The following is a 107,029-nucleotide window of genomic DNA, read 5'->3' as shown; positions in this document are numbered from 1 at the left end:
TGCGGATTGCCGCCCGTCACTGGGAACACCAAGAGGGCGCTGCCGTCGCTGGCGAGGCTGACGGGGTCCTCGCCGAGGAAGCCGACGCCGTTGCACCCGGAGCATGGCGCGCACGCGGCGCAGGACGTCGGGGAAGTCGAGGGCGTCCGAGCCGTCCACGGACGTCTCCTGGCTGCTGGCGACGCGCGTCGCGATGCTCGCGCGGTCTCCGCTGGAGACGACGATCTGCATCTCGCGGACCGTGTCGAAAAACCGGAACCGCTGCAGCTGGGACGGCCGGACCATGATGCCGCCCTGGAAGAGGGGCTTGGACTCGGTCCGGACGGCGACGACGTCGTTGTAGTGGAACTCCGAGGTCTCTTCCTTGGTGAGCCCGCCGGTGTACAGATCCAGGACACAGCGGTAGATCGCCAGATGGTACGCCGTGGGGCAGATGACCATGAACGAGTACCGCGAGAAGCGGATCCGCCCGTCCTCGCCGACGGCGGTGCGGCACGGCATGGCCGGTCCCTGCACCACCATCTGGTTCGCCGACGCGGACCCGCCCGACCCGCCCACCGAGGCCGCGATGTCGGCGAACCCGTTGCCCCTGGTGCCGCCCGCGTCGCGGGGCGCGACCAGGTCGTCGGGCGTGATGCCGAGCTGCGGAAGAGCCCGGTTCACGATCGAGAAGGCGTCCGTGCCGATGATCGCGTCGATGTCCGCGTCGCTGGGACGGGGATACGCCTTGGCGTACGCGGCGTCGTAACGGCCCTTGGCGGTCAGCCCCTTGATGAGGAACACGACACCGGCGACGAGGCCGACGAAGCCGAGAAAGGCCACGCCTCCGTCGCCCACGACGAGCATCAGCAGACCCAGTACGGCGCCGCCTCCGCCGAGTCCCATCTTCAGCTGCGCGGCCTGCAGCTGCGCCGGGTCGGGCGGGTCGATGAAGTAGCGCTCGATCCAGGCCCCGTCCGGGCGTGAGGAGTTGACTGCCCCGTCGGGGCTGTAGGAGTTCACCGGGCTTGGTATCCCTTCGTCGGGCCGCGCAGTCACCGCTGCGCGACCGCCTGCCAGACGGGGCTCGCCGGCACGGGCACGTGCTCGCGGATCTCCGCCGCGTGCGCCGGGTCCAGGGCGCTCAGGGAGCGCCGGGTGTCCGGTGCGATCGAGCGGGAGATACGGCCGCCGCGCTCCAGCAGCCCGTCGTTGACGACGATGGCCGCGATCTTCGCGTGGTGGCACCGGGCGTCGAGTTCGACGGCACGTACGAACCGCCGCATCACGCCCGTCACCCGCTGTGAGTCCAGGCGGCCGGGATGCACCCCGGCGAGCCCGGCGAGCCCCAGGTAGTAGTAGTCGTCCGCCGTGGCCGCGCCCTGCTCCGCCAGCTGCCTCAGGTGCCTGACCGCCTCGGGGTAGAGGCGCGCGGTGAGGGCGGCCCGGCCGGCTGCGCGGTGGTCCTGCGGACCGTCGCCGATGTTGATGGTCTCGGCGTTGTAGATGTTCCCCTGCGCGTGCTGCTCGGGGATGTGGAACTCGGCCATCTCAGCCGAGGGGGAGCCGGCCTGCGGCGGCCTGCAGCGCGGTGACGACCGCCGACGCGGCGGCGACGTCCGACAGGATCGCGGTGGCCCGGGCGAGCGCGGCCCGCACGGCCCCGGGCGGCGCGTCCTCCTCCGCGACCGCCGCACCCGCGAGCTCGAGCTCCCCGCCCGCGCCCTCGGCGCGGGCCTCGTCGATCTCACCGGCGTCCGCGAGCCGCCGCAACTCCTCGCGCAGCTCCTGGATCAGCGCGGCGAGGTCCTCCGCCGGCGCGGTGCCTGCGGTGTTGTTGATCGTCTCCGCGTTCTGGATCTGCTGCGCGTGCTGCTGCCCGATGTGAAACGTCGCCACTGCAGTCCCCCGAGAATGCCTCCGATATCCGGAGCCCCAGAGGCTATGACATAACTGTCCGTCACACAAGCGGAGTTGACGGCAGACGCCCCCTTCGGTGCTCGGACGCCGGCCGAGCTGGGGCGGCGCGGCCCGCTGCGCGCGGGGCGGTTTGCGCGGCTGGCGCGTGGGACGGTTCGCGCTGCGGATCGCGCGACAGTTCGCGCGGGACGGTTTACGCGGCAGTCACGCGCGGCGGTTTGCGCGGCCGTCCGCGCGCGGCGGCCTCGTCCGCCGGAGCCGAACCAGCCGCCCCGCCGGGACGCACCCGCACCCCCAAGGCGCCGACGTCAGGCAAGACAACCCCCAACGGGCGGCTGCGGGCGGGGGCAACCCCGCGCCGAAGGCGCGGGCGGCGCCGGCCGCCGGACGCACACCGGCCACCCGCGCGGGAGCGCACCCGCACCTCACCCACCCGCCTCCGCCACCGCCACGACCACCCGCCGCCGGAGCTCCTCGACCGTGAGGTCCCCCGCCGTCCGCAGCGACGGATCCACCGGAAAGTCCTCCAGCGCGAAGAAGACCGAATCCAAAGCCCGCGCCAGCGCCCCCCGCACCCGCTCGCCCGCGGCGAGCGACGCACGGCGCGCCGCCAGCCACCGAAGGGCGAAGTCCGACGCCGACACGGACCCGGCCGCAAGGCCCCGCATCGCGGCGAGTTGCGCCCCGGCGTGGGACGACGACGGCACCTGCGACGACCGCGCCCAGCTCACCCGCGCAGCCCCGTACGACGCCTCCAGCCGCGCCAGCGCCACCGCCCCCGACACACCGTCGGAGACCGGGTGCGGGGTCAGGCCGAGCGGCGTGAGGCGGGCCGTGAGCCGGGGCAGCAGGGGGCCGTCGGCGCCGATCAGGCCGCCCACCGTGACCAGGGGCTCCCCCGGCGCGGGAGCCAGCGCCGCCAGGCAGCCGACGAGCAGGTCCACCGCCTCGTCGACGACCGCGCGGGCCACCGCGTCGCCGGAGGCCGCCGCCCGGACCACCGTACGGCTGTGGCGCGCCAGCCCCACCGGGGGGTCGTAGGACAGCCCGCCGTCCACCAGGGCCAGCCGGAGGGACTCCACGGGCAGGTCCGCCGCCCCGAACTCCGCGGCGAGGAGCCGGACCAGGGCAGTCGACGGCCCTCGCCCGTCCAGCGCGCGCAGCGCCCTGCGGAAGCCCTCCCGGGCGATCCAGAACCCGCTGCCGTCGTCACCGGCGAGCCACCCGCACCCGTCCGCGGCGAAGACCAGCCGGCGTCCGGCGATCCGCGCCGAGGCGGCGCCCGTGCCCGCGATGAGCACGAGCCCGTCCGCCGGCGTCCCGGGGGCCCCCGCGAACGCCACGTCCACGTCACCGATCACGGACACCGACGCCTCGGTCACCCCGTTGCGGTCGAGCGCCGCGCGCACGGCCCGGGTGGCCGCCAACTGCCCCGGATCATCGGCGACACCGGGCGCGCCCGCGCCGGCGAATCCCGCGACGACGGCCCGTACCGAGGCGCCCGGCCGCCCCGCCAGCGCAGCGCCCACGACCTCCGCGAGGCGCTCCGTGAGCACGTCCTCCGGTACGGAGCGCGCGTTGCCCGCCCCCGCCGTGCCGACGGCCAGCACCGGCCCCCCGGAGCAGTCCGCCAGCCCCGCGCGCAGGCTCGTGCCACCGGCGTCGATGCCGATCACGTACCCGTCGCTCACCGCTCCTCCGCCCCGTACCGGTACGGCCGGACCGCCTCCACCGACGCCGCCATGGCCTCGGTCGTCCGGTCGTACGTCCGCTGCGCCACCGCGATGTGCAGGACGTCGAACACCGCCATCTGCGCGTGCCGGGCGAGCGCGGAGGAGCTGATGCCCGTGGCGCGGACCCCGGTCGCCAGCGCGAGGTCGGCGTGCCGGGCCAGGGGCGCGTCCGCCTCGTTGGTCACCGACACCGTCGTCGCGCCCCGCGACGCCGCCTCCGCCAGGACGTCGCGCGGCTCGCGCGTGGAGCCCGTGTGCGACACGGCCAGCACCACGTCGCCGGGGCCGAGCAGGGCCGCGCCGGTCAGGGCGAGATGGGCGTCCGTCCACACCCAGGCGGGGATGCCGATGCCGTACAGCCGCTGCTGGAAGTCCGCGGCCGTGGTGCCGCTGCCGCCCACGCCGAACAGCTCGACGCGCCGCGCGCCGGCGATCCGTATCGCGACGTCCTCCAGCACCCGCAGATCGAGCCCGCCGATCGCGTCGGCGACCACCCGGGCCACCGCGTCGGCGACCGCGCCCGCGACGCGCTGCAGATCGTCGTGCTCGCTGATGGCGGCGCCGATGCCGCCCTGCCACGTACCGCGGCCGCCCCCCGAGGCGTCCGAGGCGGCCAGCGCGAGGCGCAGCTGGGAGTAGCCGGCCAGGCCCAGCGTGCGGCACAGCCGGGTGATGCTGCCGGTGGACACCCCGGCGGCCTCGGCGAGTTCGAGGATGGTCCGGGCGGCGACGGCCGCCGGATCCGCGAGGATCAGGGCGGCCAGCGTCCGCTGGGCCTCGGGAAGCGTGGGCTCGAGCTCACGGATACGGTCGACGATCTGGCTCACGAAGAAGAATTCTTCACCGTCACCGCATATCGCTGTCAAGACCTTGACCATTCCGCACCTGATCCCCCAGATTGAGCAACCGGCAAAGAAAAATTGTTCATCGGATTGTGGAGTTGAGGGGCATGACGACCGGGCACACGATCGACGCCGACGCGTTCACCACCGCCGCCCTGGACACCGTCCGCCGCGTCACCGAGACCCAGCGCGAGGGCGTGCTGGCCGCGGCGGCGCTGTGGGCGGACTCGCTGACCAAGGACGGCGTGATCCAGGCTTTCGGCACGGGCCACTCGGAGGGGCTGGCGACGGAGATCTCCGGCCGGGCCGGCGGCTTCGTCCCCACGAACAAGGTGTCGCTGCGGGACGTGGTGCTGCGCGCCGACCGGCCGAAGGAGTTCATCACCGACCCGCTGCTGGAGCGCGACCCCGCGACGGCCCGCAAGCTCTACGAGCTCTCCGGCACCCAGCCCCAGGACGTCTGGGTGATCGCCTCGAACTCGGGCATCAACGGCTCGATCGTGGAGATGGCGAGCGTGGTCAAGGAGCACGGCCACCCGCTGATCGCGATCACCTCGACCCAGCACGGCGCGCAGACGGCCTCCCGCCACCCGTCGGGCAAGCGGCTGCCGGACTTCGCGGACCTCGTGCTGGACAACGGGGCGCCGTTCGGCGACTCGCTGCTGGAACTGCCGGGCGGCGGCACGGCGTGCGCGGTGTCGTCGATCACGGGCGCGTTCCTGGTGCAGCAGATCGTGGCGGAGACCATCAAGCTGCTGCTGGCGCAGGGGGTGACGCCGCCGGTGTACCTGTCGGCGAACATCCCGGCGGGCGACGAGCACAACAAGGCGCTGGAGGCCCGGTACGCGGGGCGGATCCACCGCTCGGCGTAGCGCGCGACGACCGGTCCGCACAGGCGCCCGGCACCTCAACTCCCGTCAAGACCTCCGATGTTATTCGTCGGAGGTCTTGACGCGCGCTCCCAGGGCCATGACCCTGCCAAGGGTCAACACGCCTCGTTGGGGAGCCGCATGTCCGATCACCACGCATCCAGACGCACAGTCCTCGGAGGTATCGCACTCGGTGGGGCAGCAGCCCTCGCGCCGGGCGGCCTGCCGCCGAGCGCCCTCGCCGCCACCCCGGAAGCACCGGCCGGCACGCCGGAGGCACCGTCCGCCCCCTGGGACCTCGACGTCCGCATGACCGCCGACGGCCAGTGGGCCGAGTTCCTCGCGGGCCAGGACCTGCTGTGGGGCAGGATGCCCGCCAACTGGTACGAGGGCCCGTTCCTCGGCGACGGCGAGCTCGGCAGCATGATCTACAAGGAACCCGGCGCGAACGCCGTCCGCTTCACCGTGCAGCACGGCCGCGTCCAGGACCACCGCCCGCAGTTCGGCAGCGGCTGGGGCACCGCCCGCCTCCCCGTCGGCCATCTCACCCTCGACCCCGTGGGCACCATCACCGGCGTCGACTGGCGGCTCAGCCTCTGGAACGGCGAGTTCACCGGCACCGTCACCACGACCGCCGGTACCCTCACGGTCACCGCCTTCGTCCACGACGGGATGTTCGCGTCGTACACCGAGGCCGGCGGCGACGAGCAGGTGCGCTGGACCTTCCACCCGGAGGAGGCGATCAGCCCCCGGAAGATCCAGGAGAACCCGCCCGCCGGCTACACCCCCAACCCGCCCTGGACCACGGCCGCCAGGAACGGCGTCAGCCAGGTGGTGCAGCCGCTGACCGGCGGCGGCCAGACCGCCACGGCGTACCGCTACCGGGACGGCGTCCTCGTCCTGAACGTGGCGCACACCTTCCCGTCGGAGACCGCGGCGGACGACTCGTACCAGGCCGTCCGCGACGCCGCCGGCTTCGGCGAGCTGCAGCACCGCAACCGGGCCTGGTGGCACGCCTTCTACAAGAAGTCCTTCGTCTCGCTCCCCGACCAGCGCCTGCAGAGCTTCCACTGGATCCAGCTCTACAAGACCGCCTGCGCCAGCCGGGCCGGCGGCCCGGTCATGGCCACCACCGGCCCCTGGCTGGAGCCGACCCCCTGGCCGGCGGTCTGGTGGAACCTCAACGTCCAGCTGGAGTACTGGCTCATCCACGGCTCCAACCATCTGGAGCTGGACTCGCTCACCAGCACCCTCGACGCGAACCGCGACCAGCTCGTCCAGAACGTCCCGGCCGCCTACCGCGAGGACTCCGCCGCCATCGGCCGCAGCGCCGACATGTTCTGCACCCGCTCCATCGGTCTGCCCGGCACCGGCGGCGAGGCGGGCAACCTGCCGTGGGCGCTGCACAACGTGTGGCTCACCTACCGGCACACCATGGACGACGCGCTGCTGCGCGACACGGTCTTCCCGCTGTTGCGCCGCGCCGTCAACTTCTATCTGCACGCCCTCACCACGGGCGACGACGGCCGGCTGCACATCCCGCGCACCCTGTCGCCGGAGTACCCGGTGGTCCCGCCCCGGGACACCAACTACGATCTGGCGCTGCTGCGCTGGGGCTGTCTGACGCTGCTGGAGTCGGCGGACCGCCTGGGGATCGACGACCCGCTGGCGGCCCGGTGGCGCGAGGTGCTGGACACCCTCGTGCCCTACCCGCGGAACGCCGACGGCTTCATGATCGGCGCCGAGACGCCGTACGCCGAGTCCCACCGGCACTACTCGCACCTGCTGATGGTCTACCCGCTCTACCTGGTCAACTGGGACCAGGAGGAGAACCGCGAGCTGATCGAGCGCTCGGTGCTGCACTGGCACTCGATGACCAGCGCGCACCGCGGCTACAGCTTCACCGGCGCGGCCTCGATGTTCGCGATGATGGGCCGCGGCGATGTGGCGCTGGACTATCTGAGCCGCTTCTTCGACCCCTCCAGCCGCTATCCGTGCCGCCCCAACACGCATTACGCCGAGGGCGGTCCGGTGATCGAGACGCCGCTGTCGGCGTCCCAGAGCATCCACGACATGCTCTGCCAGAGCTGGGGCGGGACCGTCCGGGTCTTCCCCGCCGTGCCCGGCGCCTGGCCGGACGTGACCCTGCACGACTTCCGTACCCAGGGCGCGTTCCTGCTCTCGGCGGTACGCAAGGGCGGCGTCACCCGGTTCGTCCGGATCCGCAGCCTCGCCGGCGAGCCGCTGCGCGTCCGCCACGGCCTCGAGGGCCCGCTCACGGCGCTGCTGGACGACGGCACTCCGGCCCGGGTCACGGACCCCGGGGACGGGACGGTCGAGGTCGGTCTGCCGAAGGACCGGGAGGTCCTGCTGTACGGCGGGACGCGACCGGATCTCGTCATCGCCCCCGTCCGGACCGCGAAGCCGGGCGACGCCTGGGGGCTGCCGCCCGTGCCGCCGCCCGGCGAGACGGTGCCGGTGGACCTCGCGCCGTACCTCGACAACGACGGCATCTCCGCCGAGTCGAACATGACCGACGGCAATTTCGACGGCTCCGGCTACACCTACCCCGCCGAGGAGATGCCACCGCCGGGCCCGCTCACGCACGAGGGGCTGTCGTTCACCTTCCCGTCGTACGCCGACGGGCAGCCGAACAACGTCACCGGACAGGGCCAGACCCTGGCCGTGCCCGCCGGGCGCTACGCGAAGGTCCGGCTGCTGGGCGCGGCGAGCAGCGGCACGGTGACCAGCACCCTCACCGCCACCTACGCCGACGGCTCCACCGCGAGCGTGCCGTTCGTGCTGGCCGACTGGGGCCAGGCACCGGGTGCGGGCGCCACCGAGGTGCTGCGCTGCACCCACCGGCACGGGGCGGGCGGCACCAACTCCCTGCGGGTGGGGATCTTCGAGGTGCAGGCGCCCCTCGACCCGGCGCGCGAGCTGCGCTCGCTCACCCTCCCCGTGCACACCCGGCCGCAGATCCACCTCTTCGGCCTGTCCCTGGAAAGGCCGCGCGCATGAGCCCGATCGACCGCCGCACCTTCGTCGGTACGACGGCCGCCGCCGCGGTCGCCGTCTCCTCCCCCGTCGCCTGGGCGCAGCCCGCCGTACGGACCGACGCGCACGGCGACATCCTGCGGGACGCGGCGCTGGTGTGGCGGCGGATCCCGACGGGCTGGCAGGAGGGGCCGTTCTTCGGCAACGGCTTCCTGGCCGCCCATCTGTACCGCAACACCGCCGAGTCCAACGTCCTGCGGCTGATGGTCAACCACGCGCACGTACAGGACCAGCGCGGCCAGTGGGAGGCGGCCATCGGCTACTCCCGGCTCGGGGTGGGGTATCTGACCCTCACCTTCGCCGGGGCGGTCACGGCCGTGGACTGGCGGCTGGACCTCGAGGGCGCCGAGCTGACCGGCACGGTGACGACCACGGCGGGCTCGGTGGAGCTGGGCGTCGTCATCCTCAACCACCGCGACGTACTGCTCGCCTCGCTGCGGCCGAGTCCCGGCGAGGAGTCCGCGGCCTGGGCCTTCGTCCCGCTGCCGTCGCGCACCACCCGCTCGCAGCGCGTGCCCCCGGAGTACACGGCCAACCCGGACCCCACGACCGGTCCCGGGTTCGTGGAGCAGCCACTGCACGCGGGCGGCGGCTACACGACGGCCTGGCAGGAGCGCACGCTCGGCACCCGGCGGCTGCTGGCGGCGAGCATCGCGTACGGGTATCCGGACGACACCGGTCGGGACCGGGCCGTACGGACGGTCGCCGACGCGCTGGCGGCCGACCAGGACGAGGAGCTGGCACGGCACCGCGCCTGGTGGTCGGCGTTCTACCGGCGCAGCCTCGTCTCCGTACCGGACCGCAGACTGCAGCGCTTCTACTGGATCCAGCTCTACAAGCTGGCCTGCGCCACCCGCGCGGGCGGCACCGTCACCCCGGTGTTCGGGCCGTGGTTCCCCGAGCGCGGCAACAACTGGACCAACATCTGGTGGAACACCAACGTCCAGGTCACGTATCCGGTGGCCAACGGCTCCAACCACCGCGAACTGGACGCCATCACCCCCACCTTCGCCCACCACTGGCGCAACCTCGAGGGCAACATCGTCCCGGAGCTGCGCGACGGGAAGACCTTCGCCATCTGCCACCCCGGCGACTGGCAGCTGCGCTCCGGCCCCCGCTACGTCGGCGTCCCCGGCGTCAGCCCCAACGACCACACCGGCAACCTCACCTGGGCGCTGCACAACGCCTGGGTGAGCTACCGCCACCACATGGACGACGACACGCTGCGCTCGGTCATCCACCCGCTGCTGACCGGCGCCGTGAACTACTACGTCCGCCATCTCACCGAGGGCTCCGACGGCCGGCTGCATCTGCCGGAGACCCGCTCGCCGGAGTACGCCAACGCCGCCGACTGCACGTACGACCTGTCCCTGCTGCGCTGGGGCCTGGCGACTCTGCTGCAGTCGGCGGAGCGGCTGCGCCTGGACGACCCGGACGCGGGGCGGTGGCGGGACGTGCTGGCCCGCCTCACGCCGTACCACGAGGGGCCGGACGGCGTGCTGATCGGCGACGGGGTGCCGCTGGCCGACTCGCACCGGCACTTCTCGCATCTGCTGTGGCTGTACCCGCTGCAGGAGCGGCTGGAGCGGCGCACCTTCGAGCACTGGGTGAGCGACCAGGTCCGCTGGCACGGCTACAGCTACGCCGCCGCCTCCTCGATGGAGACCCTGTTCGGCAACGGCGACGCGGCGCTGGCGTACCTGCGCTTCTTCGTCGACGGCAACGTGGTCGACAACTGCGCGATGACGCCGAACACCATGTACCGGGAGGGCTCCAACTTCGCGCTGGAGAGCTCCATCAGCGGCGGCCAGTCCCTGCTGGACATGCTGACGCAGAGCCACGGCGGGGTGGTGCGGGTCTTCCCCGCCGTACCGTCGGCGTGGGCGGACGTGTCGGTGTCGAAGGTCCGCACGCAGGGCGCGTTCCTGGTGGACGCCTCCCGCTCGGGCGGCCGCACCGACTGGGTGGCGGTGGAGAGCGAGGCGGGCGAGCCGCTGCTGCTCCAGCACGGGATCGACGGGGAGATCGAGGTACGGGACGAAGCGGACGGTTCGCCGGTCCCGTTCCGTCAGGAGGGTGCGGGCACCATCGCCGTAGCGCTGCGCAAGGGGCAGACGGCGGTGGTGACCCGCCGCGGGGAGCGGCCGGACCTCCGCCCCCGGCAGGTACCGGGCTCCGACGCGCCGCCGTGGGGTCTGCCGTAGCAGGGGTTGCGGGCGGGGGCACCGGCCCCCGCCCGTACCGTGCGGTCAGCGTCCGCGCAGGGAGCGGTACCCCTCGACCAGGGCCCGGGTGGAGGAGTCGAGGCCGGCCACCTCGGCGCCCTCGGTCAGTGCGGGCTCGATGCGCTTGGCGAGGACCTTGCCCAGCTCCACGCCCCACTGGTCGAAGGAGTTGATGTTCCAGACGGCGCCCTGCACGAACACCTTGTGCTCGTACAGCGCGATCAGCTGCCCCAGCACGGACGGCGTCAGCGCGGACGCCAGGATCGTGGTCGTCGGGTGGTTGCCCTGGAACGTGCGGTGCGGGACGAGGTCCTCGGCGACGCCCTCCGCCCGCACCTCGTCGGCGGTCTTGCCGAAGGCCAGCGCCTGGCCCTGGGCGAAGAGGTTCGCCATCAGCAGGTCGTGCTGGTCCGCGAACGGCCCCAGCTCGGCGATCGGCTCGGCGAAGCCCAGCAGGTCGGCGGGGATGACCTTGGTGCCCTGGTGCAGCAGCTGGTAGTAGGCGTGCTGGCCGTTGGTGCCGGGCGTGCCCCAGACGACGGGGCCGGTCTGCCAGGTGACGGGGTTGCCGTCGCGGTCGACGGACTTGCCGTTGGACTCCATGTCGAGCTGCTGCAGATACGCGGTGAACTTCGACAGGTAGTGGCTGTACGGCAGGACGGCGTGCGCCTGCGCGTCGAAGAAGCCGCCGTACCAGACCCCCAGCAGGCCCAGCAGCAGCGGGGCGTTGGCCTCCGGCGGCGCGGACCGGAAGTGCTCGTCGACGAGCCGGAAGCCGGCCAGCATCTCGCGGAAGTGGTCGGGGCCGATGGCGACCATCAGGGAGAGGCCGATGGCCGAGTCGTAGGAGTAGCGCCCGCCGACCCAGTCCCAGAACTCGAACATGTTGTCGGTGTCGATACCGAACTCGGAGACCTTCTCCGCGTTGGTCGACAAAGCGACGAAGTGCTTGGCGACCGCCTCCTGTCCGGCACCGAGCCCGTTCAGCAGCCAGCTCCGCGCGGCGGTGGCGTTGGTGAGGGTCTCGATGGTGGTGAAGCTCTTGGAGGCGACGATGAACAGCGTCGTCTCGGGGTCGAGGTCCCGCACCGCCTCGTGCAGGTCGGCGCCGTCGACGTTCGACACGAAACGGAACGTCAGATCGCGGTCGGTGTACGGCCGCAGCACCTCGTACGCCATGGCGGGGCCGAGGTCCGAGCCGCCGATGCCGATGTTGACGACGGTACGGATCGGCTTGCCCGTGTGGCCGTGCCAGTCGCCGGAGCGGACGCGGTCGGCGAACGTGCTCATCCGGGTGAGCACGTGCTGCACGCCCGGGACGACGTCCTTGCCGTCCACGTCGATCCGCTGGGCGCCCGGCGCCCGCAGCGCGGTGTGCAGCACCGCGCGGTCCTCGGTGGTGTTGATCTTCTCGCCGCGGAACATCGCGTCCCGCAGCCCGGCCACGCCGGTCGCCGCGGCGAGTTCGCGCAGCAGACGCAGCGTCTCGTCGGTCACCAGGTTCTTGGAGTAGTCCAGCAGCAGGTCGCCCACCTTGACGGTGTAGCGGCTGCCGCGCTCGGGGTCGGCGGCGAACAGCTCACGCAGATGGGTCCCGCCGAACTCCTCGCGGTGCTTGGCGAGCGCGTTCCACTCCGGGGTCTGGTCGAGCCGGGCGCGTGTCGTGAAATCGGGCATGCCCCCAACCTAATTCATCCGTGCCGTGAGCGTCGGTACGAGCATGACCGCGCCGCAGGCCAGCAGGGCGGCGGCCGCCAGCACGGGGGCGTTGAGAGCCAGGAGTTCGGCGAGGGCGCCGCCGAGGAGCGCGCCGAGCGGGGTGCCGGCGACGGTCGCCGTGCGGAAGGCGGCGCTGATCCGGCCGGTCATCGCGGCGGGGCTGCGCTGCTGCAGCACGGTGACCTCGATGACCATGGTCAGCATCCCGGCGAAGCCGAAGACGGCGAGCGCGCCCGCCGCGACGGGCAGGCTCCGCACGGTACCGAAGACCACCAGCGCGACGGCCTCGGCGGCCGTGGCCCACACCAGCACCCGCGCCTGCCCGAAACGGTCGGCGAAACGCCCGGCGAGCGGCCCGGCGGCGACGGTCCCGGCGCCATAGGCCGTGAGCACGACGGCGTACCCCGTCGGACCGGCGCCCAGCCACCCGGTGATGTGCAGGACGAGGACGCCGATGACGGCGCCGACGGCGGTGTTGCACACGACGGTCGCGCCGGCCAGCGTGCGCAGCACGCGGTCCGCCCACAGGGCGCGCAGCCCGTCGGCGATGTCGTGCCGCAGCGCCTGGGCGGCGGGCCTCTTGCCGGTCGGCCTGACGCGCAGGGTCGCCACCATCGCGGCGGCCAGCGCGAAGCTGACGGCGTCCACGGCGTACGGCAGCGCGAGGCTCGCGCCCAGCGCCACGGGCACGAGGGGTCCGCCGACGAACCGGTACGCGATCTCCTGACCGGTCATCAGCCGCCCGTTGGCCCGGCCGAGGGCCTCGCGGGGGACGACTGCGGGCAGCAGCGCGGTGGCGGCGTTGTCGAAGAGGGTCTGCAGCGCGCTGAGCACGAAGGCCACGCCCACGAGCATCCAGACCCGCACCTCCCCCGCCCATACGACGACGGCGAACACGCCCATGACGACGGCGCGTAGGGCGTCGACGCCCGCCATCACCCGCCGCTGATCGACCCGGTCGGCGACGGCCCCGCCGACGAGCCCGAACACGATCCAGGGCAGGAACTGCGCCGCGGCGACAACGGACACGAGAAACGCGGAGTCAGTAACCCGCACCGCCAACAACGGCAAGGCGACCCCCCGCAACGCATCCCCAAACCGCGAAACCACAGCGGCCCCCCAAACCCACCCAAACCCACCCCGCCACCGCAACCCCGCCCCAGCGGGTGAAACCCCAGTCGCCATACCACCGGACGCTATGCGTCCCCCCACCCACCCCGCGTCGGACGGATGCCTTATCCCTGGGCCTTAGAGCGGTCTCCCTGGGGGCTCCGCCCCAGCCCCCGGGGAGGGTGACCGCAGCGGATTACCTGGGGGCTCCGCCCCCAGACCCCACAGGGAAGAGCGATCACGAGCGACCCACCCGGGGACTCCGCCCCCAGACCCCACAGGGAAGAGCGATCACGAGCGACCCACCCGGGGACTCCGCCCCCAGACCCCACAGGGAAGAGCGATCACGGGACTCCGCCCCCGAATCGTGCGGGGAAGGAGGCACGAATGCGGCACGAGGCGCGCAGCGCCGAGCCGCTGGCGGCCAGGCATCACGGCGAAGGGGCCACCCCCAGCCCGGCCGGCGATTGAGGCCGAGGCGCGCAGCGCCGACAACACCCGCCGCCAGGCGACAGGGCGAAGGGCCCACACCCAGCCCGTCCGGCGATTGAGGACGAGCGCCGCCAGGCGCGAACAGCGGGCGCAGCCCGCAAAGGGGGACCGGGGGCGAAGCCCCCGCAGCGCAACGCAACATGCAGCCCGGCCGGCGTTTGAGGCCGAGGCGCGCAGCGCCGATACGCCGCCAGCCAGGCGTCAGGGTGCAGGGCTACACCCAGCCCGGCCGGCGTTTGAGGCCGAGCGCCGCCAGGCGCGAACAGCGGGCGCAGCCCGCGAAGGGGGGCCGGGGGCGAAGCCCCCGCAGCGTGACGTGGGACGGAGAGCGAGCGGACACCAGGCGTACGGCAACGCCAATGGCCTGACCCCACCCAGGAGTCAGGCCACGCGTAAAGCCACCCGCCCGCGCGAGCGAACCGCTCAGATCTCCCCGCGAAGCTTCGCCAGCGCCTCGGCGAGAATCGCCTCACCATCGGCATCCGAACGACGCTCACGAACGTACGCGAGATGCGTCTTGTACGGCTCCGTACGCGGCGGATCCGGCGGATTATCCCGATCCTGCCCCGCAGGGAACCCGCACCGCGGACAGTCCCACGTATCCGGCACCTGCGCATCGCTCGCAAAACTGGGGCGCGTCTCGTGCCCGTTGGAGCACCAGAAGGAGATCCGAAGACGCGGGGCGGACTCTCCGCGCTCTGCCTCCCCCATCGGCCCCGCACCGACCCGGCTGCCCCGGATCGCGTTGCCACTTGCCACGGTCGTTACTCCCTGCGTGATGGTGCTAAGAGTCGCCCCAGTCTACGTACCAACCGGTACTGCGGAAGCCCGCCTAGTCGAACTTCATCAGCAGACCGAGTACGACAATGAGCGCAAACCAGATCAGACCGACAACGACGGTGATGCGGTCAAGGTTGCGCTCGGCGACGGACGAGCCGCCGACGGACGACTGCATGCCGCCACCGAACATGTCGGACAGGCCGCCGCCCTTCCCCTTGTGCATGAGCACCAGCATCATCAGCAGCAGGCTGAAGATGATGAGGGCGATGGAGAACCCCACGACCACGGCTGGACCAACTCTCTCAGAACGGACAAATTGGAAATACTGTAGGGGGCCGGTCGGAATCGCACCGATCAGCGACTGATCGGCGCCGGCACCGCACCGGCCCCCGACAGGGTACGACGAACAGGCCCCCGGGGCCTACTGCCGGTCCTGCCCGGGCACCACTACTGGTCCCGGAACCTGACGATCTTCACGAACTCGTCCGCGTCCAGCGACGCCCCGCCGATCAGCGCACCGTCCACATCGGGCTGCGCCATGATCGCGGCGACGTTGGAGCCCTTGACCGAGCCCCCGTACTGGATGCGGACCCCGGCGGCCAGCTCCTCGTCGTACAGCTCGGCGAGCCGCCCGCGGATCGCCCCGCAGACCTCCTGGGCGTCCTCGGGGGTCGCGACCTCACCGGTGCCGATGGCCCAGACCGGCTCGTACGCCACGACGATCGTCGCGGCCTGATCGGCCGGGATGTCCTTCAGCGCGCCGTCGAGCTGCGCGAGGGTGTACGCGACCTGGTCGCCGGCCTTGCGGACGTCCAGGCCCTCCCCGACGCACAGGATCGGGGTCAGGCCGTGCCGGTAGGCGGCCTTCACCTTGGCGTTCACGATCTCGTCGGTCTCGGCGTGGTACTGCCGGCGCTCGGAGTGCCCGATCACGACGTAGGTGCACTTGAGCTTCGACAGCATCGGACCGGAGATCTCCCCGGTGTACGCGCCGGAGTCGTGCGCCGAGAGGTCCTGGGCGCCGTACCTGATCTTCAGCTTGTCGCCGTCGACCAGCGTCTGCACCGACCGGAGGTCGGTGTAGGGCGGCAGGACGGCGACCTCGACGGCCTCGTAGTCCTTGTCGGCGAGGGCGAAGGCGAGCTTCTGGACGTGCGCGATGGCCTCGAGGTGGTTGAGGTTCATCTTCCAGTTGCCCGCCATCAGCGGGGTGCGGGTCATGGGGGGTCAGTCCTCCAGTGCGGCGAGGCCGGGGAGCGTCTTGCCCTCGAGGTATTCGAGGGAGGCGCCACCACCGGTCGAGATGTGGCCGAAGGCGTTCTCGTCGAAGCCGAGGATCCGGACCGCGGCGGCGGAGTCCCCGCCGCCCACGACCGTGAAGGCCTCGCTGTCGAGGAGGGCCTGCGCGACCGCGCGGGTGCCCTCGGCGTAGTCGGGGTGCTCGAAGACGCCCATCGGGCCGTTCCAGAAGACGGTGGCCGCGTCGGTGATCTTCGAGGCGAAGAGCTTGTTGGTCTCCGGGCCGATGTCCAGGCCCATCACGTCCGCGGGGATGGCGTCCACCGGGACGGTGACCGGGTTGGTCGGCTGCTGGGCCTTGACGTCCGGGAAGCCCGGCGCGGCGACGACGTCGACGGGGAGCACGAACTCCACGCCCCGCTCCTTCGCCTTCGCCAGGTACTCCCGGACGGCCGGGATCTGGTCCTCCTGCAGCAGGCTGCTGCCGACCTCGTGGCCCTGGGCCTTGAGGAAGGTGAACATCATGCCGCCGCCGATCAGGATGCGGTCGGCCTTCTGCACCAGGTTGTCGATCACCGCGAGCTTGTCGGAGACCTTCGCGCCGCCGAGGACCACCACGTACGGGCGCTTCACGTCCTCGGTGAGCTGCTTCAGGACGCCCACCTCGGTCGCGATGAGCTGGCCCGCGGCGTGCGGAAGCCGGGCCGGCAGATCGAAGACGGAGGCGTGCTTGCGGTGCACCGCACCGAAGCCGTCGCCGACGTACAGGTCCGCCAGCCGGGCCAGCTCGTCGGCGAAGGCGCCGCGCTCGGCGTCGTCCTTGCTCGTCTCGCCGGCGTTGAAGCGCAGGTTCTCCAGCAGCGTGACCTCGCCGTCGCCGGTCGCGGCGACGGTGGCCTTCGCGCTCTCGCCCACGGTGTCGGTGGCGAAGGCCACGTCCTTACCGAGGAGCTCGCCGAGCCGGACGGCCACGGGCGCGAGGGAGAACTGCGGGTCGGGCGCGCCCTTGGGGCGCCCGAGGTGTGAGGCGACGACCACGCGCGCGCCGGCCCCGGCCAGCGCGGCGATCGTCGGCGCGACGGCGCGGATCCGGCCGTCGTCGGTGATGGTGGTGCCGTCCAGCGGCACGTTGAGGTCGGCACGGACGAAGACCCGTTTGCCGGCCACGCCCTCGGCGAGGAGATCGTCGAGCGTCTTCATGTCAGGAGCTCCTGAATCGGTACGAGTGAGGGTGCGACGCGCGGGCCCCGCATCGGCGTCGCACAGCCGCTGCGGGGCCCGGCCCGTCACATGACAGATATCAGAGCCGCTCGCCGACGAAGACGGTGAGGTCCACGAGACGGTTGGAGTAGCCCCACTCGTTGTCGTACCAGCCGACGATCTTGACCTGCGAGCCCTGGGCCATGGTGAGGCTGGAGTCGAAGGTGCAGGAGGCCGGCCAGTTCACGATGTCCGAGGAGACGATCGGGTCCTCGGTGTACTCGAGGATGCCTTGCAGCTGGCCCGAAGCGGCCTTCTGGAAGGCGGCGTTGACCTCTTCGCGGGTGACCTCGCGGGTGAGCTCGACGACCAGGTCGGTGACCGAGCCGGTGGGGACCGGGACGCGCATGGCGATGCCGTCCAGCTTGCCCTTGAGCTGCGGGAGGACCAGGGCGGTGGCCTTCGCGGCGCCGGTCGAGGTCGGGATGATGTTCTCCGCGGCGGCGCGGGCCCGGCGCAGGTCCTTGTGCGGGAAGTCCAGGATGCGCTGGTCGTTCGTGTACGCGTGGACCGTCGTCATCATGCCCTTGACGATGCCGAAGTTCTCGTCGAGCACCTTGGCCATCGGGGCCACGCAGTTGGTGGTGCAGGAGGCGTTGGAGATGACGTTGTCCCGCGACGGGTCGTACTGGTCCTCGTTGACGCCCATCACGATCGTGATGTCCTCGTCCTTGGCGGGAGCCGAGATGAGGACCTTCTTCGCGCCGGCCCGGATGTGCTTCTCGGCGTCGGCCTTCTTCGTGAAGATGCCGGTGGACTCGATCACGATGTCCGCGCCCAGCTCGCCCCACGGCAGGTTCGCGGGGTCACGCTCGGCGAACGTCTTGAAGGACTGGTCACCCACCGTGATCGAGTCCTCGGTGTGGCTGACCTCCTGCTTCAGCCGGCCCAGGATCGTGTCGTACTTGAGCAGGTGGACCAGGGTGGCGTTGTCGGTCAGGTCGTTGACACCGACGATCTCGATGTCCGCACCCTGCTCCAGGAGCGCCCGGAAGTAGTTGCGGCCGATGCGGCCGAAGCCGTTGATTCCTACGCGGATCGTCACGAACCGATCTCCTCGCTGGGTACGCCGAGACGTCGCTCGGCGAGCGTGTTTGGGATGTCCCCGACCGCCTACGACCCTACCGCTTCGGGGCCTCCCGGGGCGCCCGGACCCCACCCCGATACCCGCTGAAAACGCCCCGTCGGCCCGTACTCGCGGGTAGGCGAGCCGGGCCGACGGCTACTCTGTGTGAACGTTTGCTCAGATGAGCAGACGCCTGTGCGGGGGTCCGCTCACGCGAGCGGAAACGGGCGAATCCGGACGACCGGATTCCGGGCGAAACGGACGGACCCGCTCCGCCCGCCGCTCAGCCGACCATCTCCTCCGTGAGGTTCGACTCCGTGCCCGGGATGCCCAGGTCGGACGCCTTCTTGTCGGCCATCGCCAGCAGCCGGCGGATCCGGCCCGCGACCGCGTCCTTCGTCAGCGGCGGGTCCGCCAGCGCGCCCAGCTCCTCCAGCGACGCCTGCTTGTGCTCCATCCGCAGCCGCCCCGCGGCCGCCAGGTGCTCGGGGACGTCCTCGCCGAGGATCTCCAGCGCCCGCTGCACCCGCGCGCCCGCCGCGACCGCGGCCCGGGCCGAGCGGCGCAGGTTGGCGTCGTCGAAGTTCGCGAGGCGGTTCGCCGTGGCGCGGACCTCGCGCCGCATCCGGCGCTCCTCCCACGCGAGCACCGACTCGTGGGCGCCGAGCCGGGTGAGGAGCGCGCCGATCGCGTCGCCGTCGCGGACCACCACGCGGTCGACGCCGCGCACCTCGCGCGCCTTCGCCGGGATGCCGAGCCGCCGGGCGGCGCCGACCAGGGCCAGGGCCGCCTCGGGGCCGGGGCAGGTGACCTCCAGCGACGAGGAGCGGCCGGGCTCCGTGAGGGAGCCGTGGGCCAGGAACGCGCCCCGCCACGCGGCCTCCGCGTCGCACGTGGCGCCGGAGACGACCTGCGGGGGCAGGCCCCGGATGGGCCGGCCGCGGCCGTCCACCAGGCCGGTCTGCCGGGCCAGCTGGTCGCCGCCGGCGACGACCCGTACGACGTACCGCGAACCGCGCCGCAGCCCGCCGGGCGCCATGACCACGAGGTCCGAGTTGTGCCCGAAGATCTCCAGGATGTCCTTGCGGAGCCGCCGTGCGGCGATCCCGGTGTCGAGCTCCGCCTCGATCACGATCCGGCCGCTGACCAGATGCAGCCCGCCCGCGAATCGCAGGGTCGCGGAGACCTCCGCCTTGCGGCAGCAGGTCCGGGTGACGGGGAGGCGGGAGATCTCGTCCTTCACCGCTCCTGTCATCGCCATGGGCCGATCCTTCCATGCATCCGGAAAATACGGTCGTACGCGGCTGCCAGCAGTTCCGGGTCGTGCCGGTCCGCGCTGCCGGGTGCGGCCACCGCCGCCAGCTCGACGGAGGCGCCGAGCTGCTCGGCCGCCGCCAGCAGCTGGCTGCGGCCGGGCACGGCGGCCTCGTCCGCGAGCACCACGTCAAAGGCGAGTTTAGGGGCGTGTCGCGCCAAAACCTCCAAATGACGCTGCGGGGAAAATCCTTCCGTTTCCCCCGGCTGCGGTGCCAGGTTCAGCGACAGGACCCTTCTGGCCTTGGTGACCGTCAGGGCCTCGAGCAGCTCCGGGACCAGTAGATGCGGGATCACGGACGAGAACCAGGACCCGGGACCGAGAACCACCCAGTCGGCCTCCAGCACCGCGGTCACGGCCTGCGGCACCGCCGGCGGGTCGTGCGGGACGAGGTGGACGCCCATGACCTCGCCGGGCGTCAGCGCCACGTTCGCCTGGCCCCGTACGACCTGCAGCGCCTCGGGACGCTCCGGGTCCAGGCCCCGTACGTCGGCGGTGAGCTCCAGCGGCACGGCGGACATCGGCAGCACCCGCCCGTGCGCGCCGAGCAGCCGGCCCACCAGGTCCAGCGCCTGGACGTGGTCGCCGAGCTGCTCCCACAGCGCGACGATCAGCAGATTGCCCACGGCGTGGTCGTGCAGATCGCCCTGGGAGGCGAAGCGGTGCTGGATCACCCGGGACCAGGTCTGGCCCCAGTCGTCGTCCCCGCACAGCGCCGCGAGGGCCTTGCGCAGATCGCCGGGCGGCAGGACGCCCAGCTCGTCGCGCAGGCGTCCGCTGGAGCCGCCGTCGTCGGCGACGGTGACCACGGCGGTCAGATCACCCGTGATCCGCCGCAGAGCCGCCAGCGAGGCGGACAGACCCATGCCGCCGCCCAGCGCGACGACCTTCGGCTGGGCGCCGCCCCGCCGCCGGATGCCGCCGCGGCGGCGCAGCCGGATGGTCCGGCCGTTGGTACTCGGTGCCACTCACTCACGCCCCATGTCCCGGTGCACGATCACCGTCTCCACCCCGTCCGAGGCGAGCCTCCGGGCGAGGCGCTCCGACATCGCGACGGAGCGGTGCTTGCCGCCGGTGCAGCCGACGGCGATGGTCACATAGCGCTTGCCCTCGCGCCGGTAGCCGGAGGCGATGAGGCGCAGCAGCTCGGCGTACCGGTCGAGGAACTCCTTGGCGCCCGGCTGGTTGAAGACGTAGGTGGCGACCTCGTCGTTCAGGCCGGTGTACGGGCGCAGTTCGGGCACCCAGTGCGGGTTCGGCAGGAACCGGCAGTCGACGACCAGGTCCGCGTCGACGGGCAGTCCGTACTTGTAGCCGAAGGACATCACCGTGGCCCGCAGCTCCGGCTCGTCCTCCCCGGCGAACTGGGCGTCGAGCTTCGCGCGCAGCTCGTGGACGTTGAGCGAGGAGGTGTCGATCACCAGGTCGGCGTCGCCGCGCAGCTCGCGCAGCAGATCCCGCTCGGCGGCGATGCCGTCCACGATCCGGCCGTCGCCCTGCAGGGGGTGCGGGCGGCGCACGGACTCGAAGCGGCGCACCAGGGCCTCGTCGGACGCCTCCAGGAAGACGATCCGGCGGGTGACCTGCTTGGCCTTGAGGTCGGCCAGGGACTCCTTGAGGTTGTCGAAGAAGCGCCGGCCGCGCACGTCGACGACCACGGCGATCCGGGCGACGTTGCCCTGCGAGCGGGCGCCCAGGTCGACCATGGTGGGGATGAGGGCCGGCGGCAGGTTGTCCACGACGAACCAGCCGAGGTCCTCCAGGCACTTGGCCGCCGTGGAGCGGCCCGCGCCGGACATGCCGGAGATGATCACCAGCTCGGGGATGGCGGCCTCGGCCGCCTCCCCGGCCTCGACAGTCGGTCCGGTGTTCACGTCAGGTGCCTCGTCTCCGTCGCGCTCGTTCATCCGTTAGCCCCCGGTCGTGGTGGTGCTGTGTGGGTGGTGCCGCTGTTCAGTCGTCTTCTTCCATGATCTCGCCTGTGGCGGTGTTCACCGCCGGGGCGGCGGGACCGGCCCCGGCCAGGGCCGCGGCGACGGTCTCGGCGGTCTTGCGGCCGATGCCCGGGACCTCGCAGATCTGGTCAATGGTCGCAGCCCGGAGCCGCTTGAGTGATCCGAAGTGCTTGAGCAGCGCCTTGCGCCGGGTGTCCCCCAGGCCCGGCACCTCGTCCAGGGGGCTCGCCCGCAGCGTCTTCGCCCGCTTCTTGCGCTGGTAGGCCAGGGCGAAGCGGTGCGCCTCGTCGCGTACCCGCTGCAGCAGGTACAGGCCCTCGCTGGAGCGGGGCAGGACGACCGGGTCGTCCTCGCCGGGCAGCCAGACCTCCTCCAGGCGCTTGGCCAGTCCGCAGACCGCGACGTCGTCGACGCCGAGCTCGCTCAGCGCCTTCGCGGCGGCGGCGACCTGCGGCTGCCCGCCGTCGACCACGACGAGCTGCGGGGGGTAGGCGAACTTCTTCGGGCGCCCGTTGTCGTCCCGGGGGGCTCCGGGCGCGGTGTCCGCGGGCTCGGCGGCCTCGCCGTCGCCCGTCTCCTCGGTGAGCCACTCGCCCGTCCGCGTCTTCTCGGCCAGATAGCGCCTGAAGCGGCGGGTGAGCACCTCGTGCATGGAGCGGACGTCGTCCTGGCCGGTGAAGCCCTTGATCTCGAAGCGCCGGTACTCGCCCTTGCGGGCGAGGCCGTCCTCGAAGACGACCATGGAGCCGACGACGTCGTCGCCCTGGAGGTGCGAGATGTCGTAGCACTCGATCCGCAGCGGCGCCGAGTCCAGGTCGAGGGCCTCGGCGATCTCCTCCAGCGCCCGGGAGCGGGTCGTCAGATCGGAGGCGCGCTTGGTCTTGTGCAGCACGAGCGCCTGCTGGGCGTTCCGCTGGACCGTCTCCATCAGCGACTTCTTGTCGCCGCGCTGCGGGACGCGCAGGTCCACGCGGGAGCCGCGGCGCTCCTCCAGCCACGCCCTTATCGGCTCCTCGGCCTCCGGCAGCGCCGGGACGAGCACCTCCTTGGGCACGCCGTCGCCGCTCTCCTCGCCGTACAGCTGCTGCAGCGCGTGCTCGACCAGGGCGGGGGTGGTGACGTCCTCCACCTTGTCCGTGACCCAGCCGCGCTGGCCGCGGACCCGGCCGCCGCGGACGTGGAAGATCTGGACGGCGGCCTCCAGCTCGTCCTCGGCGAGCGCGATCAGATCGGCGTCGGTGGCGTCGGCGAGGACGACGGCGTTCTTCTCCATGGCCCGCCTCAGGGCCTCGATGTCGTCGCGCAGCCGGGCGGCCCGCTCGTACTCCATCTCCTCGGCGGCCTCCTGCATCTGCCGCTCCAGCCGCTTGAGGTACTGGCTGGTGCGGCCGGCCATGAAGTCGCAGAACTCCTCGGCCAGTTCCCGGTGGTCCTCGGGGCTGATGCGGCCGACGCAGGGGGCGGAGCACTTGCCGATGTAGCCGAGCAGACAGGGGCGGCCGATCTGCGCCGAGCGCTTGAAGACACCGGCGGAGCAGGTGCGTACGGGGAAGGCGCGCAGCATCAGGTCGACGGTCTCGCGGATCGCCCAGGCGTGGGCGTACGGGCCGAAGTAGCGCACGCCCCGGCGCTTGGGTCCGCGCATCACCTGGACGCGGGGGAACTCCTCGCCCAGGGTCACCGCCAGGGACGGATAGCTCTTGTCGTCGCGGTACTTGACGTTGAAGCGGGGGTCGAACTCCTTGATCCAGGAGTACTCGAGCTGCAGCGCCTCGACCTCGGTGGAGACGACCGTCCACTCGACGGAGGCGGCCGTGGTGACCATCGTGCGCGTGCGCTGGTGCAGTCCGGCGAGGTCCTGGAAGTACGACGAGAGGCGCTGGCGCAGGCTCTTGGCCTTGCCGACGTAGATCACCCGGCCGTGCTCGTCCCGGAATTTGTACACACCCGGGGAGTCCGGGATCTGCCCGGGCCTGGGACGGTAGGTGGAGGGATCGGCCATGGTCCCCACCCTAGCGGGGAGCCCCGACAACCAGGCCGGCGTCCGGGTCCCGGCGGGCGGCCGGGACCGGGGACCCGGCGGCCGTCAGGTGCGTACGGCGGTGAGCCTGCCGTCCTTCACCGCGACCTGGACCGGCGGGAGCGGGGCCGTCGCGGGGCCGTGCAGGACGTCGCCGTTCGTCGCGTCGAAGCGGCTGCCGTGGCAGGTGCAGTGCGCCTCGGTCTCCTCGACCTCGGCGATCACGCACGCCTGGTGGGTGCAGATCGCGCTCAGTCCCTCGTACGTGTCCTTGTCCGGGCGGCTGACGATGACCCGCTCGGTGCGGTAGAGCTTCGCGCCACCGACCGGGACGGCCTCGGGGTCGCCGAGGTCGATGGTGCCCTTGGGGCCGGTGTTCTCCTGGTGGGCGCGGGTCTCGGTGGAGCAGGCGCTCGCCGCGCCGGCGGTGGCGAGGGCGGCGGCCGCGCAGCACAGGACGGTACGGCGGGAGGTGCCGGCGGGGGCGGCGGGGCGGGCGGAGGTCGGTTGTTCCATGGGAGCGACGATACTGGTGGGGTGATCGTTGTCGGTGGTGAAGCCCTGATCGACCTCGTCCCCGCAGGTGGCACGGGTGGCGGCGGCCCGCTGGCCCCCCTGGTGCCGCTGCGCGGCGGCGGCCCGTACAACACGGCGCTCGCGCTGGCCCGCCTCGGCACCCGGACGGCGTTCTGCTCGCGCGTCTCCACGGACGCCTTCGGCGAGGCGCTGCTGGACGGGCTGCGCGCGGCGGGCGTCGAGCTGAACCTGGTGCAGCGGGGGCCGGAGCACACGACCCTCGCCCTGGCGACGGTCACCGGCGACGGCTCCGCCGAGTACGCCTTCTACGTCCAGGGCACCGCCGACCGCCTCTTCGAGGAGCCGCCGGTGATGCCGGACGCGGCGAACGCGCTGTGCCTGGGCACGGTGTCGCTGGTGCTGGAGCCGGGGGCGAGCGCGTACGAGGCGCTGCTGCGGCGGGCGGCGCACCACGGGGTCTTCACCCTGCTCGACCCGAACATCCGGCCGCTGCTGATCCCCGACCCGGCGGCGTACCGGGCCCGCTTCCGGGCGTGGCTGCCGGACGTACGCCTGCTGAAGCTGTCCGAGGCGGACGCCGAGTGGCTGGCCGACGGGCAGGACGTGATGCGGGCGGCGGAGGGCTGGCTGGCGGCGGGCCCCGCGGCGGTGGTGCTCACGCACGGCGCGGACGGCCTGTCGGTGCTGGCCCGCGGCGGCACCCGGGCCCCGCACGAGGGCCCGCTGCGGGTCAAGGTCCGCTCGCCCCGGGTGGCGGTGGCCGACACGATCGGCGCGGGCGACACCGTCAACGCGGCCCTGCTGCACTGGCTGGAGCGCCGCGGCGCCCTCTCCCGCCCGGCGGTGGCGGCCCTGGACACGCCGGCCTGGCAGGAGGCCCTGACGTTCGCGGCCCGCGCCGCGGCCCTCACCTGCACCCGCGCGGGCGCGGAGCCGCCCACGGCGGCGGAGCTGGGGGAACCGGGCCGCGTCTGATCACAGCGGCAGCCACTGCGGCCACCAGGGCGCGGTGTTCTCCGCGTCGCAGACCCCGGCGGGGGCGCCGGGCGGCGGGTACAGCCACGCCAGCAGGGCGAAGAGCAGCACGAGCGTGCCGAGGAGCGCCGCCACGACGGCGGCCGGCATGCTCTTCCCGCCGAGCACGGCGAAGGCGAGCCCCCACACCGCGACCGTCACGACGCCCGCCGCGGCGCCCCAGAAGGGCACCGTGACGCCGAGCGACGCGTCGAAGGCCAGCGGACAGGACTGCCAGGTGCTGCCGAGCAGCGCGGCCGCGAGGCAGGCGGTGAACAGCCCCGCGGCGAGCGAGGTGACGGCGGCGGCGGTGCGGTTCATGACCGCCGATCATGCGGGAGCCGGTACCCGGCCGGGAAGGGCTGCTCCCGGCCGGGTACGCGACTGTGACACGGGCCCTACGGCGTGACCGTCACCGTCGCCGCCATCGGGACCCCGCTCACGGTCACCGTCAGCGTGCCGGTGCCCGGGCGCAGCGCCGTGAGCGTGCCCGTCGCCGGGTCGTACGCGGCGATCGCCGCCTGCGGGGCCTGCGACGGGCGGCCGACCCAGAGGTTCGACGTGGCCGTCCAGTCGCCGCTCACCGGCCAGGACACCGGGACCTGGCGGGTCTGCGAGCCGATCGACTGGGTCACCGTCGCCGTCACCGCGGCCGTGGCGCCCGCCTTCAGCTCGCCGGGGACGGTGAGCGCCAGGCTGTCGACATGCGGCCGGGTCTGCACCGTCACCCAGTCCGCGCCGGCCGTCCACGGCCGCAGCCGCGCCGCCAGCTGGTCGCCCGGGGACACGGTGTCCACGCCGACCAGGGACCAGCCGCTGAAGCCGCCCTCGTCCGCCGGAGTCGCGGGGTTCTTCCCGGAGTTGCCGTTGATGAAGTACGGCACGCCCTCCACGTGCTCCGCGTGGAAGGTGCCCACGTGCGAGCCGATGAACAGCACGCCCTTGCCCGTCGTACGGCGGAAGTCGCCCAGCCAGTCCTCGACCAGGTCGGCCTCCTTCCGGTCGCCGAGCTGGCTGCCCTTCTGGGGCGTGGGGTCGCGCGGCGGGACGTGCTCGATGACGGTCACCGAGCTGACGGACGGGTCGGCCGCCGCCGCGTCGAGCTGCCGGCGCAGCTCCTGGATCTGGGCGTAGCCGCCGCCGCGTAGCGTGAGCCGCGAGGTGTCGAGGGTGACGAAGCGCGTGCCCCTGTGGTCGAAGGTGAGCTGCGGAGCCCCGAACTCGGCGATGAAGTTCTCGATCTTCCCGCCCATCACCTCGTGGTTGCCGGGCACGTAGTAGTACGGCAGCTCGCCGCCCAGCTCCTCGTCGAGGATCCGGTGCGCGAGGTCGAGGTCCGCGGGCGAGCCCTCGTCGACGAAGTCGCCGTTGATGACGAGGAAGTCGGGCCGCGCCGCCTTGATCTCCCGCAGGGTGCGCCGGGCGGCCCTGACGATATCGCTGTCGGGTTCGCGCGAGACGAACTGCGAGTCGGACATCACCGCGTACCGCCACTCGCGCCCCTGCGCGTCGGCGCCCGTCCCGATGACCGGATCGGCCACCGCGGGGGTCGCGGGCAGTTCGACGTCGGGCGGCGTCTGCGCGGTGAGCGAGTCGATGACGATCTCACTCCGGTACTGGTGCGCGGGCACCGTCTCCGCGATGTAGAAGCGCACGAACGTCAGCGGGTACGCGATCCCCCGCGGCACCTCGAACGTCAGCTGCTGCCAGCCGGGTTCGGTGAGGTACGGCGCGCGCAGCACCTGGGTGACGCCCGCCGCGTCGCGCAGCTGCAGCGACGGCCAGGCGCCCTTGCCGTCGCTCTTCACCCACAGCCCGAAGCTCTTCGGCTGCCCCGGCACGGCGATCTCGGCCGGCGGGAGGGCGTAGATGGCGCGGGTGGCGGTCGACTGGGTGAAGTCGTACGTCATCTTCAGGCCCGTGCCGTCCTGCCCCGCCGGCTCGGGGGCGACGGAGCCGGAGGCGCGGGCGGTGGTGTACTTCCACTGCGCCGCGTCGTCGAAGGTGGCCAGGGACTGCTCGTGCAGGCCGATCGTCACCGCGAGGACGGTCTCCTCGCCCTGCACGGACGCCTTGACCAGGCCGGAGGCGTACGGCTCGGTGGTCTTCGCGCGGACCGTGAAGCCGCCGCCCGCCGGGTCGGGGGCGATGGTGAACAGCCCGTGGTCGTAGTCGAGCCGGACGTCCTGCGGGTCGACGGGCGCGCTGTTGCCGGCGGCGTCGTAGCCGGTGAGGCCGAAGGTGCCCTCGTCCTGGCCGTCCTTGAGGCCGACGCGGTCGTTGGTCGGCCGGACGCGGTCCAGCTTGCCGACGACGGTCAGCGTCGTGCTGCCCCTGGCGGCTCCGCTGTACGCCGTGACCTTCGTCGTACCGCCGCTGCGGGCGGTGAACACCCCGTCGGGGCCGACGAGTCCGGCGCCGGGGTTGGCCGAGGTCCAGTAGGCGGGGCGGCCGTCGGCCGGTCCGTACGTCTCGTCGTACCCGGCCGCGGTCAGCTTGCGGTGCAGGCCGGGGAAGACGCGCTCGGGGTGACCGCCGGGGACCTGGTCGGCGGTCGGCGCCTTCGCCGGGTCGGCGGCCGTCTCCACCCAGAAGCCCTTCAGCGTGCCGCTGCCGTCGGGGGCGGTGATCGCCAGGCCGTTGGGGACGACGCGCTCGAAGCCGTCGGAGGGGGTGTTCTCCAGCTGCGGGGTGTCGGAGCCGGGCTCGCGGGCCAGCAGCGTGGAGGAGCCGCCGCCGTCGAGGTTGAGGGCCGAGTACGCGCCGAGCTGCTTCATCATCAGCGCCAGCTCGGTGAGCGTGACACCGCCGGTGTCGCCGGAGCGGCCGTCGACGGTCAGGACGTGCATGGTGCGGCCGTCCTGCGAGAAACCGACGGCGGTACGGGCGGCGGAGGCGTTGTTGGGCTTGCCCTCCCAGTTCTGCGCCACGCCGTCGAGGACGAGGACACCGCGCCCGCCGACGGCGGTACGGGGGACGTCGCCGCCGTCGGTGACGGGGCGGTACGTCATGTCGACCGCGTCCCCGACCCGCAGCGCGGCGAGGGTGTCGGCCCCCGCGTCGTCGCCGAGGAGGACGGTGGTGTCCTCGGGTATCGCCCCGGTGCCGGGAGTGCTCGAGGTGGCGGCCACCTTGCCGTCCCGGACGGCGACCTCGGTCGTACGGGCGGCCCCGTCGACGGTCAGCCTGCGGTCGGCTGTGCCCCACTGGGCGGTGTAGACGCCGATACCGCCGGCGGGGACGTTGGCGGCGTTGAACGCGTCGAGCCGGTGCGGTCCGTCGGGCAGGGTGAGAGTGCCCTCGAAGTAGAGCTTCAGCAGCCGGCCAGCGCTGTCGGCGCTGATCCCGACGGCGTCCTCGGCTCCGGCGGACGGCGAGTGGGTGATCCGGCCGTTGTCGACGCCGGGGCCGAGCGGGGCGCCGGTCTCGTTGATGTCGAAGAAGTCGGAGTTGATGGCGGCGACGGTCCGCCGCCCCTCCCCCGCGTCGTGGGTCTTCACCAGCTCCGCGACGGTCTTGCGCTCGGAGACCTTGTCGGCGAGGTAGTCGACCCGGGCGGAGCCGCCGAGGTCGACGCTCAGCGCGTCCGCCCGCAGCCACTTGTCGGACTCCAGCCGCTCGAACGACGTGAGCTCCACCCCCGGCGCGATCGGCCGCGAGGTGGAGCCCAGGTCCATCCCGTCGCCCTGCGCGATGGCGGTCGGGGTGACGGTGGTCAGCGGGGCACTGGCGGCGAGCGTGGGCGTTCCGGTGAACGCGAGCGCTGCCGCCGCGGTTATGAGCGCGGCGGGCCTGCCGCGCCCGAATTTTCTGCGCCGGTTCGGTCTGGGCACAACTTCTCCTTCTGGAACGGCGGTTCTGTGCGAGTCGTGCGCACGAACGGACAGAGTTCCAGGGGAGAGTGGTCTACACCAGAGGGTGCGGGAAAACTTGTGCGAAAGATTGGGGGGCGGGTGGCCGGGGCCAGGGCCGGTCGGCCCATGGAGGACGCGGACCGGTGAACGGCAGGCTCGGCGGGAGTCCTTGCCCGGCGGCGGGTTCGGCATTCATCATCGACGGGCACGTGTCAGTGAACGGCGGGGTAGGGCGCGGTGGACAGCGAACGTCACGCACTTCTGGTGGGGGTCCCGGAGCAGACGGAACCGGGGTTCCCCCGCAAGTCCGTCGGCGATCCCGTCCGCGAGGACCTGCGTCTGATGCGCGAGGCGCTGGAGGCGTCCGGGTACGACTGCACGGTCCTCGGCTCCGGGTCGCCGGACGAGTGCCGCCGGGACGCGGTCGAGGACGCGTTCCGGGAGGCGCTGCGGGCCGTCCCGGCGGGCGGCGTACTGCTCGTGTACTTCTCCGGCCACGGCCTCCACCTCAACGGCAAGGACTACCTGGCCCCTTCGAACGCCAAGGGGCTGGCGGACGGCAGTGTGGACGTCCCGTCGCTGATCGACCTGGACCGGAGCTTCTTCTCGATCCTCGGTGAGACCGGCTGCGCCGCGGCGCTGGTCCTCGCCTGCTTCGACGCCTGCCGCGACGGATCGGAGGCGGAGGGGATCCGGCCCTTCCACTACCGCGCCCCGGAGCCCACGCAGCTGGTGGTCGCCAACAGCTGCGCGCCGGGCGGGACCAGCGGCTACGACAAGGACGGCAGCCACTTCACGAAGGCACTCGCCCACGCGTTCCACCCCGACTCGCCGCACCGCACGCTCCAGCAGGTCGGCGATTCGGTCAAGGCGCAGCTGAGGGGCCGCGACCAGGACCCGAAGTGGTCGCCCCCGGGTGAACTCCCCGACGTCGTCGTGGCCGAGGCGGGAGGCATACCCGAGTGGCCGCAGGCGGTCGCCGACGCGGAGGTCTGGAAGCTGCCGAGCTGCGATGCGCCCGAGCTGCAGGACGAGCTGCGCGCGCGGGTGGAGTCCGCCGTACGGGCCCTGTCCGGCAAGTACCGCAAGGCGTGCGAGCGGCTGCCGCACCCGTGGCGGGACGACGGCTACCCGGTGCGGGTCGTGAACGCCGTCGCCGGTCTCCCGGCGGGCACGCGGCCGCTCAGCGCGCTGGAGAAGGCGCTGCTGTGCGGGATGCCGTTCGTGCTGGCGACGGCGCTGGCGGAGGAGTTCGCCAGCACGTACTCGCAGTTCAAGAGCTTCAGGGACGTCGACGCCGCACAGGTGCAGAACGTCCTGACCGGCCACGGCTTCTCCACGCTGGAGGAGAATCGCGTGCGCCGGCTGCATGCCCGCGGCCACCGGGACGAGGCGTGGGCGCTCACGACGTGGCGGCTGCTACAGCGCAGAAGCAACCTGCGCATCGGGGGCTCCGAAGCGCTGGACCACCTCACCGACTGCGTCCAGCGCCTCACCGACGTCGTCCTGCGGAACGTCCCCCTCAGTCATCAGAAGCAATTGCGGACCGTCGTCGACCAGCTGGCGCGGCACCACCTGTCGTACCCGAGCTGTACGGCCCTGGAGACCTACGCGGGCAGTGCGATCCCCATCAAGGTCACACCTCACAGTGCCTCGCAGCTCAACGACCCCGACCTCGCCGCCAGATGGTCACTCGCCGCCGCGCTGGCGGTGGACGTGCGTGAATTGTCGGAGATGATCGGCGAGCACATCGGCACGATGTATCCCGTGCAGCCGGAGGAGGTCCTTCTCTCCCTGGCGGATGCCAACCGCCACGTCCAGGACGCCGGGCTCGCCCTGGAGGTGTACCAGTGCCCGCACGGCGCGATCCACAAGGCCCTCGAGGAGCATGCGACACGCTGCCGTGACGCGCTGGGCCGGCTGGACAGCCTGAACCTTCCCGCGCACCTCACCTGGATTCGCTCCCTACGGAAGTTCGACGCGTCGGTGTACCCCGCGATCCGGGCGTACGAGCTGCCGCTGCTAACGTTCCAGTTCGACCAGCGGGCGGTCTCGCACCTCCTCATGGGCGAGCAGCTGTACGGCGATCCGGCCCTGGCCCTGCGGGAGCTGTACCAGAATGCTCTCGACGCCTGCCGGTACCGGGACTACCGCTATCAGTGGGCGAAGTCCACGGGCGGAGGCGACCCGGACTGGGACGGCGAGATCCTCATCACCCAGTACCAACAGGACGGGCGCACCGTCATCGAGTGCCTCGACAACGGCGTGGGGATGACGGAGGAGCAGCTCAAGGACCTGTTCGCGCGGACCGGACGCCGGCTCTCCGACTCGTCAGCGTTCCAGCACGAGCTGGGCGAGTGGCAGCAGGCAGGCATCGAGGCGCGCTTCAACAGCCGGTTCGGCATCGGGGTCCTCAGCTACTTCATGCTGGCCGACGAGATCACTGTGGTCACGCGGCCCACGGATCCGCGCGGCCAGTCTGCCGGAGAAGCGCTGCAGGCCGACATCGTCGGCACGGCCACGCTCTTCCGGATCAGTCCGGCTCGGCACGACAACGGTGATGCGGGCAAGGTCCAGCACGGCGGGACGCTGGTGCGGCTCTATCTGTCGGCGGACCAGGAGGTTCTGACGGCGAGCGGTGTCTCGGCGAGCCGGACCCTGGGGGATCTGCTGTGGTACACCGACTTCGCCACCGAGGTGCGGGACGAGTTGACGGGCCACCATGTCGTGTGGGAGAAGCGGAAACTGCGCATCCCCGACGACGAGGAGCAGGAATGCGCCACGGTGGACGGTACTGACGGCGAGCTGTGGTGGGTGGACGGCGAGGGGCGACTCCTCGCGGACGGCATCGCCACCGCCCAGCGCGCGTTCGGCTGCGTGGTGAACATACGCGACCAGCGGGACCTCAAGCTGAGCGTCAGCCGCAACGAGGTCCAGAGCTGGAACCGACGCAAGGTCGCCGACCTGATCACCGCCCACCTGCACACCCTGTCGTCGTGGCAGCGGGTCACGCTCTCCTGGCTCTGGCGCTTCGGACAGTCGGCACCCGAGCTGGGCGACGAACTGCTGCGTATCTTCGCGGAGCGCCCGCTGCGAGTCGAACGGGCCCGTCCCCGCCACAACCAGGCCGAAGAAGCGAGCCCACTCCACGGGAGGACGTACAGAATCTCCGATATCGGCTGGTGTCCGTTCGACTTCCCGCTGCTCACGCGGACGGACATCCCCGCGTTCTCGTCGAAGACCCGCCTCCGCAACGAACTCAGGGGCTGGCGCAGCGTCGTACTCGGGCAGAGCGACCCGAACCGCCCGCGCTACCCCCGAGTCAGACCCGCACTCGGCCTGACCATGAGCAACGAGGGAGGGTCATACTCGGAGCTCCAGTCGGCGCTGAGCCCGCACTCCGGAACCGAGGCGCTGACGGTCCTCTCCAAAGACGCAAGCGCCGCGGACTGGTTCCTGCACTCCGGGTTCTCCGGCTTCTCAACGGCGATCGGCTGGCCGCAGCCCGGGCTGACGGAGGATATCTGGCTTCCTGTGGAGAACTCGGACCGGGCGATCCTGGGCTGGCGACGGACCCTACTGGGCGCCAAGGCGAGTCTGACGGTGCCCGACGGCATGACGGTCAGCACCGATATGGCGCGGGTGATCGCCACGCAGTCCCTCGCCAGGCTGCGGAGCGCCGGGGCGGGCTTCCCGGCACCGGGCCCCTGGCCCTGGCAGCACATCGTCGCCGTCGCGGCGGCACACAGGATTCCGCTGGGACGGCTCTGGGAGGAGTTCTCGGAGTTCCCGCCGAGCTGGTTCGGACCGCTCCCCGAACTGCCCGCCGAGCTCGCGGAGGACGCGCCCCCGACCGGCGACGCCAACTGGTACGAGCTCACCTCCGCACGCCGAGAGGGCCTGCTGGGCCCGAAGGGGCTGCGCGACTGGGCCGAACGGTACGAAGCTCTCGGCGTCCCCCTCCACATCGAACGGCTGCTCGGCTTCCTCCGCCTCCGGGCGGACCTCACCCCCGCAGAGCAGAGGCTCGCGGACCTGCTTCTGCGCGGTGATTCGGCCCTCGGACGCGGGCTTGTGTCCCGCTCGGACGTCGTGCACGCTGCCGCCGTGGCGCAGGTGCCGCTGAGCGATGTGATCGCGGTGGCTTCGCGCATGCAGGGCGCGATGGGGCTCTCGGAGGTGCCCTCGGTCGTCAAGGGCGAGCTGAGGGCACCGGCGTGGCTGGCCGATGTGATGATCCTGCGGGTGGAGGGGGATCCCTCGGGTTCTCGCCGGAGATTGGCCGCCCAGAGTATGTCCGGTATCGGGCGCATCCCCCGTGACCAGGTGGAACGGGGCCTGGAGGTGTTGCGCGAGCTCGGGGTCGAGTGCCCGGAGGCTCCCGCTGTGCTGGACGACCTGCGCAACCGGGGTGCGGACGCGGAGACGTGGGCCTTGGCCAGGGGCGCCTGGATCGCGATCGAGGAGAACACACCCACCGTCGTGGATACCTGGGAGATCGACGCCGGCAGAGCGATGTGGTTCGCCGCCCGTCTGGGCATCAACCTCGGAGAGGCACTCGACAAGGCGGCCGCCGTCTCGGAGGACCTGGGGATACCCGTCACGGTCCGGATGCCCGAATCGCTCCGGGGGCATACGATCGCGCCTGCGCTGTGGACCGCCATGAACAGCGGCGCCGACCTCGGCAGACAGTCGCCTGGTGAGCGTCCCCGGCTCACGCCTCTCTCACTCGCCCGGATGGCTTACTACGAGGGCACCTCGATCGGCGAAGCCCTCCAGTGCATCGAGCCGTTCCGAGAGCTGGTGGTGAACTTCCCTGATCTGGACGACGCCGCCCGCCGGGAGTTGCTGCGTCACAAACCCACGGAGGACGACCTGTGGGCACTGTCCGAAGACAGGGACGGCAGCCATCCCGCGACCCCCACCGACATCACACCTCTCACCGTGGTGCACATCGCCCTCCGCCTCGGCCGCACGCCCCAGTCCGTGTACCGCATGTACGCCGCCTACCGCCCCTTCGGCCTCACCCTCGACTTCCCCGAACCCGACGAGACCGAGGTCCCCCGCTGGGAGGACCCCATCATCCTCAGCTTCGCCGGTGACGGGCAGGAGCCCGCCCTGGAGGGCGCCGTCAGTGAGCGCCGTATCGCGTGGTGTGCGCAGGCCGTCGGGCGGCCCGGGGAGACCGAGTGGGCGCGCGAGCGACTGCGGCTGTACGCGCCGATGTTCGGGCTCGAGATCCCCGAACCCCCGCAGACCGAGGAGGACGTGTGACGAGCACCCCCCGCCACCGCGTGCGGCTCGGCTGGGAGGACCGGAATCTCGGTGAGCGCCCGGATCTGGCGCCCGCGAGCGACGGCAGCGGCGGCGCGACCTTCACCGGGCACTGCCCCCGCTGCAGCGGGGCCTTCTCGGCGTCCTACGCCCTCGCGGTCCCGGGTGAGGCGACGAAGGGGCTGTTCTCCCGTAAGCCGCGCGACAAGTCGCCCCTCGACGTGATGTGCGAGTGCGGCGTCAACCACGCCGGCCGCCCCGACACGGAGTCGAAGGTCGGCTGCGGTGCCTGGTGGACGGTGCCGCAGCCGTGATCCAGCGCCCGCAGAGCAGATGGCAGGACCTCGCCGAGGAGCTGCCCTTCCAGCAACTGGCCACCGTCCGGCGGCAGGCCGAGGGCTGGCGCAACGGCCTCACGGGGCTGACCGGTCTGCTGGCCGCCGTGCTCGTCGTCAAGGGCCGCGACACGTTCGCCGATCTGCCCGGCTGGGCGGTCGCCACGGCGAGCGGCCTGATCGGCGCTGGGTTCCTGCTCCTCCTCGCCGGCACCCTGCTCGCCGTACGGGCGAGCCACGGCCGCCGGGCGAAGGGCATCGTCACCAACGGCAGGGTCTACAAGGAGTGGACGGAGCAGGAGACGGAGGACTCCCAGCGCGCCCTGTCCCGGGCCGTCGGCTGCTTCGTCACGGGCGTGCTCCTCGTCGCCTCCTCCGTGGGTCTCGCCTGGACGACGTACCAGAGCCCCGATCCGGCACCCGTTCCCGGCGCCGCCGTCCAGGTGACCACCCCCCGCGGCGCCGTCTGCGGCACGCTGGCCGCCTCCGGCGGCAAGACGGTGCGCCTGATCACCGGCAAGGCCCCGCACGAGCGGACGCGGGAGGTGCCCCTCGCGGACGTCCTCGCGATCGCCCCGGTGACGGCGTGCTGAGGGTGTCGATCCGCGCCCCCGCCCGTTCGTCGTATCCATGAGAGGGCCCGACAGGGGCTCCGACGTAAAGGACGGCAGACATGGCCAAGTACCTGCTCCTCATCTACGGCGACGAGCGCGCGTGGGCCGCGATGTCCGCCCAGGAGCTGGAGCGGCTCAGGGAGGGACACCGCGCCCTCGTCGCCGCCGCCGGGGGTGCCGTCCTCGACACCCGGGAGCTGGAGCCCGCGAGCGTCGCGACCACGCTGCGGGCCGACGCCGGGGGCAAGGTGACCACGACCGACGGGCCGTTCCTGGAGACCAAGGAGGCCGTGGGCGGCTACTACCTGATCGAGGCCGGCGACCTCGACGCGGTGACGGCGCTCGCCGAGCGGCTGTACGAGGCGTCCGCGGGCCACAGCGGCGTGGAGATCCGCCCGGTGGTCGACCACGGATGAGCGACGACGTCGCCGCCGCCGTCGCCCGGGCCCACCGCCGCGAGTGGGCCCGGGTGCTGGCGGCCACCGCCGCCACGGCCGGGGACCTCGATCTGGCCGAGGAGTGCGCGCAGGAGGCGTACGCGCAGGCGCTGCGGAGCTGGGCGTCCTCGGGCGTCCCGGACAACCCCGGCGCCTGGCTGACGACCACCGCCCGCAACCGGGCCAGGGACGTGCTGCGCCGCCGGGCCGTGCTGCGGCGGGCGCTGCCGCTGCTGGTCGACGACGAACCCGTGCCGGGGCCGGACGACGACCTCCTGGACGACGACCGGCTGCGGCTCGTCTTCACGTGCTGCCATCCCGCGCTGCACCGCGACGCCCGGATCGCCCTGACGCTGCGCCTGGTGTGCGGGCTGTCGACGGCCGAGGTGGCCCGCGCGTTCCTCGTGTCCGAGGCCACCATGGCCGCGCGGGTCACCCGGGCCAAGAAGAAGATCGCGGCGGCCCGGATCCCGTACCGCGTACCGTCGCCGGACCAGCTGGGCGAGCGGGTGGGCGCCGTCCTGGAGGTCGTCCACCTGATCTTCACCACCGGGCACACGGCCCCGGTGGGCGCGCGGCTGGTGCGCCGGGACCTGGTGGACAGCGCGCTGGGGCTCGGCCGCATGCTGCGGCTGCTGATGCCGAAGGACACCGAGACCGGCGCCCTGCTGGCCCTCATGCTGCTCGTCGACGCGCGTGCGGACGCCCGACTGTCGGCGGGCGGCCGGCTGCTCCTGCTCTCCGAGCAGGACCGCACGCGCTGGGACCGGCGGCTGATCGACGAGGGTGTCGCCCTGCTGACCGAGGCGCTGCGCCGGGGTCCGCCCTCGCGGTACGCCGTGGAGGCGGCGATCGCCGCCGTGCACGCCGAGGCGCCGTCCTGGCAGGACACGGACTGGACGGAGATCGTCGGGCTGTACGACGTGCTCCTGGGGCTGTGGCCCTCCCCCGTCGTCGAGCTCAACCGGGCGGTGGCCGTCGGGCTGCGGGACGGGCCGCGGGCCGGGCTGGACGCGCTCGCGCCGCTGTCCGACGAGCCCGCGCTCGCCGCGTACAGCTACCTCAGCGCGGCCCGCGCGGACTTCCTGCGGCGGCTGCGGATGTGGGCGCGTTCGGCCGAGGCGTACGAGGAGGCCCTCACCCTGTGCGACAACGACGTCGAGCGCGGCTTCCTCACCGAGCGGCTGGCCGAGGTGCGGCTCCACCTTTGACGACGGGCCGGGACTGGCCCCTGCACCGAATGCAGCACTACTTCTCGCGCCCCCCGCCGCCCCGGGCGAGTGTGGACGCATGCGTGCCGACTCGTCGCCCCAGGGGATACGACGGCTGCGTCCGCCCACCGTGCGTGAGCTGTCCGTGCTGGCCGTGGGCGTCGGCGTGCTGCTGTGCGCCGGCGACCGCGTGCCGACCGGGGATCCGCCGGGTCCGCCCCCCGCCGCGCGGGCCGGGCCCGTGGAGCCCGCGGTGCCGCGGCCGGTGATCGTGCCGCGCGAGCGGTGGCTCGACGGGGAGGTCCGCGCGCAGCCGAAGGCGAAGTACGCGCAGCGCGTCGTCGCGGTCATCGTGCACCACACCGACTCGCCCAACACCTACGACTGCGCCGACGCCCCGTTCCTCATCCGCAATCTGCGCACCGGGCACACCGGCTACCAGGGCTGGGACGACATCGGCTACAACTTCCTGATCGACCGCTGCGGCACCATCTACGAGGGCCGCGCCGGCGGCACCGACCGGCCGGTGGTGGGCGCCCACTCCCAGGGTTTCAACCGGGGGACCGCCGGTGTCGCCGTACTCGGCACCTTCACCGCGGGGAACGAGGTGCCGCAGGCCGTCGAGAACGCGCTCGCGCGGCTCGTGGCCTGGAAGCTCTCGCTGTCGCACACCGACCCCAGCTCCACGGTCCGGCTCGTCTCCACCAACGACAACGCCCGCTACCCCGCGGGCACCGCGGCCACCCTGCCCGCGCTCGCCGGCCACGAGGACGGCTACCAGACCAGCTGCCCGGGCCGCGCCCTGTACGAGCGGCTGCCCTTCATCAGAAGGGCGGCCTCCCGGATCCAGCAGGAGGCGGCGCTCGCGCACCGGCCCGTGAAGGAGGCCGCGCACCCGCGCGGTCCCGTGAAAGAGGCGGCGGCCGGGGTCAGCGGACCACCACGGGGTGCTCCCCCGCCGCCACCAGCTCACCGATGACCGGCATCCCCGGCAGCTCCCCCGCCACCAGCAGCCCGCCGGACGTCTGCGCGTCCGCCAGCAGCAGCGCCTCGTCGCCGGACACGGCGGACAGGTCCGCACCGGGCGCCGCCCAGTCGAGGTTGCGCCGGGTGCCGCCGCTGACGTAGCCGTCGCGCAGCGCCTCGCGGGCGCCGTCGAGGTAGGGCACGGCGGCGGCGTCCAGCACGGCGGTGACGCCGCTGGCGCGGGCCAGCTTGAGCAGATGGCCGAGCAGCCCGAAGCCGGTGACGTCCGTGGCGCAGGCGGCGCCCGCGGCGACGGCGGCGCGGGCGGCGTCGCGGTTGAGCGCCGTCATGGCGGCCACCGCCTGCGGGAAGACCTCGCCGGTGGCCTTGTGGCGGGTGTTGAGGACGCCGATGCCGAGCGGTTTGGTGAGGGTGAGCGGCACTCCGGGCCGGCCGGCGTCGTTGCGCAGCAGCCGGTCCGGGTCGGCCGTACCGGTGACGGCCAGGCCGTACTTGGGCTCGGGGTCGTCCACGCTGTGTCCGCCCGCGAGATGGCAGCCTGCCTCCGCGGTGACGGCGAGACCGCCGCGCAGCACCTCGGCGGCCAGGTCCATGGGGAGTACGTCGCGGGGCCAGCCGAGGACGTTGACGGCGACGAGGGGTTCGCCGCCCATCGCGTACACGTCGGAGAGGGCGTTGGCCGCGGCGATCCGGCCCCAGTCGTACGGGTCGTCGACGACCGGTGTGAAGAAGTCCGTGGTGACGACGAGGGTCCGGCCGTCCGGCGTACGCACCACCGCGGCGTCGTCGCCCGTCCCGAGCCCCACCAGCAGCTCGGCCCCCGGGTCGCGCACGGCCGCGCCGCCGGCGAGGGCGCCGACCATGCCCTCCAGCTCGCCGGGCGGGATCTTGCAGGCGCAGCCGCCGCCGTGGGCGTACTGCGTGAGACGGACGGGGGTGGTCATGAGGGTTCCCTTCGGGGGGTGGCGGCCGTGCGGGTCACTTCCCGGGCGGCGCGTCCTCGCGCACCCGCCGCCGGTCGTCGGGGAGGCGCCGGGTGAGGCCGCGCCGGTCCATCAGCTCCAGCAGGGGGACGGCGACCCGGCGCGTGGTGCCGAGCGCCCTGCGCGCGTCGCTCGTCGTGAACGGCTGCGGCAGCGCGGCCAGTACGGCCGCCGCGGCCGGGACCGTCTCCGGCAGCAGCACCACGCCCTCCGCCAGCTGCACCAGCGCGCCGGCGCGGGCGGCGGCGGCCAGCTCCCGCGGGCCGAGGCCGAGTTCGGCGAGACGGACGGCGGCGGGTGCGGCGTAGGGGTGGCCGGCCAGGTCCGTACGGACCTTCTCGACGGCCTCCGCCACCCGCGGCGGCAGCTCACCCTGCCGCCCGGCCCGCACGACCCGGCCCGCCCGCACGGTCAACGGCGGTGCCAGCAGGGCCCGTACCAGCGCGCGGTCGGGCAGGCGCAGCGCCTGGCGGACCACGTCGACGGGCGGACCGGCCTCCAGCGGGTGCTCGCCCGTCCAGCGCGCGACGTGGTGCGGCAGCGCCTGCCGCAGCCGCGCCGCGAGCCGGTCGTCGAGCAGCCAGTCACCGGCGAGGGGCGCCGCGTCGGCGGCGGGTACGCCCATCCGCTCCAGGTCGCGGCGCCGCGCGAGGCCCCGGCGGGCCAGCTCGGAGGCGAGGTCCGGGCGCCCGTCGAGCCGGGCGAGGACGCCGGCCCGGGCGGCGGCCGCGCCGCGCCGGCGCAGCGCGGGCGGGGCGACGTCGAGCATCGTGACCCCTCCGGCGACGTGGTGGCGGCCGGGGTCGCGCAGCAGGCCGCGGTCGCCCACGCGCAGCGGCAGCGGGCGGGCGAGGACGAGGCGGGCGGTGTCCGCGCCGAACGGGCGGACGCGGGCCGGCACGGCCGCGGCGCCGATGTGCAGCATGACCTGGCCGGGCAGCCGTTCCACCGGGTCGCCGTGGACGCGCACGTCGGCCACGCCGGTGAGGCGGAAGCGGTGCGGGGTGAGCAGCGTGTGGCCGCGCCGCAGCCGGGCGGCCTCGACGCCGCGCAGGTTCACCGCGACGCGGGCGACGGCGTCCACGGCCGGCGCGGAACGGCCGAGGGTCTGCAGCCCGCGCACGGTCACGGTGCGTCCCAGGGACGGGAGTTCCAGCTCATCGCCGACGGCCAGCCGGCCCGCGGCGAGGGTGCCCGTGACGACGGTCCCTGCGCCGCGGATGGTGAACGACCGGTCGATCCACAGCCGTACGGGCGCGTCCGTGTCCGGCGCGGGCAGCCGGGCGAGCAGGCGCGACAGCGCCGCCCGCAGTTCGTCCAGCCCGCGCCCGGTCGGCGCGCTCACGGCCACCGCCTCCACCTCGACCTCACCGAGGGTGGTACGCCGCAGCTCGGCCAGCGCCTCGGCGGTGGCGGGCGCGGGGTCGGCGAGGTCGGCGCGGGTGACGGCCAGCAGCCCGTGCCGTACGCCGAGGGCGTCCAGCGCCGCGAGGTGCTCGGTGGACTGCGGCATCCAGCCCTCGTCGGCGGCGACCACGAACAGCGCGGCGGGCACGGGGCCGACACCGGAGAGCATGTTGGGCACGAAGCGCTCGTGCCCGGGTACGTCGACGAACGCGACGGTCGTACCGGGGGCGAGGTCCGTCCAGGCGAAGCCCAGGTCGATAGTCAGGCCGCGGCGCCGCTCCTCCGCCCAGCGGTCGGGCCGCATGCCCGTGAGGGCGTGCACCAGCGTCGACTTGCCGTGGTCGACGTGGCCCGCCGTGGCGACGACGTACACGGCCCGCTCACCGTCTCCCGTCGGCCGCCAGCACCGCGGCCCGTACGGCGGGGTCGTCGGCGGGCGGTACGCAGCGCAGGTCCAGCAGCAGCCGGCCGCGCTCCACCCGGCCCACGACGGGCGGCTCCCCGGTGCGCAGCGGCACCGCGAGGCGGGCGTCCAGGGCGACGGCCCAGGAGGGCAGCCGGACCTCGGGCGCTCCCCCGCCGCCGACGACGCTCGCCGACTCGACGGGTTCGGCGGCCGTTCCCCGCGCCCGCAGCTCCTCGCTCAACCGCTCGGCGCGGGGCCTCAGTTCCTCCGGGGTGCGGTGCAGCGCCTCGTGTACGGGCGGGGGCGGGCCGGTGAGGGTGGCTTCCAGGGCGGCGAGGGCGAGCTTGCCGACGCGCAGGGCGCGGGCGAGGGGGTGGCGTCTGAGGCGCTCCACGATCTCCGTACGGCCGAGGAGCAGTCCCGCCTGCGGGCCGCCCAGGAGCTTGTCGCCGCTGGCCGTCACCAGCGCCGCCCCGGCGCGCAGGGCGCCCGCCGCGTCGGGTTCGTCGGGCAGCAGCGGGTCCCGGGCGAGCAGGCCGGAGCCGGTGTCGCAGACGACGGGGGCGTCGAGCCCGGCCAGTTCGCGGACGTCGACCGCGGAGGTGAAGCCCCGTACGACGAAGTTGGAGGGGTGCACCTTGAGGACGAAGCCGGTGTCCGGGCCGATGGCGGCCTCGTAGTCGCGCAGCGCGGTGCGGTTGGTCGTGCCGACCTCGCGGAGCCGGGCGCCGGTGGACTCCAGCAGCTCGGGGAGGCGGAAACCGTCGCCGATCTCGATGAGTTCGCCCCGGCTGACGACGATCTCGCGCCCGGCGGCGAGTGCGGTGGCGGCGAGGACGAGGGCGGCGGCGCCGTTGTTGACGACGTGGACGGCCTCGGCGTCCGGTACGGCGGCGGCCAGCGCGTCGAGCGCGCCGCGGCCGCGGCGGGCGCGGCGGCCGGTGGCGAGGTCGAACTCGACGTCGGCGGTGCGGGCCGCGGCTTCGACGGCGTCGATCGCGGCGGTGGAGAGGGGGGCGCGGCCGAGGTTGGTGTGCAGCACGACGCCGGTGGCGTTGATGACGGGGCGCAGGGTGGTGGCCCGTGCGGGAAGGCCTCGTACGGCGGCGTCGGCGACACCGTCCGGGTCGATCTCCCCCCGCCGCGCCCGCTCCTGCGCCCGCGTCACGGCGCGCTTGACGAGCGCCCTGCCGAGCACGGATGCGGCCTCGGTCAGCCGCGGATCCCGGAGCAGCGCGTCGGTACGGGGTATCGCCCGGCGGTCCTCCGCCGACACGGGGCTCCGCTCCACCCGCTCGCCACCTCCCACTCGTTGCGGGGCGACCACACCGGCCGCGTGCCGTCCCGCGCCTCCGGCGCGGGGATTGCTGCCGCCCACACCACCCGTTACGGGTCGTCCTACCTGACACCGGGCCTGCGCCCGCGGGCCCGCCGCTCCTCACCCCCGACCCAACCACCCCTCGCCCACGAGAACCAGGGGCGAACCCCACCGGATTCCGTCCCGGACAGCCCCTCACCGCCCCGCACGCCCTCCACGGGGGTGTGGGCGCCGCCCCGCAGTGCCACGAGGACGCCTCCCCGGGGGAGCTGCCCGACGCGATCGCGCTCACCGCGCAACGGAGAACGGCACGGTGACGTCGAGCCCGCCCCACGGCCGCGAAGTGGCCTTCACGTCCGCCTCGCGAACGTCGGCAATCGCGGCGCCCCGAAGATCCGTCAACAAGGCAACCCACCGCACACCGCCCGCCCCCGCGGGGGTCTGACGACGTCGCGGAGGTCTGGCGCGCAGCCCCGAGGACCCCATGCCGGGGCAACCTCCGCAGCCCACCCCACCACACCCCGACCCAACCCCCTCCCTCGGGGGGTCTGGGGGCGCAGCCCCAGGGTCCTGTGAGCGGGGCAACCCCCGCGGAGCGCTTGGCGGAGGCGGACGGGAATCGAACCCGCCTGGCCCGGATGCCGGGCCACACCGGTTTTGAAGACCGGGAGGGGCACCAGCCACCTGAACGCCTCCGGTCAAACCCTGGCGGGTGGGGCCGGTGAGGCGCAACCCCCCGTGCGGCGCGGAGCGTTCACCGAGGCGTGAGCTTCAGCCTGCGGCCCGCGAGCCCCCGCCCCCGCGCCGCCAGCCGCGCGGCGACGTCCCGCAGCTCCCGGGCCGCCGGCGCGTCCGGGGACGCGAGCACGAGCGGCTCCCCCGCGTCCCCGCTCTTGCGCAGCTCCGCGTCGAGCGGGATCCGGCCGAGCAGCGGCACGTGCGCGCCCAGGAGCCGCGACAGCCGCTCCGCCACCGAGGCCCCGCCGCCGGCGCCGAACACCTCGGCCCGCTCGCCGCAGTGTGGACACCCCAGCCACGCCATGTTCTCGACGACGCCCGCGATCCGCTGCTGCGTCTGCGCCGCGACCGCCCCCGCCCGCTCGGCGACCTCCGCCGCCGCCTGCTGCGGCGTGGTGACGACGACGAGCTGCGCGGACGGGATGAGATGGGCGACGGAGAGGGCGATGTCGCCGGTGCCGGGCGGCAGGTCGAGGAAGAGGACGTCCAGATCCCCCCAGTAGACGTCTGCGAGGAACTGCTCCAGCGCCCGGTGCAGCATCGGCCCGCGCCACACGACCGGCGAGTTGCCCGCGGTGAACATCCCGACGGACATCACCCGCAGCCCGTACGCCGTGGGCGGCATGATCATCTGCTCCACCTGCGTGGGCAGCCCGCGCACACCCAGCATGCGGGGCACCGAGTGCCCGTACACATCGGCGTCGAGCACGCCGACCGTGCGTCCCGTACGGGCCGTCGCCGCCGCCAGGTTGACGGTCACGGACGACTTGCCGACGCCGCCCTTGCCGCTGGCGACCGCGTACACCTGGGTGGTGGAACCGGGCGCCGCGAAGGGGATCACCCGCGCGCCGCGCTCCCCCATCAGCCGCTGCTGGAGCGTGCGGCGCTGCTCCTCGGACATCACCCCGAAGTCGACCTCCACCCCCGTCACCCCGGGGACCGCCGCGACCTCCCGTACCACGTCGCCCCGGAGCGTCTCCCGCAGCGGGCACCCGGACACGGTGAGCAGCAGCCCCACCCGAACCGCACCGGCGGGCGAGACGTCCACGGAGGCGACCATGCCGAGTTCGGTGACCGGCCGGTGGATCTCCGGATCGTGCACCCGGGCCAGGGCCTCGCGCACCCGGTCCGCCACGGACGGGGTCACTGGACGGTGAAGATCACGGCCGCCCGCAGGGCCAGCACGCCGAGCAGGACCGCGGCCGTCACGGCGGCCGTCCGCGCGGCGGCCGCCGGCTGGACCGGCACCGTCACGCCCTCGCCGGTGACCGCCAGCCGCGTGCCGGCCAGCCCGCTGAGCCCGGGCAGCATGCCCGCCAGGGCGACCAGCCACAGCAGCAGCCAGGGGTAGCCGAAGACCTCGTCCGCCGTCCCGGCCGGGAGCAGGGTGAGCGCGAAGACCACGACGAGCGCCAGCTCCAGCAGCGCGTACAGCCGCTCGGTGACGACGAGCGCGGGCGCGCCGGGCCCGGCGTCGGCACGGTAGCGGGTGAGGAAGTGCAGCAGCGCGGCGGAGCCGGCCAGGCCGGAGGCGAGGAAGAGGCCGCCGAGCGCCCAGGTGTCGCTCCACACCGGCTGGTTGGAGACGGAGAGCAGCACGCCCGTGTAGCCGGCGATGAACAGGCCGAAGACCAGGCCCACGACGGCGACGATCCGGCCGGCGACCCCGTCCAGCAGCCGCAGCACCTGCCCCGAGAGCGGAAGCCTCAGTCTGCCGTCGCGGGCCAGCGCCTCGCCGAACGACAGGGTGGCGAAGGCGCCGTAGACGAGCAGCGCCCACACGCCGACGGACATGGGGCTCCAGTACTTGAAGTTGAGCCCGGCGCCGTCCGGCGTCGTGTTCCACATCATGTGCCAGAACCGCAGCGGCCGGCCCAGGTCGAGGATGAGCATGACCGGGCAGACCAGCAGCGTGGCGAAGGCCGTGTAGTACCCGAGCCGGGCCACGCCGGCCGTGCCGGGTCCGCCGCGCAGCCGGTGCAGGGAGGCGAGGGCGTAACTGCCGCCCGACAGGCCCGCGAAGAAGAAGTAGACCCAGATGTACCAGGTCCACTCCGGCGAGCGGACGAAGTGCTGGGCGTCCTCGGCGAGGAGATACGCGCTCATGCCGCGGTCTCCTCCCCGCTCTCTCCGTCGGGGCCCGGGCCCGCGGCCACCGCCGCCGGCTGCGGCTCCGGGGGCTCGCGCCGCCGGCGCAGCGCCAGCAGCCCGCCGAGCACGGCCAGTACGGCGGTGCCCGCGGCGCCGAGGTAGCCGCCCAGGTTGTTGCGGCTCGGCAGCACGGCGTTCTTCTCGTCGGGCAGCCGGTACGCCTCGGGCTCGTCCATGAGCAGGAAGAACGCGTTCAGTCCGCCGTACACCTGGTCGTCCGCCCCGTACAGCCGGGCCTGGGGAACGCCCTGGTCGTGCAGGTCGCTCACCCGCTGCCGCGCCGCCTCGCGCAGCTCGTCGACCGGGCCGAACTGGATGGAGTCCGTCGGGCACGCCTTGGCGCAGGCGGGCTCCATGCCGCCCTGCAGCCGGTCGTAGCACAGGGTGCACTTCTGGGCGACGCCGCCGTGGTCGTCCATGCCGATCACGCTGTACGGGCAGGCGGCGATGCAGTCGCGGCAGCCGTTGCAGACGTCGGGCTGGATGAACACGCTGTCGAACTCCGTGCGGATGATCGCCCCGGTCGGGCAGACCTCCATACAACTGGCGTCCTGGCAGTGCTTGCAGACGTCCGACATCATCAGCCAGGCCTTGCCCTGGCCGGTGCCGACCGTCTCGTCGGGGACGTTGTCGATGAACTCCACGTGCCGCCAGCTGCGCGCGTCGAGGGCGCCGGTGTTGTCGTAGCCGTCGCCGAACGCGGGTTCGGGGCCGGGCAGCTGGTTCCACTCCTTGCAGGCCACCTCGCACGCCTTGCAGCCGATGCACACGCTGGTGTCGGTGAAGAACCCGTAGGCCCTGCCGGGTGTGATCTCCGCCATCTCTACAGCCCCATCAGGTTGGGTGCGATCTTGGTGTAGCCCTGCTCGACGGCGTACAGCCCCAGTGGCAGCGCCGCCAGCTCGTCGACCTCGGGCACGGCGCGCGGGTCGCGGCCGAGGTCCACGTCGATCAGGAAGCCGGAGCAGCTCGCGCACGCGTGCGCGCTCAGATGCGGGAACAGCGCGCCGTCGGTGTCCCGCGCGCCTCTGCCCACGCGCGGCCCCGGCACCTGCTCCGCGTAGACGGTGCGGCGCTCGCCGGACGTCTCGCCGCAGCCGGCGCAGATGTTGGCCGTACAGCCCCAGTCGCCGCCGCAGCGGGCGCACAGCAGCCGGCGCCGCCCGCTGACCAGGGCCTCGCCGCCGTCCGTACGGAAGCTGAGCTGCGGCGGCCCGCCGCAGGCGGGGCAGTGGCGTTCGTCCGCGCCGGCGACCCGTGTCCGAAGAGCGGCGAGCGGCGCGCGCAGCGACGCCTGGGCGAGGTAGCGCTCCGCCGGGGCCAGGTCGTCGGCGCCGTCCAGCCACGCGGCGAGGATGTCCTCGCCGGCCTCGCGCAGTCCGTCCAGGCTCGCGGCGAGCGCCTTCGGCCCGGCCGCGGCGGTCGCGTCGAGGACCCGCGGCAGCACGTGCCGCGCGGCCCAGCCCGCCAGCCGCTCCGGCTCGGGCGGCCGTTCGCGCGCCTCGGTCCACGCCTGCTCCCATACGCCGAGCAGCGCCCCGTACAGCGTCAGCACCTCGGCGGCGAAGCCGTGCCGCCCGCGCAGCGCCTCGGCCCGCCGCCGGTGGGCGGACCAGGGGCTTTCCGGGGCGGCGGGCACGGCAGGGCTCACATCTTCTCGATGTCGACGAGGAACGCCTTGAACTCCGGCGTGCGGGAGCTGGCGTCGCCGACGAACGGGGTGAGGGCGTTGGCCAGCCAGTGCTGGCCGGTGTTGATGCCGACGAAGCCCCAGTGGATGGGGATGCCGATCTGGTAGACCTTCTTGCCGTCGACGGTCAGCGGCCCGAGCCGCCGGGTCACCACGGCGCGTACCTCGAGCTTGCCGCGCTTGGACCGCACCCGCACGCGGTCGCCGTTCTCGATGCCCTTCTCCTCCGCGAGCTCGGCCGGGATCTCCACGAACGCCTCGGGCTGCAGCTGCACCAGTCGCTCGACGTTCTGCGTCACGTAGTGCTCGTGCTCGGTGAGGCGGTAGGAGGTGGCGATGTACGGGAACTCCTCGGCCGTACCGAAGCGGTTGGGGCGGCCGGCCTTCTCGTCGTACAGGAAGGCGACGGGTGTGGCGGACACGTCCGGGTGCAGGGGGTTGGCGACGGGCGACTCGACCGGCTCGTAGTGCTCGGGGAACGGGCCGTCGGCCACGCCGTTGCTGAACAGCCGTCCGGTTCCCTCGCCGGTCATGATGAACGGCAGCGGGGCGTTTGGTCCGGGCGCCGCGTCCTTCGGGTAGTCGGGAACGTCGCCGGTCCACAGGCGCTGGGCGGGGTCCCAGGCGATGCCGGGGCGCTCGGGGTCCCAGGGGCGGCCGGCGGCGTCGGCGGAGGCGCGGTTGTACAGCACGCGGCGGTTGACGGGCCAGCTCCACGCCCAGTTGGGGTAGAAGCCCATGCCGGTGGGGTCGTTCCTCGCCGGGTCCTGCACGCCGTCGCGGCGTTTGGCGAGGTTGCCCTCCTCCGGGTAGTGGCCGGTGTAGATCCAGTCGCCGGCGGTGGTCGTGCCGTCGGCCTTCAGGTCGGCGAAGGTGGCCAGGCGCCTGCCGGTGGCGAGGTCGCGGCCGTTGATCTCCTGGGCGATCTCGTCGAGGAGCGGCTTGCGCGGATCGCGGTACGGCATGGTCAGCTGCAGCACCGGGTCGGGGTACTTGCCGCCCTGCGCGGCGTACATCTGCCGTACCCGCTGGAACAGTTCCGCGATCACCCAGTGGTCGTGGCGCGCCTGGCCCTCCGGGGGCAGCACCTGCTCCTTCCACTGCACCCAGCGGCCGCTGTTGGTGAAGGAGCCGTCCTTCTCGATCCAGTGGGTGCAGGGCAGATGGAAGACCTCGGTGTCCACCGTCGCCGGATCCACGCCCGGGGCGTTCCAGAACTCGGAGCTGGTGGTGCGGAACGGGTCCATCACACACAGCCACTTGAGCTTGGCGAGCGCCTGGAGCACCTGGTTGGAGTCCGGTCCGATGCTGGTGGCGGTCATGCCGGAGAGGATCAGGCCCTCCATCCGGCCCTGCAGGGCCTGGTCGAAGATGGAGATCCAGGACGCGTTGGCGGCGGGCTTGGGCAGATGGTCGAAGGCGTACTCGTTGTCCTTGGTGGCGGCGTCGCCGTACCAGGTCTTGAGCAGGCTGACCATGAAGGCCCGGTAGTTGGTCCCGAAGAAGTTGACGGCGTTGGGCCGCAGCTTCTTGCTGGCGCTCGCCTTCACATAGTCGGCGAGGGTCTTCTGCCCCGGGGCGGGGATGCGCAGATAGCCGGGGAGGATGTCCCAGGAGATGGCGTGGTCGGTGTTGCCCTGGATGTTGGCGTGCCCGCGCTCGGCGTTCATACCGCCGCCGGGGCGGCCCATGTTGCCGAGCAGCAGCTGCAGTACGGCGGCGGAGCGGATCAGCTGCACGCCGGTGGTGTGGTGGGTGAGCCCGACGGCGTAGACGATGGTCATCACCTTGTCGGGCCGCCCGGTCTGCCCGACCAGCTCGGCGACCTGGAGGAACTGCTCGCGCGGGATGCCCGTGACGCGTTCGACCAGCTCGGGGGTGTAGCGGCTGTAGTGCCGCCGCAGCAGGTTGAGCACGGAGCGCGGGTGGTCGATGTCGCTGCGGGCGTTGCCGTCGGCGTCCAGCTCGTAGGCCCAGGCGGTGGTGTCGTAGGTGCCGGTGGCCTCGTCGAAGCCGTTGAACATGCCGTCGGTGAAGGAGAAGTCCTCCCGTACGACGAGAGCGGCGTTGGTGGCGAACTCGACGTACTCGCGGTGGTGCAGGTCGTTGCCGAGCACGTAGTTGATCAGGCCGCCGAAGTAGGCGACGTCGCTGCCCGTGCGGATCCGCAGATGGGTGTCGGCGACGGCGGAGGTACGGGTGAAGCGCGGATCCGCGTGGATGATCTTCGCGCCGCGGTCCAGCTTGGCGCGCATCAGCCAGCGGAAGCCGACCGGGTGGGCCTCGGCGGGGTTGGCGCCGTTGACCAGGATCAGATCGGCGTGGCGGATGTCGCGCCAGTGGTTGGTCATGGCCCCTCGGCCGAACGTGGCGGCCAGACTGACCACCGTGGGACCGTGTCAAACACGGGCCTGTTGTTCGATGTGGACCACTCCCAGGCCGCGCATCACCTTGGTGGCGAAGTAGCCCTCCTCGGAGCTGAACGCGGCGCCGCCGGCGAAGGCGAGGCCCTCGCAGCGGTTGACGGTGTTGCCGTCGGCGTCCTGGGTGACCAGGGTCCGGTCGCGGGTCGCCTTGATGTTGCGGGCGAGCCGCTCGAAGGTGAAGTCCCAGGAGACGCGCTTCCACTCCCGCGCCCCCGGGGCCCGGTACAGGGGGTACGGCACGCGCCGCCGCGAGACGCCGAGTTCGAGGGAGGTCGCGCCCTTGGGGCACAGGGTGCCCTCGTTGACGGGGCTGTCCGGGTCGCCCTCGATCTGCAGCAGCTCGGTGTGCCCGTCGGCGTGCTTGCGGGTGTACGCGAGGAGGGAGCACCCCACGGCGCAGTACGGGCAGACGGAGCGGGAGACCTTGGCGCCCTGGATCCGCAGCCGCTGCTTGACCTCCGCGGCCTGCGCGGTGTCGAAGCCGAGCGCGGACACTCCGAGGGCCCCGGTACCGGCAGCGCTCGCCCCCAGGAACTGGCGCCGGGTGCTCTGCTCCATCGCCGGTCTCCCTTCCTCCGCGCGCCTCGCGTGTCGGACGCGGTCCCCGGTGACCCGCCAGCCATTGTCAATCCAGAATTCAACTACCGTCAATAACCTTGCGCGGCGGCGCGCGGGGCGCGCGGTGATCCATGGCACCACGGCCGACTCCGCCGAAGCGCACGACGACCATCAGCTCCGCACACCGCTCACCATCCTGCCCCCACGGGTCCTTGCCGGACGCCCCCTGCCACGCCCCTCCGGGGGCCCCGGCGAAGCCGGGCCAACGACTCGGGCGACGAAGCCCAGCGCGCCACGCCCAGTCACCCGACCGTCCCACCCCGGTCCCGAAGGCGCAGCCACCCTTTCCGCCCACCGGCGGCGGAGACGTGACACACCCGAGCGCAGCCGCACGACGCCCCGACCCACCCCCTCGGGGGGCCCCGGCGAAGCCGCACCACCACCGCCAACGGAACCAGCCGATCCGCACCCGCCTCCCTCGCGCACCCCCTCGGGGGACACCCAGCGAAGTCGCGCCGACCCCGCCGACGGAACCGAAGCCGATCCGCACGACACCCCCGACCCAACCCCTCGGGAGACCCCGGCGAAACCGCGCCAACACCACCAACGGAACCGATGCCGATCCGCACGACGCCCCGGGCCCAACCCCTCGGGAGAGCCCAGCGAAGCCGCACCAACACCACCGACGAAAACCGAAGCCGATCCGCACCCGCCTCTCTCGCGCACCCCCTCCCCCAGGGGGCCCGGGGACATCCGCACCCGCCGCTCTCACCCAACCGCCCTCCCCCGGAGGCATCCGCACGCGCCCCACTCACGCAACCACCTCCTCCCCACGGGAGAACCCGCACCCACCTCTGCCGCACACCCCCTCCCCAGGGGGTACGGGGGCATCCGCACCCGCCCCACCCACGCAACCGCCCCCTCCCCACGGGAGGACCCGCACGCACCTCTGCCGCGCACCCCCTCCCCAGGGGGCCCGGGGGCATCCGCACCCGCCGCTCTCGCCCAACCACCCTCCCCCCCGGGGGGATCCGCACCCGCCCCACTCACGCAACCACCCCCTCCCCACGGGGGTCTGGGGGCGCAGCCCCCAGCAATCGGGCGCGCGCCAAGCCCGAGGCCCTCAGCCCTGCGCCAGCCGCAGGTCCTGCCGCGGGGGCGGTGGTTCCGGGTTGCGCAGGGTGTCCAGGAGGGATGCCGTGGGTGGGACGAGCAGGCCGTGGAGGCCGCGTTCCGCCGCCCCGGACAGCGTCGCGCCCCACGCGTCGCGGCCCCGCGGCGAGGGCACCTGAGCCCAGCGCCCCGCGCCGGGCTCGTCGTACCCGCCCGCGGGCCGGCGCTCGAAGACCCGCAGCGCGGGCGCCAGGACGTGGAGTTGCGCGCGCCGCCGCGGGTCCGCGGCCAGCGCGAGCCGGCCGTCGCTGAGCGTGGCGACCGTGGCCAGCGCGCGGGCGAGGAACGCGGCCGGCGGCACACTCTCCGGCAGCGCGACGACCAGCCGCACCCGGTACGTGGCGGCGGCCAGCGCCGCAGCCACCGCCAGCACGTCGTACGGCGGAGTGGCCCCCGCGTCGATCCACAGCACGTCCGCCCCGGCCGCGTCGTACGCGGTGCAGTCGGCCAGCCACTCGCCGGGCCGGGCGGGCAGCCCGGGGAGAAGCACGCCGACCCGCACCGGCGCCGGACCCTCGTCCGCGGCCGAGGGGGGCGGTGGTTCGGGAGCGGTCACGGGCGCGCACCTCCCGGCTCGAGGGCTACACGGCGCACCGGCGACTGCCGTGCGCCCGCCCCATGCAATACACCCCGGAGCATGCCTTGCCAACCCGGGCGAACACCCCGGGATCCCCCGTATGCCGCATCCGGGCGTAACTCTCTCACTCCATCGACCGTTTTTTGGGAGTACACCGCTGACTACCCATGGATACAAGGTGCCACGGTTCAGTGTGATCGTCCCCGTCCACCAGGTGCAGGCATACCTTCACGAGTGCCTCGAATCCGTCCTGGACCAGTCCTTCACCGATCTCGAGCTGATCGCGATCGACGACTGCTCACCGGACGCCAGTGGAACGATCATCGACGAGTTCGCGGCCCGCGACCCGCGGGTGCGCGCCGTGCACCTGGCGGAGAACGTGGGTCTGGGCCGGGCCCGCAACGTGGGCCTGGAGCGCGCCACCGGCGACTATGTGATCTTCCTGGACAGCGACGACTCCCTCACCCCCGACGCCCTGCGCGCCGTCTCCGACCGGCTCAAGGAGACCGGCGGCCCCGACGTCCTGGTCTACGACTACGTACGGACGTACTGGACCGGCGCGACGGTCCCCGACGCGGCCCGGTCCCATCTCGCCCAGGACGGCCCGGCGGTGTTCACCCTCGACGACCGGCCGGGACTGCTGCGGGTCCTGCACGTCGTCTGGAACAAGGCCTACCGCCGCGAGTTCCTGGAGCGCGCGGGCTTCACGTTCGCCCCCGGCTACTACGAGGACGTCTCCTGGACCTACCCGGTGCTGGTGACCGCGGAGTCGATCGCGGTGCTCGACCGGGTCTGCGTGCGCTACCGGCAGCGCAGACGGGGGGCGATCACCTGCTCCCCCGGACAGCGGCACTTCGAGATCTTCGGACAGTACGACCGGCTCTTCGCCTATCTGGACGCGCACCCCGCGACAGCGCGCTGGCGGCCCCTGCTCTTCCGCCGGATGCTCGACCACTTCAGCACCGTGTTCACCGCCTCCGACCGGCTGCCGCGCGGCAGCCGGGCCGCGTTCCTCCGCCAGGCCCGCGCCCACTGCCGCCGCCACCGCTCCCCGGGCGCGACTCCCCGCGTACGCACGAGGATCCGGCACGCCATGGTACGTCTGGGCGCGCACCGCAGCTACCGCGCGCTGCACACGGCGCGGGCCCTCCAGCGACGCGTCCACCGCGCCGCCGTCGCCGCCCACGGTGCCGTCCGGGCGGCCGTGCTCCAGCTCCACTACCGCATCCAGCGGCTGCTCCCGCTGCGCGAGAACGACGCCGTGTTCTCCTCGTACTGGGGCCGCGGCTACGGCTGCAACCCGGCGGCCGTCGAGGCGAAGGTCCGCGAACTGGCGCCCCACATCCGCACCGCCTGGATCGCCGCCCCCGCGCACCACCACACGGTCCCGTCCGCCACCCGCCGCCTCACCCCCGGCACGGCCGCGTACTGGACCGCGCTGGCCCGCTCCAAGTACCTGGTCAACAACGTCAACTTCGACCGCAGACTCGTCAAGGGCCGGGGCCAGGTCTTCCTGCAGACCCAGCACGGCACCCCGCTCAAGCACATGGGCCTGGACCTGCTCGACCGGCCGGCCGCCGTGGGCGACACCGACGTCCCGCGCATACTCGCCAACTGCGACAAGTGGGACTACGTCCTGTCCGCGAACCGCCACTCCACGCTCGTCTGGGAGCGGGTCTACCCGGCCGCCTACACCACGCTCGAGTACGGCTATCCGCGCAACGACGTCTACCAGCACGCCACCGCCGCGGACGTGGCCCGGCTGCGGGAGTCCCTGGGCATCCCCCGGGACGTGGTCGCGATCCTGTACGCCCCGACGCACCGGGACTACCGCCGCACCCAGCGCCACGCGATCGATCCGGAGCGGCTGCTGCGCGCGCTCGGTCCCGGCTTCATGGTGCTCACCCGCGCCCACCACTCCGCCGCGTCCCCGCCGGCGGCCCGGGGCCAGGGCTCGTCCAGGCTGGTGGACGTCTCGGACCACCCCAGCGTCGAGTCCCTCTGCCTGGCGAGCGACGTGCTGCTCACGGACTACTCCTCGCTGATGTTCGACTACGCCAACCTGGACCGTCCGGTCGTCGTGTACGCCGACGACTGGGCGGCCTACGAGGCGGCCCGCGGCACCTACTTCGACCTCAGGGACTTCCCGCCCGGCGCGGTCGCCGCCGACGAGGACGAGCTCGTCGCGGTCTTCACGTCCGGCGAGTGGCGCGGCCCGGCCGCCGCCCAGCGGCGGGCCGCGTTCCGCGAACGCTTCTGCCCGCACGACGACGGGGGCGCCGCCGAGCGGGTCGTACGGCATGTCCTCCTCGGGGAGACCCCGGGCCTGCCGTCCGCGGTGCCGCTGGACGACCGGCGGCCGGTGCCGGCGGCCGGTCCGCGGCAGGAGCGGACCCCGGGCCTGCTCTCGGAGGAACGACGGCCTGCGGCGGCACCGGGCCCGCGGCAGGAGCCCGACACGACCGTGGTCCGGCCCACGAGCGCCGTCTGAACGCCCATCGAAGGAGAGTGTGTTGCCCCGCTTCAGTGTCGTTGTCCCGGCCCACGACGGGCCGGGGCGGCTGCCCGGCTGTCTCGATTCGGTGCTCGGCCAGACCTTCGCCGACGTCGAGCTGGTCGCCGTCGTCACCGCACCGGAAGGGCTGTGTGCCTCGATCGTGGCCGCGCACGCGGACCGCGATCCACGGATCACGGTGGTGCACTCGCCGGCCGGCGACGGCCTGCCGGGCGCGCGCAACGCCGGGATCGCGGGCGCCACGGGCGAGTTCCTGCTCTTCCTCGACGGGGACGACACGCTGGTGCCCGGCGCGCTGGAGGTCATCGACGCCCGGCTCAAGGAGTGCGGCGAGCCCGATCTGCTGCTCTTCGACCACGAGCGGGTGCACTGGTTCGAGGGCGGCAGGGGACCCGCGCTCGGACGGCTGTGGCGCAACGCGCCGAGCGGGGCCTTCCGGATGGAGCAGCACACCGCGCTGCCCGACGTGGCGGTGCCCGCGTGGAGCGGGGCCTACCGGCGCGCGTTCGTGTCCCGGCACGGACTGGCCTTCGCGCCCGGCATGTTCACCGACACGGTGTGGAGCGTGACGGCCGCGCTCCGGGCGGAGCGGATCGCGCTGCTCCCGCAGGTCTGCGTACGCCATCTGCAGGGCCGGCGGGGCAGCCGGAACGAGCTGCCCGGCCTCCACCACCTGGACCTGCTCGACCAGTTCGACCTGGTGATGCGCCGGGCGGCCGGGCTCACGGCGGACCCGGCGGTGCTCGGCAGGGTCTTCCACCAGCTGGTGCGCGGCGTACTCAAGACCGCGGCGTCCCCCGTGCGGCTGCCGGGCACGGCGGTGCGGCGGCGGTTCTTCCGGCGGGCCGCCCGGCTCTACCGCCGGCACCGCCCGGCGGGGGTCCGACGACCGGGCGGCAGCGTGGCGCTGCAGCACGTGCTGCTGGCCTCCGGCTCCTACACGGCGTTCCGCGCGGTGCGCGGCACGAGGCGCCGGCTGGGCCGGGCGGCCCGGCCCGCCCGACGGTGCCTGGGATGGCTGCGCAGGCGGATCCTCAACCCGTACCGGGTGTTCCTCAGGCGGCCGGTCGACGAGAACCTCGCGGTCTACTCCTCGTACTGGGGCCGCGGCTACGCCTGCAACCCCGCCGCCATCCACGCGGCGGCGCGGCGCCTGGCCCCGCACATCAGGTCGGTGTTCCTGGTGGCCGACGGCCAGGCGCGGCAGCTGCCGGACGACGTGGAGAGCGTGGTGATCGGAAGCACCCGCTACTGGGAGGTCATGGCCACCGCCAAGTACACCTTCAACAACGTCAACTTCGCGATGTCGGTCAGGAAGCGCCCCGGCACCGTCCATGTGCAGACCCAGCACGGCACCCCGCTCAAGCGGATGGGGGTGGACCTGGTGGAGTTCCCGGCGGCCGCGGCCGCGGCCGGCCCGCTCGGCAAGCTGCTGCAGCGGGTGGACCGCTGGGACTTCAACATCTCCTCGAACCACCACTCCACCGAGGTCTGGGAGCGCGCCTACCCGGGCGCGTACGAGAGCCTGGACGTCGGCTATCCGCGCAACGACGCCTTCTACACCTCGACGGCCGAGGACGTCGCCGCGATCCGGCGCCGCCTCGGCGTGCCCGAGGACCGCGTCGCGGTGCTGTACGCGCCGACCCACCGCGACTACCGCACGGACTTCCTCCCGCAGCTGGACCTCGTGGCGTTCTGCGAGGCGCTCGGCGAGGAGTTCGTGGTGCTGCTGCGGGCCCACCACTCCTACGAGGGGTCCGCGGGACTCGACGGGATGCTGCGCTCCGGCGCGTTGATCGACGTGACGGAGCACCGGTCGCCCGAGGAGGTGTGCCTGGCCGCGGACGCGCTGGTCACGGACTACTCGTCGATCATGTTCGACTACGCCAACCTCGACCGCCCGATCGTCGTGTACGCCGACGACTGGGACGTCTACCGGGAGACCCGGGGCGTCTACTTCGACCTGCTCGCCGCGCCGCCGGGCGCGGTGGCCCGTACCCAGGACGAGCTGACGCGGATCTTCCGCGGCGGCGAGTGGGACGGCGCGGCCGCACGGCACCTGCGCGGCGCGTTCCGTGAGCGGTTCTGCGACTTCGACGACGGGCTGGCCGCGGAGCGGGTGGTGCGCCGGGTGCTGCTCGGTGAGCCGGCCGAGGCCCTGCCGCCGGTCGTTCCGCTGGGCGAGCGCACCCCGGCCCCGGCCGCCGGCCGCGTCCGCCTCCTGCACCACTGAGCGATCCGAACCCCATCCCTCACGACCGTGGAAGATCCCGTGCCCCGTTTCAGCGTCATCGTCCCCGTCTACAAGGTCCAGGGCTTCCTGCGTGAGTGCCTCGACTCGATCCTGACGCAGTCCTGCGAGGACATCGAGGTCATCGCGGTCGACGACTGCTCGCCCGACAACTGCGGCGCGATCGTCGACGAGTACGCGGCGCGCGACGGCCGGGTCACCGCGGTCCACCTGCCGGAGAACGTCGGCCTCGGCCGGGCGCGCAACGCGGGGGTCCGCCGCGCCACCGGCGACTATCTGCTCTTCCTCGACAGCGACGACTGCTACACCCCCGGAGCGCTGCGGGCCATCGACGAGCGGCTCACCGCCACCGGCGACCCGGACGTCCTCGTGTTCGACCATGTGCGTACGCACTGGTGGGGCCGGGCCGGCCGGAGCATGACGGCGGACCTGCTCGCCTCCTCGGGCACGGACACCTTCGACATCATGAGCAGTCCGCAGTACCTGCACCTGTTCCTGGTCGCCTGGAACAAGGCGTACCGCCGCGACTTCTTCACCGGCCACGGATTCACCTACCGGCCGGGGCTCTACGAGGACGCCCCGGTCACCTACCAGACGCTGATGTGCGCGCGCCGCATCGCCTGCCTCGACCGGGTCTGCGTGGAGTACCTGCAGCGCAGACGGGGGGCGATCACCCGCACCCCGGGCCGCCGGCACTTCGACATCTTCACGCAGTACGCCGGCCTGTTCGCGTTCCTCGACGAACACCCGGAGCTCGACGGGGCGAGGCCGCTGCTGTTCGAGCGGATGATCAACCACTTCCTGGCGACGCTGCCGCTCGGCGAGCGGGTGCTGCCCAGGGACCGGCCCGCCTTCCACCGGGAGATGGTGGCCTTCTACCGGCGCTACAAGCCGGACGGTTTCACCCCGCCGGACGATGTCTACGGCACCCAGTGGCGGATGCTGCCCGGCACCCCCTACCCCGTGTTCCGGGCCGTCACGCAGGCCGAGCGGGTGCGCAACGAGGCCCACCGCCAGAAGCGCCGGCTCCGCAAGGCGGCCACCCGGCAGATCAAGCGCACCCTCGCCCAGGCAGAGCGCCGGCGCCCGCTCGATCCGCAACTCGCCGTGTACTCGGCGTTCTGGCACCGCGGCGTGCTCGGCGACCCGGCGGCCATCCACGACGCGGCCCGGACGCTGGCCCCGGACATCCGCGCGGTGTGGGTGGTGCGGCCGGACGCCGTGGACCGGCTGCCGAAGGGCATCGACCACGTCGCCCCGGGCACGCCGGGGTACCACCGGGTGATGAGCCGGGCCACGTACTTCGTCAACAACGTCGACTGGTCGCAGCGGCTGGTGAAGCGCCCGGGGCAGATCCACGTCCACACCCACCAGGGGACACCGCTCGGGCACATGGGCGCCGACCTGATCGACCGACCCGCCGCCACGTACCACCTCGACGTCCGCGCACTGCTGCAGCGCGCGGACCGCTGGGACTACAGCCTGGTCTCCAGCCCGTACGCGCAGCAGATCTGGGACCGCGCCTACCCCTGCCGCTTCACCTCGCTGCCGACCGGCGCCCCGCGCAACGACGTCCTGGTCAGGGGCGACGGGCTGCGGACGGCCGCCCTGCGCAGGGCGCTCGGGATCCCGGACGGCAACACCGTGGTGCTCTACGCCCCCGCCTGGCGCGCCCACCGCAAGTCGTACGTCCCGCGGTTCGACTTCGAACAGCTGGTGCACCGGCTCGGGCCCACGGTGACCCTCCTGGTCCGCCTGCACCCGAGGGACGCCCGGGCCGCCGTCCGCGGACTGCAGCTGCGCGACCTCCAGCGGCGCGGGCTGCTCCTCGACGTCACCGACGAGCCCTCGGCCGTGGACATGATGCTCGTCTCCGACGCCCTGCTGACCGACTACTCGTCGCTGATGTTCGACTACGCCACCACCGACCGCCCGATCATCCTGCACACCGACGACTGGGCGGCGTACCGGGCGGCCCGCGGCGCCTACTTCGACGTAACGGCCGACCCGCCGGGCCATGTCACCACCGGCCTCGACGAGCTGGCGGAGCTGTTCGCCTCCGGGGCGTGGCGCGACGCGCGCGCCGCCGCCCTGCGCGCCGCCTTCCGCGAGCGGTTCTGCGTGTATGACGACGGGCACGCGGCCGCCCGCGCGGTCTCCCTGGTCATGCTCGGCCGGGAGCACTCCCCGTCGGCCATCCCCCAGCAGGACGTACGACAGCTGCGCGACGCCGCGGATCCGGCCCTTGCGGACGGCAGTCGCTGACCGTCCGGCCCCAGCCACCACCTCGCCCACGCCCAGGAGAACTCCGCATGTCAGACACCCCGCACAGTTCCCGGCCGCTGGCAGCGGCCGTCACCGCGAAGGCCCGGGCCCTGTGGTCGCGCGTGCCGCCGCCGCTGCGACTGCCGCTGGTCGTCTACCTCTCCTGCCAGGCCTGCTACCTGGTGTGGTGGATGGCCTTCTACCCGGGCATGATCGACTACGACGCGCTGGCCTACACCTGGCAGGTCACCACCGACCACTGGATCTCCAACCACTCGGTCCTGTACAACTCCCTGCTCTGGCTGAGCCTCAACGCCACCGGGGGCTTCGCGGCGCTGACCCTGGCGCAGACCGTCGCGATGTCCGCCGCACTCGCGTACGCCTGCGCGAGCCTGCGCGTCATCGGCGTACGCGGGCGCTGGAGCGCGCCGGCCGCGCTGGCGTGCGCCGTGGCGCCGCCGCTGGCCGCGTTCACCGTGTACGTGGGCAAGGACGTGCCGTTCACGATCTGCGCGCTGCTGGTGTTCGCCGTCACCGCCCGGTCGACCGGCCGGCGGCTGCGGGGGAACTGGAACGGCCGGATGCGGCGCTCCGAACTCCTGCTGCTGTGCGTCGGCTTCCTCGGGATCGGCCTGTTCCGCAACAACGGCTTCCCCGTCGCCGTGATCGCCGCTCTGTGCCTCCTCCTCGCGCTGCCCGGCGCCCGGATCCGGATCGCCGCACTGGTCTCCCTCACCACCGCCGTGACCCTGACGCTGATGGTCGTGGTCTATGCCGCGGTCGGGATCCAGAAGCCGCCCAAGACGCTCGTCTACAACCTCCACTACGCCGACCTCGCCGTGACCTACGCGCAGGCACCGGGCCTGTTCACCCAGGACGACCTCCGGCTGATGGCCAAGGCGGCGCCGATCGAGGACTGGCGTACCACCGGGGCCACGTGCTTCGCCTCCGACCCGCTGTACCGCAAGCTCAACAGGACCGTCACCGACGGGCTCACCGAGCCGCTCGTCCAGCTCTGGTGGCGCACCCTGCGCAAGGCGCCCCAGCGGGTGCTGTCGGCGCGGCTCTGCCGCGGGCACATCGCCTGGGCCGTCTTCCCCGGGCCGCAGGACCAGGGCGGCAGGACGTACAACGCGCTCGACTGGGTGAACCCGGTGTTCTACAAGTGGTACCCGGAGATGAGGACGAGCCCGTACAACCGGGCGGCCCAGCCCCGGCCGGTGTCCGAAACCCTCGGCAAGGCCGGTGACTTCGCCTACGAGGCGTCCCGCGTCCCCCAGCTGGAGTGGCTCCTGTGGCGCGGCGCGGTCTGGGCGTACGCCACGTACCTGCTCGTCGTCCGGCTGTCCCGGTCGCGCCGCTGCCGGCCCCTGCTCGCCCTCGTCGGCGTCACCTTCGGCACCCAGCTCACCGTCCTGGCGGCGACCCCCTCGCCGTGCTTCCGCTATATGGCGGCCCCCATCTTCGTCGGCGTGCTCTGCCTGTCGCTGATCCCCGCGGTGCGCGGTGGCGTGGGTTCCGTCATCCCGCCCAGGACGCCCCGGGCCAGGCCGGCCGCCACCGCGCCGAAGGACGTGGAGTACGCCCCGTAGACCGTCCGCCCCCCGGTCCGCAAACCCGTACGAACGCCCAGGAGAGCCCGCAGTGTCAGACGCCCGGCTACTGTCCCCGGCCCGCGCCGGTGGGTCCCGTGTGCTGGCGGAACCCCAGCTCCGCGCCCTCGGGTCACGCGTTCCGCCGGCCCTGCGGTTGCCGCTGGCCGTCTTCCTCGCGTGCCAGGCCTGTCTGCTGCTGTGGTGGGCGGCCTTCTACCCGGGTCTGATGAGCGTGGACTCGGTGGTCTACACCTGGCAGGTCACCACGGGCAACTGGCGCTCGGACCACTCGGTGCTCTACAACTCGCTGGTCTGGCTGTCCCTCCACAGCACGGGGGACCTGGGGGCGCTGACGCTGCTGCAGACCACCGCGATGTCCGCCGTGCTCGCCTACGCGTGCGCGGGACTGCGGACCCTGGGGGTACGGGGGCGGTGGAGCGCCCCGGCCGCGGTGGCCTGCGCGGCGGCTCCGCCGCTCGGCTCCTTCACCGTCTTCCTGTGGAAGGACGTGCCGTTCACGATCTGCGCGGTGCTGGTGTTCGCCGTCACGGTCCGGCTGACGGGCCGACGGCTGCGGGAAGGCAGGCCCGTCCGGCCACGCCGCTCGGAACTCCTGCTGCTGGGCGCCGGGCTGCTGGGCGTCGACCTGTTCCGCAACAACGGCCTCCCGATGGCCGCGATCGCGTCGCTGGCCCTGGTCCTGGCGCTGCCCGGGGCGCGGCTCCTGATAGCGGGACTGGCGGCGGCCACCACGAGCCTGACCCTGCTGCTCACCCTCGTGGCCTATCCGGCGGCCGGCATCGCCCAGCCGGACAAGGCGTTCCTGTACAACCTGCACAACGCCGACCTCTCGGTGGCGTACGCGCGCGCACCCGGGCTGTTCACCCCGGACGAGCTGCGGCTGATGACCCGGGTGGCCCCGCTCTCCACCTGGCGCGACGCCGGCACCAACTGCTACGCGTCCGACCCGTTCTACTACAACGCGTCGGTGAACCGGACCGCGGCCGACCTGAACGCCGCGCCCCTGATGCGGTTGTGGTGGCACACCCTGCGCGACTCCCCGCAGCAGATCCTCGCCGCGCGCCTGTGCCGGGCGCACATCGCCTGGGCCGTCTTCCCGGGACCGCCGGACAAGGACGCCAGGACCTGGACGTACGGCACCGCCGTCCCCGCCGACCTGTGGGGTTTCGGCGCGATCCAGGACAGCCCGTACAAGGCGGTGCTCAAGGCCCGGCCGCCCTCCCAGGCCCTCAACCACGCCGCCGTCTTCGCCCGTTCCGCCTTCGGCGTCCCCCAACTGGAGTGGCTCCTGTGGCGCGGTGCCACCTGGTGCTGGGCCACCTACGCACTCGTCGTCCTGCTCGCCCGGGCCCGTCGCCGCCGTGCCCTGCTCGCGCTCGCGGGCGTCTCCCTCGGGGTGCAGCTCACGGTGATCGCCGCCAACCCCGCGCCGTGCTTCCGTTATATGGCCGCGCCCATGTTCATCGGCGTGCTCTGCCTGTCGCTGATCCCCGCCCTGCGGTCGGGGCTGTGCCATTCGAATGAACCTCGGCCGGACCGGATCGTGTCGATTCTTGCGCGCCGACCCGGGACACACAATTATCCCTAGCCGGGGCGGGGTTATTCGAAAGGGCCATTCGAAAGGGGCATCGAGCACATGGCCTACGACCCGAACCAGCGATTTCTCAGCCTGGTACCCGGCGGCAACGGAATTTTCTACGCGATCCAGGCGGACGGAAACCTCTACTGGTATCGGCATATCAACTGGACAACCGGCTCCCCCGCCTCCTGGGCGAATTCCGGCGCCGGCCGCCTGATCGGCTCCGGCTGGCACCACTTCCGCTTCGTGCTGGCCGCCGCGGACGGACAGGTCTTCGCGTTCAAGCCGAACGGGGACCTCCTCTGGTACCGGTACCTCCTGACCAACAGCAGCACGGGCGCCGGCAGCTGGCATTCGGCGAGCGGCACCCGTATCGGCACCGGCTGGAACTTCCCACGCGTCATCGGCGGCTGGAACAACGTCTTCTACGCGGAGGACACCACCGGAAACCTGCTCTGGTACAAATACACCGGTACCAACGGTTCCTTCAGCTGGGCGGCGAACTCGGGTGCCAAGATCGGCACGCAGTGGCAGACCTACACGCAACTGTTCGCCGACCCGAACGGGGTCATCTTCGGCACCCGGCACGGCAGCGCGATCGCCTGGTTCCGCTATCTCGGCACGAACGGAACCTTCAATTGGGCGAACGGCGGCAACCCCATTGACACCACGATTCTGGGTGGATTCGAGCGGCAGATCTTCTCCAACGGAGGGGGCGCCGTGTACCGGATCCGGACGAGCACCACCAACCCGCCCGGACCCGACACCCAGCTGCAGTGGTACCGCCTGCTCAACTCGGAGACGATCAACACCAGCGGCGTCCAGTGGCACAGTTCGTCCGGTGCCGTGGTCGGCTCGGGTTTCACCCGCGAGCACTCGGCGGCGCTCCAGGGCTATCCGACGAAACTGTCGGCCCAGCAGGGCACGAGTCTCGGCATCCACGTGTCCACGACCTTCTCCTCGTACACGTCCTCCACCGTCCGCCTCGCTCCCGCCGGCACCACCCCCGTCGTGGTCACTCCGCCCACCTCGCGGACCGGGCAGTTCCAGCCGCTGCAGAGCGGCTACCACAGCGCGGGATGCGGCTGGAACCAGTCCTACTCCGTGTCCGTGGGCACCGGGGCGGGCTGGCCCTCGGGCATCTACGCCTCACAGCTGAAGTCGTCCCAGGGCAAAGAGCACAACGTGATGTTCGTGGTGCGGCCGGCGACACCACAGCAGCAGATCGCCGTCCTGGTCCCCACCAACACGTACAACGCCTACAACTTCTGGGGCGGGCACAACCAGTACTCCCCCGGCCAGTCGGGTGCGCAGCGCACGGTCAGCATGCAGCGCCCCAACATGGGGACCTCGTGGGACAACTTCTACCGGAACCCGACCGGCGTCATCGACCACATGCTGTTCAGCGATCTGCAGCTGTTCCAGTGGATGAACTCGAAGGGATTCCAGTACGACTGCTACGCCGACACCGACCTCCATGCGACCGGCGCCAGCTGGCTGCGGACACCCGCGCAGGGCGGGAGCTACAAGGCGCTGGTGCTGACCAGCCACCCCGAGTACTTCACCCAGGCCGCGCGCGACAACGTCGTGAACTTCCAGAACAACGGCGGCCGCATCATCTATCTGGGTGGGAACGGCATCTACGAGCGGATGAAGTACACGGACAACGGCAACGCGGTCGTCTTCCGCAAGTCCGACGGCAGCCGGGACGTCTTCGCGAGCGACGGGCAGCCCGAATCGCAGATCCTGGGCGTGGATCACTATGGGCCGACGTTCATGAGCTTCTCGCCGTACACCGTGCGCAACACCGCCAACAACCCGTTCATGGCGGGAACCGGCCTGAGTGTCGGGGACAGCTTCGGCAGCGTCGGCTACAACGTCGCCGCCAGCGGCTGGGAAGTGAACCGCCGATCGGGCTTGGTGCCCGGATCGGTCCTCGTCGCGGAAGGCCAGAACTCGACCGGCGGGGCGGAGATGCTCTACGTGCCGGCCGTCCTCCTCAAGGGCTGGGTGTTCTCGGCCAGCTCCATCACCTTCAACGGCAGCATCCCGTTCGACTCCAAGATCCAGCAGATCCTGTCGAACGTTTTCACACAGGCGGTGGCCTAGGCCGTACCGGAGGGCCGTCCGTCACCGACGGAGAGGAGAGCAGATGAAGGAGATCTCGCGCCGCACCGTGCTGGCCGGCACCGCGGCCGCCACGATCGCCATGGGCGTTCCCGCCACGGCGTGCGCGGAGTCCCCCAAGAACAAGAAACAGCAGCAGGCGACCAGCGACTGCGGAGACCTCGGCAGCACGGGGGTCTGCGTGACGGCACGTGCGGTTCAGGACGTCACCGGCCTCCAGTACGTCATCACCAACAACGGTGACCGGACGATGACGTACACCGCGTGGTACGTGGATCAGACCGGAGGGCCCGAATCGGGCAGGGTCACGCACACGGTGAACGCGGGAGAGAACTTCGTCGGGTACTTCTACGGAGCCCTCGAGCACTGCTTCACGCTGCATGTCTGCCAGGACGACGGAGCCGCCTGCCTCACCCTCGGACCGGTGTGCGGCGAACATCCGTCGGACTGGTAGTGCAATCCGTAACCAGTCCTCTCCAACAGAATGGGACGAGCATGCGCAAGACCCCCGTACTCGCGTTAGCACTTCTCGGCGTCGCCCTGTCCGCCACGCCTGCCCATGCCGGTGACACGGTCTGCGAACAGGACGGGGTGGCCCGGCTGTGCGCCACCGCGCAGGAGGTCCAGGACGTCACATCCATCCAGTACACGGTGACCCAGCTGGACGGCCCGGGAAGCTACCAGATCAGCTACGTCGATCTGAGCGACGGCTTCACCATGACGCCGCAGGATGTCAGCCCGCTGCGCTACCAGGAGCAGGGCACCGGCTTCCTGTACGGAGCGCTCCAGCACTGCTTCCGCGTCGTCTTGACCAGCCCGGCGGGCACCAGCCTGGACGTGGAGCCGGTCTGCCCGTCGCCGGCCGGCGATCCCAGCACCATCGGGGAGAACTGATGCCTCAGCTGATGCCTCACACGAACAGGACCCGGCGCCTGTCCCGGACCGGGTGGAGTGCGCTCCTGGCCGCGCTGTTCACGTTCACCGCCCCCGGCGCGCCCGCCCAAGCGGCCACCTCCTGCACGACTCCGGCGGTGAGCAACTACCACGTCGACAGCAACGGCAAGCTGCGGCGCTGGAGCAACAGCGCCCCGCTGACCGGCGGCAACGCGTGGAGTCAGGTGGTGATCAGTCCGACCTGGACCGCCGCGAGGACCATCTCCGGCGGCAACGGGGTGATCTTCACCATCACCGAGACCGGCGATCTGGTCTGGCACCACGACAACAAGTACGACGGCTCGGGCGAGGCCGACTGGGATCCCAACAGCGGCTCGGTGATCGGCACCGGTTGGTCGTCGTTCACCACCGTCGTCGGCGGTGGGGACGGTGTGATCTACGCCGTCAGCCAGGACGGAAAGCTCTACTGGTACCGGTATCTGGGCTCAACCGGCCAGTTCAGCTGGGCCAACGACGGCCGCGGCGTGCAGATCGGCGCCGGCTGGAACGGCCTTCGGATCGCCGCCAGTGGAAACGGTGTCCTGTACACCGTGCCGGAGGGCGGGCAACTGCGGTGGTATCGCCACCTGGACCCGCTCGGCGGCCGGCCCGGCTGGGCCAACGGCGGCCTGGGGGTGACCATCGGAAGCGGCTGGGGCGCGCACACCAGGCTCGCCTCCTTCGGCGCCGGTGTCCTGCTGGCCCGGAACAGCACGGGCACGATGTTCTGGTACCGCCATCTGGATCCGGTGGGGGGAGCCGCCAACTGGGCCAACGGCGGGGTGGGCCTCGGCCTGGGCAGGGGCTGGAACGACAGTGAGCTCGTGGCCGACGTGACCGGCTGCCGGGTCACCTGAGCGCCACCCGTCACCCGCACGGAGCCGGCGAGGTCTCACCTCGCCGGCTCCGGCGCCTTGTTGGCACCTGCCGCGCTGTCCTCGGTGAGCGTCTGGCGGGGCATGGCGATCCATCCGTTGTGGAACTCCCCCAGGGCGGCGGTGGCGACCTGGCGGTCCGGGCTCTCCTGGATGTCGAGCATGAGGGCGCCGACGAGGAAGTGGATGCCGGTGAGCATCGGCAGGGTCGCCAGCAGCACGCTGCCCGCGCTGGCACTCGACGGCCCGAGCGTGTGGACCAGCACCCAGATGCTCGCCGCGCCACCGAAGGCGACCAGGGACAGTCCCGCCAGGAGCAGCAGGGCGATCGGTGAGAAGGAGGACACGACGTACTTCATGAGGAGGCGCCGGCCGGACCCGCGCGCCAGCTGACCCATCAGCGCGGGAATCACCCGGTGCATCCGCATGGTCGACACCTCGTTCCCGTAGACCGCGGGAATCGGGACGTCGCAGGCCGGGATCCGGAGGATGTTCAGATTGATCAGGAGATCGTTCTCGAACGAGTAGTCCCGGGCCACGCGCTCGAGATTCAGCCGCTCGAGTGCTGCCCGGTGGATCGCGGTGTACCCGTTCTGGGGATCGAAGAGGTGCCAGTAGCCGGACGCCAGCTTGGTCATGAACGACAGAACGATGTTGCCGAAGATCCGGTACTTCGGCATACCGCGGTAGGACTCGCGGGAGTAGAAGCGGTTCGCCTTGGTGAAGAGCGCGGTCCCGTCGCAGATCGGGGCGAGCAGGGCGGGCAGGTAGGCGGGGTCCATCTGTCCGTCGCCCGCCATGACGACGGAGATGTCGCACCCCAGCCGCAGCGCCTCCTGGTGCCCGTCGCAGACCGCCCCGCCGACACCGGTGTTGGTCTCGTGCCGGATGAGCACCATCCGCGGGTCGCCGGCGTCGGTCGCCTCGGTGGCCGTCGCGTCACTGCTGGCGTCGTCGATCACCACGATATGGTCGACGAAATCGGGCATCGTGCGGATGGTCCGGGCGATCAACTTCTCCTCGTTGTACGCCGGCACCACGACCGCGATTTTCATGTTTTGATACATGAAGGAAAACCCTCTCGAGTTTCTTTGCCTGGAACCCGTCTGCGAGGATGGGCTGGAGCAGGGAGGAAGGTACCAGAAATCTTCCGGAGAATGTGGAACACCGTTTGCCGCCTATTCTCGGCTGATAAGACAAGATTCCTTCTGGTGGGAGGGCTGTGTTACGCCATCGATGTCGGGGTGCTGGTCCTGCTGCACAGCGGGCTTCAACTGCCCCTGGCCACAGCCACTTCGCTGGCGTTCGTGACCGTGCTGGCGATCAACTTCGGCCTCAATAGAACTTTTGTCTTCCACAGCGGCGCACTGGCCGGTCCGGCTTTTTTCAAATATCTGGTGCTTGTCGGATTTAATTACGGCGCCACGGTCACGACGGTCACCGGACTGACTGCCCTGGGTATGCCGTACGTGGCGGCGAAGACGACGTCGACGATCGTCAACGCGGTGGTGAATTACAGCGCTTTCCGGTGGTGGGTGTTCAGGACCCCCGGTACGCGGCAGCCCGACGGTGCGGCCAGTCCCGCACCGTCCCGGCTGCCGTGACCGGCGACCGGCCGCACCTGCTCACGACCGCTGGGTGAGCGCCGCCAGGTTCCGGGCGTGCGGGCTCTGCAGCGGCAGGGACGTCTTGCGCCGCGCGGAGTCGAGGACCACCTCGGCCACCTCGACCGTCCGCAGCCCCTGGACGAGGGTGACGATGTCGTTCGCCTTGCCCTCGACGGCGTCGCGGAACCGCTCGTGCTCGACGAGCAGCGGCTCGCGCTTGGGGATCGCGAACCGGACCATGTCGCCCTCGGCGGCCCCGCGGAAGGCGCTCAGCGCCTCCCACTCCGTGGCGAAGGCGCCGTTGGCGTGGAACGTGAGGTCCGCGGTGAGGGTGTCCGCGACGAAGCAGCCGCGTTCGCCGGTCACCGCCGTGAAGCGCTCCTTGAGCGGGCTGAGCCAGTTCACGAGATGGCTGACCATGGTGCCGTCGGCGAGTTCGCCGACGACCGCGACCATGTCCTCGTGCCGGCGTCCGCTCTTGGACACGGCCCGGGCCGACACGGAGGCGTACGGGCAACCCGCCATCCAGCTGGTGAGGTCGATGTCGTGGGTCGCCAGGTCCTTGATGACGCCCACGTCCGCGATGCGCTGCGGGAAGGGCCCCTGCCGCCGCGTGACCACCTGGTACATCTCGCCGAGTTCGCCCGCCTCCAGGCGCGAACGCAGGCTCTGCAGCGCCGGGTTGAAGCGCTCGATGTGCCCGACCCCGGCGACCAGGCCCGCCCGGTCGAAGGCGTCGACCAGGCGCCGGGCCGCGGCCGCGGTGTGGGCGAGGGGCTTCTCGATCAGCGCGCAGACGCCGGCTTCCGCCAGGGCGAGCCCCGCCTCCTCGTGCAGCACCGTGGGGCAGGCGACCACGGCGTAGTCCAGGCCGAGCGCGAGGAGTTCGGGCAGGGTGGCGACGACCTGGGCGCCGCGGGCGGCACCCGTGGCGTCTCCTGCCGGGTCCATCACGCCGACCAGTTCGACGCCGTCTAGCGAGGCGAGCACCCGGGCGTGGTTGCGTCCCATAGCGCCCAGGCCGACCAGCCCCGCGCGCAGGTTCTGCTTGCTCATCGGGCACCTCCGGCGATGCTCACGGCCCGTGCGACGCGCTCCAGGTCGCCCTGGCCGAGGGTGGGGTGGACCGGCAGCGAGAGCACCTCGGCGGCGGCGCGGTCCGTCTCGGGCAGCGGTGGGCCGGCCGGGTCGCGGTACGGCGCCAGCCGGTGGATCGGCGTCGGGTAGTACACCGCGCTGCCGATGCCCTGCCGCGCCAGCTCCCGCTGCACGGCGTCCCTGCGGCCGTCGGGGACGGCGACGGTGTACTGGTGGTAGACGTGCCGGGCGCCGTCGGCCACCCGCGGTACGGGCAGCCCCTCGATACGGGAGTCGAGCACCTTGGCGTTGGCCCGCCGCTGCTCGGTCCAGGCCGGCAGCTGCGTCAGCTGCGCACGGCCGACGGCCGCCGCGACGTCGGTCATCCGCATGTTGGCGCCGACGATCTCGTTCTCGTACCGCTGCTCCATGCCCTGGTTGCGGAGCAGCCTGAGGGTGCGGGCCAGCTGGTGGTCGGCGGTGGTGATCATGCCGCCTTCGAGCGCGTGCATGTTCTTCGTCGGGTAGAAGCTGAAGCAGCCGGCCTGCCCGAACGCCCCGACGGGCCGGCCGTGCAGCGCGGCGCCGTGCGCCTGGCAGGCGTCCTCGACGACGGCGAGGCCGTGGCGGGCGGCGAGCGGCAGCAGGGCGTCCATGGCGGCGGGGTGCCCGTACAGGTGCACCGGGATCAGTGCCGCGGTGCGCGGACCGATCGCCGCCGCCACGGCGAGCGGGTCGAGGCAGTAGGTACCGGGGGTGATGTCGGCGAAGACCGGTTCGGCACCCACCAGGCGTACCGCGTTGGCGGTCGCGGCGAACGAGAACGAGGGCACCACCACCTCGTCACCCGCTCCGATGCCGAGCGCCATCAGGCTCAGCTGCAGGGCGGAGGTGCCGGAGTTGACGGCGACGCATGCGCGGCCGGCGACGAGCTCCGCGAACTCCTCCTCGAAGGCGGCCACTTCCGGCCCCTGGACGACATGGCCGCTGCGCAGGACGCGCACCGCGGCTTCGATCTCGGCTTCGCCGATCACGGGCCGGGCGGCCGGAATGGACGGGTTGGACCCAGACACGAGCAGTCTCCGTTACGGTGCTAGGGATTCGGCCTGTCTTCAACCGCGGTTCGCCGCGAGGGGTTGCTGCCGTCGCCTCTTATCAACCCGTAAGCAGTAATCACTCTGCGTAGCCGTGCCGCCGTCCAAGTGTTTTACTTGTGAAACATTTGCTAAACTTCATGGGTGAGTACCGCCGAGACCCCCACCCCGCAGCCCCGGGTACGCCCCCTCCCCCTCTCCGGCGTGCTCCGCGTCAACCGGCCCTCCGACATCTGGTTCAAGCCCGCCACCAGCGTGGCCGTCGCCGTCTCGCTCGCGCTGGTGCCGCTGCTCGCCGTCGGGCGCAGTGAGCTGGCGCCGTACGCGATGGCCGGGGCGTTCTGCGCGCTGTACGGGCATCAGCTGCCGTACGCCGCGCGGGCCCGGGCCGGGGTCCGGGTCGTCCTCGGGATGACCGCGGCCGTGGGGATCGCGCTCACCTGCGCCTCCCTCATCGGCAGCGTCGTCGTCCTCATCGCCGTCGCCGCCGTGCTCGCCGCGGTGCTGAAGGCCGCCTGCGACGCCGGCCGGCTCGGTCCGCCCGGGCACGTGATCCCGGTCTTCGTCGTCTCCGGCGTCCTCTTCTCCCCGCAGGAGCCGCACCAGGTCCCCGCGCACACCGCGCTGACCCTCGCCGCCGGCGCCGTGGGCCTGCTGGTCACCCTGGCGCCCGCCCTCCTGCGGCGCGAGGGCCCCGAGCGCCGCGCCACGGCGCGCGCCCTGCTGGCCGCCGCCGCGTACCGGGACACCCGGCACGGCACGGGCGGGGACCGCGCGACAGCCCGGCACGCCGCCGCGGCCGCCGTGCACCACGCCTGGCAGTCACTGCTCGCCGCCGGCGGGCGCACCCCTGCCCGGCGCACCCTGGAGCGCCTCGTGCTCCAGGCCGAGGCCGCCCTGGCCGACGCGCCCGGCGCGGCCGACGCCGACCGGCTGCGCGCCTGGGCCGACCAGGTGCGGTCCCATCGCCCCCTCCCCGGCGTTCCGGTCCTTCCCGGCACCGGTGACGAGCTGCTCGGCATCGACGCCGAACGCGCCGCGCGCCGGGAGCGGGACCGCCGCCGGACGGCCGCGCTCCTGCTGCGGCCGGGGTCGCCGCTGCTGCCGGTCGCCCTACGCTGCGCCGTGGGGTGCGCGGCCGCCGGTTACGCGGGGCTGGCCCTCGGCGTCGGCCACCCGTACTGGGCGATCGTCTCGGCCTCCGCGATCTACCAGGCGAACGTCACCCTCACCTGGCACCGCGTCCTGCAGCGCACGCTCGGCAACCTCCTCGGCGTCGCCGTCTTCGCGGCGATCGTCCCGCTGGCCCGTACGAGCGTCGTGGTCCTGGCCGCGCTCTGCGTCGTGCTCAGCTTCTGCAACGAGGCGCTGGTCAGCCGCAACTACTGGCTCGGCTCCGTGTCGGTCACACCGATGGCCCTGCTCGTCACCGAGTTCGGCCGGGTCCGCCCGGCCGCCGAGCTGGTCACCGACCGGGTGCTGGACACCCTCGCCGGCGTCCTGGTGGGCCTGGCCGCCGCGATCCTCATCACCAACCGCCGTACCGGAGGCCGGGTGGAGAAGGCGCTCACCGCCACCGAGGAGGCCGCCTCCGCCGCCGAGCACGCGCTGGCGGCTCCCGCCGAACCGGCCCGGCTGGCCACCGCCCGCCGCCACCTCACCGCGAGCATCGTGGAACTGCGGGACGCCGCCGACACCGCCGCGGGCGAGTGGTGGCAGCGCGCCCTCCCCGAACAGGCACTGGTGCGGACCGAGCAGCGCGCACACCGTACGCTCGCAGCGACCGTGCGACGGCAGGGGCCGCCGCGCGCCGAGTCGCCCCACCTGGAGGAGCTGAGCGCGTGACGGACGACACCGTGGCCGCGGTGGTACGCCAGTGGCAGACCGTCCACCCCGGCCTGGACACGGGCCCGATGGAGATCGTCGGCCGGATCAACCGCTGCGCCGCGCTGCTGCAGCAGGCGGAGAGCGCGCCCCTGCAGGCGGCGGGCCTGACCCGGCCCGAGTTCGACCTGCTGGGCGCCCTGCGCCGCACGGACCGCGAGCTGACTCCCGGCGAACTGGCCCGCGAGACCTTCTCCTCCGGCGCCGCGGTGACCAAGCGCCTGACCCGGCTGACGGAACGCGGCCTGGTGGAGCGCCAGACGGACGACCGCGACCGCCGGGTGGTGCGCGTACGCCTGACGGAGGCGGGCCGCGCCCTCGTCGACACGGTGCTGCCCGCCCAGCTCGCCTTCGAGGGCGCGGCCCTCGCCGGCCTGGACGACGACCGCCGCACCGGCCTCGCGGAGCAGCTGGCCGACCTGCTGATCCAGCTCGAGGGCCGGCTGGGGGGTCACCGGCGCTGACCGGTCCGCGCACGCGTGGACCGGTCAGCGGCTACGGCCGAAGCGTCAGACGCGACCCCCCGGCACCACCGTGAACGTCGGCGGGCCCGCCGGGAGGGCCACCGTGTTCCGGCTCAGGTAGAAGTCCAGGTACGGGGAGCGGGCGCCCTGGGTGGCGGCGTCGTCGGCCGGGTCGTCCAGGGCGAGCGCGAGCAGCACCCCGTCGACCTTGATGGTCTGGCCGGACGGAGTGTCGCGCCACGAGCCCGTCTGGATGGAGCCGATCTCCACGGCCAGCACGTGCCCGGCCGCCAGCGTCCAGTCGGTGGACTTCAGATCGACCGTCAGCCGGCCCGAATCGACCAGCGACACCTGCTCGTCGAACATCACGGCCCTGCCGTCGGGGGCCACGTCGTACAGCTTCAGCATGACGTTGCCCTCGCCCTCGGCACGCAGCGAGATCCGCGGCGTGCCCGTGATCCGCACGGCCTTCCCGAGCGGCTGCGACCAGACGAAGAAGCTCGACGTGACCGCGCCGGCCTGCTGCCGCCGGGCCGCGCCCTTGGCGAGGCCGTTCGGGGCGACGGGCTCGGATTTCGGCGCGTTCTCCATGTCCCAGCGGCCGGACGGCTGTCCGGGCGCGCCCGGCACCGCCTCGCCGGACGCGGCCAGTTCCGCGCGGGCCGAGGCGCCGCCGTCGTCGACGTACGAGCCGCCGCCCAGCGGCAGGTACACGGACCGCTCCGTGACCGGCCAGGTGGACTGGGCGCGCCAGGTGCCAGTGTTGTCCTCGACGGAGTACTCGGGGTAGTCGACCGCCGGTTCGACGCCCTTGAGGTGGGTGTCGAAGAAGGAGCGCGTCTCGTCGTACCAGCCCTCGCGGCCCATCGCCAGCCGTCCGTCCGCCACCCGGTCACCGCCGCGGACGTGGTCCCACGGGCCGAGCCAGCCGCGCTCGACGCCCTCGTGGTTGCCGAGGTACTCCTCCATCTCCTCGGGCTTGGTGTTGGGTTCGACGAAGCCCTGGGTCACGAACAGCGGGGTGTCGGTGCCGGCGGCCGCCTTCGCCAGATCGCGGGAGGTCCAGTACGGGTCCTGCTGGTCGGATATCCGGAAGTCGGCCAGATTGTCGGTGAGGCACTCCGGATGGGACTGCTCCCACCGGGCGTTGGCCTGGTAGCGCGGGTCGTCGTCGGGCAGCGGGGCGAACGTGGATATCTCGTTGTACGCGTTGGCGGTACCGGTGACGTTCGGGCGCGGCACGCCGTTGGAGTAGATGTACTGGTACATGTCCCACACCGGCTCCTGCGCCACGACCGCCTTCAGCGCGTCCTGGTCCAGGTTGTTGCCGATGAGTCCGGTGACGGCGTCGTACGACTTGCCGTACAGGCCCACCGAGCCGGTGGACCACGGCTGGGCCGCCGCCCAGTCGACCGCGGCCCTGGTGTCGGCCTGTTCGCCCGGCCCCGCCCAGTCGTGGCAGCCGGTGGAGCCGCCGAAGCCGCGCAGGTCCACCATGACGAAGGCGTAGCCGTTCGCGAAGACGTCGGCGCCCTCGATGAAGTCCTGGAAGCGCGCTGAGGGTCCGGTGTGCTTCCAGCCCTCGGGGCCGGTCTGCCCGGCGTGTGAGAAGTACGGGCCGACGGACAGGATGACCGGCACCTTCGCGCCCGCGGGGAGTCCCTCGGGCAGCAGGACGTCGGCGTGCAGTTCGGTGCCGGAGTCGTCCGAGGAGGGGAAGTAGTGCTCCGTCCAGACCGAGCCCTCCGGGACCCGGTCGTTCTCGTCGTGCGTGACGGGGCCGCCCGCGGCGGCGGCCGGGGCGGGCTCCGCGGCCGCGGGGCCGGTGAGCGCGCCGGTCAGGGCGAGGGTGGTGACGACTGCGGACACGGCCAGGGCGGCCGCGCGTACTCTCTTCACAAGCTCCTCCCAGGGATGGCGGGTACGGGGCTGTGCAAGGCGGTGCGGGCGGGCACGGACCGGTCTCCCGGGGCTCCCGCGTCAGAAGGTGATCGTATGCGAGCGGAAGCGTCCGGAGGAGACCGCGTCCGCACACGGATCCGTTCGGTTCGGGGCCGTCAAGTCCCTTCGGCGGCACCTGCATTCGAGGCCGGCGGAGATGGCGAGTCCTCGCCGTGTCCGGATCTCGCCACTGATCACCGTTCCTCTCGGGTCGGGGCGGCGCCCAGGCTGGAGCGTCCGTCCACCCCGACTCCGGCCGGTCAGCGGCCCCTCGGGCCGCCCGCCGGCCTGCGAGAGGAACTCCCCGATGCCCCTGGACCGCAGACGCCTGCTGCATATCGCCGCAGCAGCGGGCGCCTTCACGCTCGCCGTCTCCCCGGCAGCCGTCTCCTACGCAGCCACCACACCGGCCCGCCCCGCGGCGGACATCGCCCCCGCGGCGGACAGCGCGCCGGCCGCGAAGACGCTGACGCTGATCACCGGGGACAAGGTCGCGGTGACGACCGGCCCGGACGGCCGGCAGTCGGTCGACATCGTCGCGGCGACCGACCCGTCCCAGCAGTTCCAGATCTCCACCGGCGACGGCGGCGACCTGTACGTCTATCCGTCGAACGCGCTCGTGGCGCTCGCGGCGGGCACCGTCGACCGCGAGCTGTTCAACGTCAGCCGGATGCTCGACGACGGGTACGGGGACGCCACCACCGACTCCGTGCCCGCCATCGTGGACTTCGGCGGCACACCGTCCGCGCCCCAACTGCGCGAGCGCGCCGACGACCTGCCGGGCAGCGGCCGCGCGACGGTCATGCCCCAGCTGGGACTGGCGTCCGTACGGGTCGACAAGGCGCACGCGCAGAGCTTCTGGCACGCCGTCGAACCGACCGCCGCACAGGCGAAGAGCCGCGGCCGCCTCGCGGCCTCGGGCACCGCCGGTGTGGCCAGGCTTTGGTACGACGGCAAGGTCAGGGCCGCGCTGGACAGGAGCGTTCCGCAGATCGGCGCCCCGCAGGCCTGGGCCGAGGGCTACGACGGCAAGGGCGTGAAGGTCGCCGTACTCGACACCGGCGCCGACCTGAACCACCCCGACCTCAGGGCCTCCGTCGTCGCCACCCAGAGCTTCATCTCCGGCCAGGCGGTGCAGGACGGCCAGGGGCACGGCACCCATGTGGCGTCGACCATCGCCGGCAGCGGCGCCGCCTCCGGCGGCACGTACAAGGGCGTGGCTCCGGGGGCCGGGCTGCTCGTCGGCAAGGTGCTCAGCAACACCGGCCAGGGCACCGACTCCAGTGTGCTGGCCGGGATGGAGTGGGCCGTCGCGCAGGGGGCCGACATCGTGTCCATGAGCCTCGGCGGTGACGCGACGCCGGGGGGCGACGTGCTCACCGAAGCCGTCGACTCGCTCAGCGCCTCCTCGGGCGCCCTGTTCGTCATCGCCGCCGGCAACGAGGGTCCTGGCGAGAGCACGCTCGGCTCTCCCGGCACCGCCGACTCCGCGCTCACCGTCGGCGCGGTCGACAAGTCCGACGTCCTCGCGGACTTCTCCAGCCGCGGCCCGCGGCTGGGCGACATGGCGGTCAAGCCCGACGTCACCGCTCCCGGCGTGGACATCGTGGCCGCCCGCGCGGCCGGGACCACCATCCCGGGCGCGGTGAACGTGGGCGAGTCCTACACCACGCTCTCCGGAACGTCGATGGCCACCCCGCACGTCGCCGGTGCCGCCGCGATCCTGGCCCAGCGCCACCCGGAGTGGGACGGGCAGCGGATCAAGAGCGCGCTCACCGCGCACGCCGTGACGGCGCAGAACTCCACCGTCTACCAGCAGGGAGCCGGCCGCATCGACATACCGGCGGCCCTGGACGCCACGCTCGAGGTCTCCGGCAGCACCGACTTCGGCGATGTTCCCTGGCAGACCGGCACCCTTCCCACGCGGACCCGCACGGTCACCTTCCGCAACACCGGGACATCCGACGCGCACACCACCCTCGCCGCCTCCGTGGCCGGCGCCGGCGGCGCGCTCACCTTCGCCGGGAACACCCTCGACGGCGACCGGCTGACCGTCCCGGCCGGCGGCACCGCCGAGGTCACGGTCACCCTGGACCCCAACGGCCTGAAGCACGGCCTGTACAGCGGCAGCCTCACCGCGACCGGCGCGGACGGCGCGTCCGTCCACACGGCGGTCGGCTTCCGCGTCGAGCCGCCCCAGCACGACGTGACGCTGAAGTTCGCCGACCGGTTCGGCAACCCCGCGCAGACGGTCAGCATGACGCTGCAGGGCCTGGACAACGACTACAGCGAAGGCATGGTCATCCGGGGCACGGGCAGCCGGACCTTCACCCTGCCGGTCGGTCACTACACCGTCCAGGGCGCCGTCACCACCATCGCGCCGGGTGGCACCACCTACCCGTACGCGAGTGACCTGTTCGCCGTGCCCGACATCGTCGTCACGGACGAGGACCAGACGCTGACCGTCGACGCCACCGCCGCCACCGACCTGAAGGTCGACGTCACGGGCGAGAAGCGGCCGCTGGAGGACGGCGCGTACTTCCTGGGGGTCCAGCGCGACGACGCCAAGGGCCGTCGGGTCCTGGCCAACTACGTCGCGGGGCAGGCCAACACCGGCGAGCAGCGCTACGGCGCCATCCCCAGCGCGCGGGCCGCCGAGGGCTCCCTGGTGCTGGACAGCTACCTCGCCCGCCAGGAGCCGCTGGTCCAGATGTCGGTCACCAGCCCTGAGCGCCGTTCCGTCGCGATCAGGGTCCCGCAGCTCGCCGAGCGCTTCGAGGGCACCAGGAACCTGCGGCTGGTCGACGCGGGGACCGGCAGCGACCAGGACTTCGCCGGGATCGACGCCGCCGGCAAGGCCGTGCTCGTGTCCGCCGCCGATCCGAGGTCCGTGAACGGGCAGGCGACGCGGGCGGCCAACGCCGGCGCAGCCGCGATGATCGTCGTCCCGGCCACGCCCGGCCCCCGAGGCGTCGCGACCTCGGCCCTGCCGCTCCCCGCCGTACAGACCGGCTTCGACGACGGACAGGCGCTGCGGGCGCTGCTGGCCGAGGGCCCGGTCACCCTCGGGCTGCGCGGGGTCGTCGAGTCCGGCTACACCTACTCGATGCCGTTCACCGAGAGCGGCCGGATTCCCGCCGACCTCGCCAGGACCGTGGCGACCGACGACTTCGCCAGGGTCAAGAGCACCTTCCACTCCGACGAGACCCGGCACTTCGGCTACGAGGCGCTGCACGCGTGGGCCGGTCCGGTCGCCGAGCACCTCTCGGTCCGCACCCTCCAGCCGGTGAACATGGGCGGCCACCGGGACGACTACGTGCTGGCCGGACCGGATCGGCTCTACCAGCGCCAGGTCTACGCCAGCCTCCCGAAGCTGGTCCGGATGGTCACGAACGCCGTCCGCTACCCCGAACCGGGCACGGTCCGCCAGGAACGCTGGTTCGCGGCCCCGCTGCAGCTGACCCCGTTCGACGCGGAGGCCTGCGCCTGGTGCCGGACCGACACGGTCATGCGCACCATCGCCAACGACGGCGGTGACAGCGACCCGACGCACATCCTGGCCAGCGGACTGACCCGGAAGTGGACCTACTACCGCAACGGGGAGCGCATCACGAGCACCGGTTCCGTGCTCGTCCCCGAGCGGGCCGACTACCGCTTCGTCCTCGACCTCACCCGGACGGCGGGGACCTATCCGGGCGGCACCCTCGGCACCGGCATCCACACGGAGTGGAGCTTCTCCTCGGCCGTGCCGACCACCATGGCCGTCGCGGGCTGCGGACAGCAGTTCCCGACGGCCAAGGCCTGCGAGTCGGTGCCGGTCGTCCTGCCCTCGTACGAGATCCCGGTGAACGAGCTCAACCAGGCCCCCGCCGACGCCCCGTTCACCTTCACCGTCAAGGGCGGCCGACCGAAGGGCTGGAGCGGCTCCACCGCCATCGCGGGCGCCGAGGTGTCGGTGTCCTACGACAACGGCGCCACCTGGCGCCCGGCCGAGGTGCAGCGCGATGACGACGACTCGTTCAGGGTCAGCGTCACGCACCCGGAGCTGTCGGACACCGCCGGCCATGTGAGCGTCAGGACCGAGCTCTGGGACGCCGACGGAAACCGCACCCTCCAGACCCTGGAGCGCGCCTACGCCCTGAGCTGAGCGGCGGGCGCGCGGCACGGGTGACAGCAGGTGAGGGGCCGTTCGTAGAGCGGCCCCTCAATCGCGCCTTCCGGCGTCGCGCTCGCCCTCGGTCGGGCCCGCTCAGTACCGGCTCAGGATCTCGCTGAGGTCCGGTGCGGGCGACTCCACGGAGCGGGCGAGGGCCCGGGCCTCGACGCCTGCCAGGTGCCGGACGGCCAGCAGCTCCGCGCGCTGCTTGTCCCCCGCGTCCAGCAGGGCGATCAACTCCTCGTGCTCGCCGATGGACTGACGCTGGTCGTGCGGGATGCCGTGCACCGTCAGGATCAGGGCGCAGCGCCAGACGACCTCGGCAAGATAGCGCTCCAGCAGCGGATTCCGGCTGGCCTCACCCAGCTTGACGTGGAACTCGGCGGCGAGCCGGCCGGAGAGACGGTGGTCGTCATGGTCCAGGGCGCTCCGCTCGGCGCGGACATGGGCACGTAGGGCCGCGGACGTGCCGCGCGACCAGCGCGCCGCCACGAGGCGGATCGCCTCCTGCTCCAGACAGCGCCGCATCTCGAAGACGGCCCGCGCGTCGTCGGCGTCGGGGTTCGCCACCGTCGCCGACTTCGTCTTGCCCTGCTCGACGAGGCCGGCCGCCACGAGTCGGGCGAGTACGGCGCGCACGAGCGTCCTGCTGACGCCGAACCGCGCCGCGAGCGCGTCCTCGGGGAGCTTGGTTCCTGGCGTCAGCGCGGCCTCGACTATGGCGGTCCGCAGGCTGATGAAGGCCGCCTCGGCGCGGTGCGCGGGACGGTCGGCGGTGGGTGACATGCGGACGAGTCTAATCACGAGGTATACCGAACTCGCCGCTCCCCGGCCTCATTTGACTGGCAACACGACGGAAACGCACGGGTGACCGGGCGGCAACGCCTCGCTGTTCGTATACGCACATCGCGATTTCCGTATACCGAAACAGAGCGAGGAACCCGGATGCCCCGCGTGGTACTCAGCCTGACCGACCAGCAGCTCGAACTGGTCGACGCCTCCGTGGCCGCCGGAGAGGCGCCCTCCCGCGCCGGGCTGGTCCGTCTCGCCCTCGCCGAGACGGCCGGTAGCGTCCGGCCCCGACCGCATCCCCGCGTCACCGGCACTCCCTGGCGCTGGTACGACGATCTGGCGTATCAGCCCGGCGACGAGCGCGCGGAGGTGGGCCGCTGGGAGTTGGCCCCCGGCACCGGAAAGGCCATCGAGGTCCCGGCGGGGCACGTGCTGCGCGTCGAGCAGGTGCACGGCAACCAGTGCGTCGACCTCAACGCCTTCAACCTGCACGACTACCGCGAGCCGCTGCACGTCGGACGCACCCGCACGATGCACGGACTCCACCCGTGTCAGGGCGACTTCCTCTGGTCGGCCCCGCCCCGCGAACGCGCCATGATGTACCTGCTCACGGACACGGCCGGCCTGAACGACACGCTCTTCCCACGGTGCAGCGCCAACATGTACGACGCGGCGCACGGCTTCGCCGAACACACCAACTGCGCCGACATCCAGGCCGAGGCACAGCGCGAGTACGGCCTCACCCCGGACGATGTGCACGACTCGTTCAACCTCTTCATGGCGACCCGGGTCGTCGACGGCATGCCCGAGATCGTGCGCCAGCGCACCGGCCCGGGTGAACACGTCGAACTCCTCGCGCTGATGGACGTGCTGGCCGTCCCGAACATCTGCGGCAACGACATCATGAGCACCAGCAACCACACCCTCTCCCCGGTCCTCGTGGTGCTCTCCACCGCCACCCGCGCGGAGACGCGCGGTGTGCCCGAGGTGCTGTCGTACGCCACCCAGCGCACCCCGGAGCAGTTCCGCCAGCCGCACATCCGCACCGAGCGCGGGCTGACCCGCGACTCCGGCTACGTACCCGACTTCGCCCGTACGCCCGTCGTGGCCCGGGAGGTCGCCGTCGACCTCACCGGGGCGGAGCTCGGCTCGCTGGCGCGCGTGCGGCATCCGGAGCACGGCGAGGACGATCCGGCCGCGCTGCGCGACGTCCTGCTCTCGTGGTGGGTGGCCAGCCATGGCTGAGCCGGTCACGCGGCGCACCGACACCCATGTCGTGATGGGCGAGTTGGGCGCGTACGAGCGCTACAAGCTGATGGCGAGCCTGATCGTGCCGCGCCCCATCGCGCTCGTCACGACCGTCGACGCCGCGGGAGTGGTGAACGCGGCGCCGTTCAGCATGTTCGCCATGGTCGGCGAGGATCCGCCGCTGGTGATGATCAGCCTCGACCGGTGCAGGGGCGGCACCCGCAAGGACACCGCGGCCAACATCGAGGCGACGGGCGAGTTCGTGGTGCACCTCGTGGACGAGCCGATCGCACGGCAGACGCACGACTGCGGCGCCGCGTATCCGCCCGGGGTCGACGAAACGCGCGAAGTCGGGTTCACCACGCTGCCGTGCGCGCAGGTCGCACCGCCACGGATCGCCGAGGCGCCGGTCGCCTTCGAGTGCACCCTGCACGAGCGCGGCACGACCGAGAGCCGGGAGGTCTTCTTCGGCCGGATCGAGCACCTGTGGGCCCGTGCGGGTCTGATCGACCGGGAGCGATGGCACGTCTCGCTGACCGACTACCACCCGGTGGGACGGTTCGGCGCGAGCTTCTACGTCACCAGCCGCGACCGGTTCGCCCTCGGTGACGACGCCCGCCGCACCGAGATCGACTCCCTGTGAACAGCCCTCGCCACCCCCGTAACCACCGCCTCAGCACGCGTCACCCCAGCATCCGCGTCCCCGGAAGGAACCACCCGTGAAGGCTCGCTTCGCACTCGCCGCCGCGCTCATGGTCCTCGCCACCGCCTGCGGCTCGGGCGCCTCCGACGACCTCGGCAGCGCGCGCAAGTACCAGGTCGGCAGGACCGATCTGTCCGGCGTCTGCCCGGCGAAGGTCGTCATCCAGACGGACTGGAACCCGCAGGCCGAACAGGGCGGCCTGTACCAGCTGCTCGGCCCCGACCCGGTGATCGACGCCCGGGCCAAGCAGGTGCGCGGCCCGCTGTTCTCCGAGGGCTCCTACACCGGTGTCGACGTGGAGATCCGGGCGGGCGGTCCCGCGATCGGCAACCAGCCGGTACCGGTGCAGATGTACACCGACCCCGGGATCCTGCTGGGCTGGGCCGCCACCGACGAGGCGGTGCGCAACTCCGCCGACAAGCCGGTCACCCAGGTGTTCGCCACCTTCGACAAGGCCCCCTGGATGATCATGTGGGACCCGGCGACGTACCCGCGGGTCAAGAGCATCGCGGACCTGGGCAGGACGCAGGCCACCGTCCGCTACTCCGACGGCGTGACCTGGATGGACTACGTCCTGGGCAAGGGCATCCTGAAGCGCTCCCAGGTCGACGCGAGCTACGACGGCTCACCGGCCACCTTCCTCGCGGCCGCGGGCAAGGTCGCGCAGCAGGGCTTCGCCACCGTGGAGCCGTATCTGTACGAGAACGACCTCGAGGGATGGCGGAAGCCGGTCTCGTACCAGCTCGTCCATGACACCGGGTATCCGATGTACGCCGCCGCGCTGTCGGTGCGCAGCGAGGACGTGGGCAAGCAGTCGGCGTGCCTGAAGAAGCTGATCCCGGTCGTGCAGCGGGCCACCGCCGACTACTTCGCCGCGCCCGCCCGCGCCAACAACCTGGTCGTCGAGGCAGTCGACCGGTTCGACACCGGCTGGGTCTACACCAAGGGCCAGGCCGCGGACTCCGCCGGGCGCCAGCTCTCCACGGGCATCGTCGGCAACGGCGGCAACGCGACCCTCGGCGACTTCGACGAGACGCGCGTGCGCAGGATCCTCGACATCACCACGCCCATCCTGAAGCGCAACGGCACACCGCCGGCCGACGGCCTCACACCCGAGGACATCGCCACCAACCGGTTCCTCGACCCGTCCATCGGCCTGACCGGAAAGGGCTGACCCCCGATGTCGGACCTCATGCTCGACTTCCGGGACGTGTCGCTGACGTACCCCGGCGGCACCACCGCCCTCGCATCGGTCGGTCTGCGGGTGGCGCGCGGCGAGTTCGTGTCCGTCGTCGGCCCGTCCGGCTGCGGGAAGTCCTCGCTCCTGCGGATCGCGTCCGGGCTCGGCACGGCCACCGGGGGCGAGGCCGTCGTCGGGGCGGAGCGGGTCGGGTACGTCTTCCAGGACGCGACCCTGCTGCCCTGGCTGAGCGTGCTCGACAACGTGGCGCTCTTCCCGCGGCTGACCGGCGCCGGAAAGGCGGTGCGCAGGGAGCAGGCGCGCGCGGCACTCGAGACCGTCGGCCTCGCGGACTTCGCGACGCATCTGCCGCACCAGCTGTCCGGCGGTATGCGGATGCGCGTGTCGCTGGCGCGTTCACTGACCCTCGAACCCGACCTCTTCCTCTTCGACGAACCCTTCGGCGCGCTGGACGAGCTGACCCGCGAGCTGCTCGGCGAGGAGGTCGCCAGGCTCTTCGCCGAGCGCCGCTTCGCCGGGGTCTTCGTCACGCACTCGGTGAGCGAAGCCCTGTACCTGTCCACGCGTGTGCTCGTGATGTCCGGCCGGCCGGGCCGGATCACGGACACCGTGGAGGTGCCCTTCGCCGGGGAACGCACGCCCGCCCTGCGCTTCACGCCGGAGTTCGGGGCACTGGCACAACGCATCAGCACGGGACTCAGAGAAGGGTACGCGGCATGAAGAGCACGTCGGGGACCACCGCACAGCGCACGGCGAAGGGCGTCCGGCTCTCCCACGCGGGACCGCCGGTCCTCGTCGCCGTCGCACTGACCGGCGTCTGGTACGCCATCACGTACGTCGTTCTCGACCCGGCCCGCCGCTTCCTGATGCCCGCGCCGCACACGGTGGTCACCGACGCGTTCGGCAGCGGCCTGGTGCGCACGGAGATCGCCGACGGGCTGTGGAACACCGCGCAGGTGGCCTTCACGGGTCTCGCGGCCGCCGTGGCCATCGGCATCGCCTGGGCGGTGGCGATGAACCACGCCCCGTGGCTGGAACGCTCGCTGTTCCCGTACGCCGTGATGCTGCAGTGCATCCCGGTACTCGCCCTGGTCCCGCTGATCGGCTTCTGGTTCGGCTTCGACTTCTTCGCGCGGGTGGTCGTCTGCGTCCTGATCGCGCTGTTCCCGATGGTGTCCAACACGCTGTTCGGGCTGCGGTCGGTGGCACGCGCGCAGCGCGAGCTGTTCGTGCTGCGCCAGGCCTCCCGCTGGACGATCCTGACCCAGCTCGAACTGCGTGCCGCCCTCCCGGCGATCTTCGCGGGCGCCCGGATCTCGGCCGGCCTCGCGGTCGTCGGCGCGATCGTCGCGGACTTCTTCTTCCGCCAGGGCGAACCCGGTATCGGCGCCCTGATCAGCCGCTACCAGTCCCGCGCCCAGTCCCCTGAACTCTTCGCCGCGATCCTCGTCGCCTCCCTCTTCGGCGTCGCGGTCTTCACCGGCTTCGGCCGTCTCAGCCGGCGTTGTGTGGGGCACTGGTACGACGCGACGCGGTGAGCCGCCCCCCGTTCGCGCGCCCCGCCGCAACCCCAGGAGCGCCGAACCAACAACGGAAGGCCGCCTCCACCTCACGGTGGAAACGGCCTCCGACCTGCAAAAAGCTGGTCGGGACGGCGGGATTTGAACCCACGACCCCTTGACCCCCAGTCAAGTGCGCTACCAAACTGCGCCACGTCCCGGCGCCCTTGACCAGCGGATTCCGCGGCCGTCGGGCAGTGAGAACAATACGCCATGAGCGGGGGATGTTTCACCCACGGGTCCACCGGCGGGGCGGCGTGGGGTCCGGCGCGCCTTCGCGCGCTCGCCCGTCCCGACAAGTCGACCTTGTGGGAAAAGAATGCGGTTGTCGACGTTTTGGTACGTTCCGGCGCTGGACTCGGCATCCTCCATCCGCTTGCATGGTGGCGGGTTCCATGCCTGGGGGGCGCCATGCGACATCGAACCGGTCCGCTGTACACCTTGGCCGCCGGCCTGGCGCTGGCCCTGGTGCTCCTGCTGCTGAACGCCACCACCGGGACGGAGCCGACCGGCAGTGCGGCGGCGCCGAGCGCCACCCCGTCGGCCTCCGGCGCCGGATCCGGATCGCCCTCCCCCGCCGAGGAGTCCACCCCCGCCACGTCACCGCCGGCCCCCTCGCCGACCCTGGCGCCCGTGCCCGCGGACGCCGACTACGCCGGGCACACGAAGGGCCGTACCGCGAGCATCGCCCTCGCGCTGCGCTCCGGGAAGGTGCAGGCGTACGTGTGCGACGGGCGCCGCACCGAGGCCTGGCTGCGCGGCGACCTCCGCGCCGACGGCACGATGCGGCTGACCGGCAAGAACGGCGCGACGCTGACGGCCGCGCTGAAGGACCGGAAGATCACCGGAACGGTACGGCTGGCCGGTGGCGCGCAGGACTTCACCGCCTCCCGGAAGGGCAAGGGGACCAGCCTGTTCCGGCTCTCGACCGTCGTCCAGGGCCGGCAGGTCGAGGGCGCGTGGATCGTGCAGGGCAGCGAGCAAACCGGGATCGTGACCAGTGACGGAGCGCCCTCGGCCGCGCCGCCGATCGATCCGGAGACGGGCGCGGTGACCGTGAACGGGCAGCAGGAGACCGCCAGTCCCATCCCATGACCGTCCCATGACCGCAGCGCAGGAGGGGGAGTGCCTCAATGAGTGTGGATCCGAACGCGGCGACGGCGTCGTTCCCGGCCGGACCCGAGGCCGGCCGGCAGCGGACGGGAGCGGGCGTCTTCGTGGTTCCGGTGCTCGTCGCGGCGGCGGTGGCCCTGCTCCTCGGCGTGTACGGCAAGACCCACGATCCGGCCGGTACCGCCTTCAACCTGGCCGGCTTCTCCAGCACCGGAGCGGTGAAGTCCTGGCTGGCCACCGGTGCCTTCGGCTTCGCGCTGGTGCAGATCTGCTCGGCGCTGGTGATGTACGGCAAGGTCCCGGGGGTGCGCGCGCCGTCCTGGACGGGCACGCTGCACCGGTGGTCGGGGCGGATCGCGTTCCTGCTCGCGGTGCCGGTGGCGGTGCACTGCCTGTACGCGCTCGGCTATCAGACGTACAGCACGCGGGTGATGTGGCATTCGCTGCTGGGCTGCTTCTTCTTCGGCGCCTTCAGCGCGAAGATGCTGCTGCTGCGCGCCGAGCGGCTGCCCGGCTGGCTGCTGCCGCTGGTGGGCGGGCTGGTCTTCACCGGGCTGACGGTGCTGTGGTGGACCTCGGCGCTGTGGTTCTTCCGTACGTTCGGGGTGACGACGTGAGACGGCGGGCGGTGCTGGCGGCCGGTGCCGCGGTGGCGGCGCTCGCCGCGTGCAGCAAGTACGGGGACGAGGGCGGCTCTTCCGCGGAGCCACCGGCGTCGTCCGGGGCGCCGGGGAGCGGGGGCGGGGACACCGGTGGTGGCGGGGACACCGGTGGTGGCGGTGGCGGTGGGGGCGGTCAGGCGCTGGCGAAGACCTCCGAGATCCCGGTGCGGGGCGGCAAGGTCTTCGCCGACCGCAAGGTGGTCGTCACCCAGCCCGAGCAGGGCACCTTCCGGGCCTTCACCGCCGTCTGCACCCATCAGGGCTGCACGGTGGCGGAGGTGTCCGACGGCACGATCAACTGCCCCTGCCACGGCAGCAAGTTCGCCATCGCCGACGCCTCGGTGGCCGGCGGTCCCGCGTCGAGGCCGCTGGACCCGCAGCGCATCGAGGTCAACGGCGACGCGATCACGCTGGCGTGAGCGTCATCGTGACCGTGGTCGCGGTCGCGGTCGGGCGGTCGCGCCGGTGGGGGCGCCGGAGCGCCCCCACCGTGGAGGTCACGCCTTGCGCTTGGCGGCCGTCGTCTTCTTCGCGGCGGTCGTCTTCTTCGCCGCCGCCGTCTTCTTGACGGGGGCCGCCTTCTTCGCCGCCGTCTTCTTCACAGCCGCCGTCTTCTTGACCGCCGCCGTCTTCTTCGCCGCGCCCGAACCCGCCTTCGCCGACACCGCCTTCTTCGCCGGAGCCGACGTACGGGCCGCCACCGTCTTCCGCGCCGGCGCCTTGCGGACCGGGTCCGCGTCCGAGACGCGGTCGCCCAGCAGTTCGCGCAGGAACTTGCCCGTGTGCGAGGCCGGCACCGACGCCACCTGCTCCGGCGTGCCCTCGGCGACGACCAGTCCGCCGCCGCTGCCGCCCTCGGGGCCGAGGTCGACGACCCAGTCCGCCGTCTTGATGACATCGAGGTTGTGCTCGATGACGATGACCGTGTTGCCCTTCTCGACCAGGCCCTCGAGCACGTGGATCAGCTTGCGGATGTCCTCGAAGTGCAGGCCCGTCGTCGGCTCGTCCAGTACGTACACCGTGCGGCCGGTGGAGCGCTTCTGCAGCTCACTCGCGAGCTTCACGCGCTGGGCCTCGCCGCCGGAGAGGGTCGGCGCGGGCTGGCCGAGGCGGACGTAGCCGAGGCCGACCTCGTTGAGGGTCTTCAGATGCCGGGCGATCGTCGGCACCGCCTCGAAGAAGCCCAGCGCCTCCTCGATCGGCATGTCCAGCACCTCGGCGATGTTCTTGCCCTTGTAGTGGACCTCCAGCGTCTCCCGGTTGTAGCGGGCGCCGTGGCACACCTCGCACGGGACGTACACGTCCGGCAGGAAGTTCATCTCGATCTTGATCGTGCCGTCACCGGAGCAGTTCTCGCACCGGCCGCCCTTGACGTTGAACGAGAACCGCCCCTGCAGATAGCCGCGGACCTTCGCCTCCGTGGTCTCCGCGAACAGCTTGCGGACGTGGTCGAAGACCCCGGTGTACGTCGCGGGGTTGGAGCGCGGCGTACGGCCGATGGGCGACTGGTCGACGTGCACGACCTTGTCCACCAGGTCGTCGCCGTCCACCCGGGTGTGCCGCCCCGGCACGCTGCGGGCGCCGTTCAGCTCACGCGCGAGGTGCGTGTAGAGGATGTCGTTGACCAGCGTCGACTTGCCGGAGCCGGAGACGCCGGTGACCGCCGTGAACACGCCGAGCGGGAAGGACACGTCGATGTCCTGCAGGTTGTTCTCCCGCGCCCCGCGCACCGTCAGATGCCGCGACCCGTCCACCGGGCGCCGCAGCTCAGGGGTGTTGATCTCCCTGCGGCCGGACAGGTACTGCCCGGTCATCGATTCCTCGTTGGCCAGCAGCTCCTTCAGCGGACCGCTGTGCACCACCTTGCCGCCGTGCTCGCCGGCGCCGGGGCCAATGTCGACGACCCAGTCGGAGGTCTTGATGGTGTCCTCGTCGTGCTCCACGACGATCAGCGTGTTGCCGAGGTCGCGCAGCCGGACCAGGGTCTCGATCAGCCGGTGGTTGTCGCGCTGGTGCAGGCCGATGGACGGCTCGTCCAGCACGTACAGCACGCCCACCAGGCCCGAGCCGATCTGGGTGGCGAGCCGGATGCGCTGCGCCTCGCCGCCGGAGAGGGTGCCCGCGGCGCGGTTGAGCGAGAGGTAGTCCAGGCCCACGTCGACCAGGAACCGCAGCCGCTCGTTGACCTCCTTCAGCACGCGCTCGGCGATGGTCTTCTCGCGGTCGTTCAGCTCCATGCCGCCGAGGAAGTCGGCGCAGTCGCTGATGGACATCGCCGAGACCTCGGCGATGGACCGGCCCTGCACGGTCACCGCGAGCACGACCGGCTTGAGCCGGGTGCCCTCACAGGTGGGGCAGGGGACCTCGCGCATATAGCCCTCGAAGCGCTCCCGGCTGGCGTCGGACTCGGCCTCGCTGTGCCGGCGCTTGATGAAGGGCACCGCGCCCTCGAAGGCCGTGGTGTACGAGCGCTCGCGGCCGTAGCGGTTGCGGTACCGCACCTCGATCTTCGTGCGGTGGCCGTACAGCAGCGCCTTCGTCGCCCGCTGCGGCAGCCCGGCCCAGGGGATGTCCGTACGGAAGCCCAGCTCGTCGGCCAGCGCGCCCACGATCCGGCCGAAGTACTCCTTGGTGTGGCCGTGCGACCAGGGGTGGATGGCGCCCTCGTCCAGCGACTTGTCCGGGTCGGGGATGATCAGCTCCGGGTCCACCTCCATCCGCGTACCGATACCGGTGCACTCGGGGCAGGCGCCGAAGGGCGAGTTGAAGGAGAAGGAGCGCGGCTCCAGCTCCTCGAAGGACAGGTCGTCGTACGGGCAGTACAGATGCTCCGAGAACATCCGCTCCCGCTCCGGGTCGTCCTCCGCCAGATCGACGAAGTCGAGGATGACCATGCCGCCGGACAGGCCCAGGGCCGTCTCGACCGAGTCGGTGAGGCGGCGCTTGGCGCTGTCCTTCACGGTGAGGCGGTCGACGACCACCTCGATCGTGTGCTTCTCCTGCTTCTTCAGCTTCGGCGGGTCGGAGAGCTGGATCGTCTCGCCGTCCACCCGGGCGCGGCTGTAGCCCTTGGTCTGCAGATCGGCGAAGAGGTCGACGAACTCGCCCTTGCGCTCGCGCACCAGCGGCGACAGCACCTGGAACCGGCTGCCCTCGGGCAGCTCCAGCACCCGGTCGACGATGGCCTGCGGCGACTGGCGGGAGATGGGCCGGCCGCACTCGGGGCAGTGCGGCTTGCCGATCCGGGCGAAGAGGAGGCGGAGGTAGTCGTAGACCTCGGTGATGGTGCCGACCGTGGAGCGCGGGTTGCGCGAGGTCGACTTCTGGTCGATCGAGACGGCCGGCGAGAGGCCCTCGATGAAGTCGACGTCGGGCTTGTCCATCTGCCCGAGGAACTGCCGTGCGTAGCTGGAGAGCGACTCCACGTAGCGGCGCTGCCCCTCGGCGAAGATCGTGTCGAACGCGAGGGACGACTTGCCCGAACCGGACAGGCCGGTGAAGACGATGAGTGAATCGCGGGGCAGGTCGAGCGAGACGTTCTTCAGATTGTGCTCGCGAGCGCCACGGACGATGAGACGGTCGGCCACGCCGGTCCGCACCTTTCTTCTGGGAGGGACGGGGGACGTACGGAACGCCCCGTCCTCAAGCGTATGGGGGAGGCCCAAATTGATGTGCGAGCTTCCCCGGACGGGAGCCTATAGCACGTGTATTCGATTTTGCCGGAGAACCCGCCACCGCGCGCCGCGCACCGGCCCCCTGGCGAGCCGGAACCCGCCGCACCCGGGCAGACCCCTCCGTCACCGACACGCTAGCGTCAGGGTCTGACAATCCCGTCCGGCCCAGCATTCCCGGAGGTCAACGCCATGCCCGACGCCGCACCCGACCTTGAGCTCCTGCGGGATGCGACCGACCGCCTGCTGGCCGCCGCGGCCGGGCTGGACGACGCCGCCCTCGCCGAGCCCAGCCTGCTCCCCGGCTGGACCCGCGGCCATGTGCTGGCCCATCTCGCCCGTAACGCGGACGCCCTGGTCAACGTGCTGACCGGCCGGCCCATGTACGCGAGCGCCGAGGCCCGCGACGCGGACATCGAGGCCGGCGCCCCGCGCCCCCTGGCCGCGCAGCTGGACGATCTGCGGGAGACCGCCGCCCGGCTCGACGCCGCCTTCGACGCCCTCTCCCCCGCCGACTGGGACGCCCGCTGCGAGCTGCGCAACGGCGTCACGGACGTCAAGGCCCGCATCCCCTTCCGGCGGCTGCAGGAGGTCGAGCTGCACCACGTCGACCTGGGCACCGGCTACACGCTGGAGCAGGTACCGGAGGCGTTCACCGGCAAGGAGATCGACTTCCTGACCCGGCGCTTCGCCGGCAACGACACCGTCCCCGCCCTCACCGTCACCGCCGCCGACGGCCGTGTCTGGCGTACGGGGCGCGAGGCGGGCGAGCCGCTCACGGTGACCGGCGAGGCGCCCGCGCTGATGGGGTGGCTGTCGGGCCGTACGAAGGGCGAGGGTGTGACCGGCGCGGACGGCTCCGGGTTGCCGGCGCTGCCGCCGCTCTGACGGGGACGCCCCGTCCCGAGCGCAGCCGCCGCTCCGACCCGGACGCCCCGCCCCCAAGGGCTGCCGGTACTCCCGCGCTCTGAAAGACTGGCGCCATGACGTGGACGCAATACACGGGCAGGGTGACGGTCGGCGGCCCCGCGCAGACCCACGAGCTCGAGGCGCTGATGATCTCCAAGGTCGCGGTCGGCCCGATGGACAACAACGCGTACGTGCTCCGCTGCCGCGCCACCGGCGAGCAGCTGCTGATCGACGCCGCCAACGAGCCGCGGACGCTGCTGACCCTGGTCGGCAACGACGGCCTGGCCTCCGTCGTCACCACGCACCAGCACCAGGACCACTGGCAGGCCCTGGCGGACGTGGTCGCGGCGACGGGCGCCCGGACGCTCGCCGGCCGGTACGACGCCGAGGGGATCGCCGTCCCCACCGACGTCCTGGTGGACGACGGCGACCCGGTCCGGGTCGGCCGTGTCGAGCTCACCGCCCGGCACCTCTCCGGCCACACGCCCGGCTCGATCGCCCTGGTCTACGACGACCCGCACGGGCACCCGCACGTCTTCACCGGGGACTGCCTGTTCCCGGGCGGCGTCGGGAACACGTGGGGCGACGCGGAGCGGTTCGTCTCGCTGCTCGACGACGTGGAGACCAAGCTCTTCGACCGGCTGTCCGACGAGACCTGGGTCTACCCGGGCCACGGCAACGACACGACGCTGGGCACCGAGCGCCCGCATCTGAAGGAGTGGCGCGAGCGCGGCTGGTGACACGGGGCGGCGGGCCCGGCGCGCAGGGGCGCCCGGGCTCACCCCACCGCGTACGCGCTGACGCGGTAGCAGAACTCGTCGTCCACGGACCGCTCGTCGGGATCGACCTCGATCCGTACGGGATGCCCGTCCGCCTCGTCGAACTCCGCCTCCGCCAGGTCCGCCCCCGCCTCCCGGGCCCGCTGGTACTCCGCCAGCACCTGGCCCAGGGTCAGGGCGGCGCTCCGCGGCGCCGCCCGCGCCCCCTCGTCCAGCGGCTCCACGCCGCTCACCTCGCGGCCGGCGACCCGGATGCGGAACAGGCCCAGGAAGCCGCGTTCACCGCACCGGGAGTCGATGGTGAAGGAGTAGTCGGCGGGCTCCTCCCAGGCGGGCCGGCCGGCCGTCGCGGTGGCCTCCGGTTCCGCGCACCCCGCGAGCCCGAGGAGCGCCGCGCCGGCGGTCAGCGCGGCCGCCGCGCGGCCTGCGAGGGAACGCGCCGCCGGGCCCGGGCGCCTCACGTCTGTCGTCGTCACGCCGCTGGGACGTGACACCGCGGCCGCCGGTTCCCGCCCGGTAATCCATTGGTCGCCCGGCCGCGCACGGGCCTAGGCTCCGGTCATGCTGACACCCGCGTATCCGCCCAAGCCCGCAGCCGGCGACCGCGTCGCCGTGCTCTCGCCCTCCTTCGCCGGTCCGGCCCTCTTCCCGCGGCCGTTCGAGCTCGGACTCAAGCGGCTCGTGGAGGAGTTCGGGCTGCAGCCGGTGGAGTACGCGACCACCCGCGTGCACGCGACGCCGCAGGACCGGGCCCGGGACATCAACGCGGCCTTCGGCGACCCGGACATCAAGGCGGTCTTCTCCAGCATCGGCGGCGAGGACCTCATCACCGTGCTGCCGTACCTGGACCGCGCGCTGATACGCGCCAACCCCAAGCCGTTCTTCGGCATGAGCGACAACACGTCGCTGCTCATGTACCTGTGGAACACCGGCATCGTCGGCTACCACGGCGCCACCGTGATGACGGTCCTGGGCCGCCCCGCCGGCATCCACCCGTTCTCCGGCGAGTCCGTACGCGCCGCGATCTTCGGACCGGAGGAGTACGAGCTGACCCCGGCGCCCGAGTTCAAGACGATCGACTCGGACTGGCGCGAGGAGGACACCTGGACCACCGCGCCGGAGATGGAACCCGGCACGGGCTGGATCTGGCACAACGCCGACCGGGTCGTGGAGGGTGTGAGCTGGGGCGGCTGTCTGGAGATCGTCGCCTGGCAGCTGATGGCCGACAGCGAGATCCAGCCGGACCTCTCGGCGTACGACGGCGGCGTGCTGCTCCTGGAGACCTCCGAGGAGATGCCCTCCGCCACCGAGGTCTTCCGCACGCTGCGCAACATGGGGGAGCGCGGTCTGCTCCAGCGCTTCCCGGCGCTGCTGATGGGCCGGGCGAAGACGTGGTCCTTCGAGCAGCCCAACGACCCGCCCGCCCGCGAGCGTTACGCCAAGGAGCAGCGCGAGGCGGTGCTGAAGGCGCTGGCGGCGTACGCCCCCGACACGATGGCGGTCTTCGACGTGGACTACGGCCACACGGACCCGCAGCTGGTCCTCCCGTACGGCGGCCGGATCCGGGTCGACGGGCCGGGGCGGCGGATCTCGGTGACGTACTGAACCGGACGCCCGTCCGCGGTTCGCGGGGAGCCCGCCGGGGGCTCCCCGCACGCCGCGGTCACCGCTCCGTCCGCTCCCGCAGGTCGCAGTTGGTGAACACCGGCGGGGAGCTGCACAGGGCCGTCATCTGCGCGGCGAACTCCTGCACCTCGGGCAGTCCGTTGTTGCGCATGGCCTCGTCGTACGACTCGAACTCGACCACCGTCAGATAGCGGTTCGGCTTGTCGCGGTCCTTGAGCGAGGTGATCCGGCGCGGTCCGCCGGGCGTCCCCTCCCGCTCCTTGCGGAACCGCTCGCCGAGGGCCTGCATCTCGTCGATGCGGTCCGTCTCGTAGTCGATGATCTGGATGAACTCCACGGTGTCACCTCGTTGACCTCGGCGCCGGCCGTACGGGCGCCTCTCGGGTCAACCAGACCACCGGCACGCAACCCGGGCAAGTGGGGAATTCCCTACGCCGGTGTCCGAAGCGGTGCGGACGTCGTTGGGCGGAGCGTGACCGCCCAGCCGCACGCTCCCTCGCTGACCAGGCTCGCAGCGGCGTCCCTGGCGGGGACAGCCATCGAGTTCTACGACTTCCTCGTCTACGGCACCGCGGCGGCCCTCGTCCTGGGCCCGCTGTACTTCCCGTCCTTCTCCCCCATGGCCGGCACGCTGGCGGCCTTCGCCGCGTTCGGTGCGGGGTTCGTCGCCCGGCCGCTCGGCTCGGTGCTGTTCGGCCATATCGGCGACCGGCACGGGCGGCGGCCGGTGCTCATCTGGTCGCTGCTGCTGACGGGCGGGGCGACGGTCGCGGTGGGCTGTCTACCGACGTACGCGCAGATCGGCCTGGCGGCCCCGCTGCTGCTGGTGGCGCTGCGCTTCCTGCAGGGGCTGGGCGTGGGCGGCGAGTGGGGCGGGGCGGTGCTGCTGATGGCCGAGCACGCGCCCGCGCACCGCCGCGCCCTGTGGACGAGCTTCCCGCAGCTCGGCGGCCACGTCGGCTTTCTGCTGGCGAACGGCACGACGCTCGCCCTGTCCGCGGCGCTGACGGACGCCCAGTTCCGCTCGTGGGGGTGGCGGGTGCCGTTCTGGGCGGCGGGCGTGCTGGCGGCGCTGGGGCTGCTGCTGCGGCGCTCGCTGACGGAGACGCCCGCGTTCGAGGGGCTGGCCGAGCGGGCGGAGGTCCCGTTCGTGGAGGTCGTACGGGACCACTGGCGCCGGGTGCTGCTGGCGGCCGGGGCGGTGTCGATCGGGTTCGCGGTGTTCTACACGGTGACGACGTGGGCGCTGGCGTACGCGACGGCGCAGCTGGGCGTGAGCCGCACGCTGATGCTGGCGCTGATCATGGCGGCGGTGGCGCTGGCGACGTGCGCGGCCCCGTTCCTGGCCACGCTGGGCGACCGGTACGGCCGCCGCGCGCTGTGCCTGACGGGGGTGGTGGCGCTCGCCGTGTGGACCTTCCCGATGCTGTGGCTGCTGCAGTCGGCGCGCCCGGCGGCGATCTTCACGGCGGTGCTGGTGACGTTCCTGGCCCTGGCGCCGACGCTGGCGGTGGTCGCGGCGTACCTCCCGGAGCTGTTCGCCCCGCGCATCCGCTGCACGGCGGCCTCGCTCAGCTACAACCTGGCCGGCATCGTGGGCGGCGCCCTCACCCCCCTGGCGGCCACGGCCCTGACCCCACCGGCAGGCGTCCCCTGGACGGTGGGCCTGTACCTCCTGACGGTGGCCCTCCTGAGCCTGTCGTGCTTCACGACGCTCCCGGAGACGGCGCTGCGCAGATCCGCGGTGCCGGCGGAGGCCCCTGCCTAAGCGCGCCACCCGCGCGCTGCGAACCACGGCGGACGCACCACCCTGCGGGCGGCTGGGCCGCCCAGGGGGCGGCACGGGCGGGCGCAGCGGCCCCCCAGCGGGAGCGCCCCCCGTGACCAACCGCGCTACGCCGCAGCGGCCAGCAGCGCCGTGAGCGCCCCCACCGGATCCGCGTCCGGCTGCCCGGTGGGCCAGAAGTCCAAGGAACCCGGATCGGCCGTGTACGGATACCACCGCTTGTCGCGCCCGTACCGCAACTGCAACCCCCGCGCCTCGTCCGTGAGCCGATTGCGATGCGGCCGCAGCGCCGGAAGATCCGCAGCGACGAACGCCGGCCGCGCCCGGTCGAACGGACCAGCCGGCGGATCCCAGGGCTCCTCCAGCACCCGCAGCCCCTCCGCACCGCCCTGCCGCCAGGCAGCGACCGCCCGAGCGATCTGCCCGGGAGCACGATCCGCACCCGCCGCGAGGCGCGCGTGCAGCGCACGCCCCGCGCCCGTGAGCCCCGACGTCGGCAGCGCGGCCAGCAGCCGCACCGCGTCCTGCCAGGGCGTCAGGGCATCCGGCGGAGCCGGATACGCGGCCACCCCCCGCGAAAGCCACCCGTACGCCCGGGAAGCCGCGTCCGCGGCCAGCACCTCGAGCGCCGGCGCGTCCACCGCCGCGGGCGCGTCGGGCAGCGCCGGCCCCTGCCCCGGCACGGGCGGCACGGGCAGCGGCGGAGGCAGCGGCGGCAGCGCCGCCACCCGCAGGGCGTCCGCCGCCGGAACACCGGCGACCTGCGGCGAGCGGACCTCCCGCGCACCCGCGAGCGCGTTGCGCCGCCCGAGGTCCGCGAGGAGCTCCGTCTCGCCCCGCCCCCGGACCAGCAGCAGCACGAACGGGTCCGCGTCCAGCAGCCGCGCCGCCTGGTAGATCAGCGCCGCCGCGTGCTTGCACGGATGCCCCGTGTCGGGACAGGAGCAGTGCGGGTCCAGATCGCCGGGACCGGGCAGCAGCCGCACGCCCGCCGTGGCCGCCGACTCGGCGAGGGTCTGCGGCATGTCCTTGTCCAGCAGCGCCGCGAGATGCCCGGCCTGGGCGGCGGCGGCCGAGAGGAACCGGTCCCACTGCTCGTCGGTGAAGGTGCGCAGCCGCACCTCCGCCCGGTACGGCCGCGTCCGGCTGCCCTGGACCTGCGCGGCGATACGCCCGGGAGTGACCGTGATGTCGAGGACGTGCCCGCCGCGCGCGTACGTGCGGCCGCGGCTCAGCCGCCCCGTCTCCAGCGAGGTCTCCTCCAGCGCGTCGATCCACGCCCGCCCCCACCACGACTCCGCGAACGGCGCCCGGCTGCCCTTGCGCGAGGGGAACGGCGGGAAGTCGCGCCGCCGGTCGCCGGCGGCCCGCCCGGTGGGTGTGCTCATCACGCCTCCCTCCGCAGGGCGACCAGCTCGCGGAGCTCCGTGTCCGTCAGCTCCGTCAGCGCCGACTCCCCCGCCCCGCCGAGCACCGCGTCGGACAGCGCCCGCTTGGTGTGCAGGAGTTCGTCGATACGGTCCTCCACCGTGCCCTCCGTGATCAGCCGGTGCACCTGGACGGGCTGGGTCTGGCCGATCCGGTACGCGCGGTCCGTGGCCTGTTCCTCCACCGCCGGGTTCCACCAGCGGTCGAAGTGGACGACATGGCCGGCGCGGGTGAGGTTCAGCCCCGTGCCCGCAGCCTTCAGCGAGAGGAGGAAGACGGGGACCTCGCCGTCCTGGAAGCGGTCCACCATCCTTTGGCGCTGGTCCACCGGCGTACCGCCGTGCAGCAGCTGGGACTCGATGCCCTGCGCGGTGAGGTGCCGCTCCAGCAGCCGGGCCATCGTGACGTACTGCGTGAAGACCAGCACCGATCCGTCCTCCGCGAGGATCGTCTCCAGCAGCTCGTCCAGCAGTTCCAGCTTCCCGGAGCGGCCCGCCAGCGCGTGGGTCTCCTCGCGGAGGAACTGCGCGGGGTGGTTGCAGATCTGCTTCAGGGCCCCCAGCAGCTTCATCACCAGTCCGCGCCGCGCCATCCCGTCCGACTCGGCGATGTCGTCCAGCGCCTCGCGGACCACCGCCTCGTACAGCACGGCCTGTTCCTTGGTGAGCGCCACCGGATGGTCGGTCTCCGTCTTCGGCGGCAGCTCGGGGACGATGCCCGGGTCGGACTTGCGGCGGCGCAGCACGAACGGGCCGACCAGGCGGGAGAGCCGGGCCAGCGCCTCCGCGTCGCCCTCGCTCTCGATGAGGCGGGCGTGCCGGGCGCGGAAGTTCTTCAGCCCGCCGAGCAGGCCGGGGGTGGTCCAGTCGAGGATCGCCCAGAGTTCGGAGAGGTTGTTCTCCACCGGGGTGCCCGTGAGCGCCACGCGCGCGGGCGCGGGGACGGTGCGCAGGGCGGTGGCGGCGGCGGAGTAGGGGTTCTTGACGTGCTGCGCCTCGTCGGCGACGACCAGGGACCAGTCGTGGGCGGCGAGTTCGGGGGCGCTGGCGCGCATGGTGCCGTACGTGGTGAGGACGAAACCGCTGTCCGCGCCGTCGAGGGAGCGGCCAAAGCCGTGGTAGCGGTGGACGGGCAGTCCCGGGGCGAACTTCTCGATCTCCCGCTGCCAGTTGCCGAGGAGGGACGCCGGGCAGACGACGAGCGTGGGGGCGCTGGGGGCGCGGTGCAGATGGAGCGCGATGACGGTGATGGTCTTGCCCAGGCCCATGTCGTCGGCGAGGCAGCCGCCGAGGCCGAGGGAGGTCATCAGGTCGAGCCAGGACAGTCCGCGGAGCTGGTAGTCGCGCAGCGGCAGTTCGCTGGTAAGGGGCGCCGCCCCTTGCGTGAGCCTGTTACGCAGCTGGGCAAGCGTGCCCTGCGGCCGGACGGCCACCCGCTCGCCCTCGATCTCCGTCTCGCCGGTGAGGGCGAGGCCCAGCGCGTCGACGGGGTCGAGCAGGCCGAGGTTGCGCTTGCGGGCCTTGCGGACCAGGGCGGGGTCCACGACCACCCAGCGGTCGCGCAGCTGCACCATCGGGCGGTGCGCCTCGGCGAGGCGGTCCATCTCCTCCTCGGTCAGCGGCACTCCGGCGAGCGAGACCTGCCAGCGGAACTCCAGCAGCCGCTCGGCGTCGAAGAAGCTCGTCTCGTTCGACGCGGAGCCCGGCGCCGGGCGGACCACGGCCGTCGCGGTCAGCCCGCGCACCAGCGTCTTCGGCCAGTGCACGGCGATGCCGGCCGCCGCCAGCCGCTGGGTGCCGGGACCGAGCAGGTCGTACAGCTCGTCCGCCTCCAGCGCCATCCAGTCCGGCACGGGCTTGGCCAGCAGCCGCTCCAGCGGCGGCCAGAGCCGGGCGGCGCGGCGCAGCGCGAGCACGGTGTCGACGCGGGCGCGCGGGCCGAGGAGGTCGCCGCCGGCACCGGTCCACAGCTCGGCGGCGTCCGCCAGCAGGGTGGGATCGGCGAGGCTGTGCACCTGGACGACGAGGGTGACGGGCCGCGCGTCCGCCTCGTACAGCTCGTGGGCCGCCATGTGCAGGCGCAGGCTCAGCCGTACGCCGGCGTCGGCGCCCGCGGCGACCTCGGCCGCCCAGTCGGCGAGGCGGGGCAGCTCGTGGGCCTCGGGGGCGGCGTACGGCCCGCCGGCCAGCAGCGCGGCGCCCGGGGTGCGGGGCAGCGTGTCGGCGACGGCGTCGAGGAACGCGCGCAGGAGGCCCTCCGCGTCGGGCAGGACGGGCGGCCCGTCGCCGGGCAGCGGCACGGCGCGGGCCTCCCAGGGCAGTGCGGCCGCGATGGCGCGGACGTGCACGAGGTCGTCGGCGTCGAGCGGGCCGGCCCGCCACGCGTCGGCGCCCTCCGGGGTCAGCCCGGGCAGCAGGCGGCCCCGGGCGACGAGCTGGAGCGCGTGCTGGGCGGCGGCGCCCCAGGCGGCGGTGGACCGATGGGCGTGCAGGTCGTGCCGGGCCGCGGTGAGCAGCGGGAGGGCGTCGGCGACGGTCAGCAGCCGGACGGGGACGCGGCGGACGGCGACCCCGTCGCCGTCGGGCAGCGCCACGTCCAGTTCGCCGTCGGCGCCGGGCGGCGGCGTGCCGTCGGGATGCCACACGGCGAACCGCCCCTGCCGGGGCAGGGGGGCGGGGAGGAAGACGACGGCGCTGACCACGGCTTCGAGTCTAGGGCGGGGGTCTGACGCTCCCGGCCGCAACGAGCGAGCGCCCGCCGCATCCCGAGGAGACCAGGACGTGCGGCGGGCGCTGTCAGAGGGCCCTCGCTCAGGTGCGGTCGGCCGGCTCACCCTCCGCGGTGTCGGCCTCGGCCGCCGCCGCGGCCTCCGCGTCCAGCTTCCGCGACGCCCGCAGGCTGGTGATGGTCGTGATGACCAGCACGAGGCAGATGAAGCCGAGCGAGAACGGAATTCCGATCTCCGGTACGTGCACCCCGGACTCGTGCAGCGCGTGCAGCACCAGCTTGACGCCGATGAAGCCGAGGATGATCGACAGGCCGTAGCTGAGGTGGACCAGCTTCTTCAGCAGACCGCCGATGAGGAAGTACAGCTGGCGCAGGCCCATCAGGGCGAAGGCGTTCGCCGTGAAGACGATGTACGGGTCCTGGGTGAGACCGAAGATCGCCGGGATGGAGTCCAGGGCGAACAGGATGTCGGTCGTGCCGATCGCCAGCATCACGACCAGCATCGGCGTGATCAGCCGCTTGCCGTTCTCCCTGATGACGAGCTTGGTGCCGTGGTAGCGGTCGGCGACCGGGAAGCGCTTCTCGATCGCCTTGATCAGCTTGCTCTCCTCGTACTCCTCGTCGTGCTCCTCCGCACGGGCCTCCTGGATGAGCTTCCAGGCGGTCCAGATCAGGAAGGCGCCGAAGATGTAGAAGACCCAGGCGAAGCTGGAGATGATCGCCGCGCCCGCGGCGATGAAGATCCCCCGCAGCACCAGCGCGATCAGCACGCCGACCATCAGCACCCGCTGCTGGTAGATCGTGGGCACGGCGAACTTGGCCATGATCAGGACGAAGACGAAGAGGTTGTCGACGCTCAGCGACTTCTCGGTGATGTAGCCCGCGAAGAACTCGCCGGAAGCCTGGGTCTCGCCCATGAACAGCAGGCCGAGTCCGAAGAGCACGGCCAGCACGACCCAGACGATCGTCCAGATGCCGGCCTCCTTCGTGGAGACCTCGTGCGGTTTGCGGCCGATGAAGAAGTCGACGGCGATGAGGGCGCAGAGACCGACCACGGTCACCACCCACATGGTCAGTGAAACGTCCACCTGTTCCTCCAGGGACCTCGGTCCCGATCAGCGTCGCCGGTCGGCCGGGCCCCCACCACTCGGGATGACGGTAGGGAGGAGCAGATCCCCCCGGGACCAACGACTCTATAGGCTTCACCAAGGAAAGGTAAAGCTCTGTACAAACTCGCAGGTGGGAGGCGCTTTACTCAGACCTGCTCCCAGCGCACCCGGGGTTCCGCCCCGCCCAGCAGCCCCGACAGCCGGGCCACCTCCGCCCGTACGGCCTCCTCCTCGGCGGCCGTCAGCGGCCCATACGCGCGCACCCGGACGGTGTCCTCGTCCACCGGCCGCCACTCCCCCCGTACGAAGCCGTCGACCAGGAACATCGGCACGCCGGCGGACGCCTCCTTAGCCGTCCGGCGGCGGTCGTCCTCGGCGATGATCCTGGCCCGGTCCCGGTGGCCCTGCAGCACGTTGTCGAAGGCCGGGAGCAGGCGGACCGGCGCGGGCAGGTCCGGGTCGGCGAGGACGGCGTCCGGATGGTCGAACAGCTCGCGGCCGTCCTCGTCGTACAGGACCCGCAGCCGGGGCCGCAGGGCCTCGACGGCGGGGCGGAGCCGCGTCACGCCCGCCCAGGACTGCAGGTCCATGACGGTCGCCGGGCCGAAGGCCGCCAGATAGCGCAGGATCATCGTCTCGAAGCGCGGGCCGTCCGCCAGCTCCGTCCCGGTGAACTCCGCCGCCCGCGCCACCGCGACCGGCCGCGAGTTCCAGCCGCCCCAGGTGCCGGCGGGCAGCGGATGGACCAGCGGGTCCAGCACCTCGTAGCCCGCCTGCAGCATCGCGGCCTTGCGGCCGGGGAAGCGCTCCGCCAGCAGCGCGCCCAGCTCACGGCGCGGCAACGTGCGGCCGGCCAGCAGCTCGCGGCCCGCCGCGACCAGCTCGTCCAGGTCCAGGCCCTCGAGGTGCGGGCGGAAGTACGCGGTGCGCAGCGCGGCCGTGACGACCGGCTCGACCGTCGGCCGCAGCCAGCGGAAGTCCTCCGCGGCGGCGAGATGCACGGTGCGGCGGATCATGGTGGCGCGTACGACGCTGCGGTCCGCCAGCAGTCGTACGAGGTCGTCCTTGGCGAAGCCCTCGATCCGGGTCCACAGGCCGACGTAGGGCCAGTTGTGCTCCTGCGCCTGGACGGCGACGAGCCGCCTGATCACGTCGTACGGCGGGACCGCCGACGTACGGGCGAGGAGGAACTGGCGCTGGAGCAGCGTGCGGTTGAGCGTGCGCTGGGTGAGCGGCGGCATCCGGTGATTATCGGCCACCGGGCGGCCTCCGAGAGGTCAGCTCGGCATCGACCTGCGGGCCGCGCCGACCTGGGCCAGGACCTGCGTGAGCACCTGGCTGCCGGGCGGCACCATGACCGGCTCGTACGTCCAGGCGTGCCCGATCCACGGGTCCGCCAGATGGTCCTCCGGTACGGGCGTGACGCGCAGCAGCTTGCGCCACAGCGGATCGAGCAGCGGGCCGTACGCGGCGGACTCCTGGCGGTCGGCGACCAGCATCAGGTGCACGCCCACGGAGGGGCCCTCGTCGGCGAGGTAGCGCAGCTGGGTGATCGACCGGTCGTCGAAGCCGTGCGGGAAGTCGTGGACGACCAGCAGCTGGTCGGCCGTGTCGATGTCCGGCGGCAGCGCGTCGGCGGCGCCGCTGCGGATCGCCATCTGCACCAGGTCGACCCGCTGGGTCAGCTTGGCGAGCACCGACTGCACGCCGCCCGCCCCCGTCGCCGGCGGAGCGGCCAGCGAGCCGGAGCTCACCAGGGGGGCGAGCGCCGTGCCGGCGCCGCCCGCCGGGTCGATGACGTGGACGCCGAAGTCGCCCGCCGGGTAGATGGCGAGCAGCCGGGCCGCGATGGAGGCGGCGAGCGCCAGCCCCTGGCCGCGGACCTCGTCGGCGTCCGCCAGCCCGAACGTGTCGCGCGCGCCCGTGTCGATCCACAGACCGCGCTCCAGCGGCAGCCGGATCAGCATCGGGATGCGCAGGCCGCCGGCCTCCTCCAGGGACAGGTCGCCCAGCCGCAGCGCCATGGGGTGCTCGGTGGGTACGCGGTAGCCGTGCCAGACGGGGTTGTCCCAGCGGGCGTACTGCGGCGGCAGCGCCGGCTCGACGACGTCCGCCTCGGCCTTCAGCTGGGCGATGTCGCGGTCGAGGGAGGCGCGGGCCTGGTCCACCAGCTGGATGTGGCGGGCGCGGGCCGTCTCCCGGGCGGCGTCGGCGACGGGGCCGACGCGGGTGCGGGGGTCGGACAGAACGCCCTCCAGCTCCCGCTCCATCCGCGAGTCGGCGAAGTCGACGGCGCTGCGGTACGCGGCGACGGTCCGGGCCAGGTCCTCGAACATGCCCCAGACCTGGTTGTACAGCCGCTCCTCCATCGACCAGCCGGTCGCGTCGCCCGCGACGGGGACGCGGGGTTCGCCGGGCTGCGGCTGCGGCGGGGCGGCGGGCGGGGGCGTGGGGGTGGTGGCGCGGGTCGGGTGCTGGTAGTTGACGCCGCCGGCGGGGGTCGGCTGCGGTGTGGGCTGCGCCGGCGCGGGGGTGGGCTGCGGCGTGGGCTGCGGTGGGGGTGTGAAATGGCGGGTGGGGTGCTGGTAGTTGACCCCCGTCGTACGGCCGCCGCCCTGCGGCGCCGGACGGCTGCCGTTCGAGGGGCCGGCCGGGGCCGCGCCCACGGCGCGGGCGAGTCCGTCGGCCACGGCGTCGTTGATCCGGGCGGCCAGCTCGGCGGCCTGCGGCAGACCCTGGTCGGCGAGCATCGCGGCGAGGCCGCCGGCGTAACCCTGGCCCACCGCGCGGACCTTCCAGGCGCCCTGGCGCTGGTACAGCTCCAGAGCGAAGACGGCCGACTCGGAGTCCAGACCGGTGATGGTGAAGCTGGCGATCTCCGCGCCGTCGAGGGCGGTGACCGCCGTGTACGGGGCGGCGAGGGTGCCGAAGCGCTCCGGGCCGCCCACGCCGGTGGGCAGGGCCAACAGGACACTGACCTTGCGGACCTCGTCGGGGAGCGCGCCCAGGTCGACCGCCAGCCGCTGCTCGGCGGCGGCCTGTCTGGGCAGCTCCAGACCGGGGAGGACGGGCTCGCCCGGGTGCCCGACCCACTCGGGGCGGGGCACCCGGCCGTGCTCGTCGGTGAGGGTGACTCCGGCGATCACGGGCACGTTCGCCGTGAGTCGGATCTCCAGCCGTGCCCCGGGCAGCGGGTGGTTCTGCCCATGCACCAGCTCGGCCGTCATTCCTGCCCCTCCCCTGTCGGTGCGTCCTGCGGCCCTCGGCCGCGTCTCCGGTCTACAGATGCGGCAGGATCGCCGGCATCAGGTCCTGGAACGTACGGCCGTTGGCCGGCGAGCCGATGGCGGTCATCGTCCAGCCGCCGCCGGAACGGGTCACCTTCGCCATGATCTGCGCGGTGGAGTTGCCGCCGCCCGTCAGGGTGTAGCGGGCCAGCTCCTGGCCGTTGGTCTCGTCGACCAGGCGGCAGAACGCGTTCTGCACCTCGGCGAACGTCTGGCCCGTGAAGGAGTTCACGGTGAAGATGATCTGGTCGATGTGCACGGGTACGCGCTGCAGGTCGACGAGGATCGACTCGTCGTCGCCACCCTGGCCGGCGCCGCCGACGAGGTTGTCACCGGTGTGGCGGACGGAGCCGTCGTCGCTGGTGAGGTGGCGGAAGAAGACGACATCGACGGGCTGCTTGTCGGCGAACAGCACCGCCGAGGCGTCGAGGTCGATCTCCCGCGTCCGGGAGCCGAAGAGACCCCGGCGGGGGGCCGCCTGCCAGCCGAGGCCCATACGGACGGCGGACAGGCTGCCGCCTCCGGACTTCTCCAGGCTGATCGCCTGCCCCTTGGACAAGTTGACGCTCACGACGGTCCCCTCCTCGGTCGCACGTGCCACCGCCTGCGGCGCGGCTTTGTACGGCCACCCTATTCGGCTCGGGCCGGCGTTCGCGCGGGGGGTTTCGTCATTTGTGGCGGTCTTGTTGCATCGCCGCGCGTGGACCTCCGGGTTCTGCGGTCCGCGCCCCCGTGGCGTCCGGGCTCCGCCGGTGGGCGGACGGGTCGCCTTGCGCCGGCTTGCGCGGATCGGCGCTGCGCGCCTCGTCCTCAAACGCCGGACGGGCTGGGAAGGGTGCCGGTCGCGCTCGAATCGTCCGGTCGCGCCGGCGCCTGCGGCGCGATTCGGCGCTCCGCGCCTCAGTCCTCAAACGCCGGACGGGCTGGATCCGGTGCCAGTCACGCTGCGATTGTCCGGTGTCGCTGGCGCCTGCGGCGCGGTTCGGCGCTGCGCGCCTCAGTCCTCAAACGCCGGACGGGCTGGGGGTGCGGTTGCGTCGGCTGACGCGTTTCGGGCTTCGCCCGAAGTCCTCAAACGCCGGACGGGCTATGGGGGTGTCTGGCTCAGCTGCGCATCTCGACGTCCCCTGGGCACGCTTGCGCGCACGACCCCCACCGCCACCAGCCCCAGACCCGGCCCCAGCCCCAGACCCGGCCCCAGCCCCAGGCCTGGCCTGGCCCCGGCCTCAGCCCCAGGCCCGGCCTCAGCCCCAGACCCAGGCCCAGACCCAGCCCCAGACCCAGGCCCAGACCCAGGCCCAGCCCAACGACGGCGCCGACCTGGGTGTGCTTGCGCGCACGGCTTCGTCTCTGATCCCCAGGCGCCGACGTCAGGTAAGGCAACCCGTAACGGGTGGTGTGTGGGTGGGGGCAATCCCCGCGCCGGAGGCGCGGGGCGGCGCCGGTCGCGGGACGCGAACCGCGCAGGCGCAACGCGACGCCCTACCCCAACCCCGCCTCCCTCATCTGGCGGAGCTCCTTCTTCATCTCGTGTACCTCGTCCCGCAGCCGCGCCGCCATCTCGAACTGGAGCTCCGCCGCGGCCCCCCGCATGCGTTCCGTCATGTCCTCGATCTGCTGGGCCAGCTCCGCCACCGGTGTGTCCGTCGGTGTCCCCGACGCCTTTGCCGCCTTCTTCGCCTTGCCGCCCAGTGCCGGCACCGGCGACCGCGTGCCCGCGCCGTCCTTCTTCGCCGCTGCGGGGCGCGAGGAGCGGTAGCCCGTGCCGAGGAGCTGCTCCGTGTCGACGTCCTCGCGGGCGATCTGCGCGACGATGTCGTTGATCTTCTTGCGCAGGGGCTGCGGATCGATGCCGTTCGCCTTGTTGTAGGCGACCTGCTTCTCGCGTCGCCGGTTCGTCTCGTCGATGGCCTTCGCCATCGCCGGCGTGATCTTGTCGGCGTACATATGGACCTGGCCGGAGACGTTGCGCGCGGCGCGGCCGATCGTCTGGATCAGGGACGTGCCGGAGCGCAGGAAGCCTTCCTTGTCCGCGTCGAGGATCGCGACCAGGGAGACCTCGGGCAGGTCGAGGCCCTCGCGGAGCAGGTTGATGCCGACCAGCACGTCGAACTCGCCCGCGCGCAGCTCTCGCAGCAGCTCCACGCGGCGCAGCGTGTCGACGTCGCTGTGCAGGTAGCGGACCTGGATGCCGAGCTCCAGGAAGTAGTCCGTGAGGTCCTCGGCCATCTTCTTGGTGAGCGTCGTGACGAGGACCCGCTCGTCCTTCTCCGTCCGCTTGCGGATCTCGTGCACGAGGTCGTCGATCTGGCCCTCGGTGGGCTTGACCACGACCTCCGGGTCGACCAGGCCCGTCGGGCGGATGATCTGCTCGACCACGCCGTCGCCGCGCGAGAGTTCGTACGGGCCGGGGGTCGCCGACAGGTAGACCGTCTGCCCGATGCGCTCCAGGAACTCCTCCCACTTCAGGGGACGGTTGTCCAGCGCGGACGGCAGCCGGAAGCCGTGGTCGACCAGGGTCCGCTTGCGGGAGGCGTCGCCCTCGTACATCGCGCCGATCTGCGGCACCGTGACGTGCGACTCGTCCAGGACGAGGAGGAAGTCGTCCGGGAAGTAGTCGAGGAGGGTGTACGGCGGGGAGCCCGTGTCGCGGCCGTCCATGTGCAGGGAGTAGTTCTCCACGCCCGAGCACGTGCCGATCTGCTGCAGCATCTCCAGGTCGTATGTCGTGCGCATGCGCAGCCGCTGCGCCTCCAGCAGCTTGCCCTCCTTCTCCAGGACCGTGAGCCGCTGGGCGAGCTCCGTCTCGATCCCGGTGATGGCCTTCTGCATCCGCTCGGGGCCGGCGATGTAGTGCGAGGCGGGGAAGATGTACGCCTGCTGGTCCTCGCTGATCACCTCGCCGGTGAGCGGGTGCAGCGTGGACAGGGCCTCGACCTCGTCGCCGAACATCTCGATCCGGACGGCCAGCTCCTCGTACACCGGGAAGATCTCGATGGTGTCGCCGCGCACCCGGAACGTGCCGCGCGTGAACGCCTGGTCGTTGCGCGTGTACTGGATGTCGACGAAGCGCCGCAGCAGCTGGTCCCGGTCGATCTCCTCGCCGACCCGCAGCGGGACCATCCGGTCGACGTACTCCTGCGGCGTGCCCAGGCCGTAGATGCAGGAGACGGACGCGACCACGATCACGTCGCGGCGGGTGAGGAGGGAGTTCGTCGCGGAGTGCCGCAGCCGCTCGACCTCCTCGTTGATCGAGGAGTCCTTCTCGATGTACGTGTCCGTCTGCGGAACGTACGCCTCGGGCTGGTAGTAGTCGTAGTAGGAGACGAAGTACTCGACGGCGTTGTTCGGCAGCAGCTCGCGGAACTCGTTCGCCAGCTGGGCGGCGAGGGTCTTGTTCGGCGCCATCACCAGGGTCGGCCGCTGCATCCGCTCGATCAGCCAGGCGGTCGTGGCCGACTTGCCGGTGCCGGTCGCGCCGAGCAGGACGACGTCCTTCTCACCGTCCTTCAGCCGCTGCTCCAGCTCGTTGATCGCGGTGGGCTGGTCACCGCTGGGCTGGTAGGGGCTGACGACCTTGAAGGGGGTCGCCATACTGCGTTCGATCTGGGAAACGGGCCGCATGGATCCACCGTACGACCCACCACCGACAATCCGCGGCCTCCCGGCCGGAGGCCCCGGCCCCGCCGGAGCGGCAGGCCCGGCCCGCCGGGACGGCAAGCGCTTCCACCGCTCCGGGCGCAAGGGGGCGGTTCCGGCCGTACGGGATCACCCGAAGCGGCCGAAACCACCCGCCCTACTGGTGCGTATCCCGCCTTCACCTGGGTGATGCCGCCGTTCACGGTCTGGCCGTCCCACGCCTGTCCGCCCGTCGCCCGCGGCTGTGAGTCTCGACGGGTGTCCGCGATCTCGCGCAGGATTCCGCACGGGATCCGGACAGTTCCAACAGTTCGGCACACGAAACGACATCGAGGAGTCCGGGATGCAGTCCCGCACCGCCATCCGCCCGACCCTTACCAGCCCGACCCCCACCCGTCCGAGCGCCACCCGCCTGACCGCCGCCCTCCTGGGGCTCGCCGCGGCCCTGCTCACCACCTCCCCGGCGAGCGCCGCCGAGCCCGACCGCGGCGTCGTCACCATCGCCCACCGCGGCGCCTCCGCCTACGTCCCCGAGAACACGCTGGCCGCCATCGACGCCGCCCGCGACATGGGCGTCGACTGGGTCGAGAACGACGTCCAGCGCACCAAGGACGGCGTACTCGTCATCCTGCACGACCCGACGCTGGCCCGGACCACGGACGTGGAGCAGAAGTTCCCCGGGCGCGCCCCGTGGAACATCACGGACTTCACCTGGGCGGAGATCTCCACCCTGGACGCCGGCAGCTGGAAGGGCCCGCAGTGGGCGGGGCTGAAGGTGCCGAGCCTGGAGCAGTACATGAACCGGGTCGAGGACAACGACCAGAGCCTGGTGCTGGAGATCAAGCAGCCCCAGCTGCACCCGGGGCTGGCCGAGGACACGGTCGACGAGCTGGACCGGCTGGGCTGGCTGAACCGGACACACGTGGAGAAGAAGCTGGTCGTCCAGTCCTTCGACGCCGAGTCGATCAAGACGGTGCACCGGCTGCGGCCTGACGTGAAGACCGGTTTCCTGGGCACCCCGGCGATCGCCGACCTGCCCGCGTACGCCGCCTTCGCCGACCAGATCAACTCCAACCAGGGCACCATGTCGGCCGGGTACTACGCCGCCGTACACGCCCTGACCGGCCCGCACGGG

The 107,029-nt window shown here is 72.5% G+C and carries 80 protein-coding genes and 2 tRNA genes (1 of these 82 cut by a window edge); 36 read left to right on the top strand and 46 right to left on the bottom strand.

All coding sequences use genetic code 11. The features are described from left to right. The 5 genes from AB0M28_RS02055 to AB0M28_RS02035 form a co-directional block, all read right to left on the bottom strand. Window positions 1-1,002 (bottom strand): hypothetical protein (locus AB0M28_RS02055; RefSeq protein WP_365396169.1); only part of this gene is annotated, 1,002 nt, incomplete at its 3' end. 32 nt (window positions 1,003-1,034) lie between these two features. Next, on the bottom strand, window positions 1,035-1,529 hold the full coding sequence (locus AB0M28_RS02050) for a hypothetical protein (RefSeq protein ID WP_365396166.1): 495 nt from the start codon (window positions 1,527-1,529) through the stop codon (window positions 1,035-1,037). Window position 1,530: 1 nt separating this feature from the next. Then, window positions 1,531-1,878 (bottom strand): hypothetical protein, encoded by a 348-nt coding sequence (locus tag AB0M28_RS02045; RefSeq protein WP_365396164.1) that lies wholly within the window; start codon window positions 1,876-1,878, stop codon window positions 1,531-1,533. Between the two features lie 446 nt (window positions 1,879-2,324). Next, a complete protein-coding gene (locus AB0M28_RS02040) occupies window positions 2,325-3,590 on the bottom strand; it encodes a BadF/BadG/BcrA/BcrD ATPase family protein (protein ID WP_365396161.1) in 1,266 nt (421 codons plus the stop codon). Continuing rightward, window positions 3,587-4,459 carry a MurR/RpiR family transcriptional regulator gene (locus AB0M28_RS02035; RefSeq protein WP_365396158.1) on the bottom strand — a complete coding sequence of 291 codons (873 nt, stop codon included), beginning with the start codon at window positions 4,457-4,459 and terminating at the stop codon, window positions 3,587-3,589. The genes AB0M28_RS02040 and AB0M28_RS02035 overlap by 4 nt, the downstream gene beginning before the upstream one ends. A gap of 122 nt (window positions 4,460-4,581) precedes the next feature. On the opposite strand from AB0M28_RS02035, the gene AB0M28_RS02030 reads away from it, so the two are divergent. The 3 genes from AB0M28_RS02030 to AB0M28_RS02020 all read left to right on the top strand — a co-directional run bounded on the left by AB0M28_RS02030 (window position 4,582) and on the right by AB0M28_RS02020 (window position 10,604). Then, window positions 4,582-5,346, top strand: a complete 765-nt coding sequence (locus AB0M28_RS02030; protein WP_365396155.1) for an SIS domain-containing protein — start codon at window positions 4,582-4,584, stop codon at window positions 5,344-5,346. 138 nt (window positions 5,347-5,484) lie between these two features. Next, window positions 5,485-8,364, top strand: a complete 2,880-nt coding sequence (locus tag AB0M28_RS02025; protein ID WP_365396152.1) for a Tat pathway signal sequence domain protein — start codon at window positions 5,485-5,487, stop codon at window positions 8,362-8,364. Then, entirely contained in the window at window positions 8,361-10,604 is a 2,244-nt protein-coding gene (locus AB0M28_RS02020) for a glycoside hydrolase family 95-like protein (RefSeq protein ID WP_365396149.1), read from the top strand. The genes AB0M28_RS02025 and AB0M28_RS02020 overlap by 4 nt, the downstream gene beginning before the upstream one ends. Window positions 10,605-10,649: 45 nt before the next feature. Here the strand turns inward: AB0M28_RS02020 and pgi are convergent, their stop codons facing one another. The 12 genes from pgi to AB0M28_RS01960 form a co-directional block, all read right to left on the bottom strand. Further along, on the bottom strand, window positions 10,650-12,302 hold the full coding sequence (pgi, locus tag AB0M28_RS02015) for a glucose-6-phosphate isomerase (RefSeq protein WP_365396146.1): 1,653 nt from the start codon (window positions 12,300-12,302) through the stop codon (window positions 10,650-10,652). Window positions 12,303-12,311: 9 nt separating this feature from the next. Next, window positions 12,312-13,529, bottom strand: a complete 1,218-nt coding sequence (locus tag AB0M28_RS02010; protein ID WP_365396143.1) for an MFS transporter — start codon at window positions 13,527-13,529, stop codon at window positions 12,312-12,314. A gap of 840 nt (window positions 13,530-14,369) precedes the next feature. Beyond that, entirely contained in the window at window positions 14,370-14,705 is a 336-nt protein-coding gene (locus AB0M28_RS02005) for an RNA polymerase-binding protein RbpA (protein ID WP_365396140.1), read from the bottom strand. Between the two features lie 73 nt (window positions 14,706-14,778). Then, window positions 14,779-15,012 (bottom strand): preprotein translocase subunit SecG, encoded by a 234-nt coding sequence (gene secG, locus AB0M28_RS02000; protein WP_365396138.1) that lies wholly within the window; start codon window positions 15,010-15,012, stop codon window positions 14,779-14,781. A 161-nt stretch (window positions 15,013-15,173) separates the two neighbouring features. Next, window positions 15,174-15,947 (bottom strand): triose-phosphate isomerase, encoded by a 774-nt coding sequence (tpiA, locus tag AB0M28_RS01995; RefSeq protein WP_365396135.1) that lies wholly within the window; start codon window positions 15,945-15,947, stop codon window positions 15,174-15,176. A gap of 6 nt (window positions 15,948-15,953) precedes the next feature. Then, window positions 15,954-17,165 carry a phosphoglycerate kinase gene (locus AB0M28_RS01990; RefSeq protein ID WP_365396132.1) on the bottom strand — a complete coding sequence of 404 codons (1,212 nt, stop codon included), beginning with the start codon at window positions 17,163-17,165 and terminating at the stop codon, window positions 15,954-15,956. Between the two features lie 100 nt (window positions 17,166-17,265). Continuing rightward, window positions 17,266-18,270, bottom strand: coding sequence for a type I glyceraldehyde-3-phosphate dehydrogenase (gap, locus tag AB0M28_RS01985; RefSeq protein WP_365396129.1), 1,005 nt, complete (start codon window positions 18,268-18,270; stop codon window positions 17,266-17,268). Between the two features lie 304 nt (window positions 18,271-18,574). Next, complete coding sequence (whiA, locus tag AB0M28_RS01980) at window positions 18,575-19,552, bottom strand: DNA-binding protein WhiA (RefSeq protein ID WP_365396126.1); 978 nt, start codon at window positions 19,550-19,552, stop codon at window positions 18,575-18,577. Then, the gene (gene yvcK / locus AB0M28_RS01975) at window positions 19,543-20,574 is read right to left on the bottom strand and encodes a uridine diphosphate-N-acetylglucosamine-binding protein YvcK (protein ID WP_365396123.1); all 1,032 of its coding nucleotides are present in this window, start codon (window positions 20,572-20,574) and stop codon (window positions 19,543-19,545) included. Before yvcK ends, whiA begins: the two co-directional genes overlap by 10 nt. After that, entirely contained in the window at window positions 20,575-21,513 is a 939-nt protein-coding gene (rapZ, locus tag AB0M28_RS01970; protein ID WP_365396120.1) for an RNase adapter RapZ, read from the bottom strand. A gap of 46 nt (window positions 21,514-21,559) precedes the next feature. Continuing rightward, window positions 21,560-23,563: an excinuclease ABC subunit UvrC gene (uvrC, locus tag AB0M28_RS01965; RefSeq protein WP_365396117.1), complete on the bottom strand. Its 2,004-nt coding sequence runs from the start codon at window positions 23,561-23,563 to the stop codon at window positions 21,560-21,562. Window positions 23,564-23,647: 84 nt separating this feature from the next. Further along, window positions 23,648-24,097, bottom strand: a complete 450-nt coding sequence (locus AB0M28_RS01960; RefSeq protein WP_365396115.1) for a Rieske (2Fe-2S) protein — start codon at window positions 24,095-24,097, stop codon at window positions 23,648-23,650. 21 nt (window positions 24,098-24,118) lie between these two features. Here AB0M28_RS01960 and AB0M28_RS01955 point away from each other — a divergent pair, with 21 nt between their 5' ends. Further along, window positions 24,119-25,093, top strand: a complete 975-nt coding sequence (locus tag AB0M28_RS01955; protein ID WP_365396112.1) for a carbohydrate kinase — start codon at window positions 24,119-24,121, stop codon at window positions 25,091-25,093. Here the strand turns inward: AB0M28_RS01955 and AB0M28_RS01950 are convergent, their stop codons facing one another. Together AB0M28_RS01950 and AB0M28_RS01945 are read right to left on the bottom strand one after the other, a co-directional pair. After that, the gene (locus tag AB0M28_RS01950; RefSeq protein ID WP_365396109.1) at window positions 25,094-25,453 is read right to left on the bottom strand and encodes a hypothetical protein; all 360 of its coding nucleotides are present in this window, start codon (window positions 25,451-25,453) and stop codon (window positions 25,094-25,096) included. It abuts the gene before it with no gap. A 77-nt stretch (window positions 25,454-25,530) separates the two neighbouring features. Then, window positions 25,531-28,809 carry a phosphodiester glycosidase family protein gene (locus AB0M28_RS01945; RefSeq protein WP_365396183.1) on the bottom strand — a complete coding sequence of 1,093 codons (3,279 nt, stop codon included), beginning with the start codon at window positions 28,807-28,809 and terminating at the stop codon, window positions 25,531-25,533. Window positions 28,810-29,223: 414 nt separating this feature from the next. Here AB0M28_RS01945 and AB0M28_RS01940 point away from each other — a divergent pair, with 414 nt between their 5' ends. The 6 genes from AB0M28_RS01940 (at window position 29,224) to AB0M28_RS01915 (ending at window position 37,836) form a co-directional block, all read left to right on the top strand. Continuing rightward, entirely contained in the window at window positions 29,224-34,260 is a 5,037-nt protein-coding gene (locus AB0M28_RS01940; RefSeq protein ID WP_365396106.1) for a caspase family protein, read from the top strand. After that, window positions 34,257-34,574, top strand: coding sequence for a hypothetical protein (locus tag AB0M28_RS01935; RefSeq protein ID WP_365396103.1), 318 nt, complete (start codon window positions 34,257-34,259; stop codon window positions 34,572-34,574). Before AB0M28_RS01940 ends, AB0M28_RS01935 begins: the two co-directional genes overlap by 4 nt. Next, window positions 34,571-35,188, top strand: a complete 618-nt coding sequence (locus AB0M28_RS01930; protein ID WP_365396100.1) for a hypothetical protein — start codon at window positions 34,571-34,573, stop codon at window positions 35,186-35,188. The genes AB0M28_RS01935 and AB0M28_RS01930 overlap by 4 nt, the downstream gene beginning before the upstream one ends. Window positions 35,189-35,268: 80 nt before the next feature. Next, window positions 35,269-35,625 carry a YciI family protein gene (locus AB0M28_RS01925; protein WP_365396097.1) on the top strand — a complete coding sequence of 119 codons (357 nt, stop codon included), beginning with the start codon at window positions 35,269-35,271 and terminating at the stop codon, window positions 35,623-35,625. After that, complete coding sequence (locus AB0M28_RS01920) at window positions 35,622-36,857, top strand: sigma-70 family RNA polymerase sigma factor (protein WP_365396094.1); 1,236 nt, start codon at window positions 35,622-35,624, stop codon at window positions 36,855-36,857. The genes AB0M28_RS01925 and AB0M28_RS01920 overlap by 4 nt, the downstream gene beginning before the upstream one ends. Before the next feature lie 79 nt (window positions 36,858-36,936). Further along, a complete protein-coding gene (locus tag AB0M28_RS01915; RefSeq protein WP_365396092.1) occupies window positions 36,937-37,836 on the top strand; it encodes a peptidoglycan recognition protein in 900 nt (299 codons plus the stop codon). Here the strand turns inward: AB0M28_RS01915 and selD are convergent. From selD to AB0M28_RS01860, 11 genes are all read right to left on the bottom strand, one after another. After that, window positions 37,787-38,788 (bottom strand): selenide, water dikinase SelD, encoded by a 1,002-nt coding sequence (selD, locus tag AB0M28_RS01910; RefSeq protein WP_365396089.1) that lies wholly within the window; start codon window positions 38,786-38,788, stop codon window positions 37,787-37,789. The two genes, AB0M28_RS01915 and selD, sit on opposite strands and share 50 nt — an antisense overlap. Before the next feature lie 34 nt (window positions 38,789-38,822). Then, window positions 38,823-40,607: a selenocysteine-specific translation elongation factor gene (gene selB / locus AB0M28_RS01905; RefSeq protein WP_365396086.1), complete on the bottom strand. Its 1,785-nt coding sequence runs from the start codon at window positions 40,605-40,607 to the stop codon at window positions 38,823-38,825. 7 nt (window positions 40,608-40,614) lie between these two features. Further along, window positions 40,615-41,931, bottom strand: coding sequence for an L-seryl-tRNA(Sec) selenium transferase (selA, locus tag AB0M28_RS01900; protein WP_365396083.1), 1,317 nt, complete (start codon window positions 41,929-41,931; stop codon window positions 40,615-40,617). A 627-nt stretch (window positions 41,932-42,558) separates the two neighbouring features. Then, window positions 42,559-42,654, bottom strand: a tRNA-Sec gene (locus AB0M28_RS01895). 58 nt (window positions 42,655-42,712) lie between these two features. After that, complete coding sequence (locus AB0M28_RS01890; protein WP_365396080.1) at window positions 42,713-43,843, bottom strand: Mrp/NBP35 family ATP-binding protein; 1,131 nt, start codon at window positions 43,841-43,843, stop codon at window positions 42,713-42,715. Further along, window positions 43,840-44,802: an NrfD/PsrC family molybdoenzyme membrane anchor subunit gene (gene nrfD / locus AB0M28_RS01885; RefSeq protein ID WP_365396077.1), complete on the bottom strand. Its 963-nt coding sequence runs from the start codon at window positions 44,800-44,802 to the stop codon at window positions 43,840-43,842. The genes AB0M28_RS01890 and nrfD overlap by 4 nt, the downstream gene beginning before the upstream one ends. Then, complete coding sequence (locus AB0M28_RS01880; protein ID WP_365396074.1) at window positions 44,799-45,668, bottom strand: 4Fe-4S dicluster domain-containing protein; 870 nt, start codon at window positions 45,666-45,668, stop codon at window positions 44,799-44,801. Before AB0M28_RS01880 ends, nrfD begins: the two co-directional genes overlap by 4 nt. Before the next feature lie 2 nt (window positions 45,669-45,670). Beyond that, window positions 45,671-46,498 (bottom strand): formate dehydrogenase accessory protein FdhE, encoded by an 828-nt coding sequence (fdhE, locus tag AB0M28_RS01875; protein WP_365396071.1) that lies wholly within the window; start codon window positions 46,496-46,498, stop codon window positions 45,671-45,673. Next, the gene (gene fdnG, locus AB0M28_RS01870; RefSeq protein WP_365396068.1) at window positions 46,495-48,924 is read right to left on the bottom strand and encodes a formate dehydrogenase-N subunit alpha; all 2,430 of its coding nucleotides are present in this window, start codon (window positions 48,922-48,924) and stop codon (window positions 46,495-46,497) included. Before fdnG ends, fdhE begins: the two co-directional genes overlap by 4 nt. 12 nt (window positions 48,925-48,936) lie before the next feature. Next, on the bottom strand, window positions 48,937-49,521 hold the full coding sequence (locus tag AB0M28_RS01865; protein ID WP_365396066.1) for a twin-arginine translocation signal domain-containing protein: 585 nt from the start codon (window positions 49,519-49,521) through the stop codon (window positions 48,937-48,939). A 1,123-nt stretch (window positions 49,522-50,644) separates the two neighbouring features. Next, on the bottom strand, window positions 50,645-51,250 hold the full coding sequence (locus AB0M28_RS01860) for an LLM class flavin-dependent oxidoreductase (protein WP_365396063.1): 606 nt from the start codon (window positions 51,248-51,250) through the stop codon (window positions 50,645-50,647). Window positions 51,251-51,449: 199 nt separating this feature from the next. Here AB0M28_RS01860 and AB0M28_RS01855 point away from each other — a divergent pair, with 199 nt between their 5' ends. From AB0M28_RS01855 to AB0M28_RS01815, 9 genes are all read left to right on the top strand, one after another. Next, on the top strand, window positions 51,450-53,762 hold the full coding sequence (locus AB0M28_RS01855; RefSeq protein ID WP_365396060.1) for a CDP-glycerol glycerophosphotransferase family protein: 2,313 nt from the start codon (window positions 51,450-51,452) through the stop codon (window positions 53,760-53,762). A gap of 22 nt (window positions 53,763-53,784) precedes the next feature. Further along, on the top strand, window positions 53,785-56,019 hold the full coding sequence (locus AB0M28_RS01850) for a CDP-glycerol glycerophosphotransferase family protein (RefSeq protein ID WP_365396058.1): 2,235 nt from the start codon (window positions 53,785-53,787) through the stop codon (window positions 56,017-56,019). A 39-nt stretch (window positions 56,020-56,058) separates the two neighbouring features. Beyond that, entirely contained in the window at window positions 56,059-58,302 is a 2,244-nt protein-coding gene (locus AB0M28_RS01845) for a bifunctional glycosyltransferase family 2 protein/CDP-glycerol:glycerophosphate glycerophosphotransferase (protein ID WP_365396056.1), read from the top strand. Window positions 58,303-58,349: 47 nt separating this feature from the next. Next, on the top strand, window positions 58,350-59,894 hold the full coding sequence (locus AB0M28_RS01840) for a hypothetical protein (RefSeq protein WP_365396053.1): 1,545 nt from the start codon (window positions 58,350-58,352) through the stop codon (window positions 59,892-59,894). A 100-nt stretch (window positions 59,895-59,994) separates the two neighbouring features. Beyond that, the gene (locus AB0M28_RS01835; RefSeq protein ID WP_365396050.1) at window positions 59,995-61,506 is read left to right on the top strand and encodes a hypothetical protein; all 1,512 of its coding nucleotides are present in this window, start codon (window positions 59,995-59,997) and stop codon (window positions 61,504-61,506) included. A gap of 48 nt (window positions 61,507-61,554) precedes the next feature. Then, complete coding sequence (locus tag AB0M28_RS01830; RefSeq protein ID WP_365396047.1) at window positions 61,555-63,606, top strand: N,N-dimethylformamidase beta subunit family domain-containing protein; 2,052 nt, start codon at window positions 61,555-61,557, stop codon at window positions 63,604-63,606. Window positions 63,607-63,649: 43 nt separating this feature from the next. Continuing rightward, window positions 63,650-64,078, top strand: a complete 429-nt coding sequence (locus AB0M28_RS01825) for a hypothetical protein (RefSeq protein ID WP_365396044.1) — start codon at window positions 63,650-63,652, stop codon at window positions 64,076-64,078. 41 nt (window positions 64,079-64,119) lie between these two features. Then, on the top strand, window positions 64,120-64,518 hold the full coding sequence (locus tag AB0M28_RS01820; RefSeq protein WP_365396041.1) for a hypothetical protein: 399 nt from the start codon (window positions 64,120-64,122) through the stop codon (window positions 64,516-64,518). Then, complete coding sequence (locus AB0M28_RS01815) at window positions 64,518-65,414, top strand: tachylectin-related carbohydrate-binding protein (RefSeq protein WP_365396039.1); 897 nt, start codon at window positions 64,518-64,520, stop codon at window positions 65,412-65,414. The genes AB0M28_RS01820 and AB0M28_RS01815 overlap by 1 nt, the downstream gene beginning before the upstream one ends. Window positions 65,415-65,449: 35 nt before the next feature. On the opposite strand, the gene AB0M28_RS01810 is transcribed toward AB0M28_RS01815, so the two are convergent. Beyond that, window positions 65,450-66,487 carry a glycosyltransferase family 2 protein gene (locus tag AB0M28_RS01810; RefSeq protein WP_365396036.1) on the bottom strand — a complete coding sequence of 346 codons (1,038 nt, stop codon included), beginning with the start codon at window positions 66,485-66,487 and terminating at the stop codon, window positions 65,450-65,452. On the opposite strand from AB0M28_RS01810, the gene AB0M28_RS01805 reads away from it, so the two are divergent. After that, window positions 66,401-67,036, top strand: coding sequence for a GtrA family protein (locus AB0M28_RS01805; RefSeq protein ID WP_365396033.1), 636 nt, complete (start codon window positions 66,401-66,403; stop codon window positions 67,034-67,036). The two genes, AB0M28_RS01810 and AB0M28_RS01805, sit on opposite strands and share 87 nt — an antisense overlap. A 21-nt stretch (window positions 67,037-67,057) precedes the next feature. On the opposite strand, the gene AB0M28_RS01800 is transcribed toward AB0M28_RS01805, so the two are convergent. After that, window positions 67,058-68,095: a Gfo/Idh/MocA family oxidoreductase gene (locus tag AB0M28_RS01800; RefSeq protein ID WP_365396030.1), complete on the bottom strand. Its 1,038-nt coding sequence runs from the start codon at window positions 68,093-68,095 to the stop codon at window positions 67,058-67,060. Next, window positions 68,092-69,189: a DegT/DnrJ/EryC1/StrS family aminotransferase gene (locus AB0M28_RS01795; protein WP_365396027.1), complete on the bottom strand. Its 1,098-nt coding sequence runs from the start codon at window positions 69,187-69,189 to the stop codon at window positions 68,092-68,094. The genes AB0M28_RS01800 and AB0M28_RS01795 overlap by 4 nt, the downstream gene beginning before the upstream one ends. Before the next feature lie 165 nt (window positions 69,190-69,354). Here AB0M28_RS01795 and AB0M28_RS01790 point away from each other — a divergent pair, with 165 nt between their 5' ends. After that, window positions 69,355-71,055, top strand: a complete 1,701-nt coding sequence (locus AB0M28_RS01790; protein WP_365396025.1) for an FUSC family protein — start codon at window positions 69,355-69,357, stop codon at window positions 71,053-71,055. After that, window positions 71,052-71,558, top strand: coding sequence for a MarR family transcriptional regulator (locus AB0M28_RS01785; RefSeq protein ID WP_365396022.1), 507 nt, complete (start codon window positions 71,052-71,054; stop codon window positions 71,556-71,558). Before AB0M28_RS01790 ends, AB0M28_RS01785 begins: the two co-directional genes overlap by 4 nt. A gap of 45 nt (window positions 71,559-71,603) precedes the next feature. Here the strand turns inward: AB0M28_RS01785 and AB0M28_RS01780 are convergent, their stop codons facing one another. Further along, entirely contained in the window at window positions 71,604-73,457 is a 1,854-nt protein-coding gene (locus tag AB0M28_RS01780) for a CocE/NonD family hydrolase (protein WP_365396019.1), read from the bottom strand. A 349-nt stretch (window positions 73,458-73,806) separates the two neighbouring features. Here AB0M28_RS01780 and AB0M28_RS01775 point away from each other — a divergent pair, with 349 nt between their 5' ends. After that, a complete protein-coding gene (locus tag AB0M28_RS01775) occupies window positions 73,807-77,646 on the top strand; it encodes a S8 family serine peptidase (RefSeq protein WP_365396017.1) in 3,840 nt (1,279 codons plus the stop codon). Between the two features lie 102 nt (window positions 77,647-77,748). Here the strand turns inward: AB0M28_RS01775 and AB0M28_RS01770 are convergent, their stop codons facing one another. Beyond that, on the bottom strand, window positions 77,749-78,441 hold the full coding sequence (locus AB0M28_RS01770; protein WP_365396014.1) for a GntR family transcriptional regulator: 693 nt from the start codon (window positions 78,439-78,441) through the stop codon (window positions 77,749-77,751). Window positions 78,442-78,600: 159 nt separating this feature from the next. On the opposite strand from AB0M28_RS01770, the gene AB0M28_RS01765 reads away from it, so the two are divergent. The 5 genes from AB0M28_RS01765 (at window position 78,601) to AB0M28_RS01745 (ending at window position 83,137) form a co-directional block, all read left to right on the top strand. Beyond that, a complete protein-coding gene (locus AB0M28_RS01765) occupies window positions 78,601-79,692 on the top strand; it encodes an urea carboxylase-associated family protein (protein WP_365396011.1) in 1,092 nt (363 codons plus the stop codon). Beyond that, window positions 79,685-80,338, top strand: coding sequence for a flavin reductase family protein (locus AB0M28_RS01760; protein ID WP_365396008.1), 654 nt, complete (start codon window positions 79,685-79,687; stop codon window positions 80,336-80,338). The genes AB0M28_RS01765 and AB0M28_RS01760 overlap by 8 nt, the downstream gene beginning before the upstream one ends. 76 nt (window positions 80,339-80,414) lie before the next feature. After that, window positions 80,415-81,572 carry an ABC transporter substrate-binding protein gene (locus AB0M28_RS01755; RefSeq protein WP_365396001.1) on the top strand — a complete coding sequence of 386 codons (1,158 nt, stop codon included), beginning with the start codon at window positions 80,415-80,417 and terminating at the stop codon, window positions 81,570-81,572. Between the two features lie 6 nt (window positions 81,573-81,578). After that, window positions 81,579-82,319, top strand: a complete 741-nt coding sequence (locus tag AB0M28_RS01750) for an ABC transporter ATP-binding protein (protein WP_365395998.1) — start codon at window positions 81,579-81,581, stop codon at window positions 82,317-82,319. Next, window positions 82,316-83,137: an ABC transporter permease gene (locus tag AB0M28_RS01745; RefSeq protein ID WP_365395995.1), complete on the top strand. Its 822-nt coding sequence runs from the start codon at window positions 82,316-82,318 to the stop codon at window positions 83,135-83,137. The genes AB0M28_RS01750 and AB0M28_RS01745 overlap by 4 nt, the downstream gene beginning before the upstream one ends. A 105-nt stretch (window positions 83,138-83,242) precedes the next feature. On the opposite strand, the gene AB0M28_RS01740 is transcribed toward AB0M28_RS01745, so the two are convergent. Then, a tRNA-Pro gene (locus AB0M28_RS01740) sits at window positions 83,243-83,319 on the bottom strand. A gap of 250 nt (window positions 83,320-83,569) precedes the next feature. Between AB0M28_RS01740 and AB0M28_RS01735 the strand changes: the two genes are divergently transcribed. The 3 genes from AB0M28_RS01735 to AB0M28_RS01725 are packed head-to-tail and all read left to right on the top strand — an operon-like array spanning window position 83,570 to window position 85,352. After that, complete coding sequence (locus tag AB0M28_RS01735) at window positions 83,570-84,253, top strand: hypothetical protein (protein WP_365395992.1); 684 nt, start codon at window positions 83,570-83,572, stop codon at window positions 84,251-84,253. Window positions 84,254-84,291: 38 nt separating this feature from the next. Next, window positions 84,292-84,888, top strand: coding sequence for a DUF6529 family protein (locus AB0M28_RS01730; RefSeq protein WP_365395989.1), 597 nt, complete (start codon window positions 84,292-84,294; stop codon window positions 84,886-84,888). After that, window positions 84,885-85,352, top strand: a complete 468-nt coding sequence (locus AB0M28_RS01725) for a Rieske (2Fe-2S) protein (RefSeq protein ID WP_365395986.1) — start codon at window positions 84,885-84,887, stop codon at window positions 85,350-85,352. Before AB0M28_RS01730 ends, AB0M28_RS01725 begins: the two co-directional genes overlap by 4 nt. 78 nt (window positions 85,353-85,430) lie before the next feature. Here AB0M28_RS01725 and uvrA read toward each other — a convergent pair whose 3' ends face one another. Continuing rightward, window positions 85,431-88,520 carry an excinuclease ABC subunit UvrA gene (gene uvrA / locus AB0M28_RS01720; protein WP_365395984.1) on the bottom strand — a complete coding sequence of 1,030 codons (3,090 nt, stop codon included), beginning with the start codon at window positions 88,518-88,520 and terminating at the stop codon, window positions 85,431-85,433. Window positions 88,521-88,796: 276 nt separating this feature from the next. On the opposite strand from uvrA, the gene AB0M28_RS01715 reads away from it, so the two are divergent. Together AB0M28_RS01715 and AB0M28_RS01710 are read left to right on the top strand one after the other, a co-directional pair. Next, window positions 88,797-89,492, top strand: coding sequence for a maleylpyruvate isomerase family mycothiol-dependent enzyme (locus AB0M28_RS01715; RefSeq protein ID WP_365395981.1), 696 nt, complete (start codon window positions 88,797-88,799; stop codon window positions 89,490-89,492). Window positions 89,493-89,587: 95 nt separating this feature from the next. Beyond that, on the top strand, window positions 89,588-90,253 hold the full coding sequence (locus tag AB0M28_RS01710) for an MBL fold metallo-hydrolase (protein ID WP_365395978.1): 666 nt from the start codon (window positions 89,588-89,590) through the stop codon (window positions 90,251-90,253). Between the two features lie 38 nt (window positions 90,254-90,291). Here the strand turns inward: AB0M28_RS01710 and AB0M28_RS01705 are convergent, their stop codons facing one another. Further along, a complete protein-coding gene (locus AB0M28_RS01705) occupies window positions 90,292-90,753 on the bottom strand; it encodes a DUF6174 domain-containing protein (RefSeq protein WP_365395976.1) in 462 nt (153 codons plus the stop codon). Between the two features lie 100 nt (window positions 90,754-90,853). On the opposite strand from AB0M28_RS01705, the gene AB0M28_RS01700 reads away from it, so the two are divergent. Continuing rightward, on the top strand, window positions 90,854-91,897 hold the full coding sequence (locus AB0M28_RS01700; RefSeq protein WP_365395973.1) for a S66 peptidase family protein: 1,044 nt from the start codon (window positions 90,854-90,856) through the stop codon (window positions 91,895-91,897). 58 nt (window positions 91,898-91,955) lie between these two features. Here the strand turns inward: AB0M28_RS01700 and AB0M28_RS01695 are convergent, their stop codons facing one another. After that, window positions 91,956-92,255, bottom strand: coding sequence for a hypothetical protein (locus AB0M28_RS01695; protein WP_365395970.1), 300 nt, complete (start codon window positions 92,253-92,255; stop codon window positions 91,956-91,958). 162 nt (window positions 92,256-92,417) lie between these two features. Between AB0M28_RS01695 and AB0M28_RS01690 the strand changes: the two genes are divergently transcribed. Then, on the top strand, window positions 92,418-93,686 hold the full coding sequence (locus AB0M28_RS01690; protein WP_365396180.1) for an MFS transporter: 1,269 nt from the start codon (window positions 92,418-92,420) through the stop codon (window positions 93,684-93,686). Between the two features lie 125 nt (window positions 93,687-93,811). On the opposite strand, the gene AB0M28_RS01685 is transcribed toward AB0M28_RS01690, so the two are convergent. From AB0M28_RS01685 to uvrB, 7 genes are all read right to left on the bottom strand, one after another. Further along, window positions 93,812-95,092, bottom strand: coding sequence for an SWIM zinc finger family protein (locus AB0M28_RS01685; protein ID WP_365395967.1), 1,281 nt, complete (start codon window positions 95,090-95,092; stop codon window positions 93,812-93,814). Beyond that, window positions 95,092-97,833: a DEAD/DEAH box helicase gene (locus AB0M28_RS01680; RefSeq protein ID WP_365395964.1), complete on the bottom strand. Its 2,742-nt coding sequence runs from the start codon at window positions 97,831-97,833 to the stop codon at window positions 95,092-95,094. Before AB0M28_RS01680 ends, AB0M28_RS01685 begins: the two co-directional genes overlap by 1 nt. 109 nt (window positions 97,834-97,942) lie before the next feature. Continuing rightward, the gene (locus AB0M28_RS01675) at window positions 97,943-98,947 is read right to left on the bottom strand and encodes a TerC family protein (RefSeq protein WP_365395961.1); all 1,005 of its coding nucleotides are present in this window, start codon (window positions 98,945-98,947) and stop codon (window positions 97,943-97,945) included. A gap of 167 nt (window positions 98,948-99,114) precedes the next feature. Continuing rightward, entirely contained in the window at window positions 99,115-100,209 is a 1,095-nt protein-coding gene (locus tag AB0M28_RS01670; protein WP_365395958.1) for a winged helix DNA-binding domain-containing protein, read from the bottom strand. A gap of 36 nt (window positions 100,210-100,245) precedes the next feature. After that, the gene (locus tag AB0M28_RS01665; RefSeq protein ID WP_365395955.1) at window positions 100,246-102,195 is read right to left on the bottom strand and encodes a TerD family protein; all 1,950 of its coding nucleotides are present in this window, start codon (window positions 102,193-102,195) and stop codon (window positions 100,246-100,248) included. Between the two features lie 52 nt (window positions 102,196-102,247). Next, window positions 102,248-102,826, bottom strand: coding sequence for a TerD family protein (locus AB0M28_RS01660; RefSeq protein WP_365395952.1), 579 nt, complete (start codon window positions 102,824-102,826; stop codon window positions 102,248-102,250). Window positions 102,827-103,737: 911 nt separating this feature from the next. After that, window positions 103,738-105,879: an excinuclease ABC subunit UvrB gene (uvrB, locus tag AB0M28_RS01655; RefSeq protein WP_365395949.1), complete on the bottom strand. Its 2,142-nt coding sequence runs from the start codon at window positions 105,877-105,879 to the stop codon at window positions 103,738-103,740. A gap of 358 nt (window positions 105,880-106,237) precedes the next feature. Here uvrB and AB0M28_RS01650 point away from each other — a divergent pair, with 358 nt between their 5' ends. Beyond that, a protein-coding gene (locus tag AB0M28_RS01650; protein WP_365395947.1) for a glycerophosphodiester phosphodiesterase family protein crosses the window boundary here: on the top strand, window positions 106,238-107,029 show its 5' portion. It continues 153 nt past the right edge of the window; the window shows 792 of its 945 coding nt (coding positions 1-792); its start codon is at window positions 106,238-106,240; the stop codon falls past the right edge of the window.

Origin of the sequence: Streptomyces sp. NPDC051940 (genome assembly GCF_040680895.1) — a bacterium.
Classification (GTDB): Bacteria; Actinomycetota; Actinomycetes; order Streptomycetales; family Streptomycetaceae; genus Streptomyces.
The sequence above is the reverse complement of the archived record's forward strand: the minus strand, read 5'-3'. Positions and strand labels throughout refer to the sequence as shown.

Bases quoted from the DNA above. Each gene is read 5' to 3' on its own strand.
- AB0M28_RS02050 (WP_365396166.1), bottom strand. From the start codon at position 1,529: ATGGCCGAGTTCCACATCCCCGAGCAGCACGCGCAGGGGAACATCTAC.
- AB0M28_RS02030 (WP_365396155.1), top strand. From the start codon at position 4,582: ATGACGACCGGGCACACGATCGACGCCGACGCGTTCACCACCGCCGCC.
- AB0M28_RS02025 (WP_365396152.1), top strand. From the start codon at position 5,485: ATGTCCGATCACCACGCATCCAGACGCACAGTCCTCGGAGGTATCGCA.
- AB0M28_RS02020 (WP_365396149.1), top strand. From the start codon at position 8,361: ATGAGCCCGATCGACCGCCGCACCTTCGTCGGTACGACGGCCGCCGCC.
- pgi (WP_365396146.1), bottom strand. From the start codon at position 12,302: ATGCCCGATTTCACGACACGCGCCCGGCTCGACCAGACCCCGGAGTGG.
- AB0M28_RS02010 (WP_365396143.1), bottom strand. From the start codon at position 13,529: ATGGCGACTGGGGTTTCACCCGCTGGGGCGGGGTTGCGGTGGCGGGGT.
- tpiA (WP_365396135.1), bottom strand. From the start codon at position 15,947: ATGACCCGCACCCCGCTGATGGCGGGCAACTGGAAGATGAACCTCAAC.
- AB0M28_RS01990 (WP_365396132.1), bottom strand. From the start codon at position 17,165: ATGAAGACGCTCGACGATCTCCTCGCCGAGGGCGTGGCCGGCAAACGG.
- whiA (WP_365396126.1), bottom strand. From the start codon at position 19,552: ATGGCGATGACAGGAGCGGTGAAGGACGAGATCTCCCGCCTCCCCGTC.
- rapZ (WP_365396120.1), bottom strand. From the start codon at position 21,513: ATGAACGAGCGCGACGGAGACGAGGCACCTGACGTGAACACCGGACCG.
- uvrC (WP_365396117.1), bottom strand. From the start codon at position 23,563: ATGGCCGATCCCTCCACCTACCGTCCCAGGCCCGGGCAGATCCCGGAC.
- AB0M28_RS01960 (WP_365396115.1), bottom strand. From the start codon at position 24,097: ATGGAACAACCGACCTCCGCCCGCCCCGCCGCCCCCGCCGGCACCTCC.
- AB0M28_RS01950 (WP_365396109.1), bottom strand. From the start codon at position 25,453: ATGAACCGCACCGCCGCCGCCGTCACCTCGCTCGCCGCGGGGCTGTTC.
- AB0M28_RS01945 (WP_365396183.1), bottom strand. From the start codon at position 28,809: ATGGACCTGGGCTCCACCTCGCGGCCGATCGCGCCGGGGGTGGAGCTC.
- AB0M28_RS01925 (WP_365396097.1), top strand. From the start codon at position 35,269: ATGGCCAAGTACCTGCTCCTCATCTACGGCGACGAGCGCGCGTGGGCC.
- AB0M28_RS01920 (WP_365396094.1), top strand. From the start codon at position 35,622: ATGAGCGACGACGTCGCCGCCGCCGTCGCCCGGGCCCACCGCCGCGAG.
- AB0M28_RS01915 (WP_365396092.1), top strand. From the start codon at position 36,937: ATGCGTGCCGACTCGTCGCCCCAGGGGATACGACGGCTGCGTCCGCCC.
- selD (WP_365396089.1), bottom strand. From the start codon at position 38,788: ATGACCACCCCCGTCCGTCTCACGCAGTACGCCCACGGCGGCGGCTGC.
- nrfD (WP_365396077.1), bottom strand. From the start codon at position 44,802: ATGAGCGCGTATCTCCTCGCCGAGGACGCCCAGCACTTCGTCCGCTCG.
- AB0M28_RS01880 (WP_365396074.1), bottom strand. From the start codon at position 45,668: ATGGCGGAGATCACACCCGGCAGGGCCTACGGGTTCTTCACCGACACC.
- AB0M28_RS01865 (WP_365396066.1), bottom strand. From the start codon at position 49,521: ATGGAGCAGAGCACCCGGCGCCAGTTCCTGGGGGCGAGCGCTGCCGGT.
- AB0M28_RS01840 (WP_365396053.1), top strand. From the start codon at position 58,350: ATGTCAGACACCCCGCACAGTTCCCGGCCGCTGGCAGCGGCCGTCACC.
- AB0M28_RS01830 (WP_365396047.1), top strand. From the start codon at position 61,555: ATGGCCTACGACCCGAACCAGCGATTTCTCAGCCTGGTACCCGGCGGC.
- AB0M28_RS01825 (WP_365396044.1), top strand. From the start codon at position 63,650: ATGAAGGAGATCTCGCGCCGCACCGTGCTGGCCGGCACCGCGGCCGCC.
- AB0M28_RS01820 (WP_365396041.1), top strand. From the start codon at position 64,120: ATGCGCAAGACCCCCGTACTCGCGTTAGCACTTCTCGGCGTCGCCCTG.
- AB0M28_RS01815 (WP_365396039.1), top strand. From the start codon at position 64,518: ATGCCTCAGCTGATGCCTCACACGAACAGGACCCGGCGCCTGTCCCGG.
- AB0M28_RS01805 (WP_365396033.1), top strand. From the start codon at position 66,401: ATGGTCGACGAAATCGGGCATCGTGCGGATGGTCCGGGCGATCAACTT.
- AB0M28_RS01810 (WP_365396036.1), bottom strand. From the start codon at position 66,487: ATGAAAATCGCGGTCGTGGTGCCGGCGTACAACGAGGAGAAGTTGATC.
- AB0M28_RS01800 (WP_365396030.1), bottom strand. From the start codon at position 68,095: ATGAGCAAGCAGAACCTGCGCGCGGGGCTGGTCGGCCTGGGCGCTATG.
- AB0M28_RS01775 (WP_365396017.1), top strand. From the start codon at position 73,807: ATGCCCCTGGACCGCAGACGCCTGCTGCATATCGCCGCAGCAGCGGGC.
- AB0M28_RS01770 (WP_365396014.1), bottom strand. From the start codon at position 78,441: ATGTCACCCACCGCCGACCGTCCCGCGCACCGCGCCGAGGCGGCCTTC.
- AB0M28_RS01765 (WP_365396011.1), top strand. From the start codon at position 78,601: ATGCCCCGCGTGGTACTCAGCCTGACCGACCAGCAGCTCGAACTGGTC.
- AB0M28_RS01760 (WP_365396008.1), top strand. From the start codon at position 79,685: ATGGCTGAGCCGGTCACGCGGCGCACCGACACCCATGTCGTGATGGGC.
- AB0M28_RS01750 (WP_365395998.1), top strand. From the start codon at position 81,579: ATGTCGGACCTCATGCTCGACTTCCGGGACGTGTCGCTGACGTACCCC.
- AB0M28_RS01745 (WP_365395995.1), top strand. From the start codon at position 82,316: ATGAAGAGCACGTCGGGGACCACCGCACAGCGCACGGCGAAGGGCGTC.
- AB0M28_RS01735 (WP_365395992.1), top strand. From the start codon at position 83,570: ATGCGACATCGAACCGGTCCGCTGTACACCTTGGCCGCCGGCCTGGCG.
- AB0M28_RS01730 (WP_365395989.1), top strand. From the start codon at position 84,292: ATGAGTGTGGATCCGAACGCGGCGACGGCGTCGTTCCCGGCCGGACCC.
- AB0M28_RS01715 (WP_365395981.1), top strand. From the start codon at position 88,797: ATGCCCGACGCCGCACCCGACCTTGAGCTCCTGCGGGATGCGACCGAC.
- AB0M28_RS01710 (WP_365395978.1), top strand. From the start codon at position 89,588: ATGACGTGGACGCAATACACGGGCAGGGTGACGGTCGGCGGCCCCGCG.
- AB0M28_RS01700 (WP_365395973.1), top strand. From the start codon at position 90,854: ATGCTGACACCCGCGTATCCGCCCAAGCCCGCAGCCGGCGACCGCGTC.
- AB0M28_RS01685 (WP_365395967.1), bottom strand. From the start codon at position 95,092: ATGAGCACACCCACCGGGCGGGCCGCCGGCGACCGGCGGCGCGACTTC.
- AB0M28_RS01670 (WP_365395958.1), bottom strand. From the start codon at position 100,209: ATGCCGCCGCTCACCCAGCGCACGCTCAACCGCACGCTGCTCCAGCGC.
- AB0M28_RS01665 (WP_365395955.1), bottom strand. From the start codon at position 102,195: ATGACGGCCGAGCTGGTGCATGGGCAGAACCACCCGCTGCCCGGGGCA.
- uvrB (WP_365395949.1), bottom strand. From the start codon at position 105,879: ATGCGGCCCGTTTCCCAGATCGAACGCAGTATGGCGACCCCCTTCAAG.